The 115,343-nt window shown below is 54.0% G+C and carries 100 protein-coding genes and 1 pseudogene (1 of these 101 running past the window's edge); 63 read left to right on the plus strand and 38 right to left on the minus strand.

Going from position 1 to position 115,343, the window contains the following annotated elements:
- Positions 1–131: 131 nt before the first annotated feature.
- Positions 132–935, minus strand: coding sequence for an inositol-1-monophosphatase (gene suhB / locus F3J38_RS15765; protein ID WP_039329879.1), 804 nt, complete (start codon positions 933–935; stop codon positions 132–134).
- A 120-nt stretch (positions 936–1,055) separates the two neighbouring features.
- On the opposite strand from suhB, the gene trmJ reads away from it, so the two are divergent.
- From trmJ to sseB, 5 genes are all read left to right on the plus strand, one after another.
- Positions 1,056–1,799 (plus strand): tRNA (cytosine(32)/uridine(32)-2'-O)-methyltransferase TrmJ, encoded by a 744-nt coding sequence (gene trmJ, locus F3J38_RS15770; RefSeq protein ID WP_167139960.1) that lies wholly within the window; start codon positions 1,056–1,058, stop codon positions 1,797–1,799.
- A 135-nt stretch (positions 1,800–1,934) separates the two neighbouring features.
- A complete protein-coding gene (gene iscR, locus F3J38_RS15775) occupies positions 1,935–2,432 on the plus strand; it encodes a Fe-S cluster assembly transcriptional regulator IscR (RefSeq protein WP_167139962.1) in 498 nt (165 codons plus the stop codon).
- A 176-nt stretch (positions 2,433–2,608) separates the two neighbouring features.
- Positions 2,609–3,778 (plus strand): IscS subfamily cysteine desulfurase, encoded by a 1,170-nt coding sequence (locus F3J38_RS15780; protein WP_167139964.1) that lies wholly within the window; start codon positions 2,609–2,611, stop codon positions 3,776–3,778.
- Between the two features lie 62 nt (positions 3,779–3,840).
- A complete protein-coding gene (gene pepB, locus F3J38_RS15785; RefSeq protein ID WP_167139966.1) occupies positions 3,841–5,127 on the plus strand; it encodes an aminopeptidase PepB in 1,287 nt (428 codons plus the stop codon).
- 50 nt (positions 5,128–5,177) lie between these two features.
- Entirely contained in the window at positions 5,178–5,945 is a 768-nt protein-coding gene (gene sseB / locus F3J38_RS15790; protein ID WP_167139968.1) for an enhanced serine sensitivity protein SseB, read from the plus strand.
- A gap of 100 nt (positions 5,946–6,045) precedes the next feature.
- Here sseB and sseA read toward each other — a convergent pair whose 3' ends face one another.
- Complete coding sequence (gene sseA, locus F3J38_RS15795) at positions 6,046–6,888, minus strand: 3-mercaptopyruvate sulfurtransferase (RefSeq protein ID WP_167139970.1); 843 nt, start codon at positions 6,886–6,888, stop codon at positions 6,046–6,048.
- Between the two features lie 156 nt (positions 6,889–7,044).
- Here sseA and F3J38_RS15800 point away from each other — a divergent pair, with 156 nt between their 5' ends.
- From F3J38_RS15800 to F3J38_RS15855, 12 genes are all read left to right on the plus strand, one after another.
- On the plus strand, positions 7,045–11,931 hold the full coding sequence (locus tag F3J38_RS15800; RefSeq protein ID WP_167139972.1) for an alpha-2-macroglobulin family protein: 4,887 nt from the start codon (positions 7,045–7,047) through the stop codon (positions 11,929–11,931).
- Positions 11,932–11,937: 6 nt separating this feature from the next.
- Positions 11,938–14,256: a peptidoglycan glycosyltransferase PbpC gene (gene pbpC / locus F3J38_RS15805; protein WP_167139974.1), complete on the plus strand. Its 2,319-nt coding sequence runs from the start codon at positions 11,938–11,940 to the stop codon at positions 14,254–14,256.
- Between the two features lie 169 nt (positions 14,257–14,425).
- A complete protein-coding gene (ndk, locus tag F3J38_RS15810) occupies positions 14,426–14,857 on the plus strand; it encodes a nucleoside-diphosphate kinase (RefSeq protein WP_007884899.1) in 432 nt (143 codons plus the stop codon).
- A 187-nt stretch (positions 14,858–15,044) separates the two neighbouring features.
- Complete coding sequence (gene rlmN, locus F3J38_RS15815) at positions 15,045–16,214, plus strand: dual-specificity RNA methyltransferase RlmN (protein ID WP_034825665.1); 1,170 nt, start codon at positions 15,045–15,047, stop codon at positions 16,212–16,214.
- 77 nt (positions 16,215–16,291) lie between these two features.
- The gene (gene pilW / locus F3J38_RS15820) at positions 16,292–17,026 is read left to right on the plus strand and encodes a type IV pilus biogenesis/stability protein PilW (RefSeq protein WP_167139976.1); all 735 of its coding nucleotides are present in this window, start codon (positions 16,292–16,294) and stop codon (positions 17,024–17,026) included.
- The gene (gene rodZ, locus F3J38_RS15825) at positions 17,016–18,029 is read left to right on the plus strand and encodes a cytoskeleton protein RodZ (protein ID WP_167139978.1); all 1,014 of its coding nucleotides are present in this window, start codon (positions 17,016–17,018) and stop codon (positions 18,027–18,029) included. The genes pilW and rodZ overlap by 11 nt, the downstream gene beginning before the upstream one ends.
- Positions 18,030–18,067: 38 nt before the next feature.
- On the plus strand, positions 18,068–19,189 hold the full coding sequence (gene ispG / locus F3J38_RS15830; protein ID WP_039329846.1) for a flavodoxin-dependent (E)-4-hydroxy-3-methylbut-2-enyl-diphosphate synthase: 1,122 nt from the start codon (positions 18,068–18,070) through the stop codon (positions 19,187–19,189).
- Positions 19,190–19,295: 106 nt separating this feature from the next.
- Positions 19,296–20,570 (plus strand): histidine--tRNA ligase, encoded by a 1,275-nt coding sequence (gene hisS / locus F3J38_RS15835; protein WP_167139980.1) that lies wholly within the window; start codon positions 19,296–19,298, stop codon positions 20,568–20,570.
- Between the two features lie 39 nt (positions 20,571–20,609).
- Positions 20,610–21,227: a YfgM family protein gene (locus F3J38_RS15840; RefSeq protein ID WP_167139982.1), complete on the plus strand. Its 618-nt coding sequence runs from the start codon at positions 20,610–20,612 to the stop codon at positions 21,225–21,227.
- Positions 21,228–21,246: 19 nt separating this feature from the next.
- Positions 21,247–22,428 carry an outer membrane protein assembly factor BamB gene (bamB, locus tag F3J38_RS15845; protein WP_167139984.1) on the plus strand — a complete coding sequence of 394 codons (1,182 nt, stop codon included), beginning with the start codon at positions 21,247–21,249 and terminating at the stop codon, positions 22,426–22,428.
- A gap of 177 nt (positions 22,429–22,605) precedes the next feature.
- Positions 22,606–24,099 carry a ribosome biogenesis GTPase Der gene (gene der / locus F3J38_RS15850; protein WP_167139986.1) on the plus strand — a complete coding sequence of 498 codons (1,494 nt, stop codon included), beginning with the start codon at positions 22,606–22,608 and terminating at the stop codon, positions 24,097–24,099.
- Between the two features lie 409 nt (positions 24,100–24,508).
- Entirely contained in the window at positions 24,509–26,947 is a 2,439-nt protein-coding gene (locus tag F3J38_RS15855; RefSeq protein WP_167139989.1) for a glucose/quinate/shikimate family membrane-bound PQQ-dependent dehydrogenase, read from the plus strand.
- 87 nt (positions 26,948–27,034) lie between these two features.
- On the opposite strand, the gene F3J38_RS15860 is transcribed toward F3J38_RS15855, so the two are convergent.
- The 4 genes from F3J38_RS15860 to xseA all read right to left on the minus strand — a co-directional run bounded on the left by F3J38_RS15860 (position 27,035) and on the right by xseA (position 30,079).
- On the minus strand, positions 27,035–27,217 hold the full coding sequence (locus F3J38_RS15860; protein ID WP_045814915.1) for a con-10 family general stress protein: 183 nt from the start codon (positions 27,215–27,217) through the stop codon (positions 27,035–27,037).
- Positions 27,218–27,321: 104 nt separating this feature from the next.
- Complete coding sequence (locus tag F3J38_RS15865) at positions 27,322–27,648, minus strand: protealysin inhibitor emfourin (protein WP_167139991.1); 327 nt, start codon at positions 27,646–27,648, stop codon at positions 27,322–27,324.
- Complete coding sequence (locus tag F3J38_RS15870) at positions 27,645–28,658, minus strand: M4 family metallopeptidase (protein WP_167139993.1); 1,014 nt, start codon at positions 28,656–28,658, stop codon at positions 27,645–27,647. Before F3J38_RS15870 ends, F3J38_RS15865 begins: the two co-directional genes overlap by 4 nt.
- A 47-nt stretch (positions 28,659–28,705) precedes the next feature.
- Positions 28,706–30,079 (minus strand): exodeoxyribonuclease VII large subunit, encoded by a 1,374-nt coding sequence (gene xseA, locus F3J38_RS15875; protein ID WP_167139995.1) that lies wholly within the window; start codon positions 30,077–30,079, stop codon positions 28,706–28,708.
- Positions 30,080–30,248: 169 nt separating this feature from the next.
- Between xseA and guaB the strand changes: the two genes are divergently transcribed.
- Together guaB and guaA are read left to right on the plus strand one after the other, a co-directional pair.
- Positions 30,249–31,715, plus strand: a complete 1,467-nt coding sequence (gene guaB / locus F3J38_RS15880) for an IMP dehydrogenase (RefSeq protein WP_167139997.1) — start codon at positions 30,249–30,251, stop codon at positions 31,713–31,715.
- Positions 31,716–31,787: 72 nt separating this feature from the next.
- A complete protein-coding gene (gene guaA, locus F3J38_RS15885; RefSeq protein ID WP_167139999.1) occupies positions 31,788–33,368 on the plus strand; it encodes a glutamine-hydrolyzing GMP synthase in 1,581 nt (526 codons plus the stop codon).
- Between the two features lie 481 nt (positions 33,369–33,849).
- Here the strand turns inward: guaA and F3J38_RS15890 are convergent, their stop codons facing one another.
- The gene (locus tag F3J38_RS15890) at positions 33,850–34,464 is read right to left on the minus strand and encodes a Shedu anti-phage system protein SduA domain-containing protein (RefSeq protein WP_167140002.1); all 615 of its coding nucleotides are present in this window, start codon (positions 34,462–34,464) and stop codon (positions 33,850–33,852) included.
- A gap of 861 nt (positions 34,465–35,325) precedes the next feature.
- Here F3J38_RS15890 and F3J38_RS15895 point away from each other — a divergent pair.
- From F3J38_RS15895 to F3J38_RS15915, 5 genes and pseudogenes are all read left to right on the plus strand, one after another.
- Positions 35,326–35,475 (plus strand): annotated as a pseudogene (locus tag F3J38_RS15895) (tyrosine-type recombinase/integrase); the annotation flags it as partial.
- 56 nt (positions 35,476–35,531) lie between these two features.
- Entirely contained in the window at positions 35,532–37,301 is a 1,770-nt protein-coding gene (locus F3J38_RS15900; protein WP_167140004.1) for a hypothetical protein, read from the plus strand.
- 125 nt (positions 37,302–37,426) lie between these two features.
- On the plus strand, positions 37,427–37,609 hold the full coding sequence (locus F3J38_RS15905; RefSeq protein WP_167140006.1) for a hypothetical protein: 183 nt from the start codon (positions 37,427–37,429) through the stop codon (positions 37,607–37,609).
- 174 nt (positions 37,610–37,783) lie between these two features.
- Complete coding sequence (locus tag F3J38_RS15910; protein WP_167140008.1) at positions 37,784–38,662, plus strand: DUF5677 domain-containing protein; 879 nt, start codon at positions 37,784–37,786, stop codon at positions 38,660–38,662.
- A 126-nt stretch (positions 38,663–38,788) separates the two neighbouring features.
- On the plus strand, positions 38,789–39,565 hold the full coding sequence (locus F3J38_RS15915) for a DUF3750 domain-containing protein (RefSeq protein ID WP_167140010.1): 777 nt from the start codon (positions 38,789–38,791) through the stop codon (positions 39,563–39,565).
- A 294-nt stretch (positions 39,566–39,859) separates the two neighbouring features.
- Here the strand turns inward: F3J38_RS15915 and F3J38_RS15920 are convergent, their stop codons facing one another.
- Positions 39,860–40,039 carry a GDFGVC terminal motif YodC-like protein gene (locus F3J38_RS15920; RefSeq protein ID WP_084936162.1) on the minus strand — a complete coding sequence of 60 codons (180 nt, stop codon included), beginning with the start codon at positions 40,037–40,039 and terminating at the stop codon, positions 39,860–39,862.
- Between the two features lie 474 nt (positions 40,040–40,513).
- On the opposite strand from F3J38_RS15920, the gene F3J38_RS15925 reads away from it, so the two are divergent.
- Entirely contained in the window at positions 40,514–41,008 is a 495-nt protein-coding gene (locus tag F3J38_RS15925) for a helix-turn-helix transcriptional regulator (RefSeq protein ID WP_167140011.1), read from the plus strand.
- Between the two features lies 1 nt (position 41,009).
- On the opposite strand, the gene mgtE is transcribed toward F3J38_RS15925, so the two are convergent.
- The 5 genes from mgtE to ppk1 all read right to left on the minus strand — a co-directional run bounded on the left by mgtE (position 41,010) and on the right by ppk1 (position 47,119).
- On the minus strand, positions 41,010–42,443 hold the full coding sequence (mgtE, locus tag F3J38_RS15930; protein WP_167140013.1) for a magnesium transporter: 1,434 nt from the start codon (positions 42,441–42,443) through the stop codon (positions 41,010–41,012).
- 121 nt (positions 42,444–42,564) lie between these two features.
- Positions 42,565–42,753 carry a YfgG family protein gene (locus F3J38_RS15935; RefSeq protein WP_167140015.1) on the minus strand — a complete coding sequence of 63 codons (189 nt, stop codon included), beginning with the start codon at positions 42,751–42,753 and terminating at the stop codon, positions 42,565–42,567.
- Between the two features lie 149 nt (positions 42,754–42,902).
- Positions 42,903–43,502 carry a tellurite resistance methyltransferase TehB gene (gene tehB / locus F3J38_RS15940; protein WP_167140017.1) on the minus strand — a complete coding sequence of 200 codons (600 nt, stop codon included), beginning with the start codon at positions 43,500–43,502 and terminating at the stop codon, positions 42,903–42,905.
- A 27-nt stretch (positions 43,503–43,529) separates the two neighbouring features.
- The gene (gene ppx, locus F3J38_RS15945; protein WP_167140019.1) at positions 43,530–45,053 is read right to left on the minus strand and encodes an exopolyphosphatase; all 1,524 of its coding nucleotides are present in this window, start codon (positions 45,051–45,053) and stop codon (positions 43,530–43,532) included.
- Positions 45,054–45,058: 5 nt separating this feature from the next.
- Positions 45,059–47,119: a polyphosphate kinase 1 gene (gene ppk1 / locus F3J38_RS15950; protein ID WP_167140021.1), complete on the minus strand. Its 2,061-nt coding sequence runs from the start codon at positions 47,117–47,119 to the stop codon at positions 45,059–45,061.
- 182 nt (positions 47,120–47,301) lie between these two features.
- On the opposite strand from ppk1, the gene F3J38_RS15955 reads away from it, so the two are divergent.
- The 3 genes from F3J38_RS15955 to pstB are packed head-to-tail and all read left to right on the plus strand — an operon-like array spanning position 47,302 to position 51,769.
- On the plus strand, positions 47,302–49,395 hold the full coding sequence (locus tag F3J38_RS15955; RefSeq protein WP_167140023.1) for an ABC transporter permease subunit: 2,094 nt from the start codon (positions 47,302–47,304) through the stop codon (positions 49,393–49,395).
- On the plus strand, positions 49,392–50,990 hold the full coding sequence (gene pstA, locus F3J38_RS15960; RefSeq protein WP_167140025.1) for a phosphate ABC transporter permease PstA: 1,599 nt from the start codon (positions 49,392–49,394) through the stop codon (positions 50,988–50,990). The genes F3J38_RS15955 and pstA overlap by 4 nt, the downstream gene beginning before the upstream one ends.
- An 11-nt stretch (positions 50,991–51,001) precedes the next feature.
- Positions 51,002–51,769: a phosphate ABC transporter ATP-binding protein PstB gene (pstB, locus tag F3J38_RS15965; RefSeq protein ID WP_167140027.1), complete on the plus strand. Its 768-nt coding sequence runs from the start codon at positions 51,002–51,004 to the stop codon at positions 51,767–51,769.
- A gap of 88 nt (positions 51,770–51,857) precedes the next feature.
- Here the strand turns inward: pstB and purN are convergent, their stop codons facing one another.
- Both purN and purM read right to left on the minus strand, forming a co-directional pair.
- Entirely contained in the window at positions 51,858–52,496 is a 639-nt protein-coding gene (purN, locus tag F3J38_RS15970; RefSeq protein WP_167140029.1) for a phosphoribosylglycinamide formyltransferase, read from the minus strand.
- Positions 52,493–53,533: a phosphoribosylformylglycinamidine cyclo-ligase gene (gene purM / locus F3J38_RS15975; RefSeq protein ID WP_034825969.1), complete on the minus strand. Its 1,041-nt coding sequence runs from the start codon at positions 53,531–53,533 to the stop codon at positions 52,493–52,495. The genes purN and purM overlap by 4 nt, the downstream gene beginning before the upstream one ends.
- Before the next feature lie 239 nt (positions 53,534–53,772).
- On the opposite strand from purM, the gene upp reads away from it, so the two are divergent.
- The 3 genes from upp to hda all read left to right on the plus strand — a co-directional run bounded on the left by upp (position 53,773) and on the right by hda (position 56,841).
- The gene (upp, locus tag F3J38_RS15980) at positions 53,773–54,399 is read left to right on the plus strand and encodes a uracil phosphoribosyltransferase (protein WP_034825735.1); all 627 of its coding nucleotides are present in this window, start codon (positions 53,773–53,775) and stop codon (positions 54,397–54,399) included.
- A gap of 363 nt (positions 54,400–54,762) precedes the next feature.
- Positions 54,763–56,046 carry a uracil permease gene (gene uraA / locus F3J38_RS15985; RefSeq protein ID WP_167140484.1) on the plus strand — a complete coding sequence of 428 codons (1,284 nt, stop codon included), beginning with the start codon at positions 54,763–54,765 and terminating at the stop codon, positions 56,044–56,046.
- Positions 56,047–56,139: 93 nt separating this feature from the next.
- Positions 56,140–56,841: a DnaA inactivator Hda gene (gene hda / locus F3J38_RS15990; RefSeq protein ID WP_202403671.1), complete on the plus strand. Its 702-nt coding sequence runs from the start codon at positions 56,140–56,142 to the stop codon at positions 56,839–56,841.
- On the opposite strand, the gene arsC is transcribed toward hda, so the two are convergent.
- On the minus strand, positions 56,838–57,185 hold the full coding sequence (gene arsC, locus F3J38_RS15995; RefSeq protein WP_167140031.1) for an arsenate reductase (glutaredoxin): 348 nt from the start codon (positions 57,183–57,185) through the stop codon (positions 56,838–56,840). The two genes, hda and arsC, sit on opposite strands and share 4 nt — an antisense overlap.
- 3 nt (positions 57,186–57,188) lie before the next feature.
- Positions 57,189–58,652, minus strand: coding sequence for a beta-barrel assembly-enhancing protease (gene bepA, locus F3J38_RS16000; protein WP_167140033.1), 1,464 nt, complete (start codon positions 58,650–58,652; stop codon positions 57,189–57,191).
- 638 nt (positions 58,653–59,290) lie between these two features.
- Here bepA and F3J38_RS16005 point away from each other — a divergent pair.
- The 9 genes from F3J38_RS16005 to F3J38_RS16045 all read left to right on the plus strand — a co-directional run bounded on the left by F3J38_RS16005 (position 59,291) and on the right by F3J38_RS16045 (position 68,154).
- Entirely contained in the window at positions 59,291–59,896 is a 606-nt protein-coding gene (locus F3J38_RS16005; protein ID WP_167140035.1) for a DsrE family protein, read from the plus strand.
- A gap of 34 nt (positions 59,897–59,930) precedes the next feature.
- Entirely contained in the window at positions 59,931–60,539 is a 609-nt protein-coding gene (locus tag F3J38_RS16010; RefSeq protein ID WP_167140037.1) for a DsrE family protein, read from the plus strand.
- Positions 60,540–60,665: 126 nt separating this feature from the next.
- Positions 60,666–61,658 (plus strand): substrate-binding domain-containing protein, encoded by a 993-nt coding sequence (locus F3J38_RS16015; protein ID WP_167140039.1) that lies wholly within the window; start codon positions 60,666–60,668, stop codon positions 61,656–61,658.
- A 218-nt stretch (positions 61,659–61,876) separates the two neighbouring features.
- A complete protein-coding gene (locus F3J38_RS16020) occupies positions 61,877–62,899 on the plus strand; it encodes an ABC transporter substrate-binding protein (RefSeq protein WP_167140041.1) in 1,023 nt (340 codons plus the stop codon).
- Positions 62,900–62,901: 2 nt separating this feature from the next.
- Positions 62,902–63,759 carry an ABC transporter permease gene (locus F3J38_RS16025; RefSeq protein WP_167140043.1) on the plus strand — a complete coding sequence of 286 codons (858 nt, stop codon included), beginning with the start codon at positions 62,902–62,904 and terminating at the stop codon, positions 63,757–63,759.
- The gene (locus tag F3J38_RS16030; RefSeq protein ID WP_167140045.1) at positions 63,756–64,568 is read left to right on the plus strand and encodes an ABC transporter permease; all 813 of its coding nucleotides are present in this window, start codon (positions 63,756–63,758) and stop codon (positions 64,566–64,568) included. Before F3J38_RS16025 ends, F3J38_RS16030 begins: the two co-directional genes overlap by 4 nt.
- Entirely contained in the window at positions 64,565–65,554 is a 990-nt protein-coding gene (locus F3J38_RS16035) for an ABC transporter ATP-binding protein (protein WP_167140047.1), read from the plus strand. Before F3J38_RS16030 ends, F3J38_RS16035 begins: the two co-directional genes overlap by 4 nt.
- A gap of 11 nt (positions 65,555–65,565) precedes the next feature.
- Positions 65,566–66,396, plus strand: coding sequence for a phosphodiesterase (locus F3J38_RS16040; protein WP_167140049.1), 831 nt, complete (start codon positions 65,566–65,568; stop codon positions 66,394–66,396).
- Positions 66,397–66,561: 165 nt separating this feature from the next.
- Positions 66,562–68,154 carry a sensor domain-containing diguanylate cyclase gene (locus F3J38_RS16045; protein WP_167140051.1) on the plus strand — a complete coding sequence of 531 codons (1,593 nt, stop codon included), beginning with the start codon at positions 66,562–66,564 and terminating at the stop codon, positions 68,152–68,154.
- 43 nt (positions 68,155–68,197) lie between these two features.
- On the opposite strand, the gene bcp is transcribed toward F3J38_RS16045, so the two are convergent.
- The gene (gene bcp, locus F3J38_RS16050; RefSeq protein ID WP_167140053.1) at positions 68,198–68,665 is read right to left on the minus strand and encodes a thioredoxin-dependent thiol peroxidase; all 468 of its coding nucleotides are present in this window, start codon (positions 68,663–68,665) and stop codon (positions 68,198–68,200) included.
- 138 nt (positions 68,666–68,803) lie between these two features.
- Positions 68,804–69,403, minus strand: coding sequence for a glycine cleavage system transcriptional repressor (locus F3J38_RS16055; RefSeq protein WP_205298283.1), 600 nt, complete (start codon positions 69,401–69,403; stop codon positions 68,804–68,806).
- 110 nt (positions 69,404–69,513) lie between these two features.
- Here F3J38_RS16055 and dapA point away from each other — a divergent pair, with 110 nt between their 5' ends.
- The 6 genes from dapA to ypfH all read left to right on the plus strand — a co-directional run bounded on the left by dapA (position 69,514) and on the right by ypfH (position 76,125).
- A complete protein-coding gene (gene dapA / locus F3J38_RS16060) occupies positions 69,514–70,392 on the plus strand; it encodes a 4-hydroxy-tetrahydrodipicolinate synthase (RefSeq protein WP_167140057.1) in 879 nt (292 codons plus the stop codon).
- A gap of 14 nt (positions 70,393–70,406) precedes the next feature.
- A complete protein-coding gene (bamC, locus tag F3J38_RS16065; RefSeq protein ID WP_167140059.1) occupies positions 70,407–71,438 on the plus strand; it encodes an outer membrane protein assembly factor BamC in 1,032 nt (343 codons plus the stop codon).
- Between the two features lie 144 nt (positions 71,439–71,582).
- Positions 71,583–72,296, plus strand: a complete 714-nt coding sequence (gene purC, locus F3J38_RS16070) for a phosphoribosylaminoimidazolesuccinocarboxamide synthase (RefSeq protein WP_034825771.1) — start codon at positions 71,583–71,585, stop codon at positions 72,294–72,296.
- 226 nt (positions 72,297–72,522) lie between these two features.
- Positions 72,523–73,389 (plus strand): KPN_02809 family neutral zinc metallopeptidase, encoded by an 867-nt coding sequence (ypfJ, locus tag F3J38_RS16075; RefSeq protein WP_167140061.1) that lies wholly within the window; start codon positions 72,523–72,525, stop codon positions 73,387–73,389.
- Entirely contained in the window at positions 73,389–75,356 is a 1,968-nt protein-coding gene (locus F3J38_RS16080) for a tRNA(Met) cytidine acetyltransferase TmcA (RefSeq protein WP_167140063.1), read from the plus strand. The genes ypfJ and F3J38_RS16080 overlap by 1 nt, the downstream gene beginning before the upstream one ends.
- A 73-nt stretch (positions 75,357–75,429) precedes the next feature.
- Complete coding sequence (gene ypfH, locus F3J38_RS16085; protein ID WP_167140065.1) at positions 75,430–76,125, plus strand: esterase; 696 nt, start codon at positions 75,430–75,432, stop codon at positions 76,123–76,125.
- Positions 76,126–76,240: 115 nt separating this feature from the next.
- Here ypfH and F3J38_RS16090 read toward each other — a convergent pair whose 3' ends face one another.
- Genes F3J38_RS16090 through F3J38_RS16100 form a run of 3 tightly spaced genes read right to left on the minus strand, consistent with a single transcriptional unit; the run spans position 76,241 to position 77,948 of the window.
- Entirely contained in the window at positions 76,241–76,429 is a 189-nt protein-coding gene (locus tag F3J38_RS16090; protein ID WP_167140067.1) for a YpfN family protein, read from the minus strand.
- A 21-nt stretch (positions 76,430–76,450) separates the two neighbouring features.
- Complete coding sequence (gene dapE / locus F3J38_RS16095; RefSeq protein ID WP_167140069.1) at positions 76,451–77,578, minus strand: succinyl-diaminopimelate desuccinylase; 1,128 nt, start codon at positions 77,576–77,578, stop codon at positions 76,451–76,453.
- A gap of 1 nt (position 77,579) precedes the next feature.
- Positions 77,580–77,948, minus strand: coding sequence for an ArsC family reductase (locus tag F3J38_RS16100; protein ID WP_167140071.1), 369 nt, complete (start codon positions 77,946–77,948; stop codon positions 77,580–77,582).
- 404 nt (positions 77,949–78,352) lie between these two features.
- Here F3J38_RS16100 and ypfM point away from each other — a divergent pair, with 404 nt between their 5' ends.
- Positions 78,353–78,415 (plus strand): protein YpfM, encoded by a 63-nt coding sequence (gene ypfM / locus F3J38_RS28385; RefSeq protein ID WP_141399026.1) that lies wholly within the window; start codon positions 78,353–78,355, stop codon positions 78,413–78,415.
- A gap of 98 nt (positions 78,416–78,513) precedes the next feature.
- On the opposite strand, the gene acrD is transcribed toward ypfM, so the two are convergent.
- From acrD to narQ, 3 genes are all read right to left on the minus strand, one after another.
- Positions 78,514–81,630 (minus strand): multidrug efflux RND transporter permease AcrD, encoded by a 3,117-nt coding sequence (acrD, locus tag F3J38_RS16110; RefSeq protein WP_167140074.1) that lies wholly within the window; start codon positions 81,628–81,630, stop codon positions 78,514–78,516.
- Positions 81,631–81,827: 197 nt separating this feature from the next.
- A complete protein-coding gene (locus tag F3J38_RS16115; RefSeq protein WP_167140075.1) occupies positions 81,828–82,460 on the minus strand; it encodes a response regulator in 633 nt (210 codons plus the stop codon).
- Positions 82,461–82,502: 42 nt separating this feature from the next.
- Complete coding sequence (gene narQ / locus F3J38_RS16120; RefSeq protein ID WP_167140078.1) at positions 82,503–84,191, minus strand: nitrate/nitrite two-component system sensor histidine kinase NarQ; 1,689 nt, start codon at positions 84,189–84,191, stop codon at positions 82,503–82,505.
- A gap of 245 nt (positions 84,192–84,436) precedes the next feature.
- Between narQ and F3J38_RS16125 the strand changes: the two genes are divergently transcribed.
- From F3J38_RS16125 to nudK, 3 genes are all read left to right on the plus strand, one after another.
- A complete protein-coding gene (locus F3J38_RS16125) occupies positions 84,437–84,709 on the plus strand; it encodes a YdgH/BhsA/McbA-like domain containing protein (protein ID WP_167140080.1) in 273 nt (90 codons plus the stop codon).
- A 329-nt stretch (positions 84,710–85,038) separates the two neighbouring features.
- Positions 85,039–86,529 (plus strand): L-asparagine permease, encoded by a 1,491-nt coding sequence (gene ansP / locus F3J38_RS16130; protein ID WP_167140082.1) that lies wholly within the window; start codon positions 85,039–85,041, stop codon positions 86,527–86,529.
- A 135-nt stretch (positions 86,530–86,664) separates the two neighbouring features.
- On the plus strand, positions 86,665–87,243 hold the full coding sequence (gene nudK / locus F3J38_RS16135) for a GDP-mannose pyrophosphatase NudK (RefSeq protein ID WP_167140084.1): 579 nt from the start codon (positions 86,665–86,667) through the stop codon (positions 87,241–87,243).
- Positions 87,244–87,295: 52 nt separating this feature from the next.
- Here nudK and F3J38_RS16140 read toward each other — a convergent pair whose 3' ends face one another.
- The 8 genes from F3J38_RS16140 to F3J38_RS16175 are packed head-to-tail and all read right to left on the minus strand — an operon-like array spanning position 87,296 to position 95,222.
- Complete coding sequence (locus F3J38_RS16140) at positions 87,296–88,258, minus strand: ribokinase (protein WP_167140486.1); 963 nt, start codon at positions 88,256–88,258, stop codon at positions 87,296–87,298.
- Positions 88,258–89,151 carry an allose kinase gene (gene alsK, locus F3J38_RS16145; protein ID WP_167140086.1) on the minus strand — a complete coding sequence of 298 codons (894 nt, stop codon included), beginning with the start codon at positions 89,149–89,151 and terminating at the stop codon, positions 88,258–88,260. The genes F3J38_RS16140 and alsK overlap by 1 nt, the downstream gene beginning before the upstream one ends.
- The gene (gene alsE, locus F3J38_RS16150) at positions 89,148–89,840 is read right to left on the minus strand and encodes a D-allulose 6-phosphate 3-epimerase (RefSeq protein ID WP_167140088.1); all 693 of its coding nucleotides are present in this window, start codon (positions 89,838–89,840) and stop codon (positions 89,148–89,150) included. The genes alsK and alsE overlap by 4 nt, the downstream gene beginning before the upstream one ends.
- Entirely contained in the window at positions 89,840–90,889 is a 1,050-nt protein-coding gene (locus F3J38_RS16155) for an ABC transporter permease (protein WP_167140090.1), read from the minus strand. The genes alsE and F3J38_RS16155 overlap by 1 nt, the downstream gene beginning before the upstream one ends.
- Before the next feature lie 16 nt (positions 90,890–90,905).
- Positions 90,906–91,895, minus strand: a complete 990-nt coding sequence (locus F3J38_RS16160; RefSeq protein WP_167140092.1) for an ABC transporter permease — start codon at positions 91,893–91,895, stop codon at positions 90,906–90,908.
- Entirely contained in the window at positions 91,888–93,393 is a 1,506-nt protein-coding gene (locus F3J38_RS16165) for a sugar ABC transporter ATP-binding protein (protein WP_167140488.1), read from the minus strand. Before F3J38_RS16165 ends, F3J38_RS16160 begins: the two co-directional genes overlap by 8 nt.
- 2 nt (positions 93,394–93,395) lie before the next feature.
- Positions 93,396–94,379, minus strand: coding sequence for a substrate-binding domain-containing protein (locus F3J38_RS16170; protein WP_167140094.1), 984 nt, complete (start codon positions 94,377–94,379; stop codon positions 93,396–93,398).
- A 12-nt stretch (positions 94,380–94,391) separates the two neighbouring features.
- On the minus strand, positions 94,392–95,222 hold the full coding sequence (locus F3J38_RS16175) for a DeoR/GlpR family DNA-binding transcription regulator (RefSeq protein WP_167140096.1): 831 nt from the start codon (positions 95,220–95,222) through the stop codon (positions 94,392–94,394).
- Between the two features lie 491 nt (positions 95,223–95,713).
- Between F3J38_RS16175 and F3J38_RS16180 the strand changes: the two genes are divergently transcribed.
- A complete protein-coding gene (locus tag F3J38_RS16180; protein ID WP_167140097.1) occupies positions 95,714–96,772 on the plus strand; it encodes a DUF1176 domain-containing protein in 1,059 nt (352 codons plus the stop codon).
- A 176-nt stretch (positions 96,773–96,948) separates the two neighbouring features.
- Here the strand turns inward: F3J38_RS16180 and ampH are convergent, their stop codons facing one another.
- From ampH to tal, 3 genes are all read right to left on the minus strand, one after another.
- The gene (gene ampH / locus F3J38_RS16185; RefSeq protein ID WP_167140099.1) at positions 96,949–98,124 is read right to left on the minus strand and encodes a D-alanyl-D-alanine-carboxypeptidase/endopeptidase AmpH; all 1,176 of its coding nucleotides are present in this window, start codon (positions 98,122–98,124) and stop codon (positions 96,949–96,951) included.
- Positions 98,125–98,269: 145 nt separating this feature from the next.
- Complete coding sequence (gene tkt, locus F3J38_RS16190) at positions 98,270–100,279, minus strand: transketolase (protein ID WP_167140101.1); 2,010 nt, start codon at positions 100,277–100,279, stop codon at positions 98,270–98,272.
- Positions 100,280–100,348: 69 nt separating this feature from the next.
- Complete coding sequence (gene tal / locus F3J38_RS16195) at positions 100,349–101,299, minus strand: transaldolase (protein WP_167140103.1); 951 nt, start codon at positions 101,297–101,299, stop codon at positions 100,349–100,351.
- Between the two features lie 329 nt (positions 101,300–101,628).
- Between tal and maeB the strand changes: the two genes are divergently transcribed.
- Positions 101,629–103,908, plus strand: coding sequence for an NADP-dependent oxaloacetate-decarboxylating malate dehydrogenase (gene maeB / locus F3J38_RS16200; RefSeq protein ID WP_167140105.1), 2,280 nt, complete (start codon positions 101,629–101,631; stop codon positions 103,906–103,908).
- A gap of 177 nt (positions 103,909–104,085) precedes the next feature.
- On the opposite strand, the gene hemF is transcribed toward maeB, so the two are convergent.
- Both hemF and amiA read right to left on the minus strand, forming a co-directional pair.
- A complete protein-coding gene (gene hemF / locus F3J38_RS16205; protein WP_167140107.1) occupies positions 104,086–105,006 on the minus strand; it encodes an oxygen-dependent coproporphyrinogen oxidase in 921 nt (306 codons plus the stop codon).
- 47 nt (positions 105,007–105,053) lie between these two features.
- A complete protein-coding gene (gene amiA / locus F3J38_RS16210) occupies positions 105,054–105,911 on the minus strand; it encodes an N-acetylmuramoyl-L-alanine amidase AmiA (RefSeq protein WP_167140110.1) in 858 nt (285 codons plus the stop codon).
- Positions 105,912–106,121: 210 nt separating this feature from the next.
- On the opposite strand from amiA, the gene F3J38_RS16215 reads away from it, so the two are divergent.
- From F3J38_RS16215 to F3J38_RS16265, 11 genes are all read left to right on the plus strand, one after another.
- Positions 106,122–106,547 (plus strand): GNAT family acetyltransferase, encoded by a 426-nt coding sequence (locus tag F3J38_RS16215; RefSeq protein ID WP_167140111.1) that lies wholly within the window; start codon positions 106,122–106,124, stop codon positions 106,545–106,547.
- 7 nt (positions 106,548–106,554) lie between these two features.
- Positions 106,555–107,016, plus strand: a complete 462-nt coding sequence (locus tag F3J38_RS16220) for a DUF2919 domain-containing protein (protein WP_370661728.1) — start codon at positions 106,555–106,557, stop codon at positions 107,014–107,016.
- A 63-nt stretch (positions 107,017–107,079) separates the two neighbouring features.
- Positions 107,080–107,700 (plus strand): RpoE-regulated lipoprotein, encoded by a 621-nt coding sequence (locus tag F3J38_RS16225; RefSeq protein WP_167140113.1) that lies wholly within the window; start codon positions 107,080–107,082, stop codon positions 107,698–107,700.
- Positions 107,701–107,798: 98 nt separating this feature from the next.
- Complete coding sequence (locus tag F3J38_RS16230) at positions 107,799–108,695, plus strand: Dyp-type peroxidase (protein ID WP_167140115.1); 897 nt, start codon at positions 107,799–107,801, stop codon at positions 108,693–108,695.
- A gap of 193 nt (positions 108,696–108,888) precedes the next feature.
- A complete protein-coding gene (locus tag F3J38_RS16235; RefSeq protein WP_167140117.1) occupies positions 108,889–109,905 on the plus strand; it encodes a sulfate ABC transporter substrate-binding protein in 1,017 nt (338 codons plus the stop codon).
- Positions 109,905–110,738 carry a sulfate/thiosulfate ABC transporter permease CysT gene (cysT, locus tag F3J38_RS16240; protein ID WP_084938360.1) on the plus strand — a complete coding sequence of 278 codons (834 nt, stop codon included), beginning with the start codon at positions 109,905–109,907 and terminating at the stop codon, positions 110,736–110,738. Before F3J38_RS16235 ends, cysT begins: the two co-directional genes overlap by 1 nt.
- Entirely contained in the window at positions 110,738–111,610 is an 873-nt protein-coding gene (cysW, locus tag F3J38_RS16245; RefSeq protein WP_167140119.1) for a sulfate/thiosulfate ABC transporter permease CysW, read from the plus strand. Before cysT ends, cysW begins: the two co-directional genes overlap by 1 nt.
- Positions 111,600–112,688, plus strand: a complete 1,089-nt coding sequence (gene cysA / locus F3J38_RS16250) for a sulfate/thiosulfate ABC transporter ATP-binding protein CysA (RefSeq protein WP_167140121.1) — start codon at positions 111,600–111,602, stop codon at positions 112,686–112,688. Before cysW ends, cysA begins: the two co-directional genes overlap by 11 nt.
- A 72-nt stretch (positions 112,689–112,760) precedes the next feature.
- Complete coding sequence (cysM, locus tag F3J38_RS16255; protein ID WP_167140123.1) at positions 112,761–113,642, plus strand: cysteine synthase CysM; 882 nt, start codon at positions 112,761–112,763, stop codon at positions 113,640–113,642.
- A 178-nt stretch (positions 113,643–113,820) separates the two neighbouring features.
- On the plus strand, positions 113,821–114,501 hold the full coding sequence (locus F3J38_RS16260; protein WP_167140125.1) for a response regulator transcription factor: 681 nt from the start codon (positions 113,821–113,823) through the stop codon (positions 114,499–114,501).
- Positions 114,498–115,343, plus strand: the 5' portion of a protein-coding gene (locus tag F3J38_RS16265) for an ATP-binding protein (protein WP_167140127.1). 516 nt of this gene lie beyond the right edge of the window; the window shows 846 of its 1,362 coding nt (coding positions 1–846); it begins with the start codon at positions 114,498–114,500; its stop codon lies beyond the right edge, outside the window. The genes F3J38_RS16260 and F3J38_RS16265 overlap by 4 nt, the downstream gene beginning before the upstream one ends.

Here is a 115,343-nt window from a genome sequence, read left to right on the forward strand (position 1 = left end):
GGTTCCACAGGTGCGAACTTCATCGTGGCGCGGGACAATATCCCATCAGACGCCGTATAGATTTAAGCAAGCCTCTCGTCATTAATCAAAATCAGGGTTGCAAAAATGGAGGTGACCATAGATTTTTGTGCTTAGCGCTTCAGCGCTTCGCTCAGTTCTTCACGCATGGTTGCCAGCATCGCTTTCACAACGCGTGGGTTACCTGCAACGATGTTTCCAGACATCATGTAGCCATGGTTGCCGGTGAAGTCAGTGACCAGACCGCCCGCTTCACGTACCAGCAATTCACCCGCAGCGAAATCCCATGGCTTCAGGCCGATCTCAAAGAAACCGTCCACGCGGCCAGCGGCGACGTAAGCCAGATCCAGCGCAGCAGAACCGGTGCGACGGAAATCAGCACACTGAGTGAACAGTTTACCAACGATGTTGATGTAAGGGGTCGCGTGCTGTTTCAGCTTGAACGGGAAGCCGGTCGCCAGGATGGTGCCATCCAGGTCGCGCGCAGTGCTGCCACGCAGACGGTAACCGTTGAGCTGTGCGCCCTGGCCGCGTACCGCAGTGAACAGTTCATTGCGCATTGGATCGTAAACCACGGCCACTTCGGTGCGGCCTTTGATGCGCACAGCGATAGAGACAGAGAAGTGTGGTAAACGTTTGATGAAGTTGGTGGTGCCATCCAGCGGATCGATTACCCATTGAATGTCCTGATCATCGCCCGCCAGCTCACCGCTTTCTTCGGTGACAATAGAGTGCTGCGGGTAAGATTTACGAATGACTTCGATAATCAGACGTTCTGCGTCACGGTCAACATTCGTTACGAAGTCGTTGCTGCCTTTCTGGCTGGCTTCGACAGCGTCCGGGGTTTCATAATTCTTGGCAATTAAATTTCCGGCCTTGCGCGCTGCGCGCACGGCGATGTTGAGCATCGGATGCATCGGTATCTCTCGCTGGATGTTAAAGAACGGGGAAAACGGCGCGGAGTATATCAGCGTGTTCAGCAAATGTCCTGCTTTTATGTTAGGATGCGCGCCATCATTTTCTCACCGCTTACTATTATGCTGCAAAATATCCGAATCGTACTGGTAGAAACCTCGCACACCGGCAACATGGGTTCCGTTGCCCGTGCCATGAAAACCATGGGCTTAACCAACCTTTATCTGGTGAACCCGTTGGTGAAACCTGACTCCCAGGCTATCTCTCTGGCGGCGGGTGCCAGCGATGTGATCGGCGACGCGAAGATCGTCGATACGCTGGATGAGGCGATTGCCGGTTGTAGTTTAGTGGTGGGCACTAGCGCACGTTCACGTTCACTGCCTTGGCCAATGCTGGATTCTCGCGAATGCGGTATCAAAAGCGTGGAAGAGGGCCAACAGGCTCCGGTTGCCTTAGTCTTTGGCCGTGAACGCGTGGGCTTGACCAACGAAGAGTTGCAGAAATGCCACTATCACGTGGCGATTCAGGCTAACCCAGAATACAGCTCACTGAATCTGGCGATGGCGGTGCAGATCATCGCTTATGAAGTGCGTATGGCATGGCTGGAAGCGCAGGAAAAGGCCAACCCTCAGCCGCAAGAAGAAGAGTCCCCTTATCCTTTAGTGGACGATCTGGAGCGTTTCTATCAGCACATTGAAAAGATGATGCTGGACAGCGGGTTTATCCGTGAAGGCACGCCAAGCCAGGTGATGAGCAAACTGCGCCGTCTCTATACCCGCGCGCGTCCAGAACGTGATGAATTAAACATCTTGCGCGGCATGCTGGCGTCATTCCAAAAGCCTAAAGGTGATAAGGGTAATAGTTGAGTAAAACAGTTGGTTAAATAGTTGAGTAAATTACTTGGTTAAATAGTTGACCGTTTTACTCAGGAATGGCAGACTGGCGTCAATTCATCAGATAGCCCGCCGATACCCGGACGGACGCTTACGAGGTTGTATGCTATGAGACTGACATCCAAAGGACGTTATGCCGTTACCGCCATGCTGGACGTTGCACTGCACTCAAACGAGGGCCCAGTGCCGTTAGCTGATATTTCTGAGCGTCAGGGCATTTCGCTCTCCTATCTGGAGCAGTTATTCTCGCGTCTGCGTAAGCACGGTTTAGTGGCCAGCGTTCGTGGTCCAGGCGGTGGTTACCTGTTAGGTAAAGATTCTGGCGCAATTGCGGTAGGTGCTGTCATCACCGCTGTTGACGAATCCGTTGATGCCACCAAATGCCAGGGCAAAGAAGGTTGCCAGGGTGGCGAGCGTTGCCTGACTCACGTTCTGTGGCGTGACCTGAGCGAGCGTATCAGCGAATTCCTCAACAACATCACGCTGGCTGAGCTGGTCAACAACCAAGAGATTCTGGACGTGGCCGATCGCCAAAATATGGCTGATAACCGTCGCTTCCAGCAGCACCGTATGCAGGACACTATCAACGTTAATCTGCGTGCTTGATCCCTTCTGATCCCCAATCCGTCAAGCTTCAAACTGCCCCCAGCCACTTACGAATGTAAGCGCCTGGGGATCAGTCACTTGCTTCCTCACTGCATCTTCAAGCATGACGGGTTTAAACTGTAGGGACCGAATCGTGCTATAAAGACGTATGATTTTTTATACGGAGTTTTAGCGCAATGAAATTACCGATTTACCTGGATTATGCAGCGACGACGCCTGCCGATCCGCGTGTCGCCAACAAAATGATGCAGTTCCTCACTTTGGATGGCACCTTCGGTAACCCCGCTTCCCGTTCTCACCGTTTTGGCTGGCAGGCTGAAGAAGCCGTTGATGTGGCACGCAATCAGATTGCTGAGCTGGTCAACGCCGATCCGCGTGAAATCGTCTTTACCTCCGGCGCCACTGAAGCTGACAACCTCGCCATCAAAGGTGCGGCTCAGTTCCATCAGGCGCGTGGCAAACACGTTATTACCAGCCAAACCGAACACAAAGCGGTACTAGACAGTTGCCAGCAACTGGAACGCGAAGGCTTTGATGTCACTTATTTACAGCCGGGCAGCGATGGCATCGTCACGCCGGCAATGCTGGAAGCCGCATTGCGCGATGACACGGTGCTTGTCTCTCTGATGCATGTGAACAACGAAACCGGCGTGGTGCAGGATATCGCTGCGTTTGGGGCATTGTGCCGTGCGCGTGACATTCTGTTCCACGTGGATGCCACGCAAAGTGTGGGTAAGTTGCCGATTGATGTCAGCGAACTGCCCGTGGATTTGATGTCGTTCTCGGCGCATAAGATTTATGGCCCTAAAGGGATTGGTGCGCTGTGGGTGCGTCGTAAACCGAAATTACATATTGATGCACAGATGCACGGTGGCGGCCATGAGCGTGGTATGCGTTCCGGTACGTTGCCGGTGCACCAGATCGTCGGCATGGGCGAGGCGTATCGTATCGCGCGTGAAGAGATGAGCAGTGAAATGGCGCGTCTTGCGGCATTGCGCCAGCGTCTGTGGCAAGGCATCAGCCAGCTTAAAGATGTGAACATCAACGGTTCACTGGAGCAGGGCGCGCCAAATATTCTTAACCTCAGTTTTGCTCAGGTTGACGGTGAATCGCTGATTATGGCGCTGAAAGATTTGGCGCTGTCGTCCGGTTCTGCCTGTACCTCGGCCAGTCTTGAACCCTCTTATGTGCTGCGTGCCATGGGCGTAGAGCAGGCGCTGGCACACAGCTCTCTGCGCTTCTCATTGGGACGTTTCACGACTGAAGAGGAGATTGATTACGCCATTGAGCTGGTCAACAAAGCGGTCAGTCGTTTGCGGGCGCTTTCACCCGCGACCTCCCGCTAATTCATGCACCCCTTGCGCCGGTTCTGGCGCAAGGTGACACCTAACGCAAACGGAGCCACGCGATGACAACACAACCGATGACAATTACGCTCAGCTCCCAGGCCGCCGATGCGCGCTGGGGTGAAAAGGCACTGCTGAGCAGCACTGAAAGTGGCATGACTATTCACCTGACTGGCGCCGATGCGCTGATGAGTATCCAGCGCGCGGGGCGCAAGCTGGACGGTCAGGGGATCCGCCACGTTGCACTGAGCGGCGAAGAGTGGGATCTGGAGAAATGCTGGGCATTCTGGCAGGGCTATCGCAGTCCAAAAGGCAAACGCCAGGTGGCGTGGCCAGCGCTCAGCGAAAACGATCAGGTAGAATTTGATCGTCGTCTGAAGATCGTTGATTGGGTGCGTGACACCATCAACCTGCCAGCGGAAGATCTGAGCCCAGAACAGCTGGCACACAGTGCGGTCGATTTGATCAATGAAGTAGGCGGCGATGCTGTCAGCTATCGCATTACTAAAGGCGAAGATCTGCGCGAGCAAGGCTATGCCGGTATTCACACGGTGGGTCGCGGATCAACGCGCGCGCCGGTGCTGTTAGCACTCGACTTCAACCCAACAGGCGATGAAAACGCGCCGGTATATGCCTGTCTGGTCGGCAAAGGTATCACTTTCGATACGGGCGGCTACAGCATGAAGCAGAGTGCTTTCATGGACTCAATGAAATCCGATATGGGCGGAGCCGCAACCGTCACCGGTGCGCTGGCGCTGGCAATTTCTCGTGGCCTGACCAAACGTGTAAAACTGTTCCTGTGCTGTGCGGACAACATGGTCAGCGGTAACGCGTTCCGCCTTGGCGATATCATTCGCTATCGCAATGGTAAAACCGTTGAAGTGATGAACACTGATGCCGAAGGGCGTCTGGTGCTGGCAGATGGTCTGATTGACGCCAGCGAGCAGAATCCAGAGTTGCTGATTGATGCGGCGACCCTGACCGGTGCGGCGAAAACTGCGTTGGGCAACGATTACCACGCGCTCTTTACCTTCGATGATGTGTTGGCGGAATCGCTTCTCGGCAGTGCAACCGGTGAAAACGAAGCCTTCTGGCGTCTGCCTCTGGCGGAGTTCCACCGTAGCCATTTGCCGTCTAACTTTGCCGAACTGAACAACATCGCCAGCCCGGCACATGCAGCCGGTGCCAGCAGCGCGGCGGCGTTCCTCTCTTACTTCGTCAGCAAGTATCAGCAGGGCTGGCTGCACATTGACTGCTCGGCGACCTATCGCAAAAGCGCGGTTGATCAGTGGTCTGCCGGTGCGACCGGTCTGGGTGTGCGTACCATCGCCAATCTGTTACTGAAATAGTCCCGATAACGGCAGGCGTGAGCTTGCCGTTTTTTTTGGAAAAAAGATAAATGAGTAATCGTCTTGAAGAGGTGCTGAAGCTGGCCGCCACTGAGCCTGCGCACCGCCCGGAGTTCTTTCAACTGCTGTTGGAATCTGATGTCTGGGTGCCGGGTGAAAGCCCTGCTGAGCAGTTTGATGCCACCTCGCCCGTGGAGTTACAGCACTGGGAGAAAGAGGGCGGCGGCAGCGTGATCCCGTTCTTCACTTCTGAAGAAGCGATGAGTGAGGCGATCAAAGATGAACAGCCCTATTTGCGTTTGCCTGTGCGAACGCTTTTTGAAATGACGCAGGGCGAGAGCTTGTTCCTCAATCCGAAATTACCGGCAGGTAAAGAGTTTTCGCCGGGCGAGATTGCCCACCTTATCGGTGAAGAGGGCAGCGCACTCAGTCAGCAAACCGTGTTGGAAGGCGGCCATGCGCTCCTTCTGTCGGAAGTGGCAGAGCCACCTGCGCAGATGATTGATTCACTGACGCAGTTGTTTGCCAAATACAAACAGGTGCGTCGCGCCTATATTGCCAGCATTCGTGAAAGCGCCACGGAAGAACCCAATCTGCTGATTGGCATCGAAGCGGACAGCAATATCGATGAAATTATTCAGGCGGCAGGCAGTGTGGCAACCGATACTCTGGCGGATGATGCGCCGATTGATATCTGCGAAGTGGTGAGTGAAGAGAAAGGCGTAAGTCACTTCTTTACCGCCCATATTACGCCGTTTTATGAGCGTCGCTGGGGCAGTTTCCTGCGTGATTTCAAAGGCAGCCAGCGGATTATTTAAAGCATCTCTTGTAGCGGCGCAATGTATGGCGTATCGGTCAGCCACATTACGGCTTCAGATACGCGTGATAAATCGCGCCGCTACGCTTCATGGCAATCTCTTACTTCTCAATCGGTAAGTCGTCGCGGCTGCCCCATTCGCCCCAAGAACCGTCATACAAGGTCACGTCACGCACACCCAGGGATGTCAACGCCAGAATCACCACCACCGCCGTCACACCTGAACCACAGCTGGCGACAATCGGCTGGTCCAACTGAATACCTGCTTTCTCAAACAGATCGCGCAGCTCTGCTGCCGGTTTAAGTTCGCCGTTCGCTACCAGATTGTTCCACGGCATATTCAGGCTATTCGGGATGTGTCCGCGCAGCAAACCCGGACGCGGTTCATCCACCTCGGCGTTAAAGCGGTTAGCCGCGCGTGCATCAACGATCTGCGCGCCACCTTCATGGCTAATCAGCAACACGTCGGTCAGGCGTTTAACCTGAGTGTTGTCATACGTCGCTTCAAACTCACCTTCGGGCAAGCTTACTGGGCCGCTCTCAACATCAAAACCAGCGGCTTTCCAACCTTGCAATCCACCCGCCAGAATGGATACGTTGGCGCAGCCAAAAGCGCGCAACATCCACCAGGCGCGTGGCGCGGAGAACAAGTTGCCCTCGTCATACACCACCAGATGTTTATCTTGATTGACGCCCAGCTCACGCATCGCCACAGCAAAAGCTTCCGGGCGCGGCATCATATGCGGATAGGCACTGGTGTGATCGGACAGCGCTTCAATATTGAAGTAAGGCGCATCGGGCAAATGCCCCGCCAGATATTCCGCCTGGATATCACGCACGGCTTCCTGACCAGGCGGCAACATGCGCGCATCTAAAACCTGCAACGTTTCCTCGGTGTAATGCTCTTTTAACCAATCGGCAGATACAAACAGGGGAGCTGTCATCGCAACAACCTCTTCTCAATCATCGGAAAGCAGAAAGACCCCAGTGTCCGGGAATGTGAACGCTATCTCAAGGGTATCATTGCTAAAGTGAGCAGGTTGATGTGAAATTGCGCAGCATACGACTTTTAACCTTTTGGGGCTGGTGAGGGAATTACCATGGCAATACGTGTTAATCGAGTGCTGCTTAGCGTGCTGATCGGCGGGTCACTGTTAGGCGGCGCTTTGCTGCCTGCGCAGGCAGCAGAGACGCCTGCAGTGCAAAATACGGTGAAAATGCTCTCGGTTATCGATCTTTCCGAGCTGCAACTGGACGGTGCGGCGGCGCTGGTGCTGACCTTTAACACAGCGATTGATAGCAAGCAGGATGTTAACGCCCTCGTTCATCTCAGCGATGAGAAAAGCGGTAAGGTCGATGGCGGTTGGGAATTGGCGCAGAATGGTAAGGCGTTACGCTTCCGCCATCCTGAACCGTCGCGCAAATTAACCGTCACCGTTGATGCGGGCCTCAAGGCGGCCGATGGCAGCAGTTTATCCAGCGCTTTCAGTCAGTCGCTTACTACGCGTGATATCCAGCCGATGGTCGGTTTTGCCAGCCGTGGTTCACTGCTCCCATTGCGTTTAACGCAGGGATTACCGGTACTGGCGCTCAATGTGAATAACATTGATGTCGATTTCTTCCGGGTGAAAGGTGCCGCACTGGCCGATTTTCTCGCACAGTGGAATTACGGCAACAACCTCTCGTATTGGGAATCTCGCGACCTGCTGAAAAATGCAGACTTGGTTTACAGCGGGCGATTTGACCTCAATCCAGCACGCAATACCCGCGAAAAAATGCAGCTACCGCTGGGCGATGTAGATGCGCTCAAGCAGCCCGGTGTTTATCTGGCGGTTATGAAACAGGCGGGCACCTATAACTACACGCAACCGGCGACCCTGTTTACGCTCAGTGACATTGGCCTGTCGCTGCACAGCTTCCCGGACCAATTAGAACTCTTCACCCAGAGTTTAGCCAACGGTGCGCCGCTCGATGATGTCAACGTGCAGCTGCTGGATGAGAAAGGCCAGCAGCTGGCGAGCGGCACCAGCGACAGTAACGGTCATCTTCGCCTGCCCGCCAATGCCAAAGGCAAGCTGCTGCTGGCAACACAGAAAGGTCAGACTTCGCTGATCGATCTCAATCGCCCGGCGCTGGATCTGGCCGAGTTCCCGATTGATGGCCCGCAAGGCTATGACAAACAGTTCTTTATCTTCGGTCCACGCGATCTCTATCGTCCCGGTGAAACCGTGATCGTGAACGCCTTACTGCGTGATGCCGATGGTAAGCCATTGCAGCCACAACCGGTGAAAGCCGAAGTGGTCCAGCCGAATGGCGAAGTGACGCAGACATTTGTGTGGCAGCCAGAGAACGGAGTCTATCAGCAACGTTTTACTTTACCGGTTTCAGCGATGACGGGTGAGTGGACGCTACGTATTAACAATGGCGACAATCAGCCACGCACCTGGCCGTTCCAGGTGGAAGATTTCCTGCCTGAACGTATGGCGTTGGCACTGAGCAACAGTGAACAGCCTGTTGCACCGGATGCCGCAGTGACCTTTGATGTTGAAGGCCGCTATCTCTATGGCGCGCCCGCAGCAGGTAACGAATTGCAAGGGCAGTTGTTCCTGCGACCCGCGCGAGAAGCCGTGGCGGCACTGCCTGGCTATCAATTTGGTGACATCACCGAAGATCTGAAGCGTAGCCTGGATGATGTTGATGAGAAGCTGGATGAGAGCGGCAAACTGCAGCTGAATGTCGAAAGCAGTTGGGCAGAAAGCCACTCCCCGCTCAATTTGATCCTGCAAGCCAGTCTGCTGGAAACCGGCGGTCGTCCAGTGACCCGTCGCACCACGCAGTCTATCTGGCCTGCACCCGCACTGCCGGGGATCCGCCCGCTGTTCAACAGTGAATCGGTTTACGACTACCGCACTGATCGCTATCGCGATGAGCCGACCGTGCCTGAAAACGGTCTGGCGGAATTCGATGTGGTGTATGCCAACCCGCAAGGGGAGAAGCTGGCCGCACAGGATCTGGATGTGCGCCTGATTCATGAGCGTCGTGACTATTACTGGAGCTTCTCTGACAGTGAAGGCTGGCAGTCACGTTATGACCAGAAAGATCTGCAAGAAGACGAGCAGCGCATCAACATTACCGCGGGTGGCAGTCAGAAAATCAGTTTCCCGGTGGAGTGGGGCACTTATCGGCTGGAGGTGCATGCGGGCGATAACATCGTGAGTAGCGTGCGTTTCAATGCGGGTTACTGGTGGCAGGACAACACGGATGGCACCGGCGCCTTACGTCCCGATCAGGTCAAACTGAAAATCGATAAAAGCGCCTATCAACCGGGCGATACCGCACATGTCCAGGTGGAATCACCGGCAGCGGGCAAAGGCTATTTGATGGTGGAGTCGAGCAGCGGCACGCTGTGGTGGCAACCTTTGGATGTCCCTGCTGGCGGCGCAACCATTGATGTGCCGATTAATGACAGCTGGAAACGTCACGATCTCTATCTCAGTGCGATTGTGGTGCGCGAGGGTGACAAAGCCAACGGCACGACACCAAAACGGGCAGTGGGTCTGCTGCATTTGCCGATGGCAACCGAAGCGCGCCGTCTCAATCTGATGATCGATGCGCCCGCTAAAATCCGCCCTGAGCAAACCGTAAAAGTGAAGGTTAAAGCCAGCCGTGAAGGCGGTGTATTACCGCAACAGGTGCAGGTATTGCTGTCAGCAGTGGACAGCGGCGTGCTGAATATCACGGATTACACCACCCCGAATCCATGGGAAGCGTTCTTTGGTCGCAAGCGCTATAACGCCGATCAATACGATGTTTACGGTCAACTGATCGAAGGTGGTGGTAAGCTGGCCGCGCTGCGCTTCGGTGGCGATGGAGACGATGCTGATGCGCTGTCTCGTGGCGGCAAAAAGCCGGTCACGGATGTGCAGATTGTGGCGCAACAGCTGCAACCGGTGACGCTGGACGCGAACGGAGAAGGCACGCTGGAGCTACCGATCCCGGCATTCAATGGCGAGTTGCGCTTGATGGCGCAGGTATGGAGCGCAGACAGCTTTGGATCGGCGGATCGCAAAATGGTGGTCGCGGCACCGCTAATCAGCGAGCTGGCGACACCGCGCTTTATGGCCAGCGGTGACCAATCGACGCTGGCCTTAGATTTGACCAACCTCACTGACCAGCCGCAGACGTTAAAAGTCGATGTGACCGCCAGTGGGTTGATTGCGTTAGCTGGCAATGTCACATCCAGCGTGCAGTTGGCGAAAGGGGCGCGCACGACTTTGCAAATTCCGGTGAAAGCCGAAGGGGCTTTCGGTGAAGGTGTGGTGCAGGTCAAGGTTTCGGGGATGAGTTTGCCCGGTGAAACGCTGGCGCCAAGCGAACGCAAATGGACCATCGGCGTGCGTCCGGCTTATCCGGCGCAGACCCTGAGTTTTGATAATGTGATGCAAACCGGTCAGAGCTGGCAGGTTGTCGCGAGCGCCTTTAACGGCCTGCAGAAGGATACGCTAACCGGGCAGCTCTCACTCAGCAATCGACCACCGCTGAACATCGCCAGTTTTATCAGCCAACTCTATGCCTACCCTTATGGCTGCCTGGAACAAACGGCCAGCGGTATCTGGCCATCCGTCTTTACCAATAAGGCGCAGTTGGATGCGCTGGGTATTAAAACCAGCACTGATGAGGCGCGTCGAGCCTCGATTGCGACCGGTATTGCGCGCCTGGCGGGAATGCAGCGCGGCAACGGCAGTTTTGGCCTGTGGAGCAAAGAGAGCCCGGAAGAGTTTTGGCTAACCGCCTACGTAACTGATTTCCTGCTGCGCGCCAGTGAAGCGGGTTACAGCGTACCAGAGGGCGTAATCAGCCGTGCCGATGAACGTCTGCTGCGTTACTTACAAGATCCCGCACAAATCGAGACCAGCTGGAGCAGTGATGCAGACGGGTTGCGTTTTAGTGTGCAAGCTTATGCCGGCTTGGTGCTGGCACGTCAGCAACAAGCACCGCTCGGGGCGCTGCGTGCCTTGTACGACAAGCGTGAACAGGCGAAATCAGGCTTAGCACTGGTTCAACTGGGCGTGGCGTTGAAACTGATGGGCGATCAGCAACGGGCGCAGTTAGCCTTGGCTCAGGGCGTGGGTCTGGAGCGTAAGCCAAACAGCTGGCTGGGTGACTACGGCAGCCCGGTGCGCGATCGCGCGCTGATCCTGGCGCTACTGGCGGAAAACCAGTTGTTGCCGGATATGCAGGGGCCGCTGTTGATTGACCTGGCAAAAGCGGTGCATGGACAGCGTTGGTTCTCCACGCAGGAAAACAATGCGCTGTTCCTTGCTGCCCGTACGCTACAGCAGCATAAAGGTGAAAACTGGCAAGCCACGTTAGTGGGTCGAAGCGAGCCGTTAAGCAGCAATCAGCCTCTCAATATGGGGATCAGCGAGGATCAGTTGCGCCAAGGGATTTCGGTGAAAAGCGACAATGCCTCGCCGCTGTACGGCACGCTCAATGTCGTCGGTTATCCGCGTTCAGCACCGTCGCCAATCAGCAACGTGCTGAACATCACCCGTGAATACTTCACGCTGGACGGTAAACCGGCCGACCTCACCAATCTGAAGAGCGGTGAACTGCTGGTGGTGCGGCTGAAAGTGTCAGCCAGTGAACGCGTCAGTGATGCACTGGTGGTGGATCTGCTGCCTGCGGGACTGGAGCTGGAAAACCAGAACCTCAGCGACAGCAGTGCCAGCCTCGGTGACAGTGCCGATGCGCTCAAAGAGAGCATGATGGATATGCAGCAAGCCAACATCAAACATATTGAGTTCCGCGACGACCGATTTGTCGCCGCGCTGGCGCTGGATGGTTACACGCCGGGCACGCTGCTGTATCTGGCGCGTGCGGTGACGCCGGGTAGCTACCGTTTGCCGCCACCGCAGGTCGAGTCGATGTATGTGCCTGAATGGCGCGCGATTGGCACCACGCCGGAAAAACTGAATGTGCGCTAAGCGTTGATGATAAAGAGTCAATCACTCAAGCGGTGGCGCTGGCTGCCGCTTTTTTTACTGCTGCTGTGTGTCGCTGTCTGGCTGTTAGATCGACTCGATCCTCTGCCGCTTCGGGAAGTACAGCCCGCGCGCGTGGTAGTCGCAGAAGATGGCACACCGCTGTGGCGTTTTGCGGACAAACAGGGCGTGTGGCGTTATCCGGTGACGCTGGATGAAGTCTCGCCCGACTACATTCAGGCGCTGCTGACCTACGAAGATCGCTGGTTCTGGCACCATCCCGGCATCAACCCGATGGCCATTGTGCGCGCTATCGGGCAAAACCTACTGCATCACGGCATTGTCTCGGGCGGGAGTACGCTCACCATGCAGGTGGCGCGACTGATCGATCCACAACCCCGCACGCTGACGGGGAAAGTGATCCAGGCATGGCGCGCCCTGCAACTGGAGTGGCACCTATCTAAAAGGGAAATCCTGACGCTGTATCTTAATCGTGCGCCTTTTGGTGGCACCGTCGAAGGGATTGGGGCGGCAAGCTGGATGTGGCTGGGTAAACCGCCATCGCAGCTCACTAAGGGGGAAGCCGCTCTGCTCGCCGTGTTGCCGCAGGCACCGAGCCGCCTGCGCCCGGATCGTTGGCCGCAACGTGCGGAAGCCGCGCGCAACAAGGTGCTGGATCGGCTGGCGGAATATCAGGTGTGGTCGGCACAAGATGTTGCCGATATCAAACAGGAGACCGTGTGGCTGCCGCCGCGTCAAACGCCGCAGATGGCGCCGTTGCTGGCGCGTCGCCTGCTGTCGCTCTCTCCCGACAATAAAATTACCTCAACCCTTGATGTGTCGTTGCAGCGCGAGTTGGAGAATCTGGCATCGTCGCTAAAAACTCAGCTGCCGCCACGCACCTCGTTGGCGCTGCTGGTGGTTGATCATAGCAATATGAAAGTGCGCGGCTATGTGGGATCGGTGTCTTTCAATGACGACAGCCGCTTTGGCCATGTCGATATGATCTCCAGTGTGCGATCGCCGGGCTCGGTGTTGAAACCCTTTGTTTATGGCATGGCATTGGATGATGGACTTATCCATGGTGAATCGCTGCTGCAGGATGTGCCGCGCCGGTTTGGTGACTATCGTCCCGGTAACTTTGACTCTGGTTTTCATGGCCCGGTCAGTGCCAGTGAGGCGTTGGAGCGGTCACTGAATCTGCCTGCGGTACAGTTACTGGATGCCCTTGGACCCAAAACGGTGGCGGCGCGGTTACGCAATGTCGGCTTGAACCTGCGTTTTCCTGCGGGGGCTGAACCCAATTTGTCGTTAGTGTTAGGCGGCACGGGCGCGCGACTGGATGAGATTGTCGCGGCATACAGTGCTTTTGCCCGCCACGGCAATGCGGCGCAGCTGCGCTGGCTCCCCAATCAACCTTTACAGGAGCGGACGCTACTCTCACCCGGTGCAGCCTGGATTGTGCGGAGGATTCTGGCGGGTGAAGCACTGCCTTCAGGCGCAGTACCGGATATTGCCCCGCTTGCCTGGAAAACCGGCACCAGTTATGGCTATCGCGATGCCTGGACCATCGGCATTACGCCACGCTACTTAATTGGCGTGTGGGTAGGCCGGCCAGATGCTACGCCCGTTGCGGGTCAGTTTGGATTTGCTTCAGCGGTGCCTGTCATGAACCAAGTTAACAACCTGCTGGCGGGACATTTGTCAGTGCGCGGCGCACCGCGCGATCCGCGTCCTGATTCGGTGAGTGCCATGAGCATTTGCTGGCCTGGTGGTCAATCTTTACCAATGGGGGACGAGAACTGCCGCCAGCGTCGTCAGAGCTGGGTACTCAACCAAACCGTGCCACCGACACTGTTGGCACCCGGTCAGGAAGGGGTGAATGGCTTACGTCAACGTTATTGGATAAACCCGCAGGGCTTACGCGTAGCCGCCGATTGCCCTGAGGCGCAGAGTCAAGAACGTCTGATGTGGCCATTGCCACTGGAGCCCTGGTTGCCGCTGCCAGAGCGTCGCGCTCAGCGTTTGCCACCTATCGATCCTCGCTGCCCCCCCTTGAACCAGGGCAGTGCACCCCCGTTATTGATTACCGGCGTCATCAATGGACAGCGCGTGCAACCGTTGCCGGGCAAAGTGGTGTTGCTGCTGCCTGTTGCGGTACAGGGTGGACAAGGTGAGCAGCGCTGGTGGTTTTTGAATGGCCAGCCGGTAGAAAAGGACACAGGGAAAAACAGTGCCTCACTGGTATTGAGTGAACCGGGCCAATACCAACTGGTGGTCATGGATGAGGCGGGCCAACTGGCATCCGTCTCATTTATTCGTGGCTAATTCAGTGCGTATGCCAGATTTCTCGCGTGTTCGCCCCGACAAAAATCAATTATTTTCGATAATTCCACCAATCGGCAATAGGCAACGCCCGATGATGTCCCTATAATCGGCGCGTTTTCTTACCGGGAGCGAGTTCCCGGTTTCTTCAGGATGCTAACTAGAGGTCATCATGGCAATCGAACGTACTTTCTCCATCGTTAAACCAAACGCCGTCGCTAAGAACGTGATTGGTGCTATCTACAACCGTTTCGAAAGCGCAGGCTTCAAAATCGTTGGCGCGAAAATGCTGCACCTGACCAAAGAGCAGGCTGAAGGCTTCTACGCTGAGCACAAAGGCCGTCCATTCTTCGATGGTCTGGTTGAGTTCATGACTTCTGGTCCAGTGGTTGTTTCTGTTCTGGAAGGCGAAAACGCCGTTCAGCGTCACCGTGACCTGATGGGCGCAACTAACCCAGACAACGCGCTGGCCGGTACTCTGCGTGCTGACTACGCAGACAGCTTCACCGAGAACGCGACCCACGGTTCTGACTCTGCTGAGTCTGCAGCACGTGAAATCGCTTACTTCTTCGCTGAGAACGAAGTCTGCCCACGCACTCGCTAAGTGCGTTGCTGCCGATGCGGATAAACGTCTTTACACCTTTTCAGCATAGGTAAAGTCGTTCCCCTGGCATCATGCAGCAGATGTAGTACAATAATGCGCCCTTGTTGAGCCCGTCTCAGCGAGGGCGCTGTTTTTTTCCTATTCTTAACCAGAGCCGTAACGTGTAACAACGAGGCCAGAGAACATTATGTCCGAACAGATTGTGACGCCGTCGTCCGCTTCCCCCGTGGTTGTTTCCCCAAAAAACGAAAAAATTAACCTGCTGGATCTTAACCGTCAGCAGATGCGCGAATTCTTTTTAGAGATGGGTGAAAAGCCGTTCCGCGCCGATCAGGTCATGAAGTGGATGTACCATTACTGCTGCGATGATTTCGAGCAGATGACTGATATCAACAAAGTGCTGCGTGGCAAATTGATGCAACGCGCTGAAATCCGTGCGCCGGAAGTAGCGGAAGAGATGCGTTCCAGCGATGGCACCATTAAATGGGCGATTCGCGTCGGCGATCAGCTGGTCGAAACCGTGTATATCCCGGAAGCCGACCGTGCAACGCTGTGTGTCTCCTCGCAGGTAGGTTGTGCGCTGGAGTGCAAATTCTGTTCGACAGCGCAGCAGGGCTTCAACCGTAACCTGCGCGTTTCCGAAATCATTGGTCAGGTATGGCGCGCGGCGAAAATTATCGGTGCGGCGAAAATTACCGGCCAGCGTCCGATCACCAACGTGGTGATGATGGGCATGGGCGAGCCATTGCTCAACCTCAACAACGTGGTGCCAGCGATGGACATCATGCTGGACGACTTCGGTTTTGGTTTGTCTAAACGTCGCGTGACGCTGTCAACCTCGGGCGTTGTGCCGGCGCTGGATAAGCTGGGCGACATGATCGACGTGGCGCTGGCGATTTCGCTGCATGCGCCGAACGATGCGATCCGTGACGAAATTGTGCCAATCAACAAAAAGTACAATATCGAAACCTTCCTGGCGGCGGTGAAACGCTACATCGGCAAATCGAATGCCAACCAGGGGCGTGTCACCATTGAGTACGTGATGTTGGACCACATCAATGACAGCACCGACAACGCGCATGAGCTGGCAGCGCTGTTGAAAGAGACGCCATGCAAAATCAACCTGATTCCATGGAACCCCTTCCCGGGTGCGCCTTATGGCCGTAGTTCGAACAGCCGCATTGACCGTTTCTCGAAAGTGTTGATGGATTACGGTTTCACCACCATTGTGCGTAAAACCCGTGGCGACGATATCGACGCTGCTTGTGGTCAGTTAGCGGGCGATGTTATTGACCGGACCAAACGCACACTGCGTAAGAAAATGGCGGGTGAAACCATCTCTGTGAAGGCGCTCTGAAACCCTGCGCCTGGTGATATTCACCGGGCCTAAGCCATGACAGTCTCTCTACTCGACGACTCCAGGGAGAGACTGAAATGCTTAAAGGATTATCTGCGGTGGTACTGGCGAGCTTTGTTGTAACTGGGTGTGTCAACTCACCCCCTCGGCAAAGTGCAGCAGACATCCGGCTACAGCTGGGTATGCATTACCTGGCGGTGAAAGATTATGGCGCTGCGCAGCGTAATTTATTGCGCGCAGCGTCGTCTGCACCGCGAGACTATCGTGTACCTTTGGCGCTTGCGCGACTGGCGCAGGCGCAGCAGAATAGCGCGCAGACAGAATGGCACTACCAGCGCGCTCAGCAGTTAGCACCAGCGAATGGCTACGTCGCTAACAATTACGGTGCGTTTCTCTGCGGTTTAAGGCAGTATGACGAAGCGCATCAACAGTTTAAGCTGGCGATGGCCGCGCAGGAAATGGATGCCCGTCAGGATGCATTGCTGTTTTCGGGCTATTGTTACCTGCAGGCAGGGAAGAGCTCAGCAGCGCAGGAATCATTAAGTCGTGCGCTTAAAGCCGCACCGGAGCAGGGCAGTCAACTGCTTACGGAAGTGGAAAGGCGGCTTGAACAGCAGGACCCTACATCGGTTTCGCTGTTGTTAGACCTTTACCATCAGCATCTGCCCGCAACGGCAGAGAGCTTGGGGTTACAGATACGTTTCGCCGCGCAACAGGGAAACGCTGCTGACGTTACACGTTATGGCGACCGGTTGGCGCGAAGTTTTCCACAATCGATACAGTACCAGCGTTATTTTGCTAATGAATACTGAAGCCACTCAAGAGAATTCTGCAGTACATTCCACAGGTGAACGCCTGCGTCTGGCCCGTGAGCAAATGGGGCTGACACAGCAAAACGTCGCTGAACGCCTGTGCCTGAAACTTTCCACCGTACGAGACATTGAAGAGGATAAGTCACCGGCTGATTTAGCTTCGACGTTCTTGCGCGGTTACATTCGTTCTTATGCTCGTCTGGTGCATGTGCCGGAAGATGATCTGTTGCCGATGATGGCGAAACAGGCGCCGGTGCGCGCGGCCAAAATTGAGCCGATGCAGAGCTTCTCGTTAGGTAAGCGCCGTAAAAAGCGTGATGGCTGGCTGATGATTTTCACCTGGTTGGTGATTTTCGTGGTTATCGGCCTGACCGGCGCATGGTGGTGGCAAAATCATAAAGCGTCTCAGGCGGACTTGGTTTCCATGGCCGACCAGAATGGCAGTAGTAATGATAACAGTCAGTCGATTCCCTTAGGTGACAGTAGCACCGACAGTGCAACGGACACCGACACCAATGCAGCGGGCACCCCGATAGACAATGGCGCGGGTGCGGTGGCAACGCCTAACACCAGCAGTAATGCGACCACTGCTCCAGCAGCCAACAGCGCGACCAGCAGTGATAACGCAGTGGTTTCACCCAGTCAGGCGCCGATTGATAATGCACCACCGGCTGCGACTTCACCGGCACCTGCTAACAGTGTCCCTGCGGGTCAGATGCCGACAGGCAATGCGGCCGTCAGCCAACCAGCGGGCGATCCAAATGCCATCGTGATGAACTTTAAAGCGGACTGCTGGTTAGAAGTGACTGACGCCACCGGCAAGAAGCTGTTCAGCGGACTGCAACGTAGTGGTGGTAAGCTCAGCCTGTCCGGAACGGCTCCGTATCGTCTGAAAATTGGTGCTCCGAGTGCGGTTGACGTGCAATATCAGAATCAGCCCGTTGATTTAAGTCGTTTTATCCGTAATAACCAGGTTGCCCGTCTGACGCTGGGTGCGCAATAACGCGCAGCGCGCTTTCCGGGTAATTGTGGAGAGAGAATATGCATAACGAAGCACCCATTATCCGTCGCAAATCAACACGGATTTACGTCGGCAAGGTGCCGGTTGGTGATGGTGCGCCCATTGCCGTTCAGTCAATGACCAACACCCGTACCACGGATGTGGAAGCCACGGTCAACCAGATCCGCCAGCTTGAGCGTGTCGGGGTGGATATCGTGCGTGTTTCCGTTCCGACTATGGATGCGGCTGAAGCGTTCAAACTGATTAAGCAACAGGTCAATGTGCCGCTGGTGGCGGACATTCATTTTGACTATCGCATCGCGCTGAAAGTTGCCGAGTATGGCGTTGACTGTTTGCGCATCAACCCCGGCAATATCGGCAACAATGAGCGTATCCGCCAGGTTGTGGATTGTGCTCGTCACTACAACATTCCTATCCGTATCGGCGTTAACGCCGGTTCACTGGAAAAAGATCTGCAGGAAAAATACGGTGAGCCAACGCCGCAGGCGCTGCTCGAATCCGCTATGCGCCATGTTGATCACCTTGATCGCCTCAACTTTGACCAGTTCAAAGTGAGTGTGAAAGCTTCTGACGTTTTCCTTGCTGTCGAATCCTACCGTTTGCTGGCCAAAGCCATCGATCAGCCACTGCATCTCGGTATTACCGAAGCGGGTGGCGCGCGTGCTGGTTCAGTAAAATCAGCGATCGGTCTGGGCTTGCTGCTGGCAGAAGGGATTGGCGATACGTTGCGTATCTCGCTGGCGGCGGATCCGGTTGAAGAAGTGAAAGTCGGTTATGACATCCTGAAATCGCTACGCATTCGCTCACGTGGGATTAACTTTATTGCCTGCCCAACCTGTTCGCGTCAGGAATTTGATGTGATCGGTACAGTGAATGCGTTAGAAGAGCGCCTTGAAGACATCATCACCCCAATGGATATCTCGATTATCGGTTGTGTGGTGAATGGCCCAGGCGAAGCCACAGTGTCTACCATGGGCGTCACCGGTGGCAGTCGTAAAAGTGGTTTCTATGAGGATGGTGTGCGTCAACGTGACCGTCTCGACAATGACAACATGATTGACCAGCTTGAAGCACGTATTCGCGCTAAAGCTAGCATGCTGGATGAGAGCCGCCGTATTAACGTGCAGCAACTCGAAAAATAAGGGATGGTGCGCGTCCGCCGCGCGCCAGTTTGTGATTGAACCTGTGCGGTTTCATCCTCATAAGGTATGATGCCGGACAGGTTTTTTTGTATTAAGAGATTCTAACGTGGCGAAGAATATTCAAGCGATCCGTGGGATGAATGACTACCTGCCGGCGGATACCGCGATCTGGCAGCGTATTGAGGGCACCCTTAAGCAGGTGCTGGCCAGTTACGGCTTTAGTGAAATCCGCTTGCCGATTGTAGAGCAGACACCGCTGTTTAAACGCGCCATCGGTGAAGTCACCGATGTGGTTGAAAAAGAGATGTACACCTTTGACGACCGCAACGGTGAAAGTCTGACCTTGCGCCCGGAAGGCACTGCGGGCTGCGTGCGTGCCGGTATCGAGCATGGTCTGCTGTACAATCAGGAACAGCGTCTGTGGTACATCGGTCCGATGTTCCGCTATGAGCGTCCGCAGAAAGGCCGTTATCGCCAGTTCCATCAGATTGGTGCAGAAGTGTTTGGCCTACAGGGGCCGGATATCGATGCAGAACTGATCATGATGACGGCGCGCTGGTGGAAAGCTTTAGGTATTGCCGACCACGTGAGTCTGGAACTCAACTCTATCGGTTCACTGGAAGCGCGTGCCAATTACCGCGATGCGCTGGTGGCCTTCCTTGAGCAGCACAAAGATAAGCTGGATGAAGATTGCAAACGTCGCATGTACAGCAATCCGCTGCGTGTGCTCGATAGCAAGAATCCCGATATCCAGCTGTTACTGAACGATGCCCCAACGCTGAATGAGTATCTCGATGAGGACTCGCGCGCGCACTTCGACGGGCTGTGCAGCCTGCTGAACGACGCCGGTATCGCTTTCACTGTCAATCAGCGTCTGGTGCGCGGTCTCGATTATTACAACCGCACCGTGTTTGAATGGGTGACCAACAGCCTGGGCTCGCAGGGTACCGTTTGTGCCGGTGGGCGTTACGATGGTTTGGTTGAGCAGCTCGGTGGCCGAGCCACGCCAGCCGTTGGTTTTGCCATGGGACTAGAACGTTTGGTGTTGCTGGTTCAAGCCGTTAATCCTGAATTTGAACCGACGCGTATTGTTGATGTCTATGTTATCGCTTCGGGGCAGGGCGTTCAGTCCGCCGCGATGCAACTGGCGGAAAACCTGCGTGATGCTGACCCAACGCTGAAGCTGATGACGAACTTTGGTGGCGGTAACTTCAAGAAGCAGTTTGGCCGTGCAGACAAGTGGGGCGCACGCATTGCGCTGGTGCTGGGCGAAGACGAAGTGAAAGCGGGCCAGGTTGTTGTGAAAAATCTGCAAACCGGCGATCAACAGACCATCGCTCAAAACGAAGCCGCTGCGACGTTGCGCGCGCTGCTGCAGTAAACGCAGCACTGCAACAGCCATTTAAAGGAGAAGGATTGCGTGGAAGTTTACAGCAACGAAAACGAACAGGTTGACGCACTGCGTCAGTTCTTTGCCAATAACGGCAAAGCGCTCGCGGTAGGCGTGATCATCGGTATTGCGGCGCTGGGTGGCTGGCGTTTCTGGACCAGCCATCAGGACGGTGCGGATAAAGCGGCATCGGCGCAGTATCAGCAACTGACCACCGCGATGCAGGCAGATAAGCCGCAGACGCTGGAAGCAGTAGCTAACTTTGTCAGTGAAAACAACAATACTTACGGCGCACTGGCCTCGCTGGATTTGGCGAAACAGTACGTTGAAGCCAATCAGTTAGACAAAGCCATTACGCTGTTACAGAGCGGGCTGAAAGATACCAAAGATGCCAACCTGCAGGCGGTAATTAACCTGCGTCTGGCACGCATTCAATTGCAGCAAAACCAGGCCGATGCCGCACTTTCTACTCTTAACAATGTTAAGGGTGATGGCTGGACAGCCATCATTGCGGACATTCGTGGCGAAGCACTGCTGAGCAAAGGCGACAAGCAGGGCGCACGTGATGCCTGGAGCAAAGGGGCTGAATCGCAGGCCTCTCCTGCGCTGAAGCAGATGCTGCAGATGAAGATGAATAACTTAAGTTAAGCCAGTCAAGAGAGCGCACATGGAATTACGTAAATACCTGCTGCCAGGGCTGATTTCAGTCACTCTGCTCAGCGGTTGCTCGCTGTTCAGCGGCGAAGAAGATGTAGTGAAAATGGCCCCGCTGCCGAAAGTGGAAAACCAGTTCACGCCACAAACCGCCTGGAGCACCTCTGTGGGTGACGGCGTTGGCGATTTCTATTCCAATCTGCATCCGGCCTGGCAGGACGGCACTGTCTATGCGGCTGATCGTTTTGGTGTAGTGAAAGCACTGGATGCCAGCAACGGTAAAGAGAAATGGAAAGTTAACCTCTCTGAGAAAACCGGTTTCTTCTCGAAGAACATTTCTGCACTGCTCTCTGGCGGTATTACCGCGACCAGCGATCGTATCTACATCGGCAGCGAACGCGGTCAGGTATTTGCACTGAACAACAGTGATGGCAGCATCGCCTGGCAGACCAAGGTTGCCGGTGAAGCCCTGTCTCGCCCAGTCGTCAGCGATGGTCTGGTACTGATTCACACCAGCAACGGCATGTTGCAGGGACTGGATCAGAGCACCGGTGCCATTAAGTGGAGCGTCAACCTGGATATGCCTGCGCTGTCATTGCGCGGTGAATCTGCACCGACCGTAGCATTCGGTGGAGCAATTGTTGGCGGCGACAACGGTCGTGTCAGCGCGGTGATCCTGAATCAGGGGCAGTTGATTTGGCAGCAGCGTATTTCGCAGCCGAGCGGTGCGACTGAAATTGATCGCTTGAGCGATGTCGATACCACTCCTGTTGTGGTGAACGGCGTAGTTTACGCGCTGGCTTACAACGGCAACCTGACTGCGCTGGAACTGCGCTCAGGCCAGATTTTGTGGAAACGCGAAATCGGCGGCGTAAAAGATATGGTGGTTGATGCGGGTCGTATCTATCTGGTCGATCAAGATGACCGTGTGATTGCACTGAATGCCGACGGTGGCGTGGCCATCTGGCGCCAGAGCGATCTGTTGCACCGTAATCTGACCTCACCTGTGCTGTTCAATGGTTATCTGGTGGTGGGTGATAGCGAAGGCTACCTGCACTGGATTAATACCCTTGATGGGCGCTTTGTGGCACAGCAGAAACTGGACAGCGATGGCTTCCAGACTGACCCTGTGGTCGCAGGTGACAAGCTGTTGATTCAAGCGAAGGGCGGCGAAGTTTACGCCATCACGCGTTAAAATCTGGCCCTGCAAGAACCTGTTTCTTGCTCGCTTATGCGGCTCCTGATTCGTCAGGGGCCGTTTCGTTTTTTGTCAGGCATGGTATTCTTTGCGCCTTCAGCCTGACGCCTTCTGGCAAATGTCGTTATAATCACGCCATTCGGGCGATTTATTTTCAAAACTGAGGCAAGTGTTATGGTACCTGTGGTCGCGCTGGTTGGGCGTCCCAATGTGGGAAAATCTACGCTATTTAACCGCTTAACGCGCACTCGTGATGCGCTGGTAGCGGATTTTCCTGGACTGACTCGCGATCGCAAATATGGTCGCGCCGAAGTGGAAGGGCGCGAATTTATTGTTATTGATACCGGTGGTATCGATGGCACCGAAGAAGGCGTCGAAAACCGCATGGCAGAACAGTCGCTGTTAGCGATTGAAGAAGCGGATGTGGTGCTGTTCTTGGTGGATGCGCGCGCCGGTGTGATGCCCGCCGATCAGCAGATTGCTAATCACCTGCGTTCGCGCGAAAAAGCCACCTTCCTGGTCGCGAACAAAACTGACGGTCTGGATCCTGACGCAGCAGTGTTGGATTTCTATGCGCTGGGCTTAGGCGAAATACACCCGATCGCGGCTTCCCACGGTCGCGGTGTGAATAACCTGCTTGAAGCTGCACTGCTGCCTTGGATGGAGGAAGCGGTTCCAGAAGTTGAGCTGACGGAAGAAGAAGAAAACGCCGCTTACTGGGCCGCGTTAGAAGAAGAAGAGGACGAGAAGGCGCTGGCGGAAGAGGAAGAAGAAAACTTCGATCCGACCACCTTGCCGATTAAGCTGGCGATCGTTGGCCGTCCTAACGTGGGTAAGTCCACGCTAACTAACCGTATTCTTGGCGAAGACCGTGTTGTGGTGTTCGACATGCCAGGTACCACGCGCGACAGCATCTACATCCCGATGGAGCGTGACGAACGTGAATACGTTCTGATCGACACTGCGGGTGTGCGTAAGCGCGGAAAAATCACCGAAACCGTTGAGAAATTCTCCGTCATCAAAACGCTGCAGGCTATCGAAGATGCCAACGTGGTGATGCTGGTGATTGATGCGCGTGAAGGCATCTCCGATCAGGACCTGTCGCTGCTTGGTTTTATCCTGAACAGCGGTCGCTCATTGGTGATTGTGGTCAACAAATGGGATGGCATGACGCAAGAAGCCAGAGATGAAGTCAAAGAGATGTTGGACTTCCGCCTGGGCTTTATTGATTTTGCACGCGTGCACTTCATCTCTGCACTGCACGGCAGCGGCGTCGGCAACCTGTTTGAATCGGTCACCGAAGCCTATGACTGTTCCACCAAGCGTGTGGGCACCGCCATGCTGACCCGCATCATGACCATGGCCTCCGATGATCACCAACCGCCACTGGTGCGTGGTCGTCGTGTGAAGCTGAAGTATGCCCATGCCGGTGGTTACAACCCACCGATTGTGGTGATTCACGGTAACCAGGTGAAGGATCTGCCCGATTCTTACAAACGCTATCTGATGAACTACTTCCGTCGATCGCTGAACGTGATGGGCACGCCGATTCGTATTCAGTTCAAAGAAGGCGATAACCCGTATGCGGGTAAGCGCAACCTGCTTACCCCAACGCAGCAGCGTAAACGTCAGCGTCTGATGTCGCACTTGAAGAAAAATAAGCGTTAAGCAATGAGGGCCCTGATGGGCCCTTTTTTATTGCCGAAACTTTTTCTTTCCCCCTGCTTTGAACATCATATACATCAAAAAATACACTTTTTTATAACATCTTATTTATTAGCGATTTAAGTACCAATTTGTAGCAAAAATGCTATTGCCCAGTAACTCTCTCGTTATTGATATTCACTTTCGCATGTACCAGGTGGTACAATTCTGCCGCCTTGTAGCGAGAATCACTCTCATCTGCGATGTGTCCTCGCTCACAAGCGCCGTATCACGGGCATTGCACCCGTACCAATAGATATAAAATAAAGCGTAACGGATTGGTTCCTGTCCCCCATCGTTGGCAGGAGCATTGTCACCGGCTGCCAATGGCTTACCGGCACCAGCGCGTTATTTTTTCAGGAGAGTTTTTGTTATGGCAGAAAATTCCGCTCGCCCCTGCAAAGGGTTGAGTATCTGGTCTGTATTGTTCGGGCTGGTCCTGCTGGCTGTCGGTCTGTTCTTTGCGATCGGCGGTGGCAAGTTGGTCGCTCTGGGCGGCAGCTGGTACTTCCTCATTTCCGGTATTGTGATGTTACTGTCGGCGATTCAGTTCTTCCGCCGCAAATCATCTGCTGTACCTCTGTTTATCCTGGTCTTCGTTGGCACCCTAATCTGGGCACTGTTCGATGCGGGCTTCCATTTCTGGCAGCTGGTTTCACGTCTGATGGTACCAGCGGGCCTGATGCTGCTGGCATTCCTGACCTGGCCTGCTCTGCGTAAGCGTGAAGGCAAAAGCTCACTGGCTAAAGTCTCCTATGTGCTGTCAGCGGTTATTGCAGTGGGTATGGTGGCGACTTTCGTGCAAATGTTCCAGCCGCACCCAACCGTCGCTTTCGAAGGCAAACAGCTGCCGCTGATTCCGGTGGACAAGTCTAAACCACAGCAGGACTGGAGCAGCTACGGCCGCACGCCTGAAGGTGACCGTTTCGCGGCGATCGACCAGATCACCCGTGACAACGTGAAAGACCTGCAGGTTGCATGGACCTTCCACACTGGCGATACCCCAATCAGCCCAACCGGTAACGGAGCGGAAGATCAGGAAACGCCACTGCAGGTGGGCAACACCCTGTTCCTCTGCACCCCGCACAACAACGTGATTGCGGTTGCCGCAGACACCGGTAAGCAGATCTGGAAGCGTGAAATCAACGCACAGGCTGAAGTGTGGAATCGTTGCCGTGGTCTGGCGTACTTCGATGCGACCAAGCCAGTTCAGCAGCCAACGCAGCCTGGCTCAACGCCGGTTCCTGCGCCAGCTCTGGCGGCAGGTGATACCTGTCAGCGTCGTATTCTGATGAACACCATCGATGCGCGTCTGATTGCGATCAACGCTGACAACGGTGAGTTCTGTGAAAACTTCGGCGACCACGGTGTAGTTGACCTGAAAAAAGGCCTTGGCGCTGCGCCAGACCCGCAATATCAGCTGACCTCTGCGCCACAGTTGGCGGGCACCACGGTTGTGGTGGGCGGTCGCGTCGCGGATAACGTGCAGACCGATATGCCTGGCGGTGTACTGCGTGGTTTCGACGTGATCACTGGGCAGATGCGCTGGGCGTTTGACCCGGGTAATGATGATCCAAATGCTATCCTGATGCCGGGTAAAAACTACACCCGTAGTACCCCGAACTCATGGGCACCAATGTCTTACGATCCGGCCATGAACACCGTGTTCTTGCCAATGGGTAGCTCGTCTGTTGACCTGTATGGTGCGGACCGTACCAAACTGGATCACACTTACGGTGCATCAATCCTTGCACTGGATGCGACCACCGGTAAGCAGAAGTGGGTTTATCAGACCGTACATAACGATCTGTGGGACTTCGACCTGCCAATGCAGCCGAGCCTGGTTGACTTCCCAATGAAGGATGGCACCACCAAGCCTGCTGTGGTTATCGGTGCGAAAACCGGCATGATTTGGGTGCTGGATCGCCTGACCGGCAAGCCTTTGACCAAAGTCGAAGAGCAGCCAATGCCACAGGGCCACATCCCGAACGAGCAGTACACCAAAACGCAGCCGCATTCAGTGGAAATGCCTAACATCGGCAACCAGAAACTGACCGAGTCTGACATGTGGGGTGCTACGCCGTTTGACCAGTTGGTGTGCCGTATTGCCTTCAAAGGCATGCGTTACGATGGCCTGTTCACCGTACCGGATACTGACAAGTCACTCAGCTTCCCAGGTTCACTGGGTGGTATGAACTGGGGCAGCATCTCGTTCGACCCGAACAACCAGTACATGTTTGTTAACGACATGCGTCTGGGCCTGTGGGTACAGATGATTCCTCAGGACACCACTAAGTCTGCTGCCAGCAACGGCGGTGAAGCGATTAACACCGGTATGGGCGCAGTTCCACTGAAAGGTACCCCTTACGCTGTTAATAAAAACCGCTTCATGTCTCCACTGGGTATTCCGTGCCAGGCACCACCGTTCGGTACGCTGTCAGCCATCGACATGAAAACCCGTCAGATTGTTTGGCAGGTGCCAGTTGGTACCGTGCAGGATACCGGTCCATTTGGTATTAAGATGCATGCACAGATGCCAATCGGTATGCCAACGCTGGGCGGCACCTTGGCAACTCAGGGTGGCCTGGTGTTCATCGCCGGTACGCAGGATTACTATCTGCGCGCTTTCGATAGCTCAACCGGTAAAGAAGTATGGAAAGCTCGTCTGCCAGTCGGTAGCCAGGGCGGCCCAATCAGCTACGTTTCGCCGAAAAATGGCAAACAGTACATCCTGATCTCCGCAGGTGGTGCACGTCAGTCACCAGACCGTGGTGATTACGTGATTGCTTACGCGCTGCCAGACAGCAAGTAAGCCTCAGTAAGAAGAAAGGCCGACATCATGATGTCGGCCTTTTTTATTAACCATCCGTGGCGTACTTCACTCCTTAAGGTACCTTATTTACTGCTGCTTGGAGGGGCGACGGCTTTTTTGACCTCCTTTTCTTCCAGCTTCCCTGGCTCTTTCAGGATCGTTTCTGAAATTGCCCCCACTGACTTTGCCGCCAGCACTGCCGGCTTCCCTGGCACGCTCTGGGTCCTCTGCAAAGTTCCCAGCACCGCCTCGTTGCTTCTTTTGTGTCATAGCAAAGACCTCATCTAAGGGTGTTTTCTTCGACGTGGACTAGCTAGCCACTTAATGAGTATAGTCAGTAAGTTACAGTCTGCTTTGGGAGATCTCTGAGAATGTTACTGGCCGTCACGCCATAAGGCCTCTAATTCTGGCGATGCCACTGTCTCAGGAATCAAAATCACGATGGAACCCGCTTCATGATGGGTGGCGTAGGTGATTTGAATGCGAAAATAGCGCTGATCGCCGCGTCCAAGATTGGCCGCTTGATCTTCCGGTTCGCCCAGTGGCAGCGCTTGTTCGAGAACGTTACACACTCGCTGTTTTTGCGGCTCCGGTAGTTGGGCCAGGGCAAAGCGGCGTTCGCCACGCAGATTGGGGATAAAGGCGATGCCGCCTTCACGCGCCAGTTCAATGATGGCGTCATCAGTGAGTTGGATGTTCATTTTACGCCTACCTGCTGCCAGGCGGATTGAATCGCCTCCGCCACCGAACGGTTAAATCGCTTACCACCATGTTCGACAGTAAAGCGGGCAAAGATGCTGAAATCGGCATCCTGCGGCAGCGTCTTGTCGCAGAGAGTGTCGTACCAGGCGTGGCCCGCTAACTCCCAGGCAAAGCCGCCTAGTGCTTTAGCGGCGAGATAAAATGCACGGTTAGGAATGCCAGAATTGAGATGGACACCGCCGTTGTCATCGCGGGTTTCGATGTAATGATCCATATCCGCCGGTTGCGGATCCTTGCCGAGTTTCGGATCGTCGTAGGCCGTGCCAGGTGCGGACATGGAGCGCAGTCCACGGCCTTTAATCCCGGATGCTAACAAGCCCTCACCAATCAACCAGTCAGCCTGATCGGCCGTTTGCTGCAGATGGAACTGTTTCACCAGCGAGCCGAACACATCAGACATCGATTCATTCAATGCACCAGACTGCTGGAAATAAACCAGCCCGGCCTCGTTCTCGGTCACGCCGTGGGTGAGTTCATGCGCGACCACATCCAGCGCAATGGTAAAGCGGTTAAAAATCTCGCCATCGCCGTCACCAAACACCATCTGCTGACCGTTCCAGAAGGCGTTCTGATACTCTTTGCCATAATGAACCGTACCGTCGAGCTTTAGGCCTTTGTTATCCAATGAATTGCGCTTGAAGATTTGCCAGTAGAAATCGTAGGTGATGCCGAGATAATTCCAGGCCTCTTCGGCCGCTACATCACCATTACCCGGCTGGCCTTCATCGCGGATTAAGGTGCCGGGTAGATTCTGTGTGTTCTCCGCATCATAGATGGCACGCAGCACGCTGCCGGGCTGTGCGGTGGCCGCGCTGGTAGCTTTGTGGCTGTGTTCAGCCATCAGTTGCTGAACATGGGTGAGGGTGCGGCGAGCAGACGCCTGTGGTGCGCCCGAGCAGTGATCAATGATGTTGCGAAGAATATACGGAGGAATAACGCTGTAGGTCATAGTAACTCCTGGCCGTGAGGGAACATGCCAGAAGTATAGTTTTTCAGCTAGGAGCGTGCTTTTCGGGGGCGCGATTTCTGTGGCTCAAGTGCGGTCACCTGGCTTTCCACCCAGCCATCATCCAGACGGGTGCGCAGTAAATCGCCTTTATGCAATTGCTGAGTTTTCTTCACCAGCTGGCCTTGGGTATCCGTGGTCACGCTAAACCCGCGAGCCAGTGTCGCCAACGGGCTTACGCCTTCCAGTTGCGCAGCCAGCGTGCCGAAGCGTTGGCGATTGTGGTTGAGTTGCTTCTCGATGCCCTGCTGCAAACGATATTGCCACTGCTGCATCTGCTGCTGTGCGCGCAGAATGCGGCCCTGCGGCTGCTGATTATTGAGGCGCTGTAACATACGATCCTGCTGGCGATTAGCCACGCGCAGGCGCTGGTCCATCGCTTCACCGAGGCGGCGTTGCAGCTGGAACAGCGTGGTTTGCTGGCGTGCCAGACGCAGCTGCGGATGTTGTTGCTGTAAACGGTGATGCACACGAGTAAAGCGGCGCTGCTGTTCTGCCAGATAGAAATCCATCGCCATTTCCATGCGCTGCTGCTGTGACTGCAAACGGCGCAGTAGCTCCAACTGATTACGGCTCACCAGCTCTGCAGCCGCGGAAGGGGTAGGGGCACGCAGGTCGGCGACAAAATCAGCGATGGTGACGTCCGTTTCATGGCCCACGGCACTGACGATGGGCAGGCGGCTGGCAAAGATAGCTCGCGCCACGCGCTCGTCGTTAAAGCTCCACAAATCCTCTAGCGAGCCGCCGCCACGGCCGACAATCAGCACGTCACACTCATCACGCTGGTTCGCCAGTTCGATGGCGCGCACAATCGCGGCTGGAGCGTCTACGCCTTGCACTGGCGTGGGATAGATGATCACGGGCAGCGAGGGATCTCGACGATGCAATACGCGCAGCACATCATGCAGCGCAGCACCGGTTGCCGAGGTAATCACTCCCACCTGACGCGCCGGGTCGGGCAGCGGCTGTTTGAACTGCTGATCGAATAACCCCTCTGCCGCCAAACGTGCTTTTAACTGTTCGAACTGCTGCTGCAGCAGGCCTTCACCCGCAGGATGCATGCTTTCGATAATCAGTTGGTAATCACCACGCGGTTCATACAGCGTAATGCTGGCGCGCACCAAAACTTGCTGGCCATGCTGTGGACGGAAGGTGACTCGACGGTTGCTGTTGCGGAACATCGCACAGCGCACCTGAGCGCCATCATCCTTTAAGGTGAAGTACCAGTGACCGGAAGAGGGCTGGCTAAAATTTGAGATCTCAGCGCTGAGCCACACCAGGCCCATCTCATTTTCCAGCAGTTGGCGCACCGTGGTATTCAGGCGGCTGACAGTAAAAATATTGGCGGTTGGCGGTAGCGACATGTGATGTAGATCAAATTTTAAATCAGAGGGTTAATCAACCGATACTACATTGCTCACCCGAAGGATCAAGACTTTTTCCTAAAAAACACTGGAGGCAATCGATTTCGGCCTGTATAATGCCGCGGCAATATTTTATCTGTTTTAATCGCCCCCAGGTGGAGATATTGCAATGCTAAGAATCACTAAAGAAGCCCTCACTTTTGACGACGTTCTGCTCGTTCCTGCTCACTCCACTGTTCTACCAAACACTGCTGATCTCAGCACCCAACTGACGAAAAACATCCGTCTGAACATCCCTATGCTGTCTGCTGCCATGGACACCGTGACCGAAGCGGGTCTGGCGATTGCACTGGCACAGGAAGGTGGTCTGGGCTTTATCCACAAAAACATGTCGATTGAGCGCCAGGCGGACGAAGTTCGCAAAGTTAAAAAACACGAAAGTGGTGTTGTGACCGATCCGCAAACTGTTCTGCCAACCACCACGCTGGCGGCAGTGCAAGAGCTGACCGAGCGCAACGGCTTTGCTGGCTACCCAGTTGTAAACGCAGACAATGAACTGGTCGGCATCATCACCGGTCGTGACGTGCGTTTCGTGACGGATTTAAGCCAGCCAGTTTCCGCAGTGATGACGCCGAAAGAGCGTCTGGTCACCGTGAAAGAGGGTGAAGCGCGTGATGTCGTGCTGCAGAAAATGCACGAAAAGCGTGTTGAGAAAGCGCTGGTGGTGGACGATAGCTTCCATCTGCTGGGCATGATTACCGTTAAAGACTTCCAGAAAGCAGAACGTAAACCTAACGCCTGTAAAGATGCGGAAGGCCGTCTGCGCGTCGGCGCTGCAGTTGGCGCGGGGGCGGGTAACGAAGAGCGTGTTGACGCGCTGGTCGCTGCGGGCGTTGACGTTCTGCTGATCGACTCCTCACACGGTCACTCTGAAGGTGTACTGCAGCGTATCCGTGAAACCCGTGCTAAATACCCAGACCTCGAGATCATCGGTGGCAACGTGGCAACCGGTGCAGGCGCACTGGCGCTGGCGAAAGCAGGCGTGAGCGCAGTTAAAGTGGGTATCGGTCCTGGCTCTATCTGTACCACTCGTATCGTTACTGGCGTGGGTGTTCCACAGATCACTGCTGTTTCTGATGCGGTTGAAGCGCTGGAAGGTACCGGTATCCCGGTTGTGGCTGATGGCGGTATCCGCTTCTCAGGTGACATTGCTAAAGCGATCGCTGCGGGCGCTGCTGCAGTAATGGTGGGTTCGATGCTGGCGGGTACTGAAGAATCTCCAGGCGAGATCGAGCTGTATCAGGGCCGTGCTTTCAAATCTTACCGTGGCATGGGTTCACTGGGCGCGATGTCTAAAGGTTCTTCTGACCGTTACTTCCAGACTGATAACGCCGCTGACAAACTGGTACCAGAAGGTATCGAAGGTCGCGTAGCTTATAAAGGCCGTCTGAAAGAGATCGTGCACCAGCAAATGGGCGGTCTGCGCTCTTGCATGGGCCTGACCGGTTGCCCAACCATCGACGATCTGCGTACTAAAGCGGAGTTCGTGCGTATCAGTGGCGCAGGCATCAACGAAAGCCACGTGCATGATGTGACCATCACCAAAGAGTCACCAAACTACCGCATGGGTTCATAATCCCGTAAGATTCAACGCCCGGCACCCGCCGGGCGCTTTTATTATTAAGTCCATCCCAATGGAAACGCCTCAATGACGACTGAAAATATTCACAAACATCGTATTTTGATCCTCGATTTTGGTTCTCAGTATACGCAACTGGTTGCGCGCCGCGTGCGTGAGCTGGGCGTCTACTGCGAACTCTGGGCGTGGGATGTCACCGAAGAGCAGATTCGTAGCTTCAATCCAAACGGCATCATCCTTTCTGGTGGCCCGGAAAGCACCACTGAGCAGAACAGCCCACGTGCACCAGAATACGTGTTCAACGCTGGCGTGCCGGTACTGGGCGTGTGCTACGGCATGCAGACCATGGCGATGCAGTTGGGCGGCAAGGTTGAAGGCTCCAACGAGCGTGAGTTTGGTTATGCGCAGGTTGAAGTGCTGACCCAGAGCGCGCTGGTGCGTGACATCGAAGATGCCATCAGCGCTGCCGGCAAACCGCTGTTGGACGTGTGGATGAGCCACGGTGACAAAGTGACCGCCATCCCAGCAGGTTTTGAAACGGTTGCCAGCACCGAAACCTGTCCGTTCGCCATCATGGCTAACGAAGAGAAGAAATTCTACGGTGTGCAGTTCCACCCAGAAGTGACGCACACCCGTCAGGGCCTGCGCATGCTGGAGCGCTTCATCCGTGATATCTGTGGCTGTGAAGCACTGTGGACCCCAGCTAAGATCATCGAAGATGCGGTTGAGCGTATTCGTGAGCAGGTTGGCGAAGATAAAGTGATCCTCGGCCTGTCAGGTGGCGTGGATTCATCCGTCACCGCGATGCTGCTGCACCGTGCCATCGGCGATCGTCTGACCTGTGTGTTCGTGGATAACGGCCTACTGCGTCTGAACGAAGCTGAGCAGGTCATGGACATGTTTGGCGACCACTTTGGTCTGAACATCGTTCACGTTGCCGCTGAGAATCGTTTCCTTGACGCACTGGCGGGCGAGAACGATCCCGAAGCCAAGCGTAAGATCATTGGCCGCGTATTTGTTGAAGTGTTCGACGAAGAAGCGCTGAAGTTGACTGACGTGAAATGGCTGGCACAGGGCACCATCTATCCAGACGTGATCGAGTCTGCTGCATCTGCTACCGGCAAGGCGCATGTGATCAAATCGCACCACAACGTGGGCGGTCTGCCTAAAGAGATGAAGATGGGTTTGGTTGAGCCGCTGAAAGAGCTGTTCAAAGACGAAGTGCGTAAGATCGGTCTGGAACTGGGGCTGCCATACGCCATGCTGTATCGCCATCCGTTCCCAGGTCCAGGTTTGGGCGTGCGTGTCCTCGGCGAAGTGAAGAAAGAGTACTGCGACCTGCTGCGTCGTGCGGATGCGATCTTCATCGAGGAATTGCATAAAGCTGACCTGTACAACAAAGTCAGCCAGGCCTTCACTGTGTTCCTGCCAGTGCGCTCTGTTGGCGTAATGGGCGACGGTCGTAAATATGATTGGGTTGTGTCACTGCGTGCAGTAGAGACCATCGACTTCATGACCGCGCACTGGGCGCACCTGCCGTACGATTTCCTCGGCCGCGTCTCCAACCGCATCATCAACGAAGTGAACGGCATTTCTCGCGTGGTTTACGATATCTCAGGTAAGCCACCGGCCACGATTGAGTGGGAGTAGGCCCGACCTGCTAGCACCTGAAATTTGATGGATTTATCGATGACAAAGCCCGCGTGACTGTGGGCTTTTTTTATGCTGACTAAATCTGATACTTCCCGATAATTTTTCTATTGTCCTACGAGTGAGTTAACCATGCTGTAAGCATTTCGCTAAATGAGACTATTAATACAGTCAAGGAGCGTTATTCTAATACCTGGAAAAATTCCATGTGTTATGGTCAGGAAGAACTGGCCATGGCTTTAGCATTTTTCCTGAACAATCGTTCTGATTCATTTGACGTCGAACCTGCCGTTAGGACAGAGGGATAAGACGTGCGCCGGGGATGCAGCGCTGATAACTGAACCTAACCCTGGGTGATCAGGTGGGTCAAATTACAACGGCTGTTATTTTACAAAGGTGGGTCAAACTTCGACTGCTGTTGACACTGCACGGCTTTATCAAGCAGCGCCCAACGGCCGAAGGGAGCAGTGTGCACGTTGTTTTAAACATTATGGAGTCTTAGAATGCCGCCGTAATTTCCGTTGTTCTTGCTCCAACTGTCCCATGTGTCGAATGAGATTCTTAGGGACTCCTTCTCTAAGGAATGCCGCTCTTTGCTCACCAAATATTCATCTGTTGTTCTTCCGCCAATTACCATGCCCTTAAGCCAAATCTCCTTGTCTGGATCGACATGGAGAAATTTATTCGGCCCGAGGTATGAGTTGTAGATAGTTTTTCCAGATTCGACATCGCGACGAATATCATGAAACCCCCTGCGGAATAGCTCGTAGTTGTTCTCGATGGTGCGATAACGTTCCCTAACCTGCCTGGCTGCTTCGTTAATATTGGCATTTACTGAGCCATCGGCATTGAGGAAATTAAAATCGGCACCCTTTACTTCGATTATTACAACCACCATTCTCGAACGATCTGTAAAGACGACAAAGTCGGTTTTTCCAGTGATTATTGGATATTCTGAAAACGCGATGTACTCACCCGAGATCGACGATGGTGTACACGCTTCACCTAAGAGGTTCAGATTTGCCTTAATGAGTGTTTGAATTGCGTTTTCACCCGCGCCTTGTTGAATCAAAGTGTTTAGTGCGCTATGTGTCATCAGGCTGTTCCTTTGTAAATGGAAGGAGTGAATGGTTAACGTTATTTATCCAGCAAGACCTGTGGGATAATACGGACTATGCGGGATGTTCGCTTACGGTTTCCTCCTTAAAGTGGCTGGCAGTCTGGATTTGGCATCGATACACTTTGCAAAACACAGGCGCAAACCATATATGAAACCCGGCACGTCTGTTCTGCGCTGCACACGGCTTTTGGGCCAGTTGCGGGAGTGGATCCGATGCCTTTACTTTAGCATCTGCGCCGAGAGGCTGACTTCCTTTGGGGGCGTTTTTTTGTTCGGTGGCATGGCTACAATGGCGAAACGTGGCATCAGCGCGACATGGGCGCGACATGGGCGCGGCAGCCGGGGGCGGCTTTGGAACGTGTCCACGGTCTGATGCCCATCCTTTTTCCGGTCTTTCAAGCTTGTTCGGCTAATCTACTGATGTACTGCGTGAACGGCGCTGCACATGGTAATTTTCATGGTGTAGTATGCATCTGTTTTTTCATTTGATTATTTTATAAATTATTTTTTAGCTTATTGATGACTGAGTGGGAGTGACCCCGCGTCTGGGATAGACCGGCAACGAGTGGCAAGAAACACCCGGAAGCGCGAGTAATTGCTGGCTTTTTGCGTTTTCGACCCCGCACTATCTGGCAAGCTTTCGCATCGCCAAGCCCCCCATTTTTATGGCATGGTAGATGGTACGATCTGACTTTAATGCCATTTTCGGTACTCGAAACCATGTCGCTCCTAACCAGATAGGCATGGTATCTATTTAAATTAATATTTTAATTCATAATATTTTTATTGGTTTGGTGCGATGAGGGGGCCATGGTGTTTTCTAAAGGAAACCTGACCATGCTGACCGATATCATGCTGCGTAACATCAAGCCGAAAGACATGCTCTACAAAGTGAACGACCGTGACGACCTCTATGTAGCCATCACGCCTGCAGGCTCGATTTCATCCCGCTACAACTACGCGATCCACTGTAGGCAGGAGACCATCAAGCGAAGGCCATTGCTTAATCCCAGCATGCTGTCATGAATAAAGGAAATTCGACCATGAGTGAAGAGTGGATTCTACAGACCAAGGAAACCCGCAGGGTATTTTCTAACGCGGCGTGGGTTCCTTTGAGAGCGTCAGTTGAGATCAAGAAAGGGGATCTAAAAGAAGTAGGCTATGTCAGTGAATATTTCGGTTGTGGCTCTGTTGCATTCCCGCCAGAGCATCGCCAGCTAGTTGAGGAACGTCTTGGATGGAGCAACATAGGTATTGGACACACAGTCGCGCCTTATGCATACGAAGATGGATATTATGCTTCCATTGACCAATATCAGTACAACGATAAAGAGCCAATAGGTGTCAATCTAGTTTATGAACACCCACAACCTGTTGTTGGTGGTAGAAAATGGATACTGAGCCCTGATTTGGTAGTTGCGCTGCACTTGGTCAAAGAAGGGAGCAACTGGGTCAGACCTGAAGAAAATTTCATTGTGGTAGCTCGCGAAATAGTTAGTGAAGATGGCGAGTATCGTCAGATAGAAATAAAAAGAGAATTCTTACTCGACTATCTAGCGGCCAGAAATCTGTCGCTCCGCCTTTCATACTACCGACAGAGGGTAGAAAACGTCCCCGTATTCGAGGACAGCGTATATTCAAATTTGCAGCCTCACCATGAGGAAAGAGATAACGGTAAATTCACCTTAATCATTCGCAAGCTTGATGACGTCTTTGGGGGAAGCTGGGCGATGTTTCGAGCTTGGCGAACGGACGTAGATGAGGGTGAAGATGCCCCTGTGATGGGCCCTGAGAATGACTCGAACACTGACTATGAAAGTTCAAAGGGGCATCGTGGAGGCTATAAAGGTGTACGGGTAGAGGGGGAGTTTTGGCGTGAGGAATGGATAGACCACCAATCAAAAAGCCTACGCGTTCGTGGAGATGAAGATCCGAACCTCCCGCAATTCATCGTCGAAACCGATGGAACGCGAATGAGATCAGCAGAGCTTGATAACGAGGACATAGGCCGCTGGCTATGGTTTCGGATCAGCGTCGTGAATGAGCTTCTCAATAGTCGAGGATTCAAGTTGGCGTGGTACACGGCTGAAACTGGGGGTATTGATTCCACATCAGGATATAAAACGCATTTCGGGATAAACAGTTCAGATCTTATCACCGTATATGCTTATGACATCGCACGACTCGCCCCATGGGAGCAGCATGTTTGGGCAGGCCATAATGTAGCTCCTGAAGGAAAGGTTTCAAGTGAGCTGCTGGACGCGCAGGTGAGGGCTAAACCGGCATCGACATATGCGGTTGAAGAAATGTTTTTTGGAAGCATGAGGCTTTTGGAAGACGGCTTCAGGCATAAATACGAAATATCGCTGTTCACCCATGATATTGATGACTCCGAAGTAGGGCAGCAAATATCTAGGTTTGCAAGCAAAGACAGAGAGACCCTACTCAGACTAGCCAAGGACATCATTCGCGTATTCTCGGACAGGCTCAACGTAACCGAGCTACGTAAGCTTTCTACACACCAAGAGAAAGCCAAGCTCGGCTCAAACAAGTTACTACAAAGTATTTTGGCTGAAAAAATTGGAGACGATAAAGCCAAGAGAGTATTTGCTGAGATTGCCGGTGCTTATGATATGCGAGTGGGAGATGCACACCCTACAGGCTCAAAGATAACAGACGCGATCAAGCTCGCGGGCGTCGATGAAGAAGGCTCGCCATTGAGGCAAGGAGAGCAACTTATTCACAACGTTGGGCGAGCGATTTGGCACATAGGGAAATTCTTGTTCGGTGAGACTGATGAGTCGGACGAGTAGCAATGACTGCTTCTGGCCGGTTTCTGTCAGTTCTGACAAGCGGTACTGCCAGGAACATACGGATTTTTAGTGGCCTGAGCAGGCTATTCTTAAGGCTTAGGGCATTTGTGAACTATGGGGGATTGATGAAAAACCGTAGTCACGATGAGGCAATGGTCAAGCTTTTTCAGGCCAATGCATCTTATGCGGCAGAGCTGCTGGCAGAGGGTGTTCAGGATGGTAGCACGGATGAGTTGTCCACCTTGGAGAGGCAGCTATCGCTAGCGTTTGCCGCGATAGAGGTTAATTCGACTTCTTTAATTTACTAGGTATGGTATTTTTCATGGTGATTGGATTTTTTCTTGTATTAACTCATTTTTTCATTGATTTTTTATTTTCCTGTTGATGATTGAGTGGGGATGAGATTGAGCTAGATATAGTACACTAAAACCCGCATGATTGCGGGGTTTTTAATATCGTAATAGAGGAGAATTAATATAGACATGTTAAATGAATTTAGGAGTGAAAAGGGCCTCTCTGATAAGTTGGACTTATCTGATATAAAAGAATCTTTATTAGCTTGCAAAGAGGCTAATGACAAGGCTTATGCATTCATTTCTAATCTAGAATGTGATACAGAAGAAAAATCATTTTCAAACTTTGTAAGTATAAATATGATTGGTCGAGTATACGAGCAAATTGAAGGCATGCTTTTATGTATTGCAACAAAGTCATATACAAGCGCAGAAGCGATTGCCAGGGTGGTATTTGAAAGTTCAATAAATTTAATGTACATGGCATTGTGTGGGGATGAGAAAACCATTGCAGCGTTCATGTCTAAATGGGTGGTTGAACATAGGCGAAAATTAGATGAATGGAAAAAAGATATTGTAGGTAAAAGATACCAAGCACAAGTCGAAGCGTTGATTAATGAAAGAGTAAATGCTCTCCGACTATATGAAGAATATGTTGAAAAGGTCAGGGAGAAATTTGATGTTACACCAGAGCAATATAATACATTGTGGACAAATTCATTATTTAAGCGTTTTGAAGCGTTAAATAAGGAAGCAGACTACTATTCAATTTATCATCGACTAAGTGGTTCTAGCCATATGACGGCGGAAGATACAATCATGTTTATGATTTCCATTCAACTACCAGATGAAATTAGGTATAAGGTTGCTGTTGAAGCTTGTAGTTATTCAATTATGATGACCAGAATAGTTTCTTTTCAGTTCATCGAGAGTGTTGCTGCGTCTTGTATAAGACATGGTATGGCTGATATTTCAGAAATAGAAGGATTTAAGCAACTTCAAAAAAATGTTTATAATTCTATTGAAGAGATAAAAGTTGCTGCTGGGGTTCCTGATCTAAATGGGTAATGTATATTATATAAATATTTTAAGCGAAAAAAAGTATGAAGACCATGCGAAGCATAGTTAGTGAATACAAACTCTCTCTATCAATGCATGATGGCTGATGAATTGTTACTCATCAGGATGCCGTAAATGCTGCCACTGAAAGCCTTTCTCCTCTCTTTCCTCTGTATTGTGTTGCTCTCGCTGGCAGCCAGTCTGGCGCAGGCCACGCGCACCGGTGAGTTAACCAGTGAGCGTGGCGGTTGGGCGACGGCGCGACGGGATTCGGCCGGGTTAGCGCCGGACCCGCATCAATATGCCAATCTGGCTATCGTGCAGGTCTATGCCGCGCCCACGTATGGCTGGAAGGGAGCAGTCGCCGTACATCCGTGGATCATTTTTAAGCGTGCAGGGGAAACCCAGTACAACCGCTACGAAGTGATCAGCTGGGGCAGCGGCGATAAGGTACGACGCAATTCCAATCTACCTGATGGCTACTGGTACGGTGCGAAGCCGCACTTGCTGGTGGAGCATCGCGGCAAAGAGGCCGAAGCGATGATTCCGCAAATCGAAGCGGCGATAAAATCCTATCCGTGGCCGAATACCTATCACGCGTGGCCAGGCCCCAACAGCAACACTTTTATGGCACATATTGGGCGTGAAGTTCCTGCGTTAAAGCTCGATTTGCCGGCTAACGCAATTGGCAAAGATTACCGATCGTTGCTGCATCCGATTGGCTTACCCCCTTCAGGGCGCGGTGTGCAGGTTTCACTGCTGGGCGTATTGGGGGTGACGGTGGGCGCGGAAGAGGGGCTGGAAGTGAATGTGTTGGGGTTAAATCTCGGGCTCGACTTTACGCCGTTAAAGCTGCGTTTGCCGTTTATTGGCGGGATTGGGCAAGATAATTTGCAGAAAGATAATCCGTGATTGCCTGCATTCAGGTCGCGCAATAAAGTGCGTAATGCCACCCACTTAAGCCAATGAGTGCCTATTCAGCCTGGTACGCATGAATGAGCACCCTACGAAAACCGCACCTAGCAATGTAAGGGGGTCATCAACCTCACCGAACAATGGAAGGGCGTTATTAATCCCACCGAGCAATGTAGGGGCGACATTCATGGCGACCGAAACGCACTTAAGTACAAGCATTACGCAATAAATTACGCCGCTATGGCAGGGTGCACTGGCCGGTAGCGGCGCGATTCATAAGCAACGGGAGAATCAGCAAACGCCGAAATCACCTTCTTCGTGATACAAAGTTACGCTATCCGCTCTGACTTCAATTTCGCGCTTGATGTGATCATCGATGCGCGCGCACCACAGCAATTCACCTTCCACTCGCGTTACCTGCATCTTCGGACCACCGGTTTTCGACTGCACGATATCATCAATTTTAAACATGCTTTTTCTCCATCAGGTCAGTGTTAGCGCTAAGTGTATATGCGCTTGGACTCAGCTGCGCTCGAATTTGTGCGCTGGTTTCCAACAATAAAATCAAAATGCCAACACAAGACCGTTCTCGTTTTTAGTGCCGTGAATTTTTGTTGATATAGCATCTACATAATCAATTTGGTTGTCAGTTGACAACTGAATGTTCAGGGGATAGGGTGGCAGGCAATGTCAGAAAGGAAGCGACACCCGCACAAAGAGATTGAAAGTGTTCTGCGTTATGCCGAAGTGCAGGGATGGAAAATTGTGCAAGGCGGGCATCATGCGTGGGGAAAAATGTATTGTCCGGAAAATTCAGCAGAGTGTCGGTGCGGTGATTACTGCATTACCTGCATCTGGAGTACGCCAAAGAGCCCTGAAAATCACGCAAGAATGTTAAAGCGTGTCGTAGACAACTGTTCAAGGGTTAAACGATAAGGAATAAAAATGGAATTTGAATTCACGTTGCGTTTTCAGTTGAGTGAGGCCGTTTCTGATGACGAAGCCCTGGAGCGACTCGGCGCTGCCGGTTGCACTGATGCGCTAGTGGGCAATGGCGTAGCAGGCAAATTGAGTCTGATGTACTGCCGGGAAGCGGAGAGTGCACAGCATGCGATTCGCGATGCCTTAGCCGAAGTCACTCAGGCTTTACCCGATGCTGAACTGATTGAAGCCGCCCCCGATCTGGTCGGCCTTACGGATATTGCTGAGTTGATTGGCGTGTCACGTCAGAATATGCGGAAGTTAATGCTCACTCACAGCCCGCAGTTTCCACGTCCGATTCATGATGGTAAAACCGCGTTGTGGCACCTTATCGATGTGGTCGAATGGTTAAATCAACGCGGCTCATCCCGCTTAACCCCGGGCATCAGCGAACTGGCGCGCGCAACGTTACAGCTCAATTTGCAGAAAGCGCTGCAACGTTACGCAAACTGTCTTTGATTTAATGGTGCAATAAAAACAGCGTCGCCAGACCGAGGAAAATAAAGAAACCGCCGGTGTCGGTGATAGCGGTGATCAGCACGCTGGAGCCTACTGCCGGGTCGCGTTTCATCTTGGTCATGATCAATGGAATCAATACACCCATTAGCGCCGCCAGCAGCAAATTGAGCACCATCGCCAGCATCATTACGCCACCTAGTTGCATATTGTCGTACATCAACCAGGTGATGCTGCCCATGATTCCGCCCCAGAACAGCCCGTTAATCAGGGCAACGCCGAGTTCACGTACCACCAGAAAGGAGAAGTTACCGGGTTCCACCTGATGCAGCGCCAACGCACGCACAATCATGGTGATGGTTTGATTGCCGGTATTACCGCCAATCCCGGCGACAATGGGCATCAACGCCGCCAGCGCCACCAGTTGAGAAATGGTCTCTTCAAACAGACCGATCACGCGAGAAGCGATAAATGCGGTACACAGATTGATGGCGAGCCACGCCCAGCGTTTACCCACCGCTTTGCGCACCGGCGCGAACACGTCCTCGCCCTGGCTGATACCGCCCATCTTACGGATGTTGCTTTCATTCTCTTCGTTGACCAGGTCAATCACGTCTTCCACCGTGATACGGCCAATCAACTTACCTTTCGCATCAATAACGGCGGCAGAGATCAGGTTATATCGCTCAAAGGCACTGGCTGCTTCTTCCGCTTTGTCATTCAGCTGGAAGGTGGTAGGTCGCGCATTCATCACGTCAGCAACCAGCGTTTTCGGCTTATTCAACAAAATGTCAGTGAGTGATAACTCACCCAGCAGCTGATTCTCTTCATTGGTGATGAAAATCTTGTCGGTGCCATCCGGCATGCTTTTGCGCTTGCGCAGAAAACGCTGCACGGTGGCGAGCGTAACGTCAGATCGCACCGTCAGGATGTTGAAATCCATCACCTGGCCGACACGGTCGCGATCGAGCTCGATCACCTCCAGCAGTCGGGCACGCAGGTTCGGTTCTAATGTGGTGAGCAGTCGTCCGATTAAGTCGCGCGGCAGATAGCGCGCCAGATATACCTGATCGTCGATGTCCAGCGGCTCAATGGCGCGCAGAATCTCGCGATCAGTCATACCTTCGGTCAGACTCGCCCAAACGGTTTCGGATGCTTCAACCAGCACGCGACCACGCTGTTCGCAGGGCACTAAACGCCATAAAGCCAGACGTTCTTGTTCAGGGAGTGATTCGAGGATATCGGCTAAGTCAGCAGCATGCAGATGTTCAAGTTCATCTTCCAGTTGCTGCCGCCAACCGCTGATCTCACGCAGTTCAGCCGCATTGAGATCAACCGACTTATCCAGCAGAACATCAACGAGGTCGTCCTCGCTAAGGAGCAGGTTAAGAATTCGCTGGCGGGTTTCTGATAATTGTTGTGCATACGGAGCAGACATAACGCGTCCCTTGTGTCTGTAAAGTCAGGTCAAAGTGTAGCGCGTTGCGGGTAATCAGGGCGTATTAAGCAGCATTGTCATAAAAGGCAATGTGAAGGAGCAACGAAAACCCGCAAATGCTTTAGCGCGGATCGCTTGTGCTCAGCGTTGTCACCGGCTCAGGTAAGGCTTTCTTTTGCTGATGATGCTCGATGGCACCAGGAATGATGAAAATCAGACGGCCAACCAAAATAAAGAAACTGATCAGCAAAATAATGCGAGTCATGGTGCCGGTTTTGGGACGTCTTCGTGCAGGTATGGCGCTGTTCACGCGGGGAGGTTCCTGTAAATGCCCTATCGGGCGGTAGCAACATTTAGTCACAGTTAGATCTTTAGGTCAATCGCTGTGTGAAAAATGAGCAGTAAGGGTTAAAGCTACATTGATCAATATCAGATAAGGCCGAGTGTCGCGGCCTTTCATCAGTAGCTGGCTTTTTGCGCAAGAAGCGTGGCGAAGCGGTACTTGATGCGGTTACCGTTTTCGTCGCGGCGGTGCAGTTCGCCGACATCCTCGTTGTATTTTACGATATGCCAGTTGCGGTAGTAGTGGCTTAACTCGCCGGATTGGAAGGTAAACGGGAAGCCTTGTGAGTTCGGATAATCATCCGTGCTCATTGCCGCCACAATCAGGTTATAGCCATACTTCACTGTGCTGGCCTGCATGTCGGCTATCAGTTGCGGGATGGTTTCGGGTTGCAGGAACATCATCACCACGGTCGAAAGCACGAACTGGTAGCCGCCATTAAAACGAACCTGGTTGAGGTCGCACAGTTCTGTGCGAATATTCTGCAGATTCTCTTCCTGGATAATGCTATTCAGGCGCTCCAGGCTCTGGGGATTGCTGTCCCAGCCGGTGACGTCAAAGCCATGTTGGTTGAGGAACAGGCTGTTACGCCCTTGGCCGCAACCGAGATCCAATGCCTTACCCACTTCCAGTTTAGGCAGCGCGGCCAACACTTCGGAGTGGGTCGGCGTCAGACCGTATTTTTCGGCATAAAAATTGTCAGGACGAATTGTCATAGCGATACAGCGGGCTGGCAGCCCGCGTTACTCCTCTTCCAGCGTCAGTTTCCAGCCGGTGACATCATTCCAGTAGGCCTGTTCGCGTTCCAGATCCAACTGCACCAGCGTGTTCTGGCTCAGATAGCCGGTAGGAAACTTCAGCGTCCAGTTGCCATCATCGGTGGTCAGCTTCAGTGAATCCGGTTTGGTGGTCGCCTGGCGCTGATTATTCAGCAGCGTAGCCAAACGCAGCAGGAACATCATCGGCAAAAACTGTTTCTTTTTGAACAAGGTGAAACGTGGCATTTCATCCTGCTTCACCGCTTTACGATGGTAGCGTACCAGCGTTGCCAGCAGCATCTGTTGATCCTGGTTAAAGCCCGGCATGTTCGAGTTCTGCAGGATGTAAGCAGAATGGCGCTGCATACCGCTATGATTGATGGTCAGACCCACTTCATGCAGCAGCGCGGCCCATTTCAGCAGGGCAGAAAGCTGTGGATTGGCTTGTTTCGGGTTTTGATCCAGCCACTGCAAATAGAGCTGTTCAGTGGTTTCCAGCACACGACGTGACTGGTCACTATCAATAGCATAATGGTTTGCCAGGCTCTGGGCGGTACGGCTACGAATATCCTGATGGCGGAAACGTCCCTCCATCTCGTACAGCACACCCTCGCGCAGCGCGCCGTCCGACAGACGCAATTCGCGAATCGCCAGGGCATCAAACACACCGCATAGAATCGCCAGACCCGGCACAAACACCGCTTTACGCTCTTCCGACAAGCCAGGCAAACTCAGGGCGTTGAAGGATTTATGCTTCAACACCTCAGTCACCAGCATTTCCAGCGTGTCTGGGGTGATGAGCTTCTCTTTCTCGCCCATCGCCAGCAGCACTTCGCAGGCGGCTTTGATTGAACCCGAAGCGCCCAAGGCATACTGCCAACCATGCAGACGATACTGCCAGGCCATGGTTTCCAGCTTCTGCGCCGCAGACAAACGTGCACGGCGGAAGTGCTCTGGTGAGATCTCCCCTTTCGGGAAATAGAGGTTGGCAAAACTGACGCAACCCATGCGGCGGCTTTCCACCAGCTGCGGTTCAAAATCTTCACCAATCACCAGTTCCGTGGAACCGCCGCCAATGTCGATCACCAGCTTACGGCCTTTCTCCGGCTGCGTATGCTCCACGCCCATGAAAATCAGACGAGCTTCTTCATTACCGGAAATGACCTCAATCGGATAAGGAATCACTTCGGCTGCACGCTGCAAAAACTCTTCCGCATTGGTGGCGATACGCAAGGTGTGCGTGCCCACAATGGTGACGTTCGCCGCGCTGAATCCCTGCAGACGTTCAGCAAACAGAGCGAGGCAGCTTAAGCCGCGCTCCATTGCCTCGTCACTCAGGCGATTTTGCGCATCCAATCCATCGGCCAGATGTACGCGCTGTTTCAGACGCCCCAACACTTGCATCGCGCCATCCACCACACGGGCTATCACCATGTGGAAGCTGTTAGATCCGAGGTCGATGGCCGCAAACTCTTGCGGCTTAGGCGTACTTTTATGGGAAATTGGCATAGGCGTTATTCGGGTTGTTCCAGTTTCTTGATGTAATCGTAAATGGCCAGCTGCGACCGCACCTTCTTGCGATTGCCGCGCGAAACATAACGGTTACTCAGTTCTTTGTCCACGATGCGGGCTTTCACCGTATCACTCAACAGAATGGTGATGATATCCAGTATGCGCTGCTTCACACGCGGATCGAGGATCGCAACCGCCACTTCAATACGGTGGTCAATGTTGCGCGTCATCCAGTCTGCGGAAGAGAGGTACACTTTCTTCTCGCCGCCGCTCTCAAAAATATAGACGCGGTCATGCTCAAGATAACGGTCAACGATGCTCGTAATGCGAATATTTTCACTGATGCCCGGTAAATCAGGGATCAGAGAACACATGCCACGCACTAGCAGGTTAATCTTCACCCCGGCGGATGAAGCGGCATACAGCCGATCAACCAAACCATTATCGACCAGGTTATTGATTTTCAACGTGATGCCAGCGGGTTTCTTCTGCTGCGCATTGGCGATTTCGGCATCAATTAACTTGTACAGCATATCGCGCGAGTTTTGTGGTGACACCAGCAGATGCTCGAACGACACCGGGCGATACGGGTTTTCAATAAAGTTAAACACGCGGCGCACTTCATTGGTGATGCGTGCATCGGCGGTCAGCAACGAATAGTCAGTATAAATGCGCGCGGTTTTTTCATTGAAGTTACCGGTGCCGATATGGGCATAACGCACAATTTCTTCGCCCTCAAGGCGTGAAATCAGGAACAGCTTGGCGTGAATTTTCAGGCCCGGTGCAGAGAAGATGACGTGCACGCCGGCTTCGGTCAGGCGTTTAGCCCAGCGAATGTTGGCTTCTTCGTCAAAGCGTGCCTGCAGTTCAACCACCACGGTGACTTTCTTGCCGTTGTAGGCCGCGTGAATCATCGCATCCATGATGCGCGAGTTTTTGGCAACGCGATAAATGTTGATCTTAATTGCCAGCACGCTCGGGTCGAAGGACGCCTGACGCAGCAGTTCCAGTACGTGCTCAAAGGTGTGGTACGGGTAATAGAGCAGCACATCGCGATTACGAATCGCGTCGAAGCCGTTGCGGAAACCATCAAAGCCGATGTGGCGAATTTGCGGCAGCGGGCGGTTTTCCAGGTTGGCCTTACCAACATTCGGGAAGCCGATAAAGTCTTTAAAGTTATGGTAGCGGCCGCCCGGAACGATGGAGTCGTAGTTGGAAATCGACAGCTTATGGCGCAGCATCTCTACCATCGCATCCGGCATATCGCGCTGATACACAAAGCGCACCGGTTCTGCGTTAAGACGCTGCTTGAGGCTGGATGACATCAACTCCAGCAGGCTTGACTCCATCTCTGTCACCAGATCGTACTCGGCATCGCGCGTCATCTTCATCGAATAGGCATTCAGCGCATCGTAATCGAAGAAGCCTTTGAAGATTTCATCAAGGCAGTAGCGAAGAATGTTATCGAGCAAGATCATTGGCTTGCGACGACGTGGCGATTCAGCTGGCAGATTGATAAAGCGCGGCACTTTGTCTGAAGGGATCTCCAGCAGTGCATAGCGAATATCATCGCCGCGAATAATTTCTACCGCCAGATAGGTGTAGTCGTCTTTAAGGAATTCGATCAGATCGGTGTCGTGGTTAATCAGAATCGGCGTGACGTGCTGGCGTAATTGATGTTTGAAGTAATAACGCAGCCACTCTTGCTGATTCGGCGACAGCTGACGCTCGTTAATCAGGAAGATCTGATTACGCGCCATTTCCAGTAGCAGGTCGTTGTACAGTGCATCGAACTCCTGATCCGATTTCTGTACCCGCAGCTGAATTTTTTTCAACAGATGACGTAAAGACGTCGGTGTGCCCTGTTCCTCACCGATCAGAATGCGACGTTTCAGATCGGCGAAGCGCACTTTATAGAACTCTTCAAGATTGTTGGAATAGATTCCCAGGAAGCGCATGCGCTCAATTAGCGGGTTACTTTTGTCCGCCGCTTCCTGTAAAACACGTTCGTTAAAGCTCAACCAGCTTAATTCTTTTTCTATATACAGCTTTTCCTGACCCATTCTGACTCCGTGATGCTGTTGCTGGACGGATTGTCCGGCGGGAAAATCGCAAAAATGCGTTACCGCTCAGTGTCCGCCACCATTATGGCGAGAGTATGGCAAGCTTGTCCAACGCCAAAGGTTGTCTTATCAATCAGCTACGGGCAACATAGCGACGTGTTTTCACCTGTAACCTGGCCTGCATGAGCATAAATCGAATTCCTGTCAATTTCAGCGACCGTCGTCGCCGCGCCACCGATCAGTTTGTTCGTCGCGTGGTAACGGCCTGTGGCGTGGGAATTTTGCTGCTGATGCTGCTGCTTTTCTTCTGGCTCATTTGGGTTGTGTTGCCGCTTTTCAGCGCGCCCGGCATGCAAGCTACCACTAATCTGCAACTTTGGGATAAAGCCCCTGTGCTGGCGATGGGCACGGACGGCCATCTTGGCTGGCGTATCAGTCGCGATGAAGCGCGCTTTATTCCGCTCAATGGACAGCCTGCGGCGCAGGCGTTGCCATTGCCCGGCAAACCGGATGCAGCGGTTTACAGCAGTAACAGCAGCAGCGTGTTACTTAATATGCAGGGTCGACTGCTGCTGATGCAACCGCTGATCCATGGAAATCATGGAGAGTGGTACTTCCCGTTTGGCGACCGTCCATTGAGCTTGAAACAAGGGGCGGTCACGCAGATGGCGCTGGCCTCCCTGAGCGACCATCAATGGCGCATTGCCGCACAAACGTCGGCGGGCATCAGTGTGATGACGCTGGAAAATCAGCAAACCGTTAATCAGACTTTACTCCCGCAGCAGCAAGCTGAACATTTACTGCTGTCGCCTGATGGTTCTCTGCTGTATGCCAGCGAAGGCCGTCTGCTGCGCGTGTGGCAAATCACCGCCGAAGGCGTGCAACTGCGTGAAACCCAGACGCTCAATCAACGGCCGCAAAGTCTGCATATCCTGACGGGCGGGCGCACGCTGCTGATTCAGGATGCGCAGGGCGTACAGCAGTGGTTTGCAATTGCAGGAGATAAAGGACCTCGTCTGCAACGAATTCATACCTTCGCCAACAGCGAAGATGCGCTAAGCATCGTGCCTGAACCGCAGCGCCGCGTGTTCGCCACTTTCAATGCCGCTGGAGAGATCAAGCTGTTTGCCAGTAAACAGCAGGGACCGATTCTCACGCGCCAACTGGCGCCGGGTATCCAGGCCCTGGCATTTTCACCGCGCGGTGATGCACTGATTGTTGAACGTGAAGGGCAGTGGCAGCAGTTTGCGCTGGATAATCCTTGGCCCGATTTTACCTGGCGCAACCTGTGGCAGAAAATCTGGTACGAGAACTATCCGCAGCCCGATTATGTCTGGCAATCCACGGCTGCGGGCGACAGCTATCAGGCTAAATTCAGCTTAATCCCGATGGTGGTTGGCACTTTGAAAGCTGCCGCACTGGCGCTGCTGTTTGCCACGCCGCTGGCATTGGCTGCCGCCATGTATACCGCATGGTTTATGTCGCCGGGATTACGGCGCTGGGTTAAACCGGGCATTGAAATGATGGGCGCACTACCAAGTGTGGTGATTGGGCTGATTGCCGGCGTATGGCTGGCCCCGCATATCAGCACCGCGCTGGTCGGGGTGTTGCTGTTACCCCTGGTGCTCGCGGTCACGCTGTTATTGTGTGGGGTGCTCAGCCCTTATTTGCCGCTTAGCTGGCGCCGTCCGGGATTTGAAGTGATTCTGCTGTTGCCGGTATTGCTGGCCGTGACGTTGCTGACATTGTGGCTGCCGACGCAGCTGTGGCCCAACATTGGTGAGCACCTGGCACATTATGAGCAGCGAAATCTGCTGGTGGCGGCATTAGCGATGGGCTTTGCCCTGGTCCCCTTGATTTTTACCCTGTCAGAGGATGCGCTGTTCAGCGTGCCTGGTGCGCTTGGGCAAGGTTCGCTGGCTTTGGGCGCCACACCGTGGCAAACCCTGACGCGCGTCGTGCTGCCAGGCGCCTCAGCCGGGATATTTGCAGCATTAATGATTGGTTTTGGTCGGGCCGTGGGTGAAACCATGATCGTGCTGATGGCCACAGGTAACACGCCCGTCAGCGAAGGCGGGCTGTTTGCCGGGTTACGCGCGCTCTCGGCAAATATCGCGATTGAAATGCCGGAAGCGGCAGCGGGCAGCGCGCATTACCGCATTCTGTTCCTGAGTGCACTGTTATTACTGATGTTTACCCTGGTGATTAACACCGTAGCGGAGCTGATTCGTCAGCGCCTACGCCAGCGTTACAGCCAGCATGAGGGCCAGGGATGAAAGCGATGCGTCAAAATGACCGCTGGCGCTGGCTGACGGCCGGTGCGGTGGCGGTGTGCCTGCTGGCCTTCACATTACTCATCGGCTTATTGGGTTGGCAGGGCGTGCGCGCCTTCTGGCCGCAGCCGGTTGATCAATATCTGTTCCAGCCGCCGGAAGGGGCCGCATTGATGGTGCTGGGCGAAACGTTGCAAAAGCAGCCACAGGGTGAGCAGTGGCGCTATGTGGTGAAAACCGGCAACCGTGACTTTGCGGCACCGGATTTTCGCGTGCTCTACAGCCAGGGGGCAGCGAAAACTCGTCGCCCCGCTGATGCGATCGTGTTGCAGCGTCGCAGCGGAGGCAACGCTTACGGCTGGCTCATCGAACTGAGGGAAGATAACGAAGTGCTGACCGCTCGCGACCGTGATGGGCTGTTGCATCAACGTCTGGTGCAGGTACACGAGACGTTGCGCCAAGCGAGCCATATTCGTCGCGTGAAAATGGCTCGCCTCAACGCCCAGCTGGAAAGCTTGCAGCAGCAAGCCGATGAGCAGCAGCGTCGCGGCACTTTCACCCTGCAGGAACAATCGGAGTTTGATGCCAACAGTGTGGCGTTGCAGCGCAGCTTTAGCATGCTGGCGCAGCAATTGACGCATCTACAACATGAGAGCCAGCGCGATACCTTGGTGCTGCGCGATGTGCAGGGCCAGGATCACATTATACCGTTGGCGCAGGTGGTCGATGCCTGGTACCCCAATGCGATGTCATTGGGTCAGAAAATTCGCCACTTTTTCAGTCAGATTTGGCAATTCGTTAGCGACTCGCCAATATCAGGTGGCGGCGAGAGCGGTGCCTTCCCGGCGATATTTGGTACGGTGTTGATGGTGCTGCTGATGTCGGTCATCGTCATGCCGCTGGGCGTGATAGCCGCTGTTTGGCTGCATGAATACGCGGGGCGTAATGCATTAACGCGATTAGTGCGTATTGCGGTGGTGAACCTCGCGGGCGTGCCCTCGATTGTGTATGGCGTGTTTGGATTAGGCTTCTTTGTCTGGCTGATTGGCGGCACGCTCGACCAGCTATTTTTCTCACGCTCGCTGCCTAATCCTACCTTTGGCACGCCGGGTTTACTCTGGGCGGCATTGACGCTGGCGTTGCTTACGCTGCCGGTGGTAATTGTGGCGACGGAAGAGGGCTTGTCACGCATTCCCGATAATCTGCGTCAGGGGTCTTTGGCACTCGGCGCGACCCAAGCGGAAACGCTGTGGCGTGTGGTATTACCGCTGGCGGTGCCAGCGATGCTGACCGGTCTGATTTTGGCGGTAGCGCGCGCGGCGGGTGAAACCGCACCGCTGATGCTGGTGGGTGTGGTGAAGATGGCCCCCGAGCTGCCGGTCGATGCGGTGTTCCCGTACCTGCATCTGGACCGCAAATTTATGCACCTCGGCTTTCAGATTTACGATTTGGCTTTCCAGAGTCCCAATATTGACGCTGACCGACCGCTGGTTTACGCCACCGCCTTGCTGCTGGTGGTGATTATCCTGTCGCTTAATTTGCTGGCCATGGCGTTACGTCATCGCCTGCGTGAGCGTTACCGGCTTATGACGCATTAAAAGGTTTATAGATGACGCCCGATTACGACATCGCAATGACCGTTAACCAGCTTTCGTTGTGGTACGGCGAGCGCCAGGCGCTGAACAATATTGATTTGCAGATCCCTAAAAATCGCATTACCGCGCTGATCGGCCCCTCTGGTTGTGGGAAATCAACGCTGCTGCGCTGCTTTAATCGCATGAATGATGTGATTGATCGCTGCCGTATTGAGGGGGAAATCCTGCTCGATCAGCATGCGGTGATGCAGGCGAATCAGGATTTGCCCGCGCTGCGCCGCCGTATTGGCATGGTGTTTCAGCGCCCCAATCCATTCCCGAAATCCATTTACGAGAACGTGGTGTATGGCCTGCGTCTGCAAGGTGTGCGCGACCGCCGCGTGCTGAATGAAGCCTGCGAGCGTGCATTGCGCGCCGCAGCGTTGTGGAGTGAAGTGAAAGATCAGCTGGCACAAAATGCGCTGACGCTCTCCAGCGGCCAGCAGCAGCGCTTAGTGATTGCGCGTGCGATTGCCATCGAACCGGAAGTGCTGTTGTTGGATGAGCCGACCTCGGCACTGGATCCGATCTCGACGCTGGTGATCGAAGAGCTGATGACCACGCTGAAGCAGCATTTTACGCTGGTGTTAGTCACACATAATATGCAGCAGGCGGCGCGCGTGTCCGATTACACGGCATTTATGCATAACGGCCAATTGGTGGAGTTCGACGAAACCGATCGGATATTTACTTCGCCGAGAGCGCGAAAAACCGAGGATTACATTACCGGTAGGTTTGGCTAATGTTGCGATTTATAGCGGCATCATTTTTGCGTGCAGATAAAAAAACAGCGCGATAAATCGCGCCGTTACACTAGATACATGCTTGTGGTTAATCGTGCGCGTAACCGGCAGGCGGCAGGGCTTGCCCATCGAGCCAGGCTTTGCCTTCACGCATCTGCAAACGTCCATCGACAAACCAACTGATCACCAGCGGATAGATCGCATGCTCCTGATGCTGCACGCGTGCCGTGATCTCTTCTTCATCATCTTCAGCAAATACCGGCACACGTGCCTGAAGAATCACCGGTCCACCATCCAGTTCATCAGTGACAAAGTGCACCGATGTACCGTGCTCTTCATCGCCATTTTCAAGTGCCTGACGGTGGGTGTGCAGTCCGGGGTATTTTGGCAACAGCGACGGATGGATATTCACCAGACGATCGTGGTAGTGCGCGACGAAGGCTTGGCTAAGAATGCGCATATAACCGGCCAGCACCACCAAGTCCGGTGCATAGGCGTCGATTTCCTGCATTAGCTGACGATCAAACGCATCACGGTCGGCAAAATCACTGGCGGCAAGGCTATGACCCGGTACGCTGGCTTCCTGAGCACGGGTCAAACCAAACGCTGAGGCTTTATTACTGAAAACGGCAGCGACGCTGCCGTTGATACGCCCGCTTGCGCAGGCGTCAAGGATGGACTGAAGATTACTTCCGTTACCGGAGATCAGTACAACCAGTTTTTTCATGGATTAATAACCACTCGCTCTTCGGAGTCAGAGGCTTTAATCACACCGATTTTCCACGCTTGTTCGCCAGCGTCGGTCATCAGCTGTACCGCTTTATCGGCATCGGCCGGGCTCAGCGCGATGATCATGCCCACGCCGCAGTTAAAGGTACGGTACATTTCGTGACGGCTGACGTTGCCAGCCTGCTGCAACCAGCTGAACACAGACGGCCACTGCCAGCTTTTCTCGTCAATCACGGCCTGAGTATTGTCTGGCAGCACACGTGGGATGTTTTCCCAGAAGCCGCCACCGGTCAGGTGAGAAATCGCGTGCACATCTACCTGTTCGATCAGGCTGAGGATGTTTTTCACGTAGATACGGGTTGGTGCCAGCAGGTGATCGGCCAGTGGTTTGCCATCCAGCTGTTTGGTTTCTGGGTCAGTCTGGCTAACTTCCAGAATCTTACGCACCAGCGAATAACCGTTCGAATGGGGGCCGCTTGAGCCCAGTGCGATCAGCACGTCGCCGTCTTGCACTTTCGAACCGTCAATAATTTCTGATTTTTCTACCACGCCGACGCAGAAACCGGCCACGTCGTAGTCTTCACCGTGGTACATGCCTGGCATCTCAGCGGTTTCGCCGCCCACCAGTGCACAACCTGACTGCAAGCAACCTTCGGCGATGCCGGTGATCACTGCTGAAGCGGTATCCACATCCAGTTTGCCGGTCGCGTAGTAGTCGAGGAAGAACAGCGGCTCAGCGCCTTGCACAATCAGGTCGTTGACACACATCGCAACCAGGTCGATGCCGATACTGTCATGACGTTTGAGATCCATCGCCAGACGCAGCTTGGTGCCGACGCCATCGGTTCCGGAGACCAGCACAGGCTCGCGGTATTTCTGCGGCAGCGCACAGAGCGCGCCAAAGCCACCCAGTCCACCCATCACTTCCGGGCGGCGAGTTTTCTTTACTACGCCTTTAATACGGTCAACCAGATCGTTACCAGCATCGATATCAACACCGGCGTCTTTGTAGCTGAGAGAGGTTTTGTCGGTCACTGCGGAATCCCCACGCGAATTGCGGTTGGTGGCAAAAATTAAGCGCGCTAATTCTATCAGTGCAGGCAAACGTTTGCGAGTGCCATCTCACGCCGCTTTGCACTGCGCTGATTTTTCGCCAATCCTTATGATTACGCGGATCGCGCTAAGCCATTGACCAATGACAAGTGGCGCAGCGGCAAAAAGGCGGTATAATCCGGCGATTTTTTTTAGCTCAACTCAATTCCGGGAGAACAATCATGAAGATCGTGGAAGTCAAACACCCGCTGGTCAAACATAAACTGGGCCTGATGCGTGAGCATGATATCAGCACCAAACGATTCCGCGAACTGGCCTCAGAAGTCGGCAGCCTGCTGACCTATGAAGCGACCGCCGATCTGGCCACAGAACGTGTGACCATTGAAGGCTGGAATGGCCCGGTCGACGTCGATCAAATCAAAGGTAAAAAAATCACCGTGGTGCCGATCCTGCGTGCGGGCCTCGGCATGATGGAAGGCGTGCTGGAACACGTTCCTAGTGCACGTATCAGCGTGGTGGGTGTCTACCGTGATGAAGAGACGCTGGAGCCGGTACCTTATTTCCAGAAGTTGGTGTCAAACATCGAAGAGCGCCTGGCGCTGGTGGTTGACCCGATGCTGGCGACCGGTGGTTCGATGATCGCAACCATCGACCTGCTGAAAAAAGCAGGCTGCAACAGCATTAAAGTGCTGGTACTGGTGGCGGCGCCAGAAGGTATTGCGGCGTTGGAAAAAGCGCATCCAGATGTTGAACTCTACACCGCGTCAATCGATCAGGGATTGAACGAGAAGGGCTATATCATCCCAGGCCTCGGCGATGCCGGCGATAAGATCTTCGGAACCAAGTAATGATCGCTCCGGGTTATTTTGCTTGTCACTTTGCCCCCGGGCAGTGCTCGAAATCCTCACGTACTCCAGTACGCTGCGGTTTCTCCGCGCTGGCCGTGAACAAATTGCCTGCGCCAATTACGCCCGGTCTGCCAATGTGGGCAGAATATGCATTCGCATTATTTAATGAAAAGTAGTTAACCAGCCGGCCAGAGAGTCGGCTTTTTTTTGGCAAAAACACAACAATCATCCCCAAAATAGTTCGAGCTGTAGCAAGGCGGCAAACGAGCAAATCCCGATGAGCTTACATCAGTAAGTGATTCGGGTGCGCGAGAGCCGCCAACGCGGCTACAGCTCGAAATATGACGGGGAAGGGGATAAATGATGACTCGTAGGGCTATTGGTGTCGACGAACGTCCACCGCTGCTGCAAACCATTCCACTCAGCCTGCAACACCTGTTCGCCATGTTTGGTGCCACGGTGCTGGTGCCGATTCTGTTCCACATTAACCCGGCCACCGTGTTGCTGTTCAACGGCGTCGGCACGTTGCTGTATCTGTTTATCTGTAAAGGCAAAATCCCGGCATATTTAGGATCGAGCTTTGCGTTTATTTCACCGGTGCTACTGCTGTTACCGCTGGGTTATGAAGTGGCGCTGGGTGGCTTTATTCTGTGTGGTTTCCTGTTCTGCGTGGTGGCGCTGATTGTGAAAAAAGCCGGCACCGGCTGGCTTGACGTGATGTTCCCCCCCGCCGCGATGGGCGCGATTGTCGCGGTGATCGGTCTGGAACTGGCGGGCGTGGCAGCCAATATGGCCGGGCTGCTGCCGGCAGATGGCACCTCGGCTGACAGCAAAACCATTATCATCTCGATGGTGACGCTGGCGGTTACCGTGTTTGGTTCTGTACTGTTCCGCGGTTTTCTCGCCATTATCCCGATTCTGATCGGTGTATTGGTGGGCTATGCACTCTCTTCCTTTATGGGAATCGTCAACTGGCAGTCGGTTGCCGATGCGCCATGGTTTGCGCTGCCAACCTTCTACACGCCACGCTTCGAATGGGCGGCGATGTTGACGATCCTACCTGCCGCTTTGGTGGTGATTGCTGAGCACGTCGGCCATTTAGTCGTCACCGCCAATATCGTGAAAAAAGATCTGATTCGCAATCCTGGCCTGCATCGCTCGATGTTCGCCAACGGCTTATCCACCATGATCTCCGGTTTCTTCGGTTCCACTCCGAATACCACTTACGGTGAAAACATCGGCGTGATGGCGATCACCCGCGTATACAGTACCTGGGTGATTGGCGGGGCAGCGATCTTCGCGATTCTGCTCTCTTGCGTGGGTAAACTGGCGGCCGCGATTCAGGCGATCCCGGTGCCGGTGATGGGCGGTGTTTCCCTGCTGCTGTACGGCGTGATCGGTGCTTCCGGTATTCGTGTATTGATTGAATCCAAAGTGGATTACAACAAAGCGCAGAACCTGATCCTGACCTCGGTGATCCTGATCATTGGCGTGAGCGGCGCGAAAGTGCACATCGGTGCAGCGGAGCTGAAAGGCATGGCGCTGGCAACCATCGTTGGCGTGGCACTGTCATTAATCTTCCGTGTCATCAGTCTGTTACGTCCAGAAGAAGTGGTACTGGATGCAGAAGAAAAGCGCGAAGCCTAATGCGCTTAGCCGGGCAGGGAAGCCTGGTTCATCTCTTGCAAGGATCGTGATAAACTTGCGCCGTTTTCTGCCTGCTCATCCGTTGAGGTACTTCTGAACACGCCGGCACAGCTTTCACTGCCACTCTATTTACCCGATGATGAAACCTTTGCCAGTTTCTGGCCGGGGGAAAATCCGTCTCTGTTGGCGGCGCTGCAAGGCGCACTCTCTCAGCAACACGGCAGCTATCTCTATTTCTGGTCACGCGAAGGCGGCGGCCGTAGTCACTTACTGCATGCAGCTTGTGCTGAGATGTCGGCCCGTGGTGAAGCGGTGGGCTATGTTCCGCTGGATAAACGCACCTGGTTTGTGCCGGAAGTGTTGGACGGCATGGAGAACCTCGCACTGGTCTGCATTGATAACATCGAATGCATTGCCGGTGATGCCGAGTGGGAGATGGCAATCTTCGATCTCTATAACCGCATTCTGGAAATCGGCAAAACGCGTTTGCTGATCACCGGCGATCGTCCACCGCGTCAGCTCAATCTTGGCCTGCCGGACTTAGCTTCCCGTCTCGACTGGGGACAAATCTATCGTTTGCAGCCACTGTCAGATGAAGACAAACTCCAGGCGATGCAAATGCGGGCAGGGCTGCGTGGTTTTGAGCTACCGGAGGATGTCGGGCGCTTCCTGCTGAAACGCCTCGACCGTGAAATGCGCACGCTGTTTGATACCCTTGATCGACTCGATCGCGCCTCAATTAGCGCACAGCGCAAGCTCACCATTCCTTTTGTCAAAGAAGCGCTGGGGCTTTAAATAATCTCCAGTACCGCTTCCGGTGGACGTCCAATCCGCGCCTGTTCTCCATTAATGACGATGGGACGTTCAATCAGCTTAGGATTGTCTACCATCGCCTGAAGCAATTGATCTTCACTCCACTGCACGTCGGCCAGATTCAGCTCTTTATAGAGGTCTTCTTTACGGCGCATCAGTTCGCGCGCACTGCTCATCCCTAGCTGTTGCAACAGGCTTTTCAGCGTCTGCAAGTCAGGTGGTGTTTCAAGATACAGCACCACATCAGGCTCGATGCCTTTTTCCTGCAACAGCGTCAGGGTTTCGCGGCTCTTACTGCAACGCGGGTTGTGATAAATACTCACCATCGTTTATCCCTTCTGATACTGACGGAAACGCTTCTGCAATTCCCGGAACTGGTCGATGCGCGCATCGTAACGCGCCTGTTTCAAACTGCCGAGCGGCACCTGTGCGCTGGCGCTACTCAGGGTGGTGATCGCTTGGTCGAGCTGGCCATTAAGCGCTAAGCCTTCAGCGCGCGCCGATAATTCTTCGTCACGCAGCCCTTGTGCCGCAGAGGCTTGTGCCAGCAAATCCCAGGCGTTGACGTCATCTGGATGGGCAAAGGTATAGCGATTCAGAATGCGCGTAGCGTTAGCTGGCTGTTTAGCTTCCACATAGGCGTTAGCAAGGTTGAGCTGTAATACCGGATTGGTGCTGCTGCCTTTGGCGCTGGCCAGCATGGCAATCGCCTGCTGTGGCTGATTCAGGCCGATATCGATATCAGTCATGATATCCAGCAACCAGACGTTATCTGGCTGTTTCGCCAGCATCGGCGCAATAATTTTCTTAGCGTTGTCGAAGCTTTTCGCCTGCAAAAACTGCACGGCTTTACCGTATTGGGATGCCATCTGCTCGCGAGCATTCCCCTTGGCATACTCGTTGAGTAATTCATCGGTAAGCTGGTTACGGCCTGTGGCATACATTCCCAATGAACGAACTTTCGCCATGTAAAACCCTTCCGATGATTGAACCACCACGGGGCGCATTTGGTTAGCGCGGTTACGTGCATCAGCCAGACGGCTATCGGGAAGCGGGTGGGTCAGCAAAATCTCAGGGGGCTTAGAGGAGAAACGACTCTGGTCAGCCAACTTTTGCAGGAAGTTAGGCATCGCTTGGGGATCGAAACCGGCACGCTGCAATACCTGAATACCAATGCGATCGGCTTCCTGTTCGTTGGCTTGAGTAAAGCTGATCATTCCCTGTTGGGTGCCTGCCAGTGTACCCGTCAGCGCGGCCATACCGACTTGCGGATTGGCGATCGCCAGCAGGATGGAACCCAATGCGCCGACCCACGTCAGCGGTGCATTACGCTTCTGCTCTTCCATCGCACGTGCCAGATGGCGTTGGGTGACGTGGGAAATTTCGTGCGCCATTACCGAGGCCAGTTGGCTTTCATTATCGGTATAGCGGAATAGCGACGAGTGCAGTACCACATTGCCACCAAAGAAGGCGAAGGCATTCAGCTCATCGTTCTGAATTAAAAAGAAGTGAAACGGGGTGCGTACCGAGTTGGCGTGTGCGACCAAGCGCTGGCCTAGTTCATTAATGTATTGATTTAACAGTGGATCGTTAATCAATGGGGCGCTGGCGCGCAGCTGGCGGACATAGAAATCGCCAATCTGCAGTTCCTGATTAATGGACAGCGTCGAACCTGCCGTCGTGCCCATATCGGGCAGATTATCACTCACATCAGCGCGCACCGAGAGCGCGGGTGTCAGCAGCAGCGTAGGAATAAGGGCCGCCAGCACAGATCTCTTCAACCGGTTTAACATGCCTGAATCCTGTAAAAGTCACCTGCAATTGGACAGGTAAGTCGTTCAAATGTTCTGCGCGTACTTCCCTTTGCGCAGCGGTACTATCTTAACCAGCATGCCGTAACAAGCAAATGAAGAAGCCACTGAGGGCTAAAATGAAAAAACAGTGACATCAAAGGCCGATTGCAGCAAAAAATTGAATACCGCCTGCCGAGCTGGCGAGCGCTTTGGGCGGATTAAATTTAAAGTTACGTAAAGTTGCTCAAAATTATTGAATTTGGCATGAACTTTTCCAGGTTTACTCTGAAAAACAGCAGGTAGATGGCCTTAACAGGGCCTTTCTTCCATCAGTGATTTTAATTGTGACGTTTTAATATCAAGCTGATGTTTTAGTTAACGCTGGTCATGTTTTCAGCAGAAATATGTCACTAACCTTAATTTAAATAAAACTTTTTGCAGCCAGCTATTTATTGAGTCCCGATTTCACCTCAATAAAATGCATTATTCAATTAGCCTGACTAATTATTTTTTCTGCAATAAAACGCCCCAAAAGCCAACAAGCACAAAACTTTTGCACTGCCCACGCTGTGGTATAGATAAAGCACTTTATTCAAACGGACTGTGAATTAACGCGCAGTGCATGCCGGAGAGTTTTTATGCGTTCTGCTGTCTCTTACGCCCTGATAGCGATTGTGGGTGGGTTTGTCGGTGCCACCGTCAGTAAAAGTGATGATATTTACCAACGCGTGGTAAGCCATTTTTCCGCTGAACCCACTGATCCAGAAGGATTCTGGAGTACGCCTGCGGTAGAAGGCTATGGAAAAATTCATTACGAACCTGATGCCGCATTTAAGCCGGTCGTCGGTCTGAGTAATAAGGTCGTATTTCAGATTACCAAAAGTGAAGGGGATATGAGGCGCCCCAATCTGGGATTAGAGCGCGTCGCGCGCGTGGTCAATCTCTATATCGCTTCAGGTGTACCTGCCGATCAACTGCACTTTGTGGTGTCAGTCACCGGAGATGCCACGCCAGCGATGTTAGATAACGCCCATTTTCAGCAATTTTATAAGGTCGATAATCCCAATCTGGCCGTGATTAGCGAGATGAATAAATTGGGTGTCAAAGTCTCGGTATGCGATCAGTCGGTAGCCTTCCACCACTTCCCGAAAGAGTGGATCGATCAATCAGTCATTCATGCGTTATCCAGCCCGACCACCGTGTCGACGTTGGAAAATCAGGGGTATGCCTTCCTGCAAATGTAATTTGGCTTCCGGTCTACTATCGAGGAAAAGTGAAATGCGTCCAGCATCCTATATTGTTATCGCTGCACTGGCAGGCTTCGTTGGCGGTAATGTATTACAGCTTCCAGAGCTGGTGGATAAGGTCAGCAGCAAGTTTGCTGACAAGAAGACCGAACCCGCGGATTTCTGGAGCACACCTGCTATCGCGGGTTACGGCAAAATCCATTTCGTGAATACGCCGGATTACAACCCTGCGAACACGCCTGGTCTGAGCAACAAGATTGTGTTCCAGATTAACCGTACTGAAGGCGATGTCCGCCAACCCAATCTGGGTTTGGAACGCGTCGCGCGTGTCACTAACCTTTATTACGCGGCGGGCGTCCCACTCAATCAGCTGAACTTTGTGGTCTCGATCAACAGCGACGCGGTGCCTGCTGCGCTTAACAACGATCAATTCCGCAAAGCTTATGGCACGGATAACCCGAACCTGAAATTGATTGATGAGCTGAAACAGGCGGGTGTGAAAGTGACGATCTGCGATCAGTCGGTGGCTTTCCATCAGCTGCAACGTGACTGGATCGACACCCGAGTGACCCATACCCTCTCGAGCGGCACCACCGTCGCTTCGCTGCAAAACGAAGGCTATGCCTTCCTGATGTTGTAATCCTCGCCCGACAGCAGTTCGCGCTGCTGTCATCTTTCCTTCATTTTTCCGCGATGTTGCTGTCACAGTTCGCCGCTACTTTAAGCGCCAATGAGATCGATCTCATTGCTTATTCACGAGGCGAATATGTCCGATTTAATCAGTGTGGCAAAGCTGGCTGGCGTTTCACGCGCTACCGCCGCTCGCGCATTTTCTGATCCCCATCTGTTGCGGCCGGACACGCTGGAAAAAGTGTTGGCTGCCTCAGAGCAGCTCGGTTTTCGCCCCAACCATATTGCGCGTCAGTTACGCACCCAAAGCTCTACTACGTTGGGGGTGTTGCTGCCTTCGCTGCTGAACCCGATTTTCTCGCGCCAGTTACAAGCCATGGAGCGCCAGGCGCGCGCGGCGGGTTACGGTTTGCTGGTGGCAACCAGTGATTATCAGCCCGAGCGCGAAGCGGCGATCGTTGAACATATGCTGCGGCAGCGGGTGGCCGGTCTAGTGCTTACCGTAGCGGATGCGGATAACAGCGCCGTGTTGAACACGCTGCATGACGCCGGCATGCCGTTTGTATTGGCGCACAACGTCCCTCAGCAGAGTCACTGGCCTGCGATCTGTGTGGACAACCGCCAGGCAATGCAGGAAGCCACGGCACATTTATTGGCTCTCGGCCATCGACACATCGGAATGGTCGCCGGACCGATGTTGCAATCGGATCGTGCGCGTTTGCGTTATCAGGGCTACTGCGATGCCATGCACAGCGCCGGTCTGCACGCGCTGCCGGTGATTGAAATGACCAGCCACACGCATTCTGATTTTGCCCTGCTGCAACCGCAGTTGCAGGGTGATGCGCCGCTGACTGCGGTGATTTGTACTAACGATTTGCTCGCCATCAGCCTGATAGGCGCAGCGGCACGTGCCAGTGTGCGCGTTCCGCAGCAACTGTCGGTGATGGGCTTTGATGGCATCGATATTGGCGAGCAGATTGCGCCGTCGCTGGCGAGCGTCTCGCAGCCAGCCGACATGCTCGGTGCCTGTGCAATAGACATGCTGTTACAACAAGCCAGCCGCGGCACCCGCGTACTGGCCCATCGGTTGCGGATCGGCGAAAGCATCGCTGCTACTTCGATTAACTAAAATCATGCCCAAAATAATTCGAGCTGCAGGACAAAAGCGACTTTGGTTGCTTTTGAACAGCGTGAGCGCTGGCCCGAAGGGTGAGGCCACAGGCCGAATCACGCGGCAAGTGTATTTGGACCGGGAGCTTACATCAGTAAGTGACTGGGCTAAATACACGCAGTCAACGCACCTGTAGCTTGAAGTATGAAGGGCATTTCCAACACCAGGGAACCAAAATGAATCTTCAACGCAAAATTAAAATTCTTGCAGGAGCGATCGCGCTGACCGCCGGTTCGCTGTTCAGCATGATGACGCAGGCCGCTGAAACCGCGATCTGCTACAACTGTCCGCCCGAGTGGGCTGACTGGGGCACACAGCTCAAAGCCATTGCCAAAGACACGGGCATCACCGTGCCACAAGACAACAAAAACTCCGGCCAGGCGCTGGCGCAAATGGTGGCGGAGAAAGGCAATCCGGTGGCAGATGTGGTTTATTACGGCGTCAGTTTCGGCATCCAGGCCGACAGCGCGGGCGTCATCACTGGCTATAAGCCCGCCCACTGGGATGAAATCCCAGCTGGAATGAAAGATCCCAACGGTAAATGGGTAGCGCTGCACTCTGGCACTATGGGCTTTATGGTTAACGTGGATGCATTGGGTGGCGCACCCGTCCCACAATCTTGGGACGATCTGCTCAAACCTGAATACAAAGGGATGATCGGTTACCTCGATCCCGCCAGTGCCTTTGTCGGATATGTGGCTGCTGTGGCCGTTAACCAGGCGAAAGGCGGCAACATGCAGGACTTCACGCCAGCGCTGAACTGGTTCAAGAAACTGCAGGCTAACCAGCCGATCGTACCTAAGCAGACCGCCTATGCGCGTCTGATTTCCGGCGAAATTCCGATCCTGCTCGACTACGACTTCAACGCCTACCGCGCGAAATATAAGGATCATGCCAACGTGGCATTTGTGATCCCGAAAGAGGGCACAGTCACCGTACCTTACGTGATAAGCCTGGTGAAGAATGCGCCGCATGAAGCCAATGGTAAGAAAGTGATCGACTACGTGCTGTCAGACAAAGGTCAGGCGATCTGGGCAAATGCCTTCCTGCGTCCGGTGCGTACTTCCGCGATGTCTCCTGAAGCCAAGAAGTTCTTCTTACCAGACAGTGATTATGCTCGCGCTCAAACCGTTGACTATCAACAGATGGCCGATGCGCAGAAAGCCTTCTCTGCTAAGTACCTGAGTGAGATTCACTAATTATGTCGATCTCCGACAACCTGGTGGCTTCACGCCGCCAGGCTCGACGCTTGCCGGGTAGTCGCTGGCTCTGGCTGACGCTGCCCGCACTGCTGTTCTTCACTGCGTTTTGGCTGCTGCCGTTTGCTCGGTTACTGCAAATGGGGATGCAGAACGATCGCAGCACGCAGCACAGCGGCTACTGGACGGTGATCAGCCAGCCAAACTACTTGTTCAGTTTGATGAACACGGTGCTGTTATCTCTGGCTGTGACGTTAGTGACTCTGGTGATTGCCGCGATCGTCGGCTGTTTCCTCGCACGGCAACGCTTTACGGGACGCGGCACATTATTAGCGCTGCTGACTTTCCCACTGGCTTTTCCTGGCGTGGTAGTGGGGTTTCTGGTGGTGATGCTGGCGGGGCGTCAGGGATTGCTGGCACAGATCAGCATGAGCCTGGTGCATGAACGCTGGACGTTGGCCTACTCATTGACCGGCCTGTTTATTGGTTATCTCTATTTCTCGCTGCCGCGCGCCATCGTCACGCTTGTCGCAGCCAGTGAAAAACTCGATCGTTCGCTGGAAGAGGCGGCGCGTTCTCTGGGTGCCAGCCAGTGGCGTATTACCTGGGATGTCATCGTACCGGGTTTGCAACCGGCGTTGCTTTCAACCGGAGCACTCTGTTTTGCCACCAGTATGGGCGCCTTTGGCACGGCGTTTACGCTCGGTACGAATTTAGCCGTGTTGCCGCTGACGATTTATGGCGAATTCACTAACTACGCCAACTTTGCGACGGCAGCAGCTCTCTCAGTGGTGATGGGCGCGGTGGCGTGGCTGGCGCTGATGTTGGCGCGTCGTGTGGCACATAAGGGGGCGGCATGAATCGTCGCGGATTGTTTAGCCTGCAATTGCTGGTCACTGCGCTGACCGCACTGTTCATGATCGTGCCGGTGGTGTTGTCGATGCTCGCCGGCGTGACGAACAACTATTTTATCGGCCTGCGCAGCGGTTTGACCCTGAAATGGGTTGAGCAAGTGTGGGAAATGTATGCCGACACCTTCTGGCTTTCGCTACTGATTGCGCTGTTCTGCTTACTGGTCACGTTAGTAATTGGCGTACCCGCCGCGTGGGGCTTACTGAAAGCGCCCGGCCGCTGGGCTGCGCGTATTGAAGAGTGTCTGATGCTGCCCGTGGCGCTGCCGGGCTTGGCCACCGCACTCGGCATTATTCTGCTTTACGGGCAGTTTTCCGCCTTGCGTGATAGCTGGGTATTTATTCTGATTGGTCACGTGCTGTTCACGCTGCCCTTTATGATGCGGCCGGTGCTGGCAGTGATGCAGGCAGTGGATATGCCGCGGCTGGAAGAGGCCTCTGCCAGTCTGGGTGCCAACCTGTGGCAGCGCTTCTTTACCGTGGTGGTGCCTAACTGCCGCAACGGCATTCTGGCTGGTGCCTTTATGGTGATTACTTTGTCGGTGGGCGAATTCAACATCACCTGGATGCTGCACACCCCGTTGACTAAAACCCTGCCTGTTGGTCTCGCGGACAGCTACGCCTCGATGCGGCTGGAAGTGGGTTCCGCCTATACGTTGATTTTTATTCTGATGATTTTGCCGCTGTTGCTGATGTTGAATGCGGTGAATCACTGGCTTAACCGCGCGGTTGCGCGCCAAAACAAGGAGGCAGCATGAATCCTGCGGCCGTTACCGTGACGCTGCGCGGCTGTTCGCGTCATTTCAACCATCAACTGGCATTGCACCCGCTTGATTTAACCGTGAACCCCGGGGAAACCCTGGTGTTGCTCGGCCCATCTGGCTGTGGCAAAACCACCACGTTACGCATCATTAGCGGTCTTGAGCGTTGTGATGACGGCGGCGAAGTGTGGTTCGACGATCGCAACGTCACTGCGTTACCGATTGAGAAGCGCAATGTGGGTATGGTGTTCCAGAACTATGCGCTGTTCCCCAATCTCAACGTGGCAGAGAACGTGGCTTACGGCCTGAAAGTGCAGGGCGTGGCGCGGGCCGAACGTGAAGCCCGGGTGCAAGAGATGCTGGAACTGGTGGATCTGAGTGCCATGTCGCAACGTAGCATCGATAAGCTGTCCGGTGGGCAGAAACAGCGCGTGGCACTGGCGCGCGCGCTAGCGGCTCGCCCTAAGGTACTGCTGTTTGATGAGCCTCTGGCGGCGTTGGATGCGCGCTTGCGCGATCGCTTACGTCTCGAAATCGGCACGCTGCTGAAAAAGCTGGCGATCACCGCTGTGTACGTCACGCACGATCAGCAAGAAGCGATGGCGCTTGGCGATCGTATTGCCGTGATGGAGCAGGGGAGACTGGTGCAGATCGATACACCACAGAACATTTACCAGCATCCTGCTTCGAAGTTTGTCGCGGATTTTGTGGGTGCCATTAACTGCGTGGATGTTGATGCACGGGGTAACGCGCAACGTTTCTGTCGTCCTGAAGATGTGCTGCTCGCCAGTGATAATCGCTATGCGCGGTCTGGCTTTATTGTTGCCAGTACCTTTTTAGGCGCTTCACAGCGGTTGATGATCGACATCGGACTGGCGACGCCAATTCAGGTCGATCGCCACGCGCGTGAAGCCTGGCATGCTGGGCAACCGGTGAGCTGGACATTGGCGCAGGACGCCGCACTCCAATTTTCTGCATCCTGAGGAAGAGATTCGTGTCTGAAGCATTGACGCTGATTGCGCAAATTAGTGACTTACACATTAAGGCGAATGGTCGCCTGTCGTACAAAAAGGTCGATACCCAGGCTGCGCTGCTGCGGGTTATCGATACCTTGAATCGTTTGTTGCCGCGTCCGGATATAGTGGTGATCACCGGTGACTTAGTGGATTTTGGCACCGCAGAGGAGTATCAAACGCTGCGCACCGCACTACGCCGCCTGCAGCTGCCCTATATGTTGATGGCCGGCAACCATGACGATCGCCAGCAATTACGTGCGGCCTTTCCGGATCATCACTATCTGCAACGCGGCGAAACGCTGAACTGGCAAACGCGAGTGAAAGGTGTGCAACTGCTGGCGTTGGATTCCAGTGTGCCGCAACAGCCTTGGGGCTATGTGGATGAGGCTCAGTTGGTCTGGCTTGAGGACCAGCTCGCGCGTGAGCCGCAACTGCCGACCATGGTGATGTTGCATCATCCCCCTGTGATGTCCGGCATCGGTCATATGGACAAGCAGCCACTGCGTAACCCAGAGGCGTTGGCGAAAATCATCAGTCAACATCCGCAGGTGGAGCGCGTGCTAAGTGGCCATTTACACCGTTCAATCCAGGCGAGATTTGCCGGGACTTTAGTCTCTGTTGCACCCGGTGTTTCGCATCAGGTGGCGTTTGATTTGTCTGAAAATGGCCCGGCCAATTTTGTGTTGGAACCACCAGGATTCTTGCTGCATCGCTGGCATCCTCAGCAGGGAATGACCACACATCTCTGCGCGATTGGCGATTATCCTGGCCCATGGCCGTTTTATGATGCTAATGGACTGATCGATTAGCGCCACTGTTTTGCTGATTTTTTACGCGTGCCTGACAGCTTGATCTGTGATCCGCTTGGCTTGTGGGTGTACAATTGGCGGTTCCCTCACCAGGGCAAGCTAATCCAACTATAACAAGAGTCAGGCACGCGAATTTATGAACCTATTCATCAGGGCGGCTGCGTCATGCTGATGCGCATCCGGCCAAAAACCGATCTGCGCACGCTGATCGCGCTGTTGGCTATCACCAGTATCGTGATCACACTTGCCAATACGTTGTATGCCACCTGGCGTGTACAGCGTATGGTGCTGATCGAAAGCACGCTTGAGGCGAACCGCGCGTACGCGACCAAACTGGCGGCAACCACTGAAGTTTTCTTCCAGCTTGCGCAGTCTCAGCTGCATTACAGCGCCAATCAATTGGGTAAAGATTTTGATAACCCCGAACTCGCACAGCAGGAAGTGAATCGCTTGCGCGAGCAAACCAGCAGCTTTAACTCGGTGGCCGTGGTGGACAGTAATGGTTTAGTGAAAGCCATTTCTCCCGAGTCGCTGATGCTGAAAGGCATGCAACTCACCAGCCAGGCTTCGCGCGAAGCGTTGGTACAGCGTCAGCCGATGGTGAGTAAACCCACTATCTCGGCGGCAAATAACCTGATTGTCTTTGTCTCTTGGCCCATTTGGAGCAATGACGGGCGCTACCTCGGTTATGTCGGTGGCACCATCTATCTGAAGAAAAAAAGCATTCTCAACGCATTACTCGGCGAGCAGTTCTACCGGGATGGCACGCATGTCTATGTGTTGGATCGTAATAATCAGGTACTGTATCACCAGAACAGTCAGTTAATTGGCAAGACAGTGTCGGCTATCGTCAGCGACCAGGCGCGCCAAGAGAGCACTAATGGTGAAGTGCAGCTGACGGAAGAGGGCACTGCAAAGCTGGCGGGATATGCCATTGTGCCTACCACGGGCTGGATGGTGGTCGCGCTTAAACCCACGGATGTCACATTACAACCGCTTTCTGGCCTGTTATTAAAGGTGCTGAAAAACTCGGTACCGTTCGCGTTGCTGACCTTATTAATGGCGGTTATTTTTGCGCGTTTGATTGCACTGCCACTGTGGCAACTGGCGCGTAAAGCCAGCCAGATGGATACCCAAGGGGTCTCTGGCGAAATTGGCGGAATTCGTGCGTGGTACTTTGAAGCGGCACAGGTGAAACGGGCATTATTAACCGGTATTGGTTTAGTCCAGGACAAGATTGGCCGTCTAAAATCGGAAGTGCAAACGGACCCCATGACCGGTCTGTTGAACCGTCGTGGTTTGAGCGCGGTACTGGACTACTTCACCACCATGCATCAGCCCTTTGCCGTACTGGCATTGGATATCGACCATTTTAAGCGCGTGAACGACAATTTCGGCCATGATGTGGGTGATGCAGTGATTAAACACGTGGCCAACACATTGCGAGCCAGCGCCCGTCAGACGGATGTGGTCTGCCGCAACGGTGGCGAGGAGTTCCTGATGCTGCTGCCTGCTACGTCCACTGAAGAGGCGCGGGTGATCGCCGAGCGAGTACGCACCAGCATTGCTGAAAACTGGGTGGATCATGTGGGGCACATTACGCTGTCGGTGGGGGTTGCTCTGTGGGACACCGAACACAACACGCAAGAACAAAGTCTCAAGCAAGCGGACGCTGCGTTGTATCAGGCAAAAAACGCGGGACGTAACTGTGTGATGATTGCCGGTCAGAATGCGTTGGTGAGTAGCATCACGCGGTAACGAAGGTTTAAGAAACGGGTGCACGCTGTGCACCCGTGGTGTATCAGGCAGACTTCAGATAATCCAGCACGATATCGTGGTGGTTCGATGTTTTGAAATCATCAAACACTTTCTCAACCTTGCCGTTGCTATCAATCAGGAAGCTGATGCGGTGAATGCCGTCATAGGTTTTCCCCATAAAGGTCTTTTCACCCCAGACACCGAACTGCTCACACACTTGATGATCTTCATCAGATAACAGCGTGAAGTTCAGCACTTCTTTCTCGGCGAAGCGCGACAGTTTTTCAGGTTTATCGGTGCTGATACCCAAGACTTCTACGCCGACTGTTTTCAACGCATCCATGTTGTCGCGCAGGCCACAGGCCTGAACGGTGCAACCCGGCGTCATGGCTTTCGGATAGAAATAGACCAGAACGCGCTGTCCCTGGAAGTCGGCCAAATTTACTTGTTCGCCGTCCTGATCGGGCAAGCTAAATTTCGGTGCGGTATCACCGGCTTTCAGTGGATTCATCACAACTCTCCATTTTTCTTTATGCTGTGGGTTATACACCATGAAGGCAAAAACGCCTGTGAGTGTCACCCTCTGGGTTATTTCACTACAAGGTATGCCAATGCGACAGAGTGTGTGGAGAAATAACCCGGATTTTGACTACAGAGTACTGTGGCTCTCGTCGGTGACACTATAAAGACGAATCGAGCCTTGTGCATGCAGTTCTTCACACAGTTTGTTGAAGGCTTGTTCAAACGGTGCGCTGGCCTGGTTATCCGGGCTGTGGGCGGTCATCTGAATATAGAGTGTAGGAGGCACACCATCCTGTGCTGGCTTAATGCGTGAAACCAGTTCAGCGATATTCATCTGATGTTTATCGAACAGGTCAGTAAAGCGCTCAATGATGTGGGGTGAATCTGGCACTTCCACTTGCACCCATACCGTGGCGGGCATCGGCGGGGTAATGCGCGCATTGGTGCGCTTCATCACAATCAGCAGCTCCAGCTCGGCACCTTTCATGGGGAGTGTGGATTCAATCAGGGTAATCGCGTTCCAGCTTCCTGAGAGTAGCATGATAAAGGTGAACTCATCACCGAGCATCGCCAAACGGCTATCTTCGATGTTGCAACCACAGCTACTGACATGGCGAGTGATGGTGTTGACGATTCCCGGACGATCAACGCCCAGTGCGGTGATCACCAAATGGTGAGGCTGTAACTGCGACAAAATGGCGTTTCCTGTACGTTCGCTAATAACCATAAGGTAAACATAAAAAAAACTGCTGACAAGGGCAGGAATGGCTTGGCTCGCTTGCTTTTCTTTCGGGGTAAAACGTAACATGAGGCACTTGTTTGTCGAGGGGATAGCCCATGTTCACCGGAAGTATTGTTGCGCTCATTACGCCAATGAATGAAAAAGGCAATGTCTGCCGCGAGAGTTTGAAAAAACTGATTGATTATCATGTTGCCAGCGGCACTGCGGCAATTGTTTCTGTTGGCACCACCGGCGAATCTGCCACCCTCAGCCATGAAGAACATGGTGATGTGGTGATGCAGACGCTGGAGCTGGCTGATGGTCGTATTCCGGTTATCGCTGGAACCGGCGCCAATGCCACTGCTGAAGGTATCTCTCTCACTAAGCGCTTTACTGGCACCGGTGTGGTGGGTTGTCTGACGGTGACGCCTTACTACAATCGTCCGACTCAGGAAGGTTTGTTCCAGCACTTCAAAGCGATTGCTGAAAGCACCGACCTGCCGCAGATGCTGTATAACGTGCCTTCTCGTACCGGTTGCGACATGTTGCCGGAAACCGTTGCCCGCCTGGCTGAAATTAAAAATATTATCGGAATTAAAGAGGCCACCGGGAACTTATCGCGCATTACTCAGATCCAAGAGCTGGTTAATGATGAGTTCATTATCGTTAGCGGCGATGACGCCACAGCGTTAGACTCCATGCAACTGGGCGGCAAAGGCGTAATCTCGGTTACGGCCAACATTGCAGCGCGTGAAATGGTTGAACTCTGTGCGCTGGCGCAACAGGGGCAATTTGCTGAAGCGCGTCGCCTGAATCAGCGTCTGATGCACCTGCACCAGACGCTTTTCTGTGAACCGAATCCAATCCCGGTTAAATGGGCAGCGAAACAGCTAGGATTAATCGCAGATGACACGCTGCGCTTGCCGATGACGCCACTGACTGAAGCCGGTCAGGCGAAAACGGCCCAAGCGCTGATCAAAGCGGGTCTGCGATAAATTAGGGAGAATCAATGAGTTATTCAGTTAAGCGCTCGACGCTGGCAACCGTGGTGGGTTTGTCCACCCTGATGCTGCTAACAGCTTGTTCCAGCGATCAGCGTTATAAGCGCCAGGTCAGCGGTGATGAATCTTACCTGCAGGCGCCTGAACTGCATGATTTAAAAGCCCCAGCGGGCATGATTCTGCCGCTGCAGAATGGTGATTATGATGTGCCGCACACCGTTGCTAAGGGCGCAGTGGGTAAAGAGCTGGATATCCGTCCGCCAGCCCAGCCACTGGCACTGTTGAACGGCACTCGTGCCCAGTTTACGGGCAACACGGGCGTGCTGGCCGTCGAGAGCAGTCGCGGTTCCATCTGGTCGCAGGTGGTTAACGTGATTCAGTCTTACAAGTTCCCGATTGCGCAGCGTGATGATGCCGGGCAGCAGCTGACCACCGATTGGGTGCAGTGGAACCGTGCGGATGAAGACAACCAGTATCGCGGTCGTTACCAGATCAGCGTTCAGAACCAGAGCTATCAGCAGGTGCTGACCGTTCGTCTGCTGGAACTGCAGCAGAAAGGTGAAACGGTGACGTCGCCAGCGCAGATTCAGCGCTATACCGGCCAGATGCTCAATGATATCAGCACCGGTCTGGATAAGATCGATACTGCCAGTGCCGATGCCGCAGCAGGCCGCGCGACTGGCCAGATTGATGTCCAGAGCGGCGCTGATGACACCGGTCTGCCACTGCTGGTACTGCGTTCACCGTTTAACGTGACCTGGCAACGTCTGCCAGCGGCACTGAAGCGCGTGGGTATGGAAGTGACCGATGACAACCGCTCGCAGGGTAGTCTGAAAGTCACCTACAAACAGCCAGGCAGCAGCGCGTTTGACGCGATTGGTGCGAAAGATCCTGAGCTGCCAAACGGCGATTACAAATTGCAGGTTGGTGATTTGGATAACCGCAGCAGTCTGCAGTTCATTGATCCTAAGGGCCACGTGCTTACTCAGGCGCAGAACGATGCGCTGGTGGCGGTGTTCCAGGGTGCACTGAACAAATAAATTGCCAAAGGGCCGGAGATTCTCCGGCCTTTTTGTTTTGGATTTGGCATAATAGCGCCCGGCGAAGTAAACGATTGCGTCAGGCAGTCATCGCGCGGTGAAACACCGCTGAACACGGGTTCTTTCATGTTTGGAGTTAATGAGATGCAAAAGCGAGCTGAGTTGTATCGCGGTAAAGCGAAAACCGTATACAGCACCGATAATCCGGATCTGCTGGTACTTGAATTCCGCAACGATACGTCAGCAGGAGACGGTGCACGAATCGAGCAATTTGATCGCAAGGGAATGGTGAACAACAAGTTTAACCATTTCATTATGACCAAACTGCAGGAAGCGGGCATTCCGACCCAGATGGAAGCGCTGCTGTCGGATAACGAAGCGCTGGTGAAAAAACTGGAGATGGTGCCGGTGGAGTGCGTAGTGCGCAACCGTGCGGCAGGATCGCTGGTAAAACGTCTGGGCGTGGAAGAGGGCATGCTGCTCAATCCACCGCTGTTTGATCTCTTCCTGAAAGATGACGCCAAACACGACCCGATGGTCAACGAATCTTACTGCGAGACCTTTGGTTGGGTGAGCAAAGCCAATCTGGCGCGCATGCAGGAGCTGACTTTCAAAGCCAACGACGTACTGAGCAAACTGTTTGATGACGCGGGCCTGATCCTTGTCGATTTCAAGCTGGAGTTCGGTTTGTTTAATGGCGAAGTGACGTTGGGCGATGAGTTCTCGCCAGACGGCGCGCGTCTGTGGGACAAAGAGACCATGGACAAAATGGACAAAGACCGTTTCCGTCAGAGCCTCGGCGGGCTGATCGAAGCCTATGAAGAAGTTGCACACCGCTTGGGTGTGAAGCTGGACTAAGTCTTCAGCGATGCCTTTTTCGGTGCGTATTCCTGCGCACCGTAAAACAGGGGATCGTGATAAATGAAAGGTCGTCATATTTGACGGCCTTTTCTGTTTCTACCCTGCATGCACGTTTTCTAATGCGCCTCCTTTCTCTCAATCTCGCTACGCTTGTGCCGCAACGCTGGTGCTTCGCGATGCCGCCAACTAAAATCATGAAAAACCGTTTAAACAGGAGCAGGCCATGCGCTGGCAAGGTCGTCGTGAGAGCGACAATGTAGAGGATCGTCGCAATGACTCATCAGGATTCGGTGGGGGCGGCGGGCGACAAATTCGTATACCGCGTGGCAAAGGCGGCATCATTCTGCTGATCGTGGTGGCAGTAGCGGGCTATTACGGTTACGACCTCACTGCATTGTTGGAAGGTGGCGCGTCGGTGGCGCAACAGCAGCAGCGACCGGTTAACTCGGCGCAGGACAACGAGGATGCCAAGTTCACCAAGGTGATATTGGCTACCACCGAAGAGACCTGGAGCACGCTGTTTCAGAAAATGGGCAAACAGTATGTTCCGCCTAAGCTGGTGATGTATCGCAATTACACCTCAACCCGTTGTGGAACGGGCCAGTCAGCCATGGGACCGTTCTATTGCCCGGCTGATCAAACGGTTTATATCGACCTGTCGTTCTACGATGACATGAAAACCAAACTGGGTGCGGGTGGCGATTTTGCCCAAGGCTACGTTATTGCCCATGAAGTCGGCCATCATATTCAGAAACTGCTCGGTATTGAGTCCAAAGTCCGTCAGATGCAGCAGGGTGCCAGCCAGGCACAGGCCAATCAGCTATCGGTAAAAATGGAGCTACAGGCTGACTGCTTTGCAGGCGTGTGGGGGTACTATGTCCAGCAGCAAAACATGCTGGAAGTGGGTGATTTACAAAAAGCACTGAATGCAGCTGAAGCCATTGGTGACGACCGTCTGCAACAAAAAAGCCAAGGGCGAGTGGTGCCAGACAGCTTTACGCACGGGACTTCGCAGCAGCGCTATACGTGGTTTAAACGCGGGTTCGATAGCGGCAATCCGGGCGATTGCAATACCTTCGCGACCAACTGATGTTGTTAGCTGATATGACCGCCGCCATGCAGTGTGCGGGAATTCGCCGTTTGTGTGTGATGGCTGGCGAGGCTGATTGGGTGATGCAGCAGGCAGCCACATGGCGTGACGCACTCCCCGGCGACTGGCTTATCCTTAGCGACGCCGAGGATTTTCCTCAATCCGTCTCACCCAGCGCACTCCGTACCTTACTGGGTCGTGAATTCCAGCATGCCATTTTCGATGCTCGCCGCGGTTTCCATGCGGAAGCCTTCGCCGCACTGGCAGGAACGCTCCGGGCGGGAAGCTGGCTGTTGTTGCTGACTCCACCCTGGTCATGCTGGGCGACACAACCGGATGTTGATAGCGTGCGGTGGGCGGATGTCGCCGAGCCGATTGCGACACCGCACTTCATTCAGCATCTACAAAAGCTGATACTCGCGGACTCGCAGATAAAGTTGTTACGTCAGCATCACCCCGCGCGTGAACCTGAGCCGCTGAACTTGCCGGCATGGCATTGTCAGGCTCCCCAGCAACAGGCGCAGATCCTGCAACAGCTCCTGGCGATGCAAGCGGGGGTTGCAGTGATCACCGCGGCGCGTGGGCGCGGTAAGTCAGCATTGGCCGGGATGCTGGCCCAGCATAATCAACACTGTCTGGTGACCGCGCCGGGCAAAGTCTCAACTCAGGTGCTGGCCACGTTCGCCGGAGAGCATTTTCACTTTATGGCACCCGATGCCATTCTGGCAGCTGAGCCTTTTCCGCAGGCGCAGTGGCTGATTGTGGATGAAGCGGCTGCCATCCCGGCACCTTTGCTTTTTCAATTGGTGCAACGTTTTCCGCGAGTGTTGCTCACCACTACGGTGCAGGGCTACGAAGGCACAGGGCGCGGATTCATGCTGCGCTTTTGCGCCAGTCTGGAACTGGTGCGCTATTTTCAGCTTGATGAACCACTGCGCTGGTCAGCGCGCGATCCGCTGGAACAGTGGCTAAGCCAGGCGCTGCTGTTTGAAGATGCGGCAGATTTCAAATCTGAAGGGGAGATAGCAATTTTCCCTGCTGGTCCAGCGCAGGCATATCATTCGCTTGAGCAGGGATACCGACTGCTGGCGAGCGCTCACTATCGAACCTCTCCCTTAGACCTGCGACGCATGCTTGATGCGCCGGGCATGCGCTTCTGGCTGGCAGGCCAAAATGAAAATATCGTGGGTGCCTTGTGGCTAGTGGAAGAAGGTGGAATGGACCTGCAGCTGGCTGATGCGGTGTGGGCGGGATTACGCCGTCCGCGCGGCAACCTGGTGGCTCAGTCGATGGCGGCCCATGCCGGTTTTGCCGAAGCGGCAATCTTGCGATCGCAACGAATGAGTCGAATTGCCGTACAGGCGGCGCAGCGGCTATCCGGTATCGGTAAAGCACTGGTCGAATCGGCTTATCAACAGGCACAGGACTGTGATTTTCTTTCTGTGAGTTTTGGCTATACCGATGCGCTGTGGCAATTCTGGCAACGTTGTGGCTTCAAGCTGGTACGCATAGGCTCACAGCGCGAAGCCAGCAGTGGTTGCTATGCCGCGATGGCTATTCGGGCCATTTCACCTGCGGGTGAGCAATTGCAGCAACGGGCTGAGCAGCGACTGAAGCGCGATAGTCAGTGGTTAGGCGACATCATCGATCTTACCTTCGACAAAAGTGAACAAGATCAGGCACTCAACGACGATGACTGGTCATTACTGGTGGGATTTGCCTGGGCTCAGCGCCCCTATGAAGCCAGCTACGCAGTGTTGCAGCGTCTGGTGCGTACCTCTGCACAACCTCTTCTTCAGGCGCTCCTTGTACAAAAACAAACGCTAACGGATGTGGCACAGCAAGCCAACCTGAGTGGGCGCAAAGCATTGATACAGCAGCTACGCCAGGAGACGGCTGAAGCGTTAATGCAGTGTGATGCTGAGCGGGCAGCGCAGTGGAGGCAACGATTAGTTTCGTTGCAATAAATCCATTATCTCGTTCAAATTTTCCCAATATCACTTCGTCCCCAGCGGCGTATAGTGATTTGAGGAGGATCTTATGGCACTACAATACGTCATTGTTCAGCAACCCACTCAGGCCGCGCAGCTCTTTCTGCTGTATCACGGCGTAAATGATAATCCCGATTCCATGGCGCAAATCGGCAGCTGGTTCGCGAAAGCGTTTCCAGAAGCACTGGTGGTCGCGGTAGGGGCTCCTTATCCTGGCACGGTGCCGCAAGGCCGCCAGTGGTTCGCCGACATCCCAACGCACGATCGCTCGGAACAGCAAGGGGTGAATGCCGTGATGCCGATGTTTGTGGAGTCGGTCCGCCACTGGCAGCAGGCGAGCGGCGTGAGACCAGAAGCCACTGCCCTGGTCGGTTTTTCTCAGGGTGGGATCATGGTACTCGAAGGGGTAAAAGCACATGCCGATCTGGCAGGCAGAGCGATTGTGTTTAGTGGTCGCTATGCCACCTTGCCAGAGCGCGTTAGTCCGCGTAATACCCTGCATCTGATTCACGGTGATTACGATGAGCAGATTCCGCTGGAGCATGCTGAAGCGGCGATGCAACGCTTGACGGCACTCGGAGGCGATGTGACGTTGGATGTGGTGGACGATTTGCCACATGCAATTGACGATCGCGGGATGCAGTTAGCCTTGAATCATTTGCGCTATACCGTGCCACGTCGTTATTTTGATGAGGCCCTCAGCGGTGCCAAACCTGGTGATGATGATGTGGTAATGATGGTGTAGAGGACTTTCTGCTCTCACGTAGCGGTGCAATTTAGCGAGCACCTGGCAGCAGCGTTGCTGCATATACGCGCGCTAAATCGCGCCGCTACGGTTACAGAGACATTTTCCGCCGTGATTACTTCTTATTCGGCCAGTCGTCGTCATCATCCCATTTATCGTTAAAGTCGCGATGTGGTGGTAAATCCGGTTTGTTATCCATAAACTTTTTGTGATCGATACGTTTTAAGTCTTTATAAACGTTCATTAAAATACCGACCATCAGCAGGATCACTAAGATCCACCAGTACTCTTTAAAGAATTCCATCCCATTGCTCCTTTAGCGTGCTTAGGCGATCAGCTGTTCCATGATGCGCTGATACATACGGCTGAGCATCTGCAAATCTGACGCTTTCACGCACTCATTAATCTTATGAATGGTGGCATTCACCGGGCCCAGTTCCACGACCTGCGCACCCATCCGCGCGATAAAGCGCCCGTCGGAGGTGCCGCCCGTGGTCAACAACTGTGGCTTAATTTCATTATAGTGCGCAACGGCGTTCACCACGGCATCGACCAGTTTGCCGCGTGAAGTCAGGAAGGGCTGACCGGAAACATTCCACTCCAGTGTGTAACGCAACTGATGACGATCCAGCAGCGCAGCAACGCGCTCTTTGATCATCTGATCGGTGAGTTCGGTGCTAAAACGGAAGTTGAACTGAACAAAGAATTCGCCAGGAATGACGTTATTGCTGCCGGTTCCAGCCTGTACGTTGGCAATCTGCATGCTGGTTGGCGGGAAGAATTCGTTACCCTGATCCCACTCTGTGGCTACCAGCTCATTCAGGGCTGGCATGGCGCGATGCACCGGATTATCGGCCAGATGAGGATAAGCCACGTGTCCCTGTACGCCATGAATCGTCAGATTGGCGGTCATCGAGCCACGACGGCCATTCTTCACCACGTCGCCAACGATTTCAGTACTGGAAGGTTCGCCCACCAGACAGTAATCCATGCGTTCGTTGCGCGCCATTAAGCGCTCAACTACTTTCACTGTGCCATTGACGGCACTGGCTTCTTCGTCAGAAGTGATCAGAAACGCCAGACGACCTTTGTGCTGTGGATTGGCGGCGACAAAACGTTCTGCCGCGACCACCATCGCCGCCAGCGAACCTTTCATATCCGCGGCACCACGGCCAAACAACATGCCATCACGAATCGAAGGCTCAAACGGTGGGCTGATCCAACGGTTGGCATCACCCGGTGGCACCACGTCAGTATGACCGGCAAACGCTAAGGTTTCGCCCTGGCCGCGTGTGGCCCAGAAGTTCAGCGTATCGCCGATGTGCATCTGTTCGACCGTAAAGCCAATCGCTTCAAGGCGTGCGATCAGCAACCCCTGACAGCCGGCATCATCCGGGCTAAGTGACGGACGACGAATTAGCTGCTGAGCCAGCTCAATGACCGGACAGAACATGTTATGACTTCTCCTGGATAAACGCGTGATAAAGGGAATCGTTAAAACCGACCAGCAGGTCGCCATTAGGCGCAGACAGCACTGGGCGTTTAATAATGGCAGGCTGGGCTAGCATCAGTGCTTTCGCGCTGGCCGCATCGTTAATCGCATCACGTTCGGCTTCTGGCAGTTTCCGCCAAGTGGTGCCGCGCGTATTCAGCAGCACTTCATAGCCCACTTGATCGATAAAGGATTGCAGCAGCGCATCATCAATGCCGTCCACGCGATAATCGTGAAAACGATAGTCGATGCCGGATGCGGTCAAAGAGTTGCGTGCTTTTTTTATGGTGTCGCAATTTTTAATGCCGTACATCACCCACTGCGCTGTCATCGCTTATTCCTGCCCTGTAAAAAATAAAGCGCGAGTTTACCATAGCGCTCGGCTGGCTGTGACCACTGCGGCAGTTGGCCCCGCGATTTATTTGTTTTTTCATGATTATTTCGCTGTCATCAATAGCATTAATTAGATCCAGTAAACGTTTTCATTAGCGTCTTGAATAATTGCCGACGGCATCATCAGGATCCTAAGAATTATCTTAATCGTGAAAATGTGCTAGCTGATAACTCCCGTGATTTTTTCTAATTGTGTTAAGGGGTTGCTGAAGTGTGCGTCAGTACGCATTTTCGACAATTTGACGCATTTGTGAGCTTTTGCCGATGGTGATGAGTGGTGGAAACGTATTCACCTGTAGAAAAAAACGGCGTAGAATTCTCACTACAATAAGAGAGGGTACGATGGTCGACACCGAATTGGGAAACTGGAAAGAATTTATTGAAGCGATGTTACGTAGTAAGTAATCCGCGAAGAGAAAAGCAGGGCACTCCCAACTTGCTGTAATTCTAACCACACAAAGCAATAAAGCCGCTATGACAACATAGCGGCTTTTTTATTGGCTTTAGTCGTGCGGCTTCTCTTTGAGCGGGAAGCGTCGACGCACCAGTACAAAGAACAGTGGCACAAAGAAGATAGCCAACAGAGTGGCAGAGATCATCCCGCCCATGACACCGGTTCCGACGGCATGCTGGCTTCCCGACCCCGCACCGCTGCTGATTGCCATTGGCAACACGCCGAAGATAAAGGCCAGCGACGTCATCAGAATCGGGCGCAGACGCTGGCGTGAGGCCTCTAGCGTGGCCTCGAACAACTCACGGCCTTTACTGTTGATTTCGTTGGCGAATTCCACAATCAGAATGGCATTCTTCGCGGACAAACCGATGACCGTCAGCAAGCCTACCTGGAAATACACATCGTTCTCTAGCCCACGCACATAGGTGGCCACCAGTGCGCCCACCACGCCAAGCGGCACCACCAGCATGACGGAGAACGGGATCGACCAGCTCTCATACAAGGCGGCCAGGCACAAGAACACCACCAGCAGTGAAACGGCATACAGTGCGGGAGCCTGTGAACCAGAAAGACGTTCCTGATAAGACGCGCCAGTCCACTGTAAACCGACGCCCAGCGGCAATTGGCCCACCAGTTTCTCCATCACATCCATTGCAGTTCCGCTACTGACGCCGTTCGCGGCTTCCCCCACAATCTCAACCGCCGAATAGCCGTTGTAACGTTCCAGACGCGGCGAACCCGTCTCCCAGTGGCTTGTCGCGAAGGCGGAGAAGGGCACCATGGTGCCGCTGTTGTTGCGTACATACCATTTGTTAACGTCGTCTGGCAGCATGCGGAACTCGGGTGCGGCCTGAACGTACACTTTCTTCACACGACCGCGGTCGAGGAAGTCGTTGACGTAAGTTGAACCCCAGGCCGTGGTCAGCGTGTCGTTGATGGTATCGAGTGAAACGCCAAGCGCCTGCGCTTTGCGCTGATCGATATCGATCTGCAGCTGCGGGCTGTCATCCAAGCCATTGTGACGCACGCGCGACAAGGCAGGGTTGCTGTCGGCCAGCTCAAGCAGTTTGTCACGCATCGCCATCAACTGCGTATGACCAACACCGCCGTGATCCTGCAACTCCATATCGAAACCGGAGGAGCTACCCATACCGGTAATCGCCGGTGGACTGCTGGCAATCACACGTCCTTCTTTAATCTTTTTGAAGGCTTTGGTCGCACGATCGATGATAGCGAACGAGGTACGATCGCTGCCCGGACGATCTTCCCAATCCTTCAAACGGACGAACAGACGCGCCACGTTCTGACCGTTACCCCCCGGACCGGCACCAATGGTTGAGAACACCGAAAGCACGTTATCTTTCTCGGCGGTCATATAGTAGTTTTCAACCTTCTCAACCACCTTTGATGTCTGCTGTAGCGTGGCCCCTGGCGGCAGTTGCACCTGCGTCAGAAACACGCCACGGTCTTCCAGCGGCAGGAATGAGGTGGGCAGGCGAATAAACAGGAATGCCATAATGCCGATGATGCCAAGATAGAGCAGCAACCAGCGGCCACCCTTCACCAGAATGCGTGCCACGCCGCGCTCATAGCGCTCAGCGCTGGCGTTAAACATGCGGTTAAACCAACCGAAGAAGCCACGACGACCGTGATGCTGCCCTTGTTCTAAAGGTTTGAGCAGGGTCGAACACAGGGCTGGGGTCAGAATCATCGCCACCAGAACTGACAACACCATGGCAGACACGATGGTGATTGAGAACTGGCGGTAAATGGCCCCAACCGTGCCGCCGAAGAAGGCCATGGGGACAAAGACCGCCGACAGCACCAGCGCAATCCCCACCAACGCGCCCTGAATCTGGCCCATCGATTTTCGCGTGGCGGCGCGCGGTGACAGGCCTTCCTCGCTCATGATGCGCTCAACGTTCTCCACCACCACGATGGCATCATCCACCAATAGCCCGATCGCGAGCACCATGGCAAACATAGTGAGGGTGTTGATACTGAAACCGCAGGCGTAGAGCACCGCAAAGGTGCCGAGCAACACTACCGGCACCGCGATGGTGGGGATCAGCGTGGCGCGGAAATTCTGCAAGAACAGATACATCACGAGGAACACCAGCAGGATAGCTTCCAGCAGGGTCTTCACGACGTCTTTGATTGAGGCTTTGACGAAGGGAGTGGTTTCAAACGCCACTTTGGCTTCTAGCCCGTGCGGGAAGTAGTGTGATAACTCTTCAACGCGGGCGCGCACCAGCTTATCAGTATTCATCTCATTGGCGCCGGAGGCCAACTTGATGCCGAGACCGGAAGCCGCTTGGCCGTTGTAACGGCTCAGGTAATCATACTTCTCAGCGCCCATGGTGACGCTGGCCACATCACCCAGCGTGACCACGGAACCGTCGGTGTTGGTTTTCAGCGTGATGCCACGGAATTGCGCGGGTGTCTGCAGCATTGACTGCGCATTGACCGTGGCGTTCAGCGCTTGTTTGTCCACAGACGGCAAGCCGCCGACCTGACCTACAGCGACCTGGGTATTCTGCGACTCAATCGCACTGACCACATCATCGGTGGTGAGGGCATAGGCGATCAGTTTGTTAGGGTCGAGCCAAATACGCATGGCATATTGTGAACCGTAGGCATCAACCTGCCCCACGCCGTCAATACGACTCAGCGGATCCTGAATGTTACTGGCGACATAATCTGCAATATCCTGTTTGTCCATACTTCCGTCGGTAGAAACAAACGCAATCATCAAAATATTGCTGTCACCGGTTTTATTGACCGTCACGCCTTGCGATTGCACCGCCGCGGGCAGCTTACGTAATGCCGTTTGCAGCTGGTTCTGCACCTGTTGACGTGCTTCATCAGGATCGGTCCCGGCGGTAAAGGTGAGAGTGATTTGCGCCTGACCGGTGTTACTGCTGTTAGAGGACATGTACATCAAATTATCGATGCCGGTCATGTTCTGCTCGATAACCTGCGTAACCGTGTTTTCCAGCGTTTCAGCAGAGGCGCCGGGGTAGTTCGCCGTGATACGGACGTTCGGTGGTGCAAGATCGGGATACTGCTCAATCGGCAGTGAGATGATCGCTAGTGTGCCGCATAAGCAAAGCAAAATAGCCAGAACCCAGGCAAAAATGGGGCGGTCGATAAAAAAATTCGACATGGAACCGACACTCCTCAGCTGCGTATTTTTTTACTTTTATTATTTGAAACGAGAAGCGCAGATAGCCTCGCGTCGGCGGAGTTTTAGGTGCTATCCCCTAAAACTCCTGCTGCTGCTTACTCTACGCGGCACAAATTAGAGAATCGTGGATAAAATATGGAGAAAGTGTAAATGTCGTGCCGGTTTTTTGTGCGCTGCTACACATTGCGGCTCTCCAGCCAGAGTACCGTAGCGGCGACGCGCGAGCGGACATCCAGTTTACGCAGCAGATTGCGGATATGCACTTTTACCGTTTCTTCAGAGATATGCAAGGTGGCGGCAATCTCCTTATTGGATAATCCGCGAGCGACTTCCTGCAGCACATCCAGTTCGCGTTCGGTGAGTTGCTTAAACGGATTTGCACTCGGTTGGCGTGTGCTTAGGTATTCTGCCACCACTTCACTAAACACATTCTCACCCTGCGCGCCGCGCATCACTTGCGCCAAGAGCAACTCAGGTTCGCTGTCTTTCAGCAAATAGCCATCTGCTCCTGCATCGACCATGGCATAAATATCATTACGCGCATCGGAAACGGTCAGCACCAGAATGCGCGCAGCAATACCTTCATGACGCAGTGCCTTCAGCGTATCCAACCCAGACATCCCTTTCATGTTTAAATCGAGCAGAATCACGTCCGGTGATAAGCGGCGCGCCTCAGCCAGTGCTTCGGTGCCGTTATTCGCTTCGGCCACCACCTCCAGACGCGGTTCCAGATCCAGCAGCTGGCGTATGCCACGTCGCATCAGCGGATGATCGTCCACGATCATGATGGTCAGGGAAGAGGGGGCCATAAATTCTCCAGTCAAAGTCCATAGGGTATTGAGTGTATCGCGTTACGCCAGCCGGTGCGCCGGGCGCGGTGGAAAACACAGCGTGACGCAGGTTCCTGGCATCTGTGGCGTCACCTGTAGGCTGCCGGCCAGGCGGGCAGCGCGTTCTGCCATAATCGTCAGGCCATAGTGTCCCGGCGGTTCTTCCTGGCTGATGATGCCACAGCCGTCATCTTCAATGGTTAAGCGGTGTGTGGCATCGGCGTCACGCTGATAGTGAATGCGAATGTGGCGGGCATGCGCATGACGAATCGCGTTGAGCAGCGCTTCGCGTGCGATTTGCAGCACATGCACTTGTTGCTGGGCATCCAGAGTTTGCAAACCTGGCTGGTAATCAAAATCAATGACGGCATGCGATTGTTCCTGGAGTGGCGCGATCATCGCTTGCATCGCTTGCACCAGATCTGCCTGTTCGATAGTCAGGCGGAAGGTGGTAAGCAGCTCACGCAACTGCTGATAGGCTTCGGCCAGCGCACGATCAAAATCGGCAATGATCGCTTGCGCCTGCGGTTGTGTGTCATCCACGTTGCGGCGCAGTAACGTCAGTTGGATACGCAAAAAAGAGAGCGACTGTGCCAGAGAATCATGTAGCTCGCGTGCGATGGTGGAACGTTCTTCTATTAATAACATCTGTTGATACTGTTTTTGCGTCTGCCAGATCCACAGCGATCGCCCTAGCATATTGGCCAGGCTCTGCATCAGCTCATCAGCCGGCGGCGCGCGCCGTGTTTGCCAGCACAGCTCACCGAGCAATTGATCCTCCTGCTGCAACGGCAGGCGAACCCAGCTCAGCGTATCGTCAGCTACGCCCGCCTGAAAATCGATGCCGTCACTGGTGAGTTTTAATATCGTCAACGCTTCACGGAGCTGTACCAGACGCAGTAATCCCTGAAACAGCTCTGGATTGAGCGGGCTACTGGTGAGTACCTGCGAACTTTCATACAGTAATTTCAGCGTGCGGTTGGCCTGAGTCAGGTCTTCGGTTTTATTGCGTACCGTCAGCTCCAGCAAGCGATAGTGCGAATGCAGACGTTCAGCCATGGTGGTGAATGCCTGGGCTAACACACGTAATTCCGTGGGTTGCGATACCCTCAGGGGCGGAAAGCTAAAATTCGCCTGTTCAACATACTGGCTGGCAGTGACCAGCGCATCGAGCGGGCGCACCACGTTGCGGCGTATAAAGCGTATGGTCCACAGCGCCAACATTACAATCGCCAGAAAGCCAAACAGGCTACTGGCTGCCACCAGATTCATCTTCAGCTCGGCATAATGTTGGAGCGCCAAGACAAAACGATCGATCTCGCTAACGTAGCTGGCGACGCGTTGTTGGTAGACTGACGTGTTCCCAGGCTGCAGCATTTGCTGCAACATCGGCCAGCTGCTGCGCAGGTAGCGATAGCGGCTCGCGACTTCCGTCGGCACCCAGGGACGTTCCAGATGCTGTAACGCCGGTAGGTTCAAGGTTTGTTGATAAATCTGAATGTGTTGCGCGAGCTGCTGGGGATCGCGCGTGCTATCCCAGGCGAGACGATAAATTTGCATGCGTAGTGAACCGGCGACGTTCACCGCTTCGGCATCACGCAAACTGCTGGAAAGCGTCATCAGCGCCAGCCCGGTGGTTAATAGCGACAGCAGCACAATGGCGCTGAGCGCACGAGCAATGGTGCGGGTAACGGGACGTTGTACAATCACGGCAATAACCCTTATAAGAACGAGGGATTATAAGGCAGCAACTCGCGCACGGCGAGTCAAAGTCGTCACATCAAGTTACTTTTAGCAGAGAAATTCACTTCTCTTTACCTTTCCCTGGAGAGATCGCACTTAGCTGGCGAACGATTAAGCGCCTTTACTCCTTGCTGCGCCCGGTTTTCATTCCATGGTTAATAATTCTCCCCGTAACTAACCACATTATTTCCGGACGACAACAGGAGCATCTCATGAAGAAACCCACCGCCATTCTGACTGCTGCACTGCTTGCCACCGCAAGTTTCACCGCCTTTGCTGCCCAGCCTTTAAGTGCCGAACAGGCAGAAAACCTGCAAAGCAGCGGGACTGTTTCTGTGAGCGGTGTACGCGGCTCACTGGACGATGCAACACGCCAGCTTTCACAGAAAGCAGAAGAGATGGGCGCCAGCCATTACCGCGTCATTGGCGTGCAAAATCCAGGTGATTCCAGCCTGTGGAGCGGCACCGCAGAGATTTACCGTTAATCCCCCTGTAGTGGCGGCATTTATGCCGTCCCGTTCATCTGATGATGGACGGTTGAAAGTGAGTCCCTCCCTGTAGCCAACCCCTTACCGGCCAATCCCTTGGCCGGTTTTTTTGTGCACCGCGACTGATTCTTACAAAACAACTCGTGCAACTAAACGGTAAATTTTGCTTCGTTCATGCAGAACGGGTAGGATTCATCGCCGTAATTTCCCGGCTTGCCGCGCGACATCGTTCCGCCGCAACGGTAGTGGGTTTTACCCCATTTCGCACCGCCGCACGCAAACGTTTGGTTACGCGGTGATTGATGGTCAGGACAAACAGGAAAGCTATGAAATCAACTAAAAAAACCGCAGCCGAACAACGCGCTGCAAAAAGACGCTGGCTCAATTCCCACGACACCGGTTACCACAAAGCGATGGGTAACCGTCAGGTACAAATGATCGCCATTGGCGGTGCAATCGGTACCGGTCTGTTCCTTGGTGCGGGCGCGCGCTTGCAGATGGCAGGTCCAGCACTGGCACTGGTTTATCTGGTGTGCGGTATCTTCTCCTTCTTTATACTTCGTGCGTTGGGCGAACTGGTGTTACACCGCCCATCAAGCGGCAGCTTTGTTTCTTATGCACGTGAATTCCTTGGGGAAAAAGCGTCATACGTTGCTGGCTGGATGTACTTCGTGAACTGGGCGATGACCGGCATTGTGGATATCACCGCGGTTGCGCTCTATATGCACTACTGGGGCGCATTTGGTGATGTACCACAGTGGGTGTTTGCCCTCGGCGCGCTGGCGATTGTCGGTACCATGAACATGATCGGTGTGAAATGGTTTGCCGAAATGGAGTTCTGGTTCGCACTGATCAAGGTGCTGGCGATTGCGGTATTCCTGATCGTCGGCGTGGTGTTCCTGGGCAGCGGCAAACCGCTGGATGGCAACACTACCGGTTTCCACCTGATAACCGATAACGGCGGCCTGTTCCCGCATGGCTTACTGCCTGCGTTGGTGCTGGTGCAAGGGGTAGTGTTTGCCTTTGCTTCAATCGAGTTAGTGGGGACGGCAGCAGGCGAGTGTAAAGACCCCAAAACCATGCTGCCAAAAGCCATCAACAGTGTGATCTGGCGTATTGGCCTGTTCTATGTGGGTTCAGTGGTTCTGCTGGTGCTGCTGCTGCCGTGGAACGCCTATCAGGCAGGACAGAGTCCGTTTGTGACCTTCTTCTCTAAGCTGGGTGTGCCTTACATCGGTAGCGTGATGAATATCGTTGTACTGAGTGCGGCGCTGTCGAGCCTCAACTCTGGACTTTATTCCACCGGTCGTATTTTGCGTTCGATGTCGATGGGCGGTTCTGCACCGCAGTTTATGTCGAAGATGAGCAAGCAGCAGGTGCCGTACGCCGGTATTCTCGTCACCATTGCGGTATACGTGGTGGGCGTGGTGCTGAACTACTACGTGCCTTCACAGGTATTCGAGATCGTTCTTAATGTGGCTTCGCTGGGTATCATCTCTTCTTGGGCCTTTATCGTGGTTTGCCAGATGCGTCTGCGTAAAGCCATTAAAGAAGGCAAAGCCGATGATGTCAGCTTCAAGCTGCCATGGGCGCCTGTGACCTCATGGTTGACACTGCTGTTCCTGGCAAGCGTGCTGGTGCTGATGGCGTTTGATTATCCGAATGGTACTTACACCATCGCTTCAATCCCACTGATTGCCGTGGTGCTGATCTTAGGTTGGTTCGGAGTACGTAAACGCGTACATGCTGAAGCAATGAAAGAGCATGACCATCATGATGATGGTGCGGCGACGCTGGCGGAAGACAGCTCGCGCTAATCGCAATCATTCTCTCTCCGGGGGCTATTCAGCCCCCGATTTTATGGCTATAGGCCTGTTCATTTAATTCAGATAGTTTTCCCCGCCACTTACCCCTATTATCTCTGGCTCCCTCAGCTACGCAGTGGAGCGGCCATGTCATTAAAGATCAACATCATCAAAGACAAGTTGCTGTCAGATAACTACTTTATTCTGCGCAATTTCACCTACGAACTGACCCGTAGCAACGGCGAAGTGGTGCGTCACAAACGCGAAGTTTATGATCGCGGCAATGGCGCGACTATCCTGCTTTACAATCGTGATAAAAATACCGTGTTGCTGATCCGCCAGTTCCGTATGGCCACTTACGTCAATGGCAATGCCAGCGGTGAACTGATTGAAACCTGTGCTGGACTGCTCGACAACGACACGCCAGAAGACTGCATCCGTAAAGAGGCGGTCGAGGAGACGGGTTATCAGGTCGGCCCGGTGGAAAAGCTGTTTGAAGCCTATATGTCGCCGGGCGGTGTGACGGAAATCGTGCACTTCTTCGCCGCAGAGTACAGCGATGCGATGCGCACCCACGAAGGTGGCGGTGTTGAGGATGAGGAGATTACCGTTTTAGAGTTGCCGTTCCCGGAAGCCTTGGCAATGGTAAAAGATGGCCGTATCCGCGACGGTAAAGCGATCATTCTGTTGCAGCATGCGCAAATTGCCGGTTGGTTAAAGGCTTAGTCAGTCGGCGATGAACCTGGTCGGCATAAATGCCGACCCTTGAGCCGCGCGGTTAAACGCAAACGGCTAACGGTTCTGGTACGCACTCAGGATGTGCCTGCATCCGTGCCAGCGCTTCAGCGTAGGATGGCATCGAATTCGCCGCACCCGATCGCTCAACGCAGAGCGAGGCGTAGGCGGAAGCAAACAGCGCGGCCTGCGGCAATGCATCTCCTGAAGCCAGTCGCGCGGCCAGCGCCCCATTGAAGGCATCGCCTGCACCCGTGGTATCCAGCGGTTGTGCCGGGAACAGGGGAATGCGCAGCGGCTGCTGTTCCGCGCTGGAGAGCAGTGCGCCTGCCATCCCTAACGTAATAATCACCTGACGCGCACCTTTACGATGCAGCACTTCAGCGGCTTGTTGCGCGCTGGCAAAATCGGTGACTTTGACCCCCGTAATCTGCATCGCCTCTGTACTGTTCGGCGTCAGCAAATCCACCTTCGCCAGCAGCGCATCACTCACTTTTTGCCACGGCGCAGGATTTAAAATCACGAAGGTGCCGCCTGCACGGGCATTATCAATCATGCGCTGAATGGCACTGAGATTGTTCTCTAACTGCACCAGCAAAATGTCGGCCGCGGCAACGGTCGGCTGGCATCGTGCGACTTCAGCAGCGGTGACCGTGGTATTCGCACCGGGAAACACCGAAATCATGTTTTCTGCGTCATCACCCGCCACATAAATCAGGGCATTGCCGGTAGGCTTCTCTTTGCAGGTGAATAACGTAATCGCATCGAAGCCGGTTTTTTCCAGGTGACGACGGGCAAAGGTGCCAAAGTCGTCGTTACCCACTTTACCGATGTAGTGTACGCGGGCACCGGCACGCAGCGCCGCCGTTGCCTGATTCGCGCCTTTACCGCCCGGTCCCATCATGCTGTTGTGGGCAGTTAAGGATTCACCCGGCATCGGAAAACGGTTCATCACCGCCACAACGTCGAGGTTAAACGAGCCAAACACACACACTTTTCCTTTCATCATGCACTCCTGAACAGACGTTCGGCGGCTAAACAGGCACCGCGACAGCCGGTATGGTCAGTGGACTGACTGAACACGATCTTCAAGTTGTCACGCGTTGCCGGTGGACGAAGATGCTGCTGAATCTGGCTGCGCAACTGCGCCAGCGGGAAATCCGCCATCGCTAAGACCCCGCCTCCCAAAATCAGGTATTCGGGATCAAGAATGTTCATCTCGGTGGCGATCAGTTGCGCTAATCGCGTCACGAAAGCTTGTAATTCCGGATGCTCACCATGTTGGGTAAACAGGGCGGACATGTCGGTGTGCGGCAGGTTAGCCTTGGCCCAAAGGCTCAGCCAGTTCCCTGAGGTCACCGTCTCTGCACAGCCACGATTGCCACACGGGCAGGGCAGATCGTTACCTGCGATGGGAATATGGCCGAGTTCACCGGCACCGCCATGCTGCCCATGATAAAACTGGCCGTTAATCCACAGGCTATTTCCCATGCCCGTGCCCGGATAGAGTCCCACAGCGATGTCTGGCATCTGTTCCAGTTGCATCAGATCCCACATCATCAGGTGGTTAACATCCTTATCCATCGCCACCGGCACACCAAGGCGTTCTGTCAGGATCGCCGCCACCGGCTGATGATCCAGTGCCTGAATGAAGGGCAGTGAGACGACCTGTTGGCGATCGCGGCTGAGAATGCCCGGTAAGCCCAGCATCACGCCGCTCACCGGTTGCTGCTCTAAGGTTTCACTGATTAACTGCCCGAGTGCCGTTAGGGCATCGGGCTGCTGCGCCCAGCTGGCCGTCGGCACCTTGCGGAAACTGGACCAGATGCGTCCTTCTTCCATCAACTGCAGGCGAGTGCCGGTGCCGCCAATGTCGATACCGAGCCAGCTTTTTTTCATGCGGACACCTTGGTCAGGCCCTGCGCTTCATCAATGCTGTCGCGCATCATATCCCACGCCGTCGCCAAATCATCATGGATGTTAAACAGGCCCGAGGTACCAACGATAAGCACTTCTGCACCGGCACTGACTAAAGTGTTGTAAGTGCGCGTGTTGCAGGAGCCGTCTATCTCGATCAGATATTTGTAGCCGTGCTGCTGTTTGAGTGCTTTCAGTTCCTGCACCTTCGCCACCATCTCCGGGATAAATGGCTGACCGGCATAACCGGGGTCCACCGTCATTACAGTGATCTTATCCAGTAAGTGAATGTAGTGATGGATAAACGACACCGGCGTGGCTGGGTTCAGCACCACACCCACTTTCTTGCCGTGGCTGCGAATTTGGTTGATCACGCGGAACGCATCGCGGTTGATGGTTTCGGCATGTGGGCAGATGTAGTCGGCACCCGCTTTGGCAATCGCATCAATGAAATCGGTCGGCTGCTCAACCATCAGATGCACGTCCAGCGCCACTTTGGTGTGCGGACGAATCTGCTCAATAAAGAACGGCGACAGCGTGATGTTCTTAACGTAGTGACCGTCCATAATGTCGATATGAAGGAAGTCTGCGCGGGAGTCCAGCACTTCCAGCTGGTGCTTGATCTCCATCAGATTCATACACATCAACGACGGGGAGACTTGAATACGCATTATACTTCCTTCTTTTCGGTCAGAGGGTTAAGGGCCGCAGCGAGCTTGCTCAGCTTGACGGCACGATGTTCGTTGAAACGAGTTTTCAATTGTTTGAAGGCCAGCACCACAATCAGCACCGCACCCCACATCGCCAGACTGACGTGCTGACTGATGTTCATCAGGTTGAAACCGGTAGAGAGCACTTGCAGCGCAATCAATGCCAGCACTACGCCGGTCACGCGGCCGAAGCCACCGTTCGGGTCGGTGCCGCCGAGAATGATCGCCAGTACGGTCAGCAGCAGATACGCATCGCCGTACCCCATACGCGCCGAGTTGAAGCGCGCCATCATGATTAATCCGGCGAGCACACACAGCAGGCTGGAAATCACGTACACCAGAATCACCATGCGGTGGGTGTTGATGCCGCTAAACCAGGTGGCGTTAATGTTGCTTCCGCCCATATAAATGCATTTACCGGCGCGCGTTTTACCGAGAAACAGAGCCAACAGCGCGGCGGCAATCAGGAATACCCAAAGGGGTAACGGCATGCCCAGCAGCGTGTTGGAACCCAGTGCCTGCACAATCGAAGGCATACCACTGACCGCCGCACCTTTGGTCAGCCAGATGCCAATGCCGTTAAGCGTCATCATGGTTGCCAGCGTCACCAGAATCGGGTGAGCACCAATACGCGTCACCATTACGCCGGTAATCACGCCGATAAAGGTGGCAATCGCCATGGCACCGATGATGGCAATAAACAGCCACAGCAGTTGTTGACCGGTTCCTGCATCAGCGGGCAGGGCGCTCATAAGCGTCCAGGCAATGAACAGTGCCGTCAGATTGGCGGTAGCGATGATCGCCAGGTTCAGGCCGCCACTCAGAATGGCGATAAACATCGCCAGGGTGAGCAATCCCAGTTCCGGTAGTTGGAACGCCATGCTCATAAAGGTTGAGTCAGTCAAAAAGCGACCCGGCAGCATGACCGTAAACAGCGCCAGTGCCAGCGCAATCAGTAGCATCAGGCCGATATTGGTGCCGTCCGGACGCAGAGAGGAGAGTGATTTCATGTGAGTGCCTCTTCCGTCAGACAAAACTGACGTCAGTTTCTTTACGTTTTTTGTAGTGAGTCACGGCAATCGCCACCATGATCACGCCGCCTACCACGATGTTCATGAAGTAGTTGGAGACACCAATCAGGTTGAGGCCGTTCTTCAGAATGGCGATGAGGAACACGCCCATCAACGTCCCGCTCACCGTGCCTTTGCCGCCCATCAGGCTCGCTCCGCCTAATACAGTGGCCGCCAACACATCCAACTCCCCACCGACTAAGGCATTCGGCACCACTTCACCCATGCGATACACCTGCACCAAGCCGCCAATCGCCGCCATCGCACCGAGCCAGCCATAAGCAAAGACGTGGATCAGACCCACGCGGATGCCGATACGACGTGCGGATTCGGCATCACCACCTACCGCGTACAACTGGCGACCGAGATTGGTTTTGTTGAGCAGCAGAGCGGTCAATCCCGCGATCACCAGCATGATGGCCAGCGGTAAACCGACCTGGAAACTATTGCCTTGCCAGGTGAAGGGCAGCACGCTGCGCAGCGTGATCCACCAATCGGGCAGTGAATAGAGACTTTTACCGCCGGTGACCCACATCAGCAGACCAAAAAGCAGCGACTGCATACTAATGGTGATGATGATCGACACCACGCGCAGCGAGGTGATCAGCAGGGCGTTAATCACGCCAAATGTGGTGCCGCATACAATCGCTAAGAGAATGCTCAGTGCGGCGTTATCAAACTGGAACTGCACAAACAGCGTGGCAATCAGGTACTGCACCACCGAGGCCACCGCCGCGAACGAAATATCAATGCCGCCGGTGACCAACACCAAAAACAGCCCAAGCGCGAAGATGCCCGTCACGGCATAGCTTTCTGCCAGATCCAGCAGGTTCTGCACCGTTAAGAATTGGTCGCTGGTCAAAGAGAAGAACAGGATGAAAGCCACCAGCACCCAGGCAAGCCAGCCTTGGCTGGAGTGCGGACGTAAACGAGAAAAATCAGGCATTAATCACCTCCGCCAGCTGTTGTTGCTCAACGGTATCGGGTTGGTATTCGGCATGAACGGTGCCATCACGGAAGTGCAGGATGCGGTCGCAGTTGTACCAAACCTCTGGCACTTCATCGGAAATCAGAATGATCGACAGACCCTCTTTCGCCAGCTCGTGGATCAACTGATAGATGCTGGCTTTAGCGCCGACATCCACCCCCACGGTCGGCGAGTCCAGAATCAAAATGCGCGGCTGCGTTAGCACCCATTTCGCGAGTACGATCTTTTGCTGGTTACCCCCGGACAGGGTAGAGATCGCCAGATTCGGATCGGCCACGCGCACGCCGAGCTGTTGAATCCATTGCAGGATCAGCTTGTTCTTGCGGTATTCGTCGATGATGTGAAAACGGTTTTGCAGTTTGTCGAGGATCGGCAGCACCATGTTGTCGGCCACCGATTGTTGCTGAACTAAACCCAGCGTTAAGCGGTCTTCAGAGACATAACCGATACCGGCTTTAATGGCATCTTCGTGACTGCGGAAACGTACCGGTTTGCTGTCGAGCCAAATTTTGCCGCTGTCCGGTTTGGTCATGCCAAACAGCGACAGGGCCAGTTCGGTGCGGCCGGAACCCAGCAGACCGCATAGACCGAGCACCTCGCCTTGGTAGAGTTTGAAATTCACATCGTGATACTGTCCGGCGCGCGTCAGGTTATCCACTTCGAGGATCGCACGGTCAGCATTGCGGGTTGGCGCTTTCAACTGATAGTCGAGTTTCAGTCCGGTCATCAGTTCGGTGAGGTGATGTGGCGTCATCTCTTTCGCCGGCCAGCAACCCATTTTGCGTCCGTCACGGATCACCGTCACACGGTCAGAAATCTCTAAAACTTCATCCAGACGGTGGCTGACGAACACCACGCAGATATTTTTATCTTTCAGATAACGCACGGTGCGCAGTAGTTGATTCACTTCTGTGCGAGTCAGGGAGGCCGTCGGTTCATCCATGATAACCAGACGTGCATCCGCCACCAGCGCACGGCAAATGGCCACTTGCTGACGTGCCGCAATCGACAGTGCTGAAACTTTCTCATCCAGATCGAGATCGAAGTTCAGCTCTTCAATGATGCGGGTCGCCGTTTCACGCAATTTTGCTTTGCGATGCCAGCCGAGCAGGCCATTGAGGTTATGCTCGAAGGCGATATTCTCGGCCACGCTCAAATTCGGGAAGAGAGACAGATCCTGGTAAATAACCTGGATACCGAAATCACGCGCCTGACGGGTAGTCAGACGCGGGAAGCTCGGGCCATCGCCCAACGTAATGCGGCTGCCACTGTCCGGGGCGTGCACCCCGGAAATGACTTTGATTAAGGTGCTTTTGCCACAGCCGTTGGTGCCAGCGAGACAGTGCACTTCGCCAGCCAGCAGGCTTAGCGAGATATCGCTCAGTGCGCGGTTGCCACCAAATGTTTTCGACAGGTTGTCGAGCGCAATCAGCGTCTGTGGGATCACCTCTTTCATCATTACAGCCCCATTTTCACCAGTTTAGGCAGGTTTTCTTTGTCCAGACTTTCGGTGTTATTGCCGAGGATGGTGTGAGTCGCCTCGTCAACTTTCACTTTGCCCAGACCCTCGATGGTCATGCCGTCGGTAATCGGCTCTTTCTTCTGCATCATGTCGGCAATGCGCACGAACACTTCGCCTGCGGTTTCTGGGTTCCAGATGTAGCCGCCTTTGATCGCGCCACGCTGCACCAGTGACGCCCCTTGGCCTGGGCTGAAGGCACCAATCACGCAGACCTGGTCGATCTTGTTACGGTTCATCACCGCACGACCGGCACCAATTGGGCCTTGAGAACCGAAAGCCATGATCCCTTTCAAATCGGGGTACTTAGACATCAGTTCATTGGTGGTACGAATTGAGTCATCCAGTGATTCACCCACACCGAATTTGTCGGTCACCATCTGCATTTTCGGGTAGTGTTCTTTCTGGTAGTTCAGTGCGGCATCGGTCCACTGCTGATGCAACGGCACTGTCAGGCTGCCGACATACATGGCGTACTTGCCTTCTTCATGCATGCATTTCGCCAGCGCTTTCATGTGGTTGATACCGTGCGTTGGCGCATCCACCAGTTCGAAGTCCCAGTTGGCGCCTTTCTGGTCCGGTGACTCGTGGGTAATGACCTGAATCCCGGCTTCACGGGCGCGTTTCAGCACCGGCTCCAGCACTTTCGGGTCATTCGGCACCACACCAATGATGTCCACTTTCTGCGCAATCAAATCTTCAATCGCGCGCACCTGCAGTGCCGGGTCGGCGGCCGTTGGGCCTACCATCCATGCATTAATGCCGCGTTTTGCCGCTTCACTCTTGATGCCCGCTTCCATGGCGTTGAACCACGGAATACCGCCAATTTTCACCACGATACCCATGCGGAGTTTGTCGGCAGCGTGCGCGCCGGTGGCGGCAAACAGGGCAAGCAGAGAACAGGCGATAAGATGTTTTTTCATAAAGACTCCGGATTAATTTTTTATTAGCTGCATAGAATTGTTGCGCTGTGAGCAATCAATAATATTGACGCCGTTCCAGGCTAATTCTTGTTCCAGCTCTTTGTCTTTTAATTGGTCAGTAATGAGAAAGTCCACATCGCGATAATGGCAAATACGCGCGAATGAGGGCCGCAGAAATTTACTGGCGTCTAGCAGGAGATGTTTTCTTTCTGCTGCCAGCAGCATTTGCTGTTTTAAATGTGCGTTGTTTTCGTTACCTTCACGTAAATAACCGTCATTGCCTAAACTGCTACAGGAAATAAAGATCTTATTGATCTGAAATTCCCGTAAAGGCTGCTCAGCGACCACGCCGTGGAAATCTTCATAACGGTCAGAATATTCACCCCCCAGACAGATGGTGCGGATACTGCCACGCGCCGCAAGGGTTTGCACAATTCTGATAGAGTTGGTTAACACCGTTAATTCTATATCCGGCAGTTGTCGCGCTAAATACCAGCAAGTGGTGCTACTGTCGAGTAATATACAATCACCAGGGCTGATGAAATCGAGTGCACGTTTGGCAATCACCATTTTTGCATCAACGTGTTCATTCATTCTCTGGCGGAAAGATAATTCGTACTCGTTAACACCTCTCGTATTACCCTGAATGTTAGCGGCCTGTCGTTTTGCTGGTACTGCACCGCCGTGGCTACGTTGTAATAGCCCACGTTTCTCCAGTTGAGTTAAATCACGGCGAATGGTTTCCTGGGAGACCTGACACAACGTGACTAATTCAGCGACAATAACTCGACCATTTAAATTAAGTTCGTCAATAATTCGCTGCTGTCTTTCAATCGGCAACATAACTGCCCTCCGATGGTTATAAATTACTGGATACCGCAGCGGGAAAATGTGGACTACGCACGAGTCCGCAGTGCCCAAAATGCCCAACGGTATTAGGGTGATGTGAATCAAATTTTTATGTAAATGAGATCTCAATATTTCATTGGTAGGAGATCTAATTCACATAAACACGCGTATTAGCGCTAAATCGAGGGAGGAGTAGCAAACAATTATTAACGTAGGCAAACAGCCTATCATGACCGGATATGACCGTTTATGTGTATTTGACCGATTTGTGATGGCAGCACAATTGTCCGACGAATCCGATTGAGCAGAATTCGGTCGAAACGGATGATGGAGGTATTGCGTCATCCAGCCTCAGAACGCCTCAAGGCGGCGGCTTTTTCAGCAGTTAACATCGCTTTTCGGGCCAGCTCACAGTTTCGGCCTGCTGACAGCGTTGCCGTTGCGCTATCATTTTCTTTCAAGGAATTTGGGGACCGGTTTTTTTAATGTCTTATTGGATGAAGTCGCTGCTTTTGTTGCCGTTTATGGTTGTCGCGTGCGTTCAGGCTGAGCCACTGCAAAAGTCATTTTCTGACTGGCAGATCACCTGTAACAACGCGGCTTTTTGCGTGGCGCGCAGTTTTCCTGGAGACAACGGTTTAGTGATGACGATTGCGCGCCACGCTGGCGTCAACGATCGTCCGCTGCTGCGCATCGACTACGGCAGTGCTTACAGTGGTGAATTGCCTGGCGGTCCGCTGAAAGATAATTTGCTGCTGGATCAACGCCGACTGACGCCAGACCTTAAACACTGGACGGTGGAGCCACATCATCTTGCGACCAGCAACACTATTGCGATTGACGAGTTTCTCGCGCAAACGCTGGATGCCAACACGCTGCAACTGACCTATCAAGCTAAAGCCAGTATTCCGTTGAGCGGTATGAAAGCGGCGCTGTTACTGATGGATGACGTTCAGGGCCGGGTGAACGGGGCCAGTGCGTGGGTGAAGCGGGGCGACCGCGCGCAGTGGGATGTACCGCCGCCGCCGCTGCTCCCTCAGTTGCCGGCGTCTTTGCCGCAGCCCGCGCCGCTGACTCAAGAGGAAACGGCGGGGTTAATTGATTACGGTACATGGCGCGTTAACACCGATAACTGCTCGCTTGACCCGCTGCGACGAGAAGTGAGTGTGGCACCGCTCACTGACAGTAAAGCGCTGATTTTAGTCAGCTGCGAAACCGGTGCTTATAATGTCATCGATTTAGCCTTTGAAGTGACACGCAGCCAGCCTTATGTGGCGCGCGGCCTGATGCTCACGCTGCCGTTTACACCGCCAGCGCACAGCGACAATCAGCTGGAATTGATGAATGCGGAGTTTGATGCCAGTAGCGGTTTGCTTTACACCTTTAGCAAAGGTCGCGGTCTTGGCGATTGCGGCGTGGCCACGCGCTGGCAGTATGATGGCAACGAATTTGTGTTGGCAGAGTATGCTGAAGAGAAAACATGTGATGCGTGGCATAGCAGTGAGGACTGGCCAACCCTGTGGGTTAGCCAGCCCCCGTCATAATTCGCACTGCAGATGCGTTGGCTGCTTTCACTCACCCCGGTCACTTACTGATGTAAGCTCCCGGGGATTCATTCAATTGCCGCCTTTCTGCATCACGAATTATTTAGGGGGGCATCCCGTCATAATTCGCACTGCAGATGCGTTGGCTGCTTTCACTCACCCTGGTCACTTACTACTTAGGGGGAGGGTATGGCATTGATCATCATCGGCGAGCCATTGTGATTGCCGACCAATTCGGTGAGCAAGTTGTTCACGCCGTCGCTCATCGGGGTGAAGCGCGATAACGGTGAACGAGTCACCACGACAAATACGCCGACGTTATTTTGTGGCACCATCGCCATATAGGTGATGAATCCACCGCCGCCACCGGTTTTTTCAATAATTCCCGGACGCCCCTCTTTCGGTCCCATATAGACCCAACCCATGCCTAAGGCATCAGCGCGACCCGGTACATCCATGCCTTCAACTTTGGTGAGCTGATCGCGGCGATAGATCAGCGTTTGCAGGCGATCTATCTGTGGCGTGCGGTGATTCACCGCTGAATTCAGGAACTGCTGCATCCAGCGGCCCATATCATCCGGCGTGGAGTAAACACCGCCACTTCCCACTGCTGCCAGGGTGTTATTGCACGGGCTGGCACCTTTCTCTGGGATCATCAAGCGCTGGCACTGGTCCGGTGACGGTGTGAAGGTGGTGTCTTTCATGCCCAGTGGACGCGTCACCAGCTGTTGCAGCAGTGCGGGATAAGGCATACCGCCCGCTTTTGATAAGGCATCACCCAGCAGATCAAAACCGAGGTTGGAATAGGATGCTTGCGAGCCTGGTGTGGCTTTTAACTGCGCGCCCTGTAACCATTGCCAGCGATCGGCTTTCGTCGGCCAGACAAACACCGGACGATGCGGTTTTCCGCCCGGCTGTTCGCGCGGCAGGCTACCGGTGTGGGTCGCGAGGTTGATCAGGCGAATCGGCTGACCGTTGTAGCTGGGGACGCGTGCGCCAGGCGGTGCATATTTGCTGAGCGGATCGTCCAAACGAATCTGCCCGCGCTCGGCCATTTTCACCATCACTTCACTGGTCATCAGCTTGCTGAGTGAAGCAATACGGATCACTGAATCGAGCTGGGGACGCACATTATTGCCGGGGCTGGTATCGCCAAAACTGGCGAATACGCGTTGATTACCATCGATTGCGACCAGCGCCATGCCGGTGGCACCACTGCCATAGAAGATATGTTCAGCGTAACGATCAACGATCTGTGAAGCCAACAGGGGATCGGCTACCGTCTGCGCCATGCTTTTTAATGGAAGCACGGAGACCATTAAGGCCAGTAAAAAGGGAGTACGTTTTTTCAACGGGAAAGCGTCCGCATCTGGAATCGTAAGAAAGCCTATAGTAATCAGTTTGCGCGGTGCGGGAAGGGGGAAGGCGGGATTTTTTTCTGTATCAGGCTGTGATCAAAAAACGGCCCTCACGTCCGTAGACGCAGGGCCGGATTGATTAATGCGGCTTGAGTAAGGCTTCGGTGTGGCTAACGATATTTTCCACGGTAAAGCCAAATTCTGGGAACAGTTTACCGGCCGGTGCAGACTCACCGAAGGTCGTCATGCCGACAATGGCACCGTCCAGACCAACATACTTGAACCAGTAATCGGCAATACCGGCTTCCACTGCCACACGCGCTTTCACGCTGGATGGCAATACGGACTCGCGATACGCCGCATCCTGCTTATCAAACACGTCAGTGCTGGGCAGTGATACCACACGGACTTTATGACCGCTGGCCCCGAGTTTATCTGCCGCACCCAGTGCGATTTCAATCTCTGAACCGGTAGCGATGATGATGGCTTCTGGCGTGCCGTCGCAATCCTGCAACACATAGCCACCGCGCGCGATATCCGCCACCTGCGCCTTGCTACGTTCGGGTTGCAGCAGATTTTGGCGTGAAAGAATCAGAGCCGTCGGACCATGATGGCGTTCAACCGCCGCCTTCCATGCCACTGCGGTTTCCACCTGATCGCAAGGTCGCCACACGCTCATATTAGGCGTGACGCGCAGGCTGGCCAGTTGCTCCACCGGCTGGTGCGTTGGACCATCTTCACCCAGTCCGATGGAGTCATGGGTGTAGACCAATACCTGACGTGCCTTCATCAATGCCGCCATACGCACCGCATTGCGCGCATATTCGACAAACATCAGGAAGGTGGCGGTGTAGGGGATAAAGCCACCGTGCTGGGCCAGGCCATTGCCGATCGCCGTCATACCAAATTCGCGCACGCCGTAGTGGATGTAATTGCCCGCGATATCGTCTTTGATCGATTTCGAACCTGACCAGATGGTGAGGTTACTTGGCGCAAGGTCAGCGGAGCCGCCCAGCAGTTCTGGCAGCAGTTTGCCGTACACTTCCAGCGTATTTTGCGAGGCTTTACGGCTGGCAATTTTCTGCGGATTGGCCTGCAACTGATCAATAAAGGTCTGCGTTTCATCCGCCCATTTTGCGGGCATTCCGCCCGCTAAGCGACGGCTGAACTCTTTAGCGAGATCGGGATGCGCAGCTTTATAGGCGGCAAGTTTGTCATCCCAGGCTTTTTCACGCTGGCTGCCGGCTTCTTTCGCATCCCACTGCTGGTAGATTTCTTTCGGAATTTCAAACGGTGGATGATGCCAGCCCAGTTTTTGACGAGTCAATGCCACTTCCTGCTCGCCCAACGCCGAACCGTGCGACTCTTCTTTACCGGCTTTGTTAGGGGAACCAAAACCGATCACGGTGCGACAGATAATCAATGAGGGTTTATCCGTGACGCTCTGCGCTTCTTTAATTGCAGCAGCGATTGCCTCCGGATCGTGACCATCAATACCTTCCGCGCTGCCGACCACGTGCCAGTTGTAGGCTTCAAAGCGTTTGTGGGTGTCGTCGGTGAACCAGCCTTCGGTTTCACCATCAATCGAGATGCCGTTGTGATCGTAGAAACCAATCAGTTTGCCGAGGCCCAATGTGCCCGCCAGCGAGCTGACTTCATGCGAGATGCCCTCCATCAGGCAGCCGTCACCCATAAACACATAGGTGTAGTGATCAACGATATCGTGGCCCGGACGGTTAAACTGCGCGGCCAGCGTACGTTCGGCAATCGCCATACCCACCGCATTGGCTAACCCCTGTCCCAGCGGTCCGGTGGTGGTCTCAACGCCTGGGGTGTAGCCGACTTCTGGATGGCCCGGCGTTTTCGAATGCAGCTGGCGGAAATTTTTCAACTCTTCCATCGGCAAGTCATAACCGGTGAGGTGCAGCAGGCTGTACTGCAGCATCGAACCGTGGCCGTTGGAGAGGATAAAGCGGTCGCGGTCAGCCCACGCCGGATTGTTGGGGTTATGTTTGAGGACATCGCGCCACAGCACTTCGGCGATATCCGCCATACCCATTGGCATCCCGGGGTGACCGGAATTTGCTTTCTGTACCGCATCCATACTCAAAGCACGAATCGCGTTAGCCAACTCTCTGCGTGAAGACATAGGGTACTCCCTTGTGATTGGGCAATTGAGGACGGGCAGACACCCGTCCGGCATGAAAAAGTTTGGTTTTTACAGGCGGGAAGCCAGCACATCTTCCAGTTTCTGCTGGTCAATGGCGAACTGGCGGATGCCGTCAGACAGTTTCTCTACTGCCATAGGATCCTGATTATGCTCCCAGCGGAATTCGGCTTCGGAGAGTGGAGCCGGTTGATGGAAACCTTCGGTTGAAGGCTCCAGTTTGCGCTCCAGTGGCGCTTCACTGTTGGCCAGCTCTTCCAGCAAATTAGGCGAAATAGTGAGGCGGTCACATCCAGCCAGGGCCTGAATCTGCTCCACTTTACGGAAGCTGGCACCCATGATGACGGTGCTGTAACGATGCTTTTTGTAGTAATCATAGATACGACGCACGGATTTTACGCCGGGGTCTTCATCTACCACATAGGGGTCGAGCGGTTTGCGGCTGTTGTACCAATCATAGATGCGTCCTACAAATGGCGAAATGAGGAATACACCCGCTTCGGCGCAGGCACGTGCCTGAGCAAACGAGAACAGCAGGGTCAAGTTGCACTTGATGCCATTTTTTTCCAGCTCCTCGGCGGCTTTGATGCCTTCCCAGGTGGACGCCAGTTTGATCAGGATACGAGAGCGATCAATACCGTACTCTTCGTACAGGCGTACCAGTTTTTCTGCTTTGGTCACACACATGCCACGATCGAAGGAGAGGCGCGCATCCACTTCGGTCGAAACACGGCCCGGTACGCTTTTTAGGATTTCCATACCGAGGTTAATCGCCACTTTGTCGCTGGCGTTGATGATTTGCGTCTCTTTGCTGCCGCCCTGTTTTTTCGCGTAATCGATGGCGTCATCAATCAGATGTTTGTAAGCGTCAAGACCGGCAGCTTTCAGGATCAATGAAGGGTTGGTGGTTGCGTCTTCCGGGTGGTATTGGCGAATGGATTCGATATCGCCGCTGTCCGCCACCACGGTGGTGAACTGTTTCAATGCATCTAGCTGGTTCATCGCTTAACTCCTTGATGAGCAATAATGTGGGCAAATAGGCCGTGCCCTTTCCTGTTGAGTCATGGCCCAACACAGTGCTACAGACGTTGCACGAAGAAAATGCGTTTTCTCTGATTGTGGCGCCGAAGGACATCTGTGACAGAAGGGGGTGCCTGATCGGTTCAGCTACGCGTTTTACCACCTCTAAGCATAGCAGGCTGCGCCAAAGCCGCAGGCGAAGCCGTGGCAATCTGTGCCCTTGTGTCTGTGTATTCTTTGAGCGCCTTCACCCTCTTTTATGCCGCAGATTTCTATACTGATGGCTTTTCAGTTGCGCAAAAGGATGTCTAATGGACGATCAACTCAAGCAAAGCGCTCTCGATTTTCATCAGTATCCCACTCCCGGAAAAATTCAGGTTTCCCCCACCAAACCGCTGGCGACGCAACGCGACCTGGCACTGGCCTACTCGCCCGGCGTGGCGGCACCTTGCCTTGAGATCGCTGCCGATCCGCTGGCGGCACACAAATACACCGCGCGAGGGAATCTGGTCGCGGTGATCTCCAATGGCACGGCCGTCTTGGGGCTGGGTAACATCGGGGCGCTGGCCGGTAAACCGGTGATGGAAGGTAAGGGCGTGTTGTTTAAGAAGTTTGCGGGCATAGATGTCTTTGATATTGAAATCGATGAGTTAGATCCGGATAAGCTGATTGAGGTGGTTGCCGCGCTGGAACCGACTTTTGGCGGCATTAACCTCGAAGATATCAAAGCACCTGAATGCTTCTATATCGAGCAGAAGCTACGCGAGCGTATGAAGATTCCGGTGTTCCACGACGACCAGCACGGTACGGCCATCATCTGTACTGCGGCGGTACTTAATGGCCTGACCATCGTGAAGAAGGCCATTTCGGATGTGCGGCTGGTGGTGTCGGGCGCGGGGGCATCGGCGATTGCTTGCCTCAACCTGCTGGTGGCGCTGGGCATGCAGAAGCACAACATTGTGGTGTGCGATTCCAAAGGCGTGATTTATCGCGATCGTGAACCGAACATGACGCCCACCAAAGCCGAGTACGCCATTGAGGATAAAGGAGCAAGCACGCTGGATGAGGTGATTGCGGGCGCAGATATCTTCCTCGGCTGTTCCGGCCCAAAAGCAATGACCCCCGAGATGGTGAAGAAAATGGCGCAGGATCCACTGATTTTGGCACTCGCCAATCCTGAACCGGAAATCATGCCGCCGCTGGCGAAGGAGGTGCGGCCGGATGCCATTATCTGCACTGGGCGTTCGGATTTCCCCAATCAGGTCAACAACGTGCTCTGTTTTCCGTTCATCTTTCGCGGGGCGCTGGACGTCGGTGCCACGGCGATCAATGAAGAGATGAAGCTGGCGGCAGTACACGCGATTGCCGCGTTAGCACAAGCCGAGCAGAGTGATGTGGTGGCATCGGCCTATGACGATCAGGACCTCAGCTTTGGCCCGGAATATTTGATTCCTAAACCGTTCGACCCGCGCTTGATTGTGCAAATTGCCCCTGCCGTCGCCAAAGCGGCGATGGAGTCCGGCGTGGCGACGCGGCCCATTACTGATTTTGATGCCTATCGCGAGCAGCTCACCGAGTTTGTGTATAAAACCAATCTGTTTATGAAGCCAATCTTCTCGCAGGCGCGCAAAGATCCTAAGCGGGTGGTGATGGCGGAAGGGGAGGAGGTGCGTGTGCTGCACGCGACGCAGGAGCTGGTGTCGCTGGGGCTGGCGAAGCCGATTCTGATTGGTCGTCCGAACGTGATTGCGATGCGTATTCAGAAGCAAGGATTAAAAATTGAAGCGGGTAAAGATTTTGAGATCGTGAATAACGAGTCCGATCCGCGCTTTAAAGAGTACTGGAACGAGTATTACCAGATCATGAAACGGCGTGGAGTCACCCCGGAGACGGCTCAGCGCGCAGTGATCGGCAATCCCACCTTGATCGGCGCGATCATGGTGCATCGAGGCGAAGCGGACGCGCTGATTTGCGGCACCATTGGTGATTACCGTGAACATTATGATGTGGTAGAGAAGGTATTTGGTTTCCGCGACGACGTGAAAGTCGCAGGGGCGATGAACGCACTGCTGTTACCGAGTGGGAATACTTTCATCGCCGATACCTATGTCAATGAAGACCCCAGCGCAGAGCAATTGGCAGATATCACCTTGCTGGCGGCCGAAACGGTGCGACGTTTTGGTATCGAGCCACGAGTGGCGTTGCTGTCGCACTCAAGCTTTGGCACCTCGAACGCACCGGGCGCGCGCAAGATGCGCGAGGCGTTGGCACTGATTCAAAACCGTGCGCCGGAGTTGGAGATTGACGGTGAAATGCACGGAGACGCCGCGCTGGTGGAGAGTATCCGTCGTGAGCTCATGCCAGATAGCCCGCTGAAGGGCACCGCCAATCTGCTGATTATGCCGAACGTTGAGGCGGCGCGTATCAGTTACAACTTGCTGAGAGTCTCTTGTTCGGAAGGGGTGACCGTTGGGCCGGTGTTGATGGGGATTAGCAAACCGGTGCATGTGTTGACGCGTATCGCGTCGGTCAGACGTATTGTGAATATGGTGGCGTTAGCGGTGGTAGAGGCGCAGACCGAGCCGTTGTGATGACCTGGGCGCCATAAATGGCGCCCCTACAGCCCCGTAGGGTGTCCACAAATGAATGGCGGTCCTTTAATCTCGAAGGGGGTGCACAAATGAATGGCGGCCCTTTAATCTCGAAGGGTCTGCATAAATGAGTGGCGGCTCTACAATCTCGTAGGGTGCGCATTTATGCGCACCGGTTTATTCACCCAATCCCAACCAATCCTTCACCGGCAGAAAATCGCTATACAGCGACGCTTCTGGCGTGCCCGCTTCGGGCTGGAAATCATATTCCCAGCGCACCAGTGGCGGCATCGACATTAAGATCGATTCGGTGCGGCCGCCGGTTTGCAGGCCAAACAGCGTGCCGCGATCCCACACCAGATTAAACTCGACATAACGGCCACGGCGATAGAGTTGGAACTGACGCTCGCGCTCGCCCCATGGCAGCGCTTTGCGTTTCGCCACGATGGGCAGATACGCATCCTGATAGCCTTTGCCGACTGCCTGCATAAAATCGAAGCAGTGGTCAAAATCCGGTGTATTCAGGTCGTCGTAAAACAGCCCACCAATCCCACGTTGCTCATTGCGGTGCTTGAGATGGAAGTAATCATCACACCATTTTTTGTAACGGCCGTAGACGTCCTCGCCAAACGGCTGGCACAAGTCAAATGCGGTTTGATGCCAGTGCAGCGCATCTTCTTCGAAACCGTAGTAAGGCGTGAGATCGAAACCGCCGCCGAACCACCACACCGGATCGGCACCGGGCTTTTCGGCAATAAAAAAACGCACATTGGCATGGCTGGTGGGGATATAGGGGTTTTCCGGGTGTACGACCAGCGACACACCCATAGCTTCAAAACTGCGTCCCGCCAATTCTGGACGATGTGCAGTGGCGGAAGCGGGCATCTGATCGCCGTGCACGTGCGAGAAGTTCACACCCGCCTGCTCGAATACCGCTCCGTTACGCAATACACGGCTGCGGCCGCCGCCGCCGCCGGGACGCTGCCAGTCATCTTCGGCAAAGGACGCCTGGCCATCGGCTGCTGCCAGTTGGGCGCAAATGTCATCCTGCAGCGTCAGTAAGAACGCTTTGACGCGGGAAATATCGGGATTGCTCATGTGTCACTCGTTCCGGAAATTTGCCGCGATTCTACCACAGGAAAAAGCTACGCCTGGCGTCGATCGTACTCGTTAAAGTAATTGACGATGCCATCAGCAATGGCACTGGCGATTTTCTGACGGAAAGCGGTGGTACCCAATAGCTGTTCTTCACGCGGGTTGGTGATAAAGGAGGTTTCCACCAACACCGAGGGGATAGATGGCGACTTCAGCACCGCAAACGCTGCCTGTTCGGTATGCTGACTGTGCAGATGGTGTACCGGGCGAATCTGATCCAACACATGTTTACCCAGCGTCAGGCTGTTGCGGATAGTGTCGGTTTGCACCAGATCGAACAGAATTTGATTGAGATAGTTATCCTTTTCCTGCACTTCCGCGCCGCCCACTTTATCGGCGTCGTTCTCACGCTGCGACATATAACGCGCCATGGCGCTACTGGCTCCACGATTGGAGAGCGCAAACACCGAAGCGCCATTGGCATCCGGGCTGGTGTAGCCATCGGCGTGGATGGACATGAATAAGTTGGCGCCGTGCTGGTGAGCAATCTCAACGCGTTGATACAGTGGAATAAAATGATCGCTTTCACGCGTCAGTCGCACTTCGACTTTAGGGTGATTTTGCAGCAAAGAACGTACCGTGTTAGCGATGGCTAAAACGATATGTTTCTCTTCTGAACCCTCTTCGCCCACGGCGCCAGAATCGATACCGCCGTGTCCTGGGTCAAGCATCACAATACGTTTGCCGCTGGCGGCCGGTTTCGGTGGCGTATGGCCTTTGCTGACCCATAAATCGGCACTCTCTTCCTTCGCCATCACCGCGCGGGGTGACAGAACTGCCAGCGCCAGACCAGATAGAAGCAATTGGCGGCGATTGGTCAGGCGTTTTAGCAGTGAAATCTTACTCATAATGGTGTCCCTGACAGAAAATCCTGCCCAGTGTTATATCGTAACAATTGCCTCGCGGCGACCTCACAACCATTTCAGCGCATTACTTTGTATTACACCGTACTAACAGCAATTTAGCCGTTTTTTTCCACCGTTGCGCGGCGTGAGGGTTGCGCGAGACAAATAATGCGTGATAATCAGCGAATTGTGCCTAACAGCAGGGTAACGTCGATGGAAATCCGCTCATTCCGCCAGGAAGATTTTGAAGAAGTGATCACGCTCTGGGAGCGCTGCGATCTGCTACGCCCGTGGAACGATCCGGAACTGGATATCGAACGCAAAATGAACCACGATCCGGAACTGTTTTTAGTGGCGGAAGTGGGTGGCGAAGTGGTTGGCTCATTGATGGGCGGCTACGATGGCCATCGCGGGGCGGCCTACTATCTGGCGGTGCATCCGGATTATCAGGGCCGTGGCTTTGCTAACGCACTAATGAATCGCCTCGAGAAAAAACTCATTGCGCGTGGCTGCCCAAAAATCCATCTGATGGTGCGCGAAGAAAACGATCAGGTGCTCGCCTTCTACGAAAAACTCGATTACGAGCCAGTGGATTCGGTGCTGCTGGGTAAACGTCTGATCGAAGATCGCGAGTATTAAGTCGTCGATGATGAGCTTGAAATACTTGCCAGAAGAGTACGATGCAAAAGGGCAGCTGCGGCTGCCGTTTCTTTTTTGGCTGATCCTGTTATTGCAAGCGCGCACCTGGCTGTTGCTGGTGATGGCAGGCGCATCGCGTCAGCAGGGCAACGATTTACTGGCACTGTTCTATCCCGATCGACAAAGTTTCTGGCTGGGCTTAGCACTGGGTATTCCCGCCGCCCTGGGCTTGCTGCTCACCGGTTATCGTCAGCGCTGGCCGCGCATCTGGCAGAGTTGGCGCCATGTGTTGAGTGTATCGCTGCTGATCAACCTGCTGTGGCAGGGCTATGGCCTGTTACAGGGAGTATGGCCTGATTCCCCGCTGCCCCTGCTATTGACGCTGTTTGACTTGCTGGCGCTGGTCTGGTTGCAAACCCATCAGCGGCTGCGCGACTGTTTTCTGCCCGAACATCAACATATCGAATAAACTTTTTGCCGGTTCAAGACTCCAACAGGCACGCCAATCGGCATCGAAGATCAAGGAGTATTCATGAAAGTTGTTCGTCCCGCACTGCTGGTTAGTGCCATGACCCTGGCGGGTTGCGCCAGTTCTGGTTCCTCTTCCCCCTCCAGCGCGAGCGAAAGCCATTGGTATAATCCGCTGAGCTATCACTGGTCGGCACTGAATCCAATGAACTGGTTTGGCGGTTCGTTAACCGTGACCGAGCAGGGTGTGGCTGGACTCAGCAGCACCACGGCGATGTCGGAAGCGGCGATTGGTAAAGCTCTGAACAACGATTACCAACTGCGTCAGGGGATGCGCACGCAAAATGGTCAGGTAGTGGATTTCTGGCAGGCATTGGATGACGGCAAAGTGAAGCTGGTGATCAATGGTCAAAGCAGCGTAGAGCGCATCGAAGTCTTGGATACGGCAGCCAAAAGCGCTGATGGCAGCAAAATCGGCGATCTGTTTAGCGACAAATTCAGTAAAGCCTTCGATAACTGCAAACTGGTCAGCGGATTAGATGCGCGCGATGTGGAATGCCGTGCGCCGGGTAGCCAGCACATCTCCTATATCTACAGCGGAGAAGGGCACGGCCCTGAGGGTTTGATGCCGGCTGACGATACCTTAAAAAGCTGGAAAATCAGCAAGATCGTTTGGCAGCGCTAAGCGAAAAAAAGTTGCGTTAACGCACAACCTCAGTGTGGCTTTCCGGTATGATACAGGCGAAAAAAACGTCTTAACTTCTCATGCCGGAGAGCAGTGCAATGTCTCAATTTCAGAGCGGGATCCTACTGGAACACCGCCGTTTCGCCATTTGGCTTGAAGCCCGCGTCACGGGTGACCTCAATGCGCTGCGTCAGGGCAGCAAAACTTTTCTGCAGCAACTTGATGCGCTACAACAGAAATTCGCCGATGCCGGCTTGGGCGCGGTGATTGCCTTTGGTGATGCCTTGTGGCGCGACCTGCAAGGTGTCTCTTCCGCGCCTGAATTGAAAGCTTTCGCTCCGTTGGGCAAAGGTATTGCGCCAGCGACCCAGCGTGATTTGTTGATCCATATCCAATCGTTACGCCATGACGTGAACTTCTCGCTGGCGCAGGCCGCACTTGCCGCCTTTGCCGATGCGGTCGTGATTGAAGAAGAGACGCACGGCTTCCGTTGGGTTGAGGAGCGCGATCTGTCGGGCTTTGTCGATGGCACCGAAAACCCGCAGGGCGATGCCCGTCAGCAGGTAGCGATTATCGCCGAGGGGCCAGATGCGGGCGGTAGTTACGTGTTCACGCAACGCTGGGAACACAATCTCAAACTGTGGAACCGCATGGCGGTAGAGAAGCAAGAAGCGATTATGGGTCGCACCAAAGTGGACAATGAAGAGATTGCGGGCGATCAACGTCCGGTGACCTCACATCTGAGCCGCGTTGATCTGAAAGAAGAGGGCAAAGGCCTGAAGATCCTGCGCCAGAGCTTGCCGTACGGCATCGCCAGTGGCACGCACGGCTTGTACTTCATCTCCTATTGCAACCGCCTCTATAACATTGAGCAGCAGCTGTTGAGCATGTTCGGTGAGCGCGATGGCAAGATGGATGCGATGCTGCGCTTCACCAAACCCATCACCGGCAGCTACTTCTTTGCCCCGTCACTGACTGCGTTACAGGCGCTGTAAACCGCGGAAGGACGGCCTCTCGCGTCGTCCTTTTTTATCCCATATCCTGCATTAACTCTCCCGTCGTCTTATGCCTTTTTAGACTTTGAAATCCCTAAACGATATATAAAACCGTTACAGCTTTGCCCTGAGTTATAAATACACTGACAGCATCTAATGGCATTGGCGTCATCGCCGAAATTCAGGGTGCAGCATGACATCTCCGATTGCGAAAAAATGGATGAGCGGAATCGCTTTGTCACTGGCGTTAGCCGGTGCGGCGCAGGCAACCGAACTGCTGAACAGCTCGTACGATGTCTCGCGCGAGCTGTTTGTCGCCCTGAATGCACCCTTTGAACAACAGTGGGATGCCGCGCACCCGAATGACAAACTGACGATTAAACAATCGCATGCCGGGTCATCAAAACAGGCGCTGGCGATTTTGCAGGGCTTACGCGCGGATGTGGTGACCTACAATCAGGTCACTGATGTGCAGGTGCTGCATGACAAAGGCAACCTGATCCCTGCGGACTGGCAAACCCGTTTGCCGAACAACAGCTCACCGTTTTACTCCACCATGGCGTTCCTGGTGCGCAAAGGCAATCCCAAGCAGATTCACGATTGGGCCGATTTGGCGCGCGATAACGTGAAACTGGTGTTCCCGAACCCCAAAACCTCTGGCAATGGTCGTTACACCTACCTTGCTGCTTGGGGGGCTGCTGACCAAGCGGATGGCAAAGATAAAGCCAAAACCGAAGCCTATATGGCCAAATTCCTCAAGAACGTTGAAGTGTTTGATACCGGTGGACGCGGTGCAACCACGACCTTTGCCGAGCGTGGCTTGGGGGATGTGCTGGTAAGCTTTGAATCGGAAGTGAACAACATCCGCAATCAGTACGGCAAAGATGAGTACGAAGTCATTGTGCCGAAGACCAATATTCTGGCGGAGTTTCCGGTGGCGTGGGTCGACAAAAACGTCGAGCACAACGGCACTGCGGAGGCGGCTAAAGCCTATCTGAACTTCCTCTATTCTCCTGAGGCGCAGAAAATCATTACCGGCTACTACTATCGTGTGAACAATCCACAGCTGATGGCGGAACAGAAAGACCGCTTCCCACAGACCGCACTGTTCAATGTGCAGGATGCCTTTGGCGGCTGGGATAATGTCATGAAAACTCATTTTGCCAGCGGCGGTGAGCTGGATAAATTACTGGCAGCGGGGCGCGGTTGATGTTTGCTTTAGCGCAAAAACGCGTTTTGCCGGGATTTGGCCTTAGCCTCGGCACCAGCCTGCTGTTTACCTGCCTGATTCTGCTGTTGCCGATCAGCGCACTGCTGATGCAACTCTCTAATATGACGCTGGCGCAATATTGGGATGTGGTGACCAATCCGCAGCTGATTGCGGCCTATAAAGTGACGCTGATTTCAGCCGGCGTTGCGTCGATCTTCAATGCGCTGTTTGGCATGTTGATGGCATGGATTCTGACCCGCTATCGCTTCCCAGGCCGTGCGCTCTTGGATGGCCTGATGGATTTGCCTTTTGCATTACCGACTGCGGTGGCAGGTCTGACCTTGGCAGGCTTGTTCTCGGTGAACGGTTGGTATGGTCAATGGCTGGCGCATTTCGATATTAAAGTCTCTTACACCTGGTTAGGTATCGCGGTGGCGATGGCCTTTACCAGCATCCCGTTTGTGGTGCGTACCGTGCAGCCGGTGTTGGAAGAGTTAGGCCCAGAATATGAAGAAGCGGCAGAGACGCTGGGTGCGACCCCGTGGCAGAGTTTCCGCCGCGTAGTACTGCCAGAAGTGGCGCCTGCTCTGTTGGCCGGTACGGCATTATCTTTCACCCGTAGCCTCGGTGAGTTTGGTGCGGTGATCTTCATTGCGGGCAACATCGCGTGGAAAACCGAAGTGACCTCGCTGATGATTTTTGTCCGCCTGCAAGAGTTTGATTATCCCGCCGCGAGCGCCATTGCTTCGGTGATTATGGCTGCATCTCTGCTGTTGCTGTTCGCGATTAACACGCTGCAGAGCCGCTTTGGACGCCGCTTAGGAGGCCACTAATGGCGGAGATTTCACAGATTAATCACGCGGAGCGTCAGCCGGTGAACTGGGGGAAATGGGTGTTGATTGGCGTGGGTGCGTTGATCTCCTTCCTGTTGCTGGTGGTCCCGATGATCAGCATCTTCTGGGAAGCGCTCAGCCAAGGGATAATCGCCTCGCTCTCTAATTTGAAAGATGGCGACATGCTGCATGCCATTTGGCTGACCATCCTGGTGGCGTTGATCACCGTGCCGGTTAACCTGGTGTTTGGCACTTTACTGGCATGGTTGGTGACGCGCTTTACTTTTCCGGGCCGCCAACTGCTGCTGACGCTGTTTGATATTCCCTTCGCCGTGTCACCTGTAGTGGCCGGTTTGATGTATCTGTTGTTCTGGGGCGTTAACGGTCCGGCAGGCGGTTGGCTGGATGCACACAACATCCAGATTATGTTTGCCTGGCCGGGCATGGTATTAGCGACCATTTTTGTCACCTGTCCGTTTGTGGTTCGCGAACTGGTACCGGTGATGCTGAGCCAAGGTAGCAATGAAGATGAAGCCGCAGTGCTGTTAGGCGCTTCCGGCTGGCAAATGTTCCGTCGTGTGACACTGCCGAACATTCGTTGGGCGCTGCTCTATGGTGTGGTACTGACCAATGCCCGTGCGATTGGTGAATTTGGTGCGGTCTCGGTGGTATCGGGATCGATCCGCGGCGAAACCTATACCTTGCCGCTTCAGGTTGAATTACTGCATCAGGATTACAACACCGTTGGCGCCTTTACCGCTGCCGCGTTGCTGACCCTGATGGCAATTGTGACGCTGTTTCTGAAAAGCGTGGTGCAGTGGCGATTAGAGCATCAGCAGAAGCGCCAACAGGAGGAAAATCATGAGCATTGAGATTAAACAAATTAACAAAGCATTTGGCCGTACGCCGGTGCTCAACGATATCTCTCTGGATATTCCTACCGGCAAGATGGTCGCGCTGCTGGGGCCGTCAGGGTCAGGTAAAACCACGCTGCTGCGTATTATCGCTGGCTTAGAGCATCAGAACAGCGGGCAGATCCATTTCCATGGCAAAGATGTCAGCCGCATTCATGCGCGCGATCGCCAGGTCGGGTTTGTGTTCCAGCACTATGCGCTGTTCCGCCACATGACAGTGTTCGACAACATCGCATTCGGTTTGAGCGTGCTGCCACGCCGTGAGCGTCCTTCTGCTGCTGAAATCAAACAGCGTGTGATGCGTCTGCTGGAGATGGTGCAGCTTGCGCATCTCGCCAACCGTTTCCCAGCACAGCTTTCCGGCGGCCAGAAGCAGCGTGTGGCGCTGGCGCGTGCGCTGGCGGTGGAACCGCAAATTCTGCTGCTGGACGAGCCTTTCGGCGCGCTGGATGCACAGGTGCGTAAAGAGTTGCGCCGCTGGTTGCGCCAACTGCATGAAGAACTGCAATTCACCAGCGTGTTTGTTACGCATGACCAGGAAGAGGCGATGGAAGTTGCTGACAGCGTGGTGGTGATGAGTCAGGGGAATATCGAACAGGTCGGTACGCCAGACGAAGTGTGGCGTGAACCTGCGACGCGCTTTGTGTTGGAATTCCTCGGTGAAGTTAATCGCTTCGACGGTGAGGTCCATGGCTCACAATTCCATGTGGGCGCACATCGCTGGCCGTTAGGCTATACGCCGGCGCATCAGGGCGATGTCGAGCTGTTCCTACGTCCGTGGGAAGTCGATGTGTCGCGCCAGAGCAGCCTGGAAACGCCATTGCCCGTACAAGTGTTGGAAGTGAGCCCGCGCGGTCACTTCTGGCAGTTGGTGGTACAACCAAGCGGCTGGCAGGGTGACGTCTTCTCCATCGTCTATGATGGCGACCAAACCGCGCCAATTCGTGGCGAACGCTTGTTTGTCGGCCTACAGCAAGCACGACTTTACCATGGTACTGCACCGTTGCGTCCGGTTGCCTTTGCCGAGAGCGCCTGATATTTTTGATACTCCTTCGGGCGGGACTTTCCCGCCCGATTTCTTGGCTTTTCTTCTGTCTGGAATCAAACCGTGACCACACTGGAAAATACCATCGGCAATACGCCGCTGATCAGGTTGCAGCGCCTGACGCCTGATAACGGCAGTGAAATCTGGTTAAAGCTGGAAGGCAACAATCCGGCCGGTTCGGTGAAGGACCGTGCGGCTTGGTCAATGATTCATCAGGCGGAATTACGCGGTGATATCAAACCCGGTGACCAATTGATTGAAGCGACCAGCGGCAACACCGGTATTGCGCTGGCGATGATTGCGGCGATGAAAGGCTACAAACTGCGCCTGCTGATGCCAGACAACATGAGCCAGGAGCGTCAGGATGCGATGCGTGCTTACGGCGCTGAGTTGATACTGGTAACCCGTGAGCAGGGCATGGAAGGGGCGCGTGACTTAGCGTTAGAGATGGCGGCGCGCGGTGAGGGCAGGGTGTTGGATCAGTTTAACAATCCCGACAATCCGCTGGGGCACTATCTCACCACTGGGCCAGAAATCTGGCAGCAGACGCAAGGCCGAATGACCCACTTTGTCTCCAGCATGGGGACGACGGGCACCATTACGGGTGTGGGACGTTATTTGAAAGAGTTTGCACCTACAGTGAAGGTCATCGGTTTGCAGCCGCAAGAAGGCAGCAGCATTCCGGGTATCCGCCGTTGGCCAGAAGCTTATCTCCCAGGCATTTTCCGTCCTGAGTTAGTGGATGACGTAATTGATATGGCGCAGCTGGAAGCGGAAGAGACGATGCGTGCATTAGCACAACGCGAGGGTATTTTCTGCGGCGTGAGTTCGGGCGGTGCGGTCGCGGGCGCACTACGGGTCGCGGCGGCGCATCCGGGCAGCGTTGTGGTGGCCATTGTCTGCGATCGGGGTGACCGTTACCTCTCCACTGGCGTGTTCCACTGATTTCACATTTCCCGCATTTTATCTGGCCTGAGCGTACTCTAGTAGTGCGACCGGGCCATTTTTGTCTATAGTCTCCCTAATTATCCTCTGGTGTTGGTTCTGTAAGGATCGAGTAAAATCGGCTGCGCTCGCTGCCAACTCAGGCCAAAATAGCGGCAATTTTGTACGAGAGAAAAAGATGAAAATTCTGCTTGTTGATGACGATGTAGAACTTGGCACCATGCTGAGCCAGTACCTGATTGCGGAAGGCTTTGAAACGCAACTGGTTTTAACCGGAACCGCCGGTATAGAAGGCGCGTTGTCGGGTAATTACACCGCGATGATTCTCGATATCATGCTGCCCGATATGAGCGGCATCGATGTGTTGCGTCAGGTGCGTCAGAACAGCCGTTTGCCGGTGATTATGTTGACCGCCAAAGGCGACAACATCGATCGCGTCATCGGTCTGGAGATGGGCGCCGATGACTACGTACCGAAGCCATGCTATCCACGTGAGCTGGTGGCGCGTTTGCGTGCTGTGTTGCGCCGCTTTGAAGATCAAGCGCCAGTGCCAGACAAGAAAGAAGTGCTGCGCTGGGGGGAGCTCTGCTTGAATCCCGCCACCCGTATTACGGAATGGCAGGGCAAAGCTTTCGACCTGACGGCATCAGAGTTCAATCTGCTGGATCTGCTGTTGCGTGCACCGGATCGCGTTGTATCAAAAGACGAGCTGTCAGAGAAAGGGCTGGGTCGCCCACGCGAAGCTTATGATCGCAGCGTGGATGTGCATATCAGCAATATCCGTCAAAAGCTGGCGGCACTGACCGCTGATAGCATCAACATTGAGACGGTGCGCAGTATTGGTTATCGCATTCGATGAAACACAGCTACCGCGGGCGCATGTTCTGGAAGATCTTGCTGGGCTTCTGGATTGTTTTTGTCATCATTAGCCAGATGTTGTGGCTGGGGTTTACGCTTTCCGGAAACCGACATGAGCCGCCAGAGATTGTGGCTATCCGCCGTATTGTGAATCTACAGATGGCCTCTGCTGTCTCGGTGCTAGAGCGCGGCGGACCGAGCTCACTGGATGACATGATGGCCGACTGGGAACCCAACGACCGCCAGTTCTTCTCGGTGATTCAGCATAATAAACCCGCAGCTACGCCAAGTAATGCGCCACCCGAAACCTTCAATGAACCTTTTCACGGCCCCTTCCCGGATATCATTGTACGTTGGGTGAAAGGGCAGGATGGTAAAGAGTACGAGCTGCGTTACGATGTTAAAGGACTGCGAGAAGACAGCTCAATGGGCGGTGGCGGTCCGCGCCGTATCCTGAATATCCCGGAGCCGATGTTTACTTTTGCGGGCGCGCTGGGTCTCCTGTTCAGCCTTCTGCTAGCCTGGAACCTGACTCGGCCGATGCGGCAGCTGCGTGAAGGCTTTGCGCGCGTCTCCAGTGGTGATTTGTCAGTGCGGCTATATCCTGTGATGCGCAAGCGTCACGATGAGCTTTCCATTGTGGCGCAGGACTTTGATGCCATGGTGGAGCGTCTTGATACGTTGGTGAAAGCGCGTGAGGAGTTGCTGCACGACATCTCCCATGAATTACGTTCACCGCTGGCGCGTTTGCAACTGGCAACCGGTTTGGCACGGCAGACACCGGAGTCCGTTGAGTCTTCCCTGAATCGCATTGACGAAGAAGCCCGCCGCCTCGATAAGATG

This window comes from Candidatus Pantoea formicae, from assembly GCF_011752625.1.
Classification (GTDB): domain Bacteria; phylum Pseudomonadota; class Gammaproteobacteria; order Enterobacterales; family Enterobacteriaceae; genus Pantoea; species Pantoea formicae.

What these genes read in the sequence shown, in the direction of transcription:
- suhB (WP_039329879.1), bottom strand. Translation starts at nt 935, where the DNA reads ATGCATCCGATGCTCAACATCGCCGTGCGCGCAGCGCGCAAGGCCGGA.
- trmJ (WP_167139960.1), top strand. Translation starts at nt 1,056, where the DNA reads ATGCTGCAAAATATCCGAATCGTACTGGTAGAAACCTCGCACACCGGC.
- iscR (WP_167139962.1), top strand. Translation starts at nt 1,935, where the DNA reads ATGAGACTGACATCCAAAGGACGTTATGCCGTTACCGCCATGCTGGAC.
- F3J38_RS15780 (WP_167139964.1), top strand. Translation starts at nt 2,609, where the DNA reads ATGAAATTACCGATTTACCTGGATTATGCAGCGACGACGCCTGCCGAT.
- pepB (WP_167139966.1), top strand. Translation starts at nt 3,841, where the DNA reads ATGACAACACAACCGATGACAATTACGCTCAGCTCCCAGGCCGCCGAT.
- sseB (WP_167139968.1), top strand. Translation starts at nt 5,178, where the DNA reads ATGAGTAATCGTCTTGAAGAGGTGCTGAAGCTGGCCGCCACTGAGCCT.
- sseA (WP_167139970.1), bottom strand. Translation starts at nt 6,888, where the DNA reads ATGACAGCTCCCCTGTTTGTATCTGCCGATTGGTTAAAAGAGCATTAC.
- F3J38_RS15800 (WP_167139972.1), top strand. Translation starts at nt 7,045, where the DNA reads ATGGCAATACGTGTTAATCGAGTGCTGCTTAGCGTGCTGATCGGCGGG.
- pbpC (WP_167139974.1), top strand. Translation starts at nt 11,938, where the DNA reads ATGATAAAGAGTCAATCACTCAAGCGGTGGCGCTGGCTGCCGCTTTTT.
- ndk (WP_007884899.1), top strand. Translation starts at nt 14,426, where the DNA reads ATGGCAATCGAACGTACTTTCTCCATCGTTAAACCAAACGCCGTCGCT.
- rlmN (WP_034825665.1), top strand. Translation starts at nt 15,045, where the DNA reads ATGTCCGAACAGATTGTGACGCCGTCGTCCGCTTCCCCCGTGGTTGTT.
- pilW (WP_167139976.1), top strand. Translation starts at nt 16,292, where the DNA reads ATGCTTAAAGGATTATCTGCGGTGGTACTGGCGAGCTTTGTTGTAACT.
- rodZ (WP_167139978.1), top strand. Translation starts at nt 17,016, where the DNA reads ATGAATACTGAAGCCACTCAAGAGAATTCTGCAGTACATTCCACAGGT.
- ispG (WP_039329846.1), top strand. Translation starts at nt 18,068, where the DNA reads ATGCATAACGAAGCACCCATTATCCGTCGCAAATCAACACGGATTTAC.
- bamB (WP_167139984.1), top strand. Translation starts at nt 21,247, where the DNA reads ATGGAATTACGTAAATACCTGCTGCCAGGGCTGATTTCAGTCACTCTG.
- der (WP_167139986.1), top strand. Translation starts at nt 22,606, where the DNA reads ATGGTACCTGTGGTCGCGCTGGTTGGGCGTCCCAATGTGGGAAAATCT.
- F3J38_RS15855 (WP_167139989.1), top strand. Translation starts at nt 24,509, where the DNA reads ATGGCAGAAAATTCCGCTCGCCCCTGCAAAGGGTTGAGTATCTGGTCT.
- F3J38_RS15860 (WP_045814915.1), bottom strand. Translation starts at nt 27,217, where the DNA reads ATGACACAAAAGAAGCAACGAGGCGGTGCTGGGAACTTTGCAGAGGAC.
- F3J38_RS15865 (WP_167139991.1), bottom strand. Translation starts at nt 27,648, where the DNA reads ATGAACATCCAACTCACTGATGACGCCATCATTGAACTGGCGCGTGAA.
- F3J38_RS15870 (WP_167139993.1), bottom strand. Translation starts at nt 28,658, where the DNA reads ATGACCTACAGCGTTATTCCTCCGTATATTCTTCGCAACATCATTGAT.
- xseA (WP_167139995.1), bottom strand. Translation starts at nt 30,079, where the DNA reads ATGTCGCTACCGCCAACCGCCAATATTTTTACTGTCAGCCGCCTGAAT.
- guaB (WP_167139997.1), top strand. Translation starts at nt 30,249, where the DNA reads ATGCTAAGAATCACTAAAGAAGCCCTCACTTTTGACGACGTTCTGCTC.
- guaA (WP_167139999.1), top strand. Translation starts at nt 31,788, where the DNA reads ATGACGACTGAAAATATTCACAAACATCGTATTTTGATCCTCGATTTT.
- F3J38_RS15890 (WP_167140002.1), bottom strand. Translation starts at nt 34,464, where the DNA reads ATGACACATAGCGCACTAAACACTTTGATTCAACAAGGCGCGGGTGAA.
- F3J38_RS15900 (WP_167140004.1), top strand. Translation starts at nt 35,532, where the DNA reads ATGAGTGAAGAGTGGATTCTACAGACCAAGGAAACCCGCAGGGTATTT.
- F3J38_RS15905 (WP_167140006.1), top strand. Translation starts at nt 37,427, where the DNA reads ATGAAAAACCGTAGTCACGATGAGGCAATGGTCAAGCTTTTTCAGGCC.
- F3J38_RS15910 (WP_167140008.1), top strand. Translation starts at nt 37,784, where the DNA reads ATGTTAAATGAATTTAGGAGTGAAAAGGGCCTCTCTGATAAGTTGGAC.
- F3J38_RS15915 (WP_167140010.1), top strand. Translation starts at nt 38,789, where the DNA reads ATGCTGCCACTGAAAGCCTTTCTCCTCTCTTTCCTCTGTATTGTGTTG.
- F3J38_RS15920 (WP_084936162.1), bottom strand. Translation starts at nt 40,039, where the DNA reads ATGTTTAAAATTGATGATATCGTGCAGTCGAAAACCGGTGGTCCGAAG.
- F3J38_RS15925 (WP_167140011.1), top strand. Translation starts at nt 40,514, where the DNA reads ATGGAATTTGAATTCACGTTGCGTTTTCAGTTGAGTGAGGCCGTTTCT.
- mgtE (WP_167140013.1), bottom strand. Translation starts at nt 42,443, where the DNA reads ATGTCTGCTCCGTATGCACAACAATTATCAGAAACCCGCCAGCGAATT.
- tehB (WP_167140017.1), bottom strand. Translation starts at nt 43,502, where the DNA reads ATGACAATTCGTCCTGACAATTTTTATGCCGAAAAATACGGTCTGACG.
- ppx (WP_167140019.1), bottom strand. Translation starts at nt 45,053, where the DNA reads ATGCCAATTTCCCATAAAAGTACGCCTAAGCCGCAAGAGTTTGCGGCC.
- ppk1 (WP_167140021.1), bottom strand. Translation starts at nt 47,119, where the DNA reads ATGGGTCAGGAAAAGCTGTATATAGAAAAAGAATTAAGCTGGTTGAGC.
- F3J38_RS15955 (WP_167140023.1), top strand. Translation starts at nt 47,302, where the DNA reads ATGAGCATAAATCGAATTCCTGTCAATTTCAGCGACCGTCGTCGCCGC.
- pstA (WP_167140025.1), top strand. Translation starts at nt 49,392, where the DNA reads ATGAAAGCGATGCGTCAAAATGACCGCTGGCGCTGGCTGACGGCCGGT.
- pstB (WP_167140027.1), top strand. Translation starts at nt 51,002, where the DNA reads ATGACGCCCGATTACGACATCGCAATGACCGTTAACCAGCTTTCGTTG.
- purN (WP_167140029.1), bottom strand. Translation starts at nt 52,496, where the DNA reads ATGAAAAAACTGGTTGTACTGATCTCCGGTAACGGAAGTAATCTTCAG.
- upp (WP_034825735.1), top strand. Translation starts at nt 53,773, where the DNA reads ATGAAGATCGTGGAAGTCAAACACCCGCTGGTCAAACATAAACTGGGC.
- uraA (WP_167140484.1), top strand. Translation starts at nt 54,763, where the DNA reads ATGACTCGTAGGGCTATTGGTGTCGACGAACGTCCACCGCTGCTGCAA.
- arsC (WP_167140031.1), bottom strand. Translation starts at nt 57,185, where the DNA reads ATGGTGAGTATTTATCACAACCCGCGTTGCAGTAAGAGCCGCGAAACC.
- bepA (WP_167140033.1), bottom strand. Translation starts at nt 58,652, where the DNA reads ATGTTAAACCGGTTGAAGAGATCTGTGCTGGCGGCCCTTATTCCTACG.
- F3J38_RS16005 (WP_167140035.1), top strand. Translation starts at nt 59,291, where the DNA reads ATGCGTTCTGCTGTCTCTTACGCCCTGATAGCGATTGTGGGTGGGTTT.
- F3J38_RS16010 (WP_167140037.1), top strand. Translation starts at nt 59,931, where the DNA reads ATGCGTCCAGCATCCTATATTGTTATCGCTGCACTGGCAGGCTTCGTT.
- F3J38_RS16015 (WP_167140039.1), top strand. Translation starts at nt 60,666, where the DNA reads ATGTCCGATTTAATCAGTGTGGCAAAGCTGGCTGGCGTTTCACGCGCT.
- F3J38_RS16020 (WP_167140041.1), top strand. Translation starts at nt 61,877, where the DNA reads ATGAATCTTCAACGCAAAATTAAAATTCTTGCAGGAGCGATCGCGCTG.
- F3J38_RS16025 (WP_167140043.1), top strand. Translation starts at nt 62,902, where the DNA reads ATGTCGATCTCCGACAACCTGGTGGCTTCACGCCGCCAGGCTCGACGC.
- F3J38_RS16030 (WP_167140045.1), top strand. Translation starts at nt 63,756, where the DNA reads ATGAATCGTCGCGGATTGTTTAGCCTGCAATTGCTGGTCACTGCGCTG.
- F3J38_RS16035 (WP_167140047.1), top strand. Translation starts at nt 64,565, where the DNA reads ATGAATCCTGCGGCCGTTACCGTGACGCTGCGCGGCTGTTCGCGTCAT.
- F3J38_RS16045 (WP_167140051.1), top strand. Translation starts at nt 66,562, where the DNA reads ATGCTGATGCGCATCCGGCCAAAAACCGATCTGCGCACGCTGATCGCG.
- bcp (WP_167140053.1), bottom strand. Translation starts at nt 68,665, where the DNA reads ATGAATCCACTGAAAGCCGGTGATACCGCACCGAAATTTAGCTTGCCC.
- F3J38_RS16055 (WP_205298283.1), bottom strand. Translation starts at nt 69,403, where the DNA reads ATGGTTATTAGCGAACGTACAGGAAACGCCATTTTGTCGCAGTTACAG.
- dapA (WP_167140057.1), top strand. Translation starts at nt 69,514, where the DNA reads ATGTTCACCGGAAGTATTGTTGCGCTCATTACGCCAATGAATGAAAAA.
- bamC (WP_167140059.1), top strand. Translation starts at nt 70,407, where the DNA reads ATGAGTTATTCAGTTAAGCGCTCGACGCTGGCAACCGTGGTGGGTTTG.
- purC (WP_034825771.1), top strand. Translation starts at nt 71,583, where the DNA reads ATGCAAAAGCGAGCTGAGTTGTATCGCGGTAAAGCGAAAACCGTATAC.
- ypfJ (WP_167140061.1), top strand. Translation starts at nt 72,523, where the DNA reads ATGCGCTGGCAAGGTCGTCGTGAGAGCGACAATGTAGAGGATCGTCGC.
- F3J38_RS16080 (WP_167140063.1), top strand. Translation starts at nt 73,389, where the DNA reads ATGTTGTTAGCTGATATGACCGCCGCCATGCAGTGTGCGGGAATTCGC.
- ypfH (WP_167140065.1), top strand. Translation starts at nt 75,430, where the DNA reads ATGGCACTACAATACGTCATTGTTCAGCAACCCACTCAGGCCGCGCAG.
- F3J38_RS16090 (WP_167140067.1), bottom strand. Translation starts at nt 76,429, where the DNA reads ATGGAATTCTTTAAAGAGTACTGGTGGATCTTAGTGATCCTGCTGATG.
- dapE (WP_167140069.1), bottom strand. Translation starts at nt 77,578, where the DNA reads ATGTTCTGTCCGGTCATTGAGCTGGCTCAGCAGCTAATTCGTCGTCCG.
- F3J38_RS16100 (WP_167140071.1), bottom strand. Translation starts at nt 77,948, where the DNA reads ATGACAGCGCAGTGGGTGATGTACGGCATTAAAAATTGCGACACCATA.
- acrD (WP_167140074.1), bottom strand. Translation starts at nt 81,630, where the DNA reads ATGTCGAATTTTTTTATCGACCGCCCCATTTTTGCCTGGGTTCTGGCT.
- F3J38_RS16115 (WP_167140075.1), bottom strand. Translation starts at nt 82,460, where the DNA reads ATGGCCCCCTCTTCCCTGACCATCATGATCGTGGACGATCATCCGCTG.
- F3J38_RS16125 (WP_167140080.1), top strand. Translation starts at nt 84,437, where the DNA reads ATGAAGAAACCCACCGCCATTCTGACTGCTGCACTGCTTGCCACCGCA.
- ansP (WP_167140082.1), top strand. Translation starts at nt 85,039, where the DNA reads ATGAAATCAACTAAAAAAACCGCAGCCGAACAACGCGCTGCAAAAAGA.
- nudK (WP_167140084.1), top strand. Translation starts at nt 86,665, where the DNA reads ATGTCATTAAAGATCAACATCATCAAAGACAAGTTGCTGTCAGATAAC.
- F3J38_RS16140 (WP_167140486.1), bottom strand. Translation starts at nt 88,258, where the DNA reads ATGAAAGGAAAAGTGTGTGTGTTTGGCTCGTTTAACCTCGACGTTGTG.
- alsK (WP_167140086.1), bottom strand. Translation starts at nt 89,151, where the DNA reads ATGAAAAAAAGCTGGCTCGGTATCGACATTGGCGGCACCGGCACTCGC.
- alsE (WP_167140088.1), bottom strand. Translation starts at nt 89,840, where the DNA reads ATGCGTATTCAAGTCTCCCCGTCGTTGATGTGTATGAATCTGATGGAG.
- F3J38_RS16155 (WP_167140090.1), bottom strand. Translation starts at nt 90,889, where the DNA reads ATGAAATCACTCTCCTCTCTGCGTCCGGACGGCACCAATATCGGCCTG.
- F3J38_RS16160 (WP_167140092.1), bottom strand. Translation starts at nt 91,895, where the DNA reads ATGCCTGATTTTTCTCGTTTACGTCCGCACTCCAGCCAAGGCTGGCTT.
- F3J38_RS16165 (WP_167140488.1), bottom strand. Translation starts at nt 93,393, where the DNA reads ATGAAAGAGGTGATCCCACAGACGCTGATTGCGCTCGACAACCTGTCG.
- F3J38_RS16170 (WP_167140094.1), bottom strand. Translation starts at nt 94,379, where the DNA reads ATGAAAAAACATCTTATCGCCTGTTCTCTGCTTGCCCTGTTTGCCGCC.
- F3J38_RS16175 (WP_167140096.1), bottom strand. Translation starts at nt 95,222, where the DNA reads ATGTTGCCGATTGAAAGACAGCAGCGAATTATTGACGAACTTAATTTA.
- F3J38_RS16180 (WP_167140097.1), top strand. Translation starts at nt 95,714, where the DNA reads ATGTCTTATTGGATGAAGTCGCTGCTTTTGTTGCCGTTTATGGTTGTC.
- tkt (WP_167140101.1), bottom strand. Translation starts at nt 100,279, where the DNA reads ATGTCTTCACGCAGAGAGTTGGCTAACGCGATTCGTGCTTTGAGTATG.
- tal (WP_167140103.1), bottom strand. Translation starts at nt 101,299, where the DNA reads ATGAACCAGCTAGATGCATTGAAACAGTTCACCACCGTGGTGGCGGAC.
- maeB (WP_167140105.1), top strand. Translation starts at nt 101,629, where the DNA reads ATGGACGATCAACTCAAGCAAAGCGCTCTCGATTTTCATCAGTATCCC.
- hemF (WP_167140107.1), bottom strand. Translation starts at nt 105,006, where the DNA reads ATGAGCAATCCCGATATTTCCCGCGTCAAAGCGTTCTTACTGACGCTG.
- amiA (WP_167140110.1), bottom strand. Translation starts at nt 105,911, where the DNA reads ATGAGTAAGATTTCACTGCTAAAACGCCTGACCAATCGCCGCCAATTG.
- F3J38_RS16215 (WP_167140111.1), top strand. Translation starts at nt 106,122, where the DNA reads ATGGAAATCCGCTCATTCCGCCAGGAAGATTTTGAAGAAGTGATCACG.
- F3J38_RS16220 (WP_370661728.1), top strand. Translation starts at nt 106,555, where the DNA reads ATGATGAGCTTGAAATACTTGCCAGAAGAGTACGATGCAAAAGGGCAG.
- F3J38_RS16225 (WP_167140113.1), top strand. Translation starts at nt 107,080, where the DNA reads ATGAAAGTTGTTCGTCCCGCACTGCTGGTTAGTGCCATGACCCTGGCG.
- F3J38_RS16230 (WP_167140115.1), top strand. Translation starts at nt 107,799, where the DNA reads ATGTCTCAATTTCAGAGCGGGATCCTACTGGAACACCGCCGTTTCGCC.
- F3J38_RS16235 (WP_167140117.1), top strand. Translation starts at nt 108,889, where the DNA reads ATGACATCTCCGATTGCGAAAAAATGGATGAGCGGAATCGCTTTGTCA.
- cysT (WP_084938360.1), top strand. Translation starts at nt 109,905, where the DNA reads ATGTTTGCTTTAGCGCAAAAACGCGTTTTGCCGGGATTTGGCCTTAGC.
- cysW (WP_167140119.1), top strand. Translation starts at nt 110,738, where the DNA reads ATGGCGGAGATTTCACAGATTAATCACGCGGAGCGTCAGCCGGTGAAC.
- cysA (WP_167140121.1), top strand. Translation starts at nt 111,600, where the DNA reads ATGAGCATTGAGATTAAACAAATTAACAAAGCATTTGGCCGTACGCCG.
- F3J38_RS16260 (WP_167140125.1), top strand. Translation starts at nt 113,821, where the DNA reads ATGAAAATTCTGCTTGTTGATGACGATGTAGAACTTGGCACCATGCTG.